This is a genomic window from Streptomyces sp. AM25, from assembly GCF_058146165.1.
This window is the reverse complement of record NZ_JBKIWN010000013.1, coordinates 1-113,407: the sequence shown is the minus strand read 5'-3', so window position 1 is coordinate 113,407 and position 113,407 is coordinate 1. Positions and strand designations below refer to the sequence as shown.

Below are 113,407 nucleotides of genomic sequence, written 5' to 3'. Positions count from 1 at the left end.
GGCCAGGAGGCCTCGGTCGGGGATCAGCCTATCGAGATCCCGGCGGGGGCCCGAACCGGCCGCCTGCAGGAACGTACTCTTGAGCCCATGTGCAGAGGCTCGATACCCGGCAGTTCCGGACAAGTCAGACCCATGAGGCTCCTCGGGGACCGGGTTCTGGCCGCCCCCTGTGCCGAGGTCACCGAGTTCGGCCCGGAGCTGGCCCGTCTTGTCGAGGACATGTTCGCCACGATGTACGCGGCGAACGGGGTCGGGCTCGCCGCCAACCAGGTCGGGGTGGGGCTGCGGGTCTTCGTCTACGACTGCCCCGACGACGAGGACGTGCGGCACGTCGGCCACGTGGTGAACCCGCGGCTGGTCGAGACCGGCGGCGTTTCGCTGCGCGGGCCCGAGGGGTGTCTTTCGCTGCCGGGCCTCGAAGCGGGGACCGAGCGCTTCGACGAGGCCGTCGTCGAGGGGGTCACCCTGGAGGGTGCGCCGGTGCGCGTGCGCGGCACCGGGTTCTTCGCCCGGTGCCTGCAGCACGAGTGCGACCACCTCGACGGCGGGCTCTACGTCGACCGGCTCTCGGGGATGCGCCGGTGGCGCACGCTTCGCGCTGCGCGCCGGGCTTCGTGGGCAGGGTGTACGGAGCTGCTGCGCACGGCTCCGTAGTGTGGCGCCCCGGCCCCGTCAGGGGTGCACCCGTCGTCGTACGGGTGCAGGCCGTCTCTGGTTGCTCGCGCAGTTCCCCGCGCCCCTGACGGGGCGCGGTCACCCGGCGCCGGGAGGGGCCGACCGTCAGAAGCCCGGGCCCCCCGCGAGGTCTCCGGCCATGGCCAGGCGACCCCAGAGAAGGTCGGCGAGGTGGCGGACCAGCCTCCCGCGAGGGAACGGGCGCTCGCGGAGCCACCAGTCGCCCGCGGCGTGCATCATGCCCACGATCCCGTGTCCCCAGGCCCGCGCCAGCTCCCCGCCGTCCGGGCCCAGGTCGACCCGTTCCGCTATCACCTCGGCCAGTTCCTCGCCGAGCCGCCGCAGCAGCGGCGCGGAGTGCTTCCCCACGTCGAAGCCCTGCTCCGAGAGTGACTCCTCCTCCGCGGGATGCATCAGGAAGCGGTACACCTGGGGCCGCGCCTCGATGGCCGCGAGATACGTGTCGAGCGTCGACTCGACCCGCTCGCGCCGGCCGACGGGCGCGTCGAGCGCCGCGCGCAGCCCGTCCAGCAGTGCCTCGGTGTGCCGTGCGGCGAGCGCCCGGTAGAGCCCGCCCTTGTCGCCGAAGTGCCGGTAGAGGATCGGCTTGGTGATCCCCGCCTCGGCCGCGATGGCGTTCATCGACGCCCCCGGCCCGTCCCTCAGCACCACCCGGTCCGCGGCCTCCAGCAGCTCCTTGCGCCGCTGTTCCGCCGCCCGCTGTTGATCGTCCCGCTGGCTGGTCTCCATATGACGTGCCTCCCCGCCCCTGTGGTTCATGGCGTCACGCCCCGTGGTGGTGCATGACGCCTGCGCAACGTAACACCCGCTCCACGCAACGGATTCGAGGGGCGGGCGGAGGCAGCGGCCTCTTGACGCCTCCTACCGACGGGTAACATACTCGCGTTACCGATGGTAACGATGGCTGGGAGGGGACATGGCCGAGTTCGCCCTGGAGCTGAACGACGATCAGAAAGCCGTCCGGGACTGGATTCACGGCTTCGCCGCCGACGTGATGCGGCCGGCTGCTGCCGAGTGGGACGAGCGGGAGGAGTTCCCCTGGCCCGTCGTGCAGGAGGCCGCCAAGATCGGTCTCTACTCGCTCGACTTCTACGCCCAGCAGTTCTTCGACCCCACGGGCCTGGGTATCCCGATGACTTTGGAGGAGCTCTTCTGGGGCGACGCGGGCCTGGGCCTGGCGATCACCGGCACCGCCCTGGCGGCGGTCGGCGTCCTCTCCAACGGCACCGACGAGCAGATCGGCACCTGGATACCGCAGATGTACGGCGACGCCGACGACGTGAAGGTGGCCGCCTTCTGTTCGTCCGAGCCCGACGCCGGTTCGGACGTCGCGGCGATGCGCACCCGCGCCGTGTACGACGCAGCCAAGGACGAGTGGGTGCTCAACGGGGTCAAGACCTGGGCCACGAACGGCGGCATCGCCAACGTGCACGTGGTCGTCGCCGTCGTCGACCCGGAGCTCGGCCCGCGCGGCCACGCCTCGTTCATCGTGCCGCCGGGCACGGCCGGGCTCTCCCAGGGGCAGAAGTTCAAGAAGCACGGCATCCGCGCCTCCCACACGGCCGAGGTCGTCCTGCGGGACGTCCGCGTGCCCGGCAGCTGTCTGCTCGGCGGCAAGGAGAAGCTGGACGAGCGCCTGGCGCGCGCTCGCGAACGTGCCGGCGCAAGCGGCGGCGAGCGCGTGAAGAACGCGGCCATGGCCACGTTCGAGGCCTCCCGCCCCGCCGTGGGCGCACAAGCGGTCGGCATCGCCCGGGCCGCGTACGAAGTGGCCCTGGACTACGCGCAGACGCGGGTGCAGTTCGGCCGCCCGATCATCGACAACCAGGGCGTCGCCTTCCAACTCGCCGACATGCGTACGCGGATCGACGCCGCCCGGCTGCTCGTCTGGCGCGCGTCCTGGATGGCGACCGCGGGCAGGCCCTTCACGGCGGCCGAGGGCTCGATGTCCAAGCTGTTCGCGGGGGAGACGGCGAAGTCCGTCACGGCACAGGCGATGCAGATCCTGGGCGGGAACGGCTACACCCGCGAATACCCCGTGGAGCGGATGCACCGGGATGCCGCCATTTACACGGTATTTGAGGGGACGAGCGAGATCCAGCGGCTCGTCATCGCTCGGGCGGTTTCCGGTGTGCCGATCCGTTAAGGGGCTGTGCTCTCCCGGCAGTTGAATGCGGCACGTTTCCAAAATGCCGTCGTTCAAAGGGATTTGTAGTTACGCAATGACGTTGCCTATCTCACACCTCCTCGTGAAGGTTTGATCTGAGCGTGTCAAGCCTGACAGGGTCGTGGGCACCCGGACGCGGATCATCCGCTGTTCCGGGTGTTGTTGCGCGTGCACCGCGCAATCCCCCACGCAACCGCACGAGGAGGAACCCTCGTTATGGCAACCCACAAACGCACCGGGAAGCGACGTCTCGTTCTGGCGATAGCCACCGCGACCGCCGCAACGGCAGGAGCCACGCTGCTGGTCCTGCCCGCCGGTGCATCGACGCCCAAGGAGGGCACCGTCTACGGGACGGAAGCCCAGGGCGCCATCGACGGCAGCTACATCGTCATGCTGAAGGACGGCAAGGGCATGGCTGCCGCCCAGGCCACCGGCAAGGAGAGCAAGAACCTCGCCGAGCGGTACGGCGGCAAGGTCAACCGCACCTACGCCTCGGCGATCCACGGCTTCTCCGCCAGTGGGCTGGACCGGACCGCCGCCAAGCGGCTCGCCGCCGACCCGGCCGTCGCGAAGGTGGTCCAGAACCACCGCTTCACCATCAAGGCCACCCAGGAGAACCCCCCGTCCTGGGGTCTGGACCGGATCGACCAGACCGAGACCAAGGGCGACGGCAAGTACACCTACCCGGACAGCGCGGGTGACGGTGTCACCGCCTACGTCATCGACACCGGCGTGCGCATCAGCCACAAGGACTTCGGCGGGCGCGCCTCCTACGGCTTCAACGCCATCGACAACAACGACAACGCGGACGACGGCAACGGCCACGGCACGCACGTCGCGGGCACCATCGCCGGGACCCAGTACGGCGTGGCCAAGAAGGCGAAGATCGTGGCGGTCCGGGTGCTGGACGCCCAGGGCTCCGGCTCCACCGAGCAGGTCGTCGCCGGCATCGACTGGGTCACCAAGAACCACAAGGGCCCCTCGGTGGCCAACATGAGCCTCGGCGGCGGCGCGGACGAGGCCCTCGACGCGGCAGTCTCCAAGGCCATCGCCTCGGGTGTCACCTTCGCCGTGGCGGCGGGCAACGAGTCCACCGACGCGGGCAACAGCTCTCCCGCCCGGGTCAAGGAGGCCATCACGGTCGCCTCCAGCACCAAGGACGACCAGCAGTCCGACTTCTCCAACTTCGGCAGCGTCGTCAAGCTGTACGCCCCCGGCACGGACATCACGTCCGACTGGAACGACAGCGACTCCGGCTCCAAGACCATCTCCGGTACGTCCATGGCCACCCCGCACGTGACGGGCGCCGCCGCGGTCTACCTCGCCGAGCACAAGGACGCCACCCCGGCACAGGTACAGTCGGCACTGGTCGCGGCCGCCACCCCGGACAAGATCTCCAACCCGGGTGCGGGCACGCCCAACAAGCTGCTGCGCGTCACGAAGTAGCACTCGGAGCAGTACCCCGGCCGGCCGCTGCGCCCCACCCCCACGCGGGCGCGGCGGCCGTGCCGTGCCCGGTGCACCGTCCGTTACGGTGTCACCGACGAACCGCCGACGTCAGGAGGACCGATGACCGCCGGCCAGCCGTGGACGATCGACAGGATCGGCCACGCCCTGCCGCACCCCGAGTTGCGGGCCACCTTCATGCGCGAGGTGTCCTTCACCGACGTGCGCGAGATCGGCGCCGTCCTCGAACGGTGGGTCGCCTTCGTCGAGGCCTTCGAGGCCGAACGGCCCCGGCTGGAACAACTCCGGGAGCTCGTCCACGAGAACGGCCGGCCACCCGCCGCCTATACGGCGGGTCTCATCGACGTCACGCCGGACGAACTGCACTCCGCCGCCGACCGCAACAGCCGGGGTGCCGCGTGACCTACCGGCTCCGCATGGACCCGACGCTCCACCACTCCTACAAGGGGCTGCCCGACGAGCCGCGCCGCGACCTCGCCGTGTGCCTCCTCGACGCCCTGATCGATCCCGCCGCCCACTCCGCGCCGTACGGCGTCGACGACGGCATCATGCGGATCATCGCCCGCGGCCGGGTGGCGGGCGTCATCCTCATCGGCGCCGACACCATCACGCTGGTGCAGCTCACGCACGTCGGCTGAAGGCCGTCAGGAAGTGACGCGCAGCCCCTCGGGGTCGAGCCGCTTCACCTCGTAACGGCTGGTGAGCGGGCCGCGTACGGCGGCGGCCGCGTGGCCCGCGCCGACCGGGACGTCGACGACGGTCCAGCCCGCGGGCCAGGAGGGCGTGCCGGGGCCGCCGTTGCCCAGGTAGTCGAGGTCGGGGGAGCGGCCGAGGCCGGTGCCCAGGCCCTTGAGGTAGGCCTCCTTGCGCACCCAGAGCCGGGTGAAGACCGCGGGGCGGCGCACCGCGGGCGCGGCCATGACCTCGCGGTGCTCGGCGGGGTGGAGCGCCTGGGAGACCTGCTCGACGGTGTGCGCGGCGGCGAGCTGCTCGGTGTCGACGCCCACCGGGGCGGCGGCCACGCCGACGAGTACGAGGTTGCCGCCGTGGGACATCGAGAAGTGCGGTGCCCCGGCGGCCTGTACGGCGGGCCGGCCGTGCGGTTTGCCGCAGCACGGGCACGGTTCGCGGGTGAACTCCACCTCGCCGGGCGCGATGCCCAGGTAGGCGCCCAGCACCCGGCGCAGCATGAGGTGCGCGGCCACGTACTTGGCGCGGTCGAGGTCGTGGACGAATGCCTCGGCCCGTTGGCGTTCGCCCGCGTCGAGCGGGGAGCGGTCGAGGTCCGCGGAGAGCAGCCAGGCGTCGGGGGCGTGCAGCAGCCAGAGGTCCAGGGCCCCTTCGGCGGGCGTGGCCGGGGTGTCGGGCCAGGGCACGGCGGGGGAGAGGTCCGGACGGAGGGCGGCGGGGTCCAGGTGAAGCTGCACGGGTCGCTCCGGTGTTTCGGTGACGGCGCTTTCGGCGGCGGGGTCGTACCCGGCCGGACGGGCAGAACGACGCAGCGTACCCGAGTCATATGTCCGGCGGATATCGGGTACGCCGGACACGAGCATTTTCGGGCTCAATCCGTCACGTCATGATCACGTATGGACACGACGCAGGCGGGTCACATCCTGGGCGCAAACGGAAGTGAGGCGATCGACTTCGGCCATGCGCCGCCTTTATTCTGGCTCAAACGTGGTGGGTGGTCACGAGTTCCCCTGTTACCGTCGTTTCGGATCTTGGTCGTGCAAGTCGGCTCTTTCGAGACCCACTTGCGGAACGTCACCGGACAATCCGGCATCTTCCCATACGACCAGGCGCCAGAGGTCGCGTGTGGCTTCATGAAAGAGGAAACACTGTGGCGGTCACCCTCGAGACAGCATGCGGGAGCGAACAGCTCTCCCCCCGGATCCCCGTAGGCCGCTCCACCGAACTGAACACCCTGCTGCGGCAGGCCGCCCGGGCCCGGGCGGGCGCCGCCCGCGCCGTCCTCGTCCGCGGCCCGGCCGGAATCGGCAGAACCAGCCTGCTGTCCGCCGTCGCCGAACGCCTTCCGGCCGAGGGGGTGACCGTACGGCGCTTCGGCGGACGCCCCGACGAGAACGACGGCACGGCACCCCGCCGCGCCGTCGACGTGCTTCTCGCCCCGCACTCGGCCTCCGACCCCGTCCCCGCCGACCCGCACGCCGACCGGCGCCGCCTCCACCGGCACCTCCTCGGCCTGCTGTCCACCGGCCCGCTGGCCCTCGTCGTCGACGACGCCCAGTGGTGCGACGAAACCTCCCTGCGCTCCCTCGACTTCGTCCTGCGCCGGGCCGTCGGCCGCCCCCTGTTCGTCCTGCTCTCCCAGCGCACCGACTGCGAGGGTCCCGGCACGCCCGTCCTCGCCGAACTCCTCGCCCACGACCGCTGCGCGCTGCTCGAACTCGGCCCGCTGGACCGGACCGAGACCGTCCGCATGATCGACCGTACCCTCGGCGGTCCCGTCGACGACCTCTTCGTCCGGCGCTGCACGGAGGTCAGCGGCGGCAACCCGCTCGTGCTCGGCCGGCTGCTCGCCGGGCTGCGCGGCGCCGGAGTCCGCCCCGACACCGCCGGACTGCGCCGGCTCGGAGCGGTGTACGAGAGGATCCTCGCCTCGATGATCCCGGACTTCCTCGCCGGACAGCCGCGCCACGTACGCCGGGTGGCGATCGCCCTGGCCGTCCTCGGCCGCGGCGAGACCGACCTGCTCGGCGCGCTCTGCGGCGTGACCGGCACCCGCGTCGGGTCCGCCCTCGGCGACCTGCGCCGGGCCGAGGCCGTCCTCCCCGGCGCCCCCGCCGAGATGCGCGACGCCATCCGCGAGGCCATCCTCGCCGGCATCGCCACGCCCACGCTCCAGCAACTGCGCGTGCGCGCCGCCCGCGTCCTCAGCGACGCCGGACGCCCCGCCGCCGAGGTCGCCGACCAACTCGTGCTCCTGGACCGGCTCGACGAGCCCTGGATGCTCGCCGTGCTCCGCGACGCCATCGCCGAGTCCCCCAGCCGGGCCGCGACCCGGGCCGCCGTCCGCTGCCTGCGCCGCGCCCTGGAGTCCCGGCTGACGGCCGCCGAACGCAAGGACGTCCACGTCGAACTGGCCCGGGCCTCCGTCCCGACGGCCCCCGCCACCGCCCTGTGGCACCTGCGCCAGGCCCTCGCCTCCGCCGCCGGCCCCCGCGAACAGGCGCCCATCGCCGTGGAGTACGGCATGGCGGCCCTCGGCACCCGCTGCGCCCCCGACGCCGTCCGCGCCCTCGGCCACGTCCTCGACGGCCTCACCGGCGAACTCGGCGCCGACCCCGCACCCGCCGACCGCGAGCTGCACACCACCGTCGCCTCCGCCCTGCTGGTGACCGCCGCCAACGACAGGACCGCGATGTCCGTGGTCCGCGAACGGGCCGCCGCCTGGCCCGTGCCCCAGGGGGACAGCCCCGGCGAACGCCAACTGCTCTCCGCCCTGAGCACGTTCGCCGCGCTGGACGGCCGCCCCGCCGACCAGGTGACCGCCCTCGCCCGGCGGGCCCTGCGGGTCGAGGAGGCGGCCCCCGCCGGCTGGTGGGTGCTGGGCTCCTCCCTCGTCCTCTCCCTGACCGACGCCGTCGACGAGGCCCAGGCCGGCCTGGAGCGCTCGCTGTCCAACGGCCAGGCGTGCTACGCGCCGTGGATGCAGGTCGCGGCCCTGGCCATCCGCTCCGTCACCCTGCACGGCACCGGCGACGTCACCGGCGCGCTGCACGACGCACAGGCCGCCGTCGCCCTCGCCGAACAGACCGGGATGACCGGTGCCGTGCCCCTGTCCCACATCGCCCTGGGCAACGCCCTGCTCTCCCAGGGCGAGGCCGAGCGGGCCCGCACCGTCCTCGACCGGATCGCCCGCGCCGGCGGCAACCTGGAGGCGCGCATCTGGGAGTGGCACCAGTACCTCTACGCCCGGGGCCGGGTGCTGCGCGAACTCGGCGACCTGGACGGTGCCCTGGACGCCTGGCAGCGCTGCGGGCACAGCCTGGACGAGGCCGGGGTGGCCAACCCCGTGCTCGCCCCCTGGTGGCTGCCCGCCACCGACACCCTCGTCCGGCTCGGCCGCTCCGCGGAGGCCGCCGCCGTCGCCGAGCAGGCCCAGGTGCGGGCACAGCGCTGGGGCACCCCGCGCGCCCTCGGCCTCGGCCTGCTCGCCGCCGCCACCGTGGCCCGCGGCCGGGCCCGGCTGCAGCTGCTCGCCGAGGGCGTCGACGCCCTCGCCGCCTCCCCGGCCCGCCTGGAGCTCGCCAAGGCCGAATACCTGCTGGGCCGCGAGCTGCTGGGCCACGACGACGCCCGCGGGGCCCGCCGCCACCTGCGCCGCGCCATCGAACTGGCCACCCGCTGCGGCTACCACGTCCTCGCCGCGCTCGCCCGCGAACTGCTGGTCACCGCCGGCGGCCGGATGCCGCAGCTCGCCGCCAGCCCGCTCGACTCCCTCACCGAGAGCGAGCGCCGCGTCGCCGCCCTCGCCCAGGGCGGGGTCAGCAACAAGAAGATCGCGGAGGCGCTGTTCATCACCACCCGTACCGTGGAGATGCACCTCACCAACGTCTACCGCAAGCTGGCCGTCCGCGGCCGCGCCGACCTGCCCGGCGGCCTCGGCCTCGCCGTTCCGGGCCACTGACCCGACGGGGGGCCATGAGACGCACGACAACGGCACCACCGGGCAACGCCCCGGACGGAACGTCACCGCTTCCCGGACGCCGGGACGAAGAAGCCCTGCTGCACTCCCTGCTGTCGGCCCTGCAGCAGGGCCGGCCCGCTCTTGCCGACGTGCAGGGCCCGCCCGGCATCGGCCGCAGCGCCCTGCTCGACCGCGCGGCCGTCCTCGCCGAGCGGGCCGGCGTGCGCACCGTCGCGGCCCAGGCCTGCCGCGAGGAGACGGACCTGCCCCACGGCGTCGCCGAGCAATTGCACGCCGCCCTCGGCACCGGTCGCCAACCGGCCGGACTGTACCCGGCGTTGCTCGCCGCCGCCCGCGAACAGCCCCTGCTCGTCGTCGTCGACGACGTCCAGTGGGCCGACACCCCCTCGCTGCGCGCGCTCCAGGCCCTGGCCCGCCGGCTCGCCGGCACCCCCCTGATGCTGCTCACCGCCCGCAGCGACGCCCTGCCCCCGGGCCCGGACGACCACATCGAACCCTGCCCGCTGACCGACGGAGACGCCGTCGCCCGGCACACCCTCGCCCTCGGCCCGCTCGACCAGGGCGCCGTCGGCGAGGTCCTGGCACGGGCCTGGGGCACGGCGGTGGACCCCGGCTTCCGCGAGGCGGCGGCCCGGGCCGTCGGGGGCAACCCCGCCGTACTGCGCTCGGTCGTCCGCCGGTTCGGCCGGCACGGCTGGCACCCGTGGGTCGACCACCTGCCCCACCTGACCGACAGCGCCGCCGAGGCCGTCCGCGAACGCACGCTGCGCACCCTCGCCGTGCTCCCCGAGGAACTCCTGGACGTCCTGCGCGTCGTCGCCGTGGCCGGGGAGGACTGCAGCACCGGTATGATCGCCTCCCTCGCCGAGCCCCGCACCACCGGGGCCGCCCGCGCCCTCACCCTGCTCTCCGGCACCGGCCTGCTCACCCCCGGCCCCCGCCCCGCCTTCCGCGAACCCAAGGCGGCCGAGGCCGTGCTGGCCCGGCTCAGCACCGAGCGGCGCGAGGAACTCCACGCCCGCGCCGCCGACTGGGCGCACCGGGGAGCCGTCCCCGACAGCGGCGTGGCACGGATGCTGCTGGGCGCGCGCGTGCTCGGCGCCGCCTGGGCGGTGGACGTCCTGCGCCGCGAGGCCGCCCGCTGCCGCCTCGCCGGCAAGGGGACCGCCGCAGCCAGGCTGCTCCAACGCGCCCTGCGCGAACCGATGCCCCCGCCGCTGCGCGTGCGGCTGCTGACCGACCTGAGCGCGGCCGTCCTGCCCTCCGAACCCGAGGCCGCCGACCGGCACCTGCGCCAGGCCCTGCTCGTCCCCGCCGACGCCGGCGCCGGGCCGTCCTGGGTGCGGGCCGCCGAACTCCTCGTGGCCCGCGGCGACGTGGTCGCCGCACAGCCGCTGATCGCCCAGTGCATCGGCCGGACGGAGCCGGGCTCGGCCGACCGCGCCGCACTGCGCGCGCTGTACTGGCTCGCCGAACAGAGCCAGCCGGAAGCCGTCCACGAACTGGACCGGCCCCCGGTCGACGAACTCCCCGACCTGCCCGGGCAGCCCGCCGAAGCGGCCGCGGCCGCCTGGCGCACCGCCCTGCTCGGGCGCGACGTCGCCCGCACCCGGCACCTGGCCCGCGCCGCCCTCGGACCCGAGGCCCGGCCGGTCGTCCCGATCACCCTCCAGGTGGCCGCCTGCCACGCGCTCGTGCTCAGCGGCGACTTCGCCGAGGCCCGCGCCGCCCTCGACAGGGTGCTGGTGCACGCCGAGCACACCGACTCCCGAGCGGTCGCCGGGCTCGCGCTGCTCGTCGCGGGCCTCGCCGAACTGCGCCGGGGGCGGCCCGAGGCGGCCACCGTCGCCCTGAACCGGGCCCAGGAGGTCATGCCCCCGCACTGCTGGCACCCGCTGATGACCCCGGGCCTCATCGCCCTCAAGGCCCTGCTGTACCTGGAGCGCGGCGACCGGGGCGCGGCCGGACGGATCCTCGCCCTGGCCCGGCCGGCCGGCGCCGAGGGCGGCCTGGCCTGGGCCTACCTGCTCTACTCCCGCGGCCGGGTGCGCCTGGCGGGCGGGCAGCGCGAGCAGGCGCTGGCCGACCTGCTGGAGTGCGGGCGGCTGCTGCTCGCCCGCCACGTCGCCAACCCGGCGCTGCTGCCCTGGCGTTCGGCCGCCGCCCTGGCCCAGGGCCCGGTGCCGGACGGTCCGGTGGCCGCCGGGCTGCTCGCCGAGGAACGCCGCCTCGCCCTCGCCTGGGGCGCCCCCGGCATCGTCACCGAGTCCCTGCTCGGCACCATCACCGGCGGCCGGCTGCACCACCCGCACCCGGACGCCGGGGCACCGGCCAGCTGGCAGTACCGGCAGGCACTCCTCGCCCTGGGCACCGCACCCTTCTCCGGCCACCGCACCATCGACTCCCTGCTCGGCAGCGGAACCACGGCCCCCCGCCCGGCCCCCGCGGAACCGCCCGCGGCGCGCGCACCGGGACCGTCGCACGGACTCACCGACGCCGAACGGCGGGTGGCCGTCCTGGCCGCGGACGGCAAGGCCAACCGCGCCATCGCCGCCGAACTGCAGGTCACCCTGCGCACCGTCGAACTCCACCTGACCAAGGCCTACCGCAAACTGGGCATCCGGGGGCGCCCGCAACTGGCCACCGCGCTGGCCACCCCCCTATCTACGGAGACTCCATGACCACCCCGCTGTTCGACCGGCAGCACGAACTCGGCCTGATCACCGCCGCGATGGAGGGAGCGGAGCGGGGTGCCGGATCCCTCGTCGTCTTCACCGGCGGCGTCGGCAACGGCAAGACCGCGCTGCTGCGCGCCCTGCCCGCGCCCGCCGAGCGGCGCGGGATGCAGGTCCTCACCGCCAGCGGCGCCCTGCTCGAACGGGACTTCCCGCTCGGCGTGGTGAGCCAGCTCCTCGACCCGCTGCTGCCCGGCATGCCCGCCGACCCGCCCGGCGACCCCTCCAGCCCCGAGCTGCACGGCGAACTCCTCTCCCTGGTCGCCGAGCACAGCGCGCGCACCCCCCTGCTGATGCTCGTCGACGACCTCCAGTGGGCCGACGCGCCCTCGCTGCGCTGGCTCGGCCGGCTGGCCAAGCGGCTGGGCGGCCTGCACGTCGCCGTGGCAGCCACCGTGCGCGAGGGCGACCCCGGCGCCGACGAGCCGCGCGTGTACGACATCACCGACCGCGCCGCACACGTCGTGCGCCCGGGCCCGCTGTCCCCGGAGAGCACCGCGGCCCTCGTCGCCGACCGCTTCGGACGCGTCGGCGACCCCGCCTACGTGACGGCCTGCCACGAGGCCACCGGCGGCAACCCGATGTTCCTCACCGCCACCCTGGCCGCCCTCGCCGGCACCGGCCAACCCGTGGCCGCCCGCGTGCACACCGTGCGTGAGCCCGGCCTGGCCTCCTTGCGCGAACGGCTCGCCGTCGCCCTGCGCTCCCAGCCCGCGCCCGTGCGCGAACTCGCCAAGGCCCTCGCGGTCCTGGACGAGGCCGCCGACCCCGAGCTGGCCGGCCGCCTCGCCGGACTCGACGGCACCGGCCGCGAGGAGGCGGCCCGGGGGCTGCGCCGGCTCGGGCTGCTGGCCGACGGGCCCGGACTGCGCTTCGCCCACCGGGCCGTGCACGACGCCGTCGAGGAGTCGATGACCCCCGCGGAACAGGAGGACATCCACGTCTACGCCGCCCTGCTCCTGCACAGCGGCGGCCACCCCGCCGAACTGGCCGCCACCCAGCTCCTCGCCGCCACCTCCTGCCACGACACCTGGGCCGTCGAGGTGCTCCGGGCCGCCGCCACGACCGCCGTACGCCGCGGCGCGCCCCGGGACGCGGCCCGCTATCTGCGCCGCGCCCTGCTGGGCAGCGCGCCCGCCGGGCCCGACCGCGCGACCCTCCTGGTCGAACTGGCCGCCGTGGAGCGCGCCTTCGACCCGCAGGCCGCCATGCGGCACCTCTCGCAGGCCCTCCTGCTGCTGCCCACCACCGCCCAACGCGCCCTGGCGGCCGCCCGGATACCGCCCTCGCTGCTCGGCGGCTGCCCCCCGCCGGTCGTCGACGCGGTCGTCAAACTGGCCACGGAACTGGGCGACCCGGACACCCTGCGCGGCACCGAGCGGCAGATGTCCCTGCGCATGGAGGCCAGGGCCCGCCACGTGGCCGTGGCCGGGCCCGAGGAACTGGTCCTGTGCGCCGACCGGTTGCGCAGCCTGGGCCCGGTGCCCCGCCTGGACACCGCGGCCGAGCGGGAGCTCGTCACCGTGCTGCTGCACGGCGCCACCCTGACGCAGCGCATGACCGCGGCCGAGGTCGCCCCGCTGGCCAACCGCGTCCTGCAGTACGAGCCCGCCGCACCGGGCCACGTCCACACCGCCCTGCCGCTGCTCGCCCACGTGCTCGTCGCCGCCGACTCCGTCGAGGCCGTCGCCCCCTGGCTGGAGACCGCACGCGAACGCGCCCGCAGGGAGAACGCCACCGTCCCGCACGCCACGATCTCCCTCGAACTCGCCCACGTCCTGCTCGCCCAGGGCCGCCTGGAGGAGGCCCGTACCCGCGCCGAGGAGGCCCTCGACCTGGGCATCGCGGACTGGGCGACGCTCCAGGCCATGACCGCCGTCGTGCTGGTCGCCCTGCAGACCCGGGACGCCGAGCTGACCCGGCGGCTGCTCTCCCACCGCCGCGACGGCGACGGGCACGGCTACCGGCCCTCCTCGCTCCAGCTCATCCGCGGCTCCAACGCGGCCGCCCGCGGCGACCTGCCCACGGCCCTGGAGTACTTCCTCGACTGGGGCCGCTCGGCGGAGCGCGCCGACTGGTGCAACCCCGCCGTCTTCCCCTGGCGTTCGTGGGCCGCAGGGCTGCACTACCGGCTGGGCCAGCAGGACCGCGCGCACGACCTCGTCGACGAGGAGTACGAGCGCGCCGTGGCCTGGGGCACCCCCGCCGCCATCGGCCGCGCCCAGCGGGTCAAGGGCGCGGTCACCGAGGGGGAGCGCGGCATCGAGCTGCTGCGCGAGTCCGCCGCCACCCTGGAGCGGTCCGCCAACGCCATGGAACGGGCCCGCACCGCGCTGCTCCTCGGGCGGCGGCTGCAGGGGGCGGGGCGGCCCGCCGAGGCCGAGGTGCGGCTGCGCCAGGCCCGCGACCAGGCCCTCGCCTGCGGTGCCCCGTGGATCGTGGAACGGGCGCGCCGCGAACTGCACACCATGGCCTCCGGCCAGACCTCGCTGGCCGTCGAGGCCCTCACCCCCGCCGAACGCCGGGTCGCCGGGCTCGCCGCCCACGGCACCTCCAACAAGGACATCGCCGAGCAGCTGGACGTCAGTTCACGGGCGGTGGAGAAGCACCTCACCCGCGCCTACCGCAAGCTCCAGGTCGCGGGCCGGACGGAACTGGCCGCCCTCGCCCACCTGTTGCCCGGGCCGACCGTGACGGTACGGTCCTAGCCCCCGACCGAACCGAACCCCCCGCCCACCGGTACCGGCGGTAACCGAACCCTGTGCCCGTACCCGCAGGGTTAGCCCGCCGGGGGATCGATCTCGTTGACAGCTTTCACAACGCCTCCATACGGTCATTTCGACGGCGCCGACCAGGCCGATCACTCGTGAAAGGGCATACATGACCCAGGCTGCGCCGGTGACCTTCTCGACAGTCCGTGAGAATTACTTCGGTCCGCCGGCGGAGATGCGGTCACTGCGGCAGAGGGAGCCCGTCACGCGCACGGCGTTCGCCGACGGCCGCCCCGGCTGGCTCGTCACCGGATATTCCGCCGCGCGTGCGGTGTTATCCGATTCCCGCTTCAGCGCCCGCGGGGAACGCGAGCACCCGGCCGTACCGCGCGCGGCGACCCTGGAGGACGACCGCTGCCGCAGGCTCCTCGCCGGACAGTTCACCGCCCGCCGGATGCGGCAGCTGACCGGGGCGACCGCGCGGATCACGCGCGAACAGCTCGACGCCATGGAGCACATGGGCTCCCCGGCCGACCTCGTCGAGCACTTCGCCCTCCCCGTCCCCTCGCTCGTCATCGCCGAACTGCTCGGCGTGCCCCGCGCAGACCGGGAGCAGTTCCAGCGCGACGCCCTCCGGTGGGGCGGATTCGGCCGGTCCACCGAGGAGGTCACCGAGGCCTTCGTCTCCCTCGGCGCCCACCTGCAGCAGCTGGTGCGGCTCAAGCGCACCGAGCCGGCCGACGACCTCCTCAGCGGCCTGATCGCCGCCGACCCCGCGCTCACCGACGAGGAACTCGCCTCGATCGCCTTCCTGTTGCTGGTCGCCGGCCACGGGACCACCGCCCACCAGCTCGCCCTCGGCGCCTTCCTGCTGCTCCAGAACCCCGGGCAACTGGCCGCCCTGCGCGCCGATCCCGCCCTGACGGAGAGCGCGGTGGAGGAGATGCTCCGCTACCTGAGCGTCGTCCACCACGGCCCCACCCGGGCCGCGCTGGAGGACGCCGAGATCGAGGGCACCCCCGTCAAGGCCGGCGAGGTCGTAGTGGTCTCGCTCGGCGCCGCCAACCGCGACCCCGCACGCTTCGAGCGGCCCGAGGCCCTCGACGTCTCCCGCGCGGACACCGGCCACCTCGCCTTCGGGCACGGCATCCACCGGTGCCTCGGCCGGCAACTGGCCCGCATCGAACTGCGCGTCGGCCTCACCGCGCTCCTCGAACGCTTCCCCCAGCTGCGCCTGGCCTGCCCCGTGGCGGAGATCCCGCTCCGCCACGACATGCAGGTCTACGGCGCCGACCGGCTGCCGGTCGCCTGGTGACCGTCCCCGGCACCCCCTGAACCACCTTCCCCACCCCTGAAGAACCGTTTCGGAAAGGTCAGGTAGACCCCGCGTGACTGCACAACAGCACCTGTCCCGCCGCCGCATGCTCGGCATGGCCGCCTTCGGCGCCGCCGCCATCGCCGGGGGCACCTCCATCGCCGCCGCCCCCCGCGCGGCCGCCGCCGCCAAGTCCGTGACCGACAACGGCGGTTTCGTCCCCGCCGTCGTCATCGGCACCGGCTACGGTGCGGCCGTCTCCGCACTGCGCCTCGGCGAGGCGGGTGTGCAGACGATGATGCTCGAGATGGGCCAGCTGTGGAACCAGCCCGGCCCCGACGGCAACGTCTTCTGCGGCATGCTCAACCCGGACAAGCGCTCCAGCTGGTTCAAGAACCGCACCGAGGCCCCGCTCGGCAGCTTCCTCTGGCTCGACGTGGTCAACCGGAACATCGACCCCTACGCGGGCGTCCTGGACCGCGTGAACTACGACCAGATGTCGGTCTACGTGGGCCGCGGCGTCGGCGGCGGCTCGCTCGTCAACGGCGGCATGGCCGTGGAGCCCAAGCGCTCGTACTTCGAGGAGATCCTCCCGCAGGTCGACTCCTCGGAGATGTACGACCAATACTTCCCCCGCGCCAACTCCATGCTCCGCGTCAACCACATCGACACCAAGTGGTTCGAGGACACCGAGTGGTACAAGTTCGCCCGCGTCTCGCGCGAGCAGGCGGCCAAGGCCGGGCTGGGCACCGTCTTCGTCCCCAACGTCTACGACTTCGGCTACATGCAGCGCGAGGCCGCCGGCGAGGTGCCCAAGTCCGCCCTGGCCACCGAGGTCATCTACGGCAACAACCACGGCAAGCAGAGCCTGGACAAGACCTACCTGGCCGCCGCCCTCGGCACCGGCAAGGTCACCATCCAGACCCTGCACCAGGTCAAGACGATCCGCCAGCAGAAGGACGGCGGCTACGTGCTGACCGTCGAGCAGAAGGACACCGACGGCAAGCTCCTGGCCACCAAGGAGATCTCCTGCCGCTACCTGTTCCTCGGCGCCGGCAGCCTCGGCTCCACCGAACTCCTGGTGCGCGCCCGCGACACCGGCACCCTGCCGAACCTCAACTCCGAGGTGGGCGGGGGCTGGGGCCCCAACGGCAACATCATGACCGCCCGGGCGAACCACGTGTGGAACACCACCGGCGCCCACCAGTCCTCGATCCCCGCCCTCGGCATCGACGCGTGGGACAACAGCGACTCCTCCGTCTTCGCGGAGATCGCCCCCATGCCGGCCGGCGTGGAGACGTGGGTCAGCCTCTACCTCGCGATCACCAAGAACCCCCAGCGCGGCCGTTTCGTGTACGACGCCGCGTCGGACCGCGCGAAGCTCAACTGGACCCGTGACCAGAACGCCCCCGCGGTCAACGCCGCCAAGGCGCTGTTCGACCGGATCAATAAGGCGAACACCACGATGTACCGGTACGACCTCTTCGGCAGCCAGCTGAAGGCCTTCGCCGACGACTTCTGCTACCACCCGCTCGGCGGCTGCGTCCTGGGCAAGGCGACCGACGACTACGGCCGCGTCGCCGGTTACAAGAACCTCTACGTGACCGACGGTTCGCTGATCCCGGGCTCCGTCGGCGTCAACCCGTTCGTGACCATCACGGCACTGGCCGAGCGGAACGTCGAGCGCATCATCAAGCAGGACGTCACGGCGTCGTAGTCCGCCGTGAACGGCCAGGAATGCCGGGGGATTTCCCCGGCATTCCTGCATGCCCGAAGCGCGGCCACCGCACCATCCCGGAAGGAACGCAATTCCCGTGAACGCCGACGACAACAGCCTGTGGATCCGCCGGTTCCACCCGCGCCCGGACGCCACCGTCCGGCTGGTCTGCCTGCCGCACGCGGGCGGTTCCGCGAGCTTCTACTTCCCCGTCTCGCGCTCGATGCCGGACTTCGTCGAGGTGCTGTGCGTGCAGTACCCCGGCCGCCAGGACCGCCGCACCGAGCCGCTGATCGACAACATCCCCGACCTCGCCGAGAAGGTCTACGCGGCCCTGCTGCCCTGGACGGACCGGCCGCTGGCCCTGTTCGGCCACAGCATGGGCGCCTCGCTCGGCTTCGAGATCGCCCGCCGCCTCGAGCGCGAGAAGGGCATCACCCCGGCCGCCCTCATCGCCTCCGCCCGCCGGGCCCCGTCCGCGCACCGCCACGAGACGGTGCACCTGCGCGACGACGACGGCATCATCGCCGAGATGAAGACCCTCAGCGGCACCGACGCCCAACTGCTGGGCGACGAGGAGGTGCTGCGCATGATCCTGCCGTCCATCCGCGCCGACTACCGCGCGGCCGAGACCTACACCTACGAGCCGGGGGAGCCGCTGCAGTGCCCCGTGCTCGGCCTGGTCGGCGACGACGACCCGAAGGTGACGGTGGACGAGGCCGCCGCCTGGGAGCGCCACACCGAAGGCCCGTTCTCCCTGCGGGTCTTCCCCGGCGGCCACTTCTACCTGGCACAGCACCAGGCGGAGGTCATCAAGGCGATGGCGGATCAGCTGAGCGCCCCGTAGGGGCGCGGGGAACTGCGCGATCAGCCACGGACGGCCTGCAGACGACGACACCTCACGACGTCTGCAGGTCGCCCAACGTCTTCCCGTTCAGGTCGACCCAGTCACCGAACGCCGCAGCCCCGGGGCTGCGCCCCCGAACGCTGCTGAGCGTCCCGTCCAAGCCGAGCACCACCGCAACGGTGCGGCCCTTCGCATCCTGCGTGAACCCGGCGGTGCGCAGATGCGCAACACCCGCATCCTGCCACGGCCCCGGCCGCCCGGAACCGGCCGACAGCCGGACGAGCCCCTTGTCGTCGCGGGCGGCCAGCACGGTCGTGCGCCCCGCCTGCTCCAGCGCGACCCGCCCGTAGCCGCCGATCGCCTGGCACTGCGCGGTCACCCGCCAACTGCCGTTCTCCGGACGGTCGGAGACGACCACGCGGGCGGTGGACGGCTCGCGCGCGGCCATCCGCACGCCCCCGCCCGGCAGGGCGGCCAGGGCCAGCGGGCCGGTGGTGGCCGGCAGCCGGGTGGGGCCGGCGAGCTGCAGCGTCCCCCCGGACTCGTCGGACATCCAGTGCAGAACGGTCCTGGTGCTTGCGGCGACGAGATGGACGCGGCCCTTGGCGTCGAGCACCGCGTCGAGCCCGTCCTCGATCTTCACGGGGGTGTCGTCCGTCTGCTGGTCGACCTGCTCCCAGTCGCTCCAGTCCCGGCCGCCCGCACCCCGGCGGGTGCTGATGCCGCCCGCGTAGTCCTTGACGAAGACGTGGACCGTGCCGTCCTTTGCCGCCACCGCGACGGGGTAGCCGACCTCCATCGACCGCTCGGGGTCGTCCTCGGGGGAGCCGAGGGACTCCCACGCGCCGAACGCCGGGGTGCCGCCGGGGGAGACCGGGCCGGTCTGCCGGGCGGTGACGACCTCCCGGTGGTGCGGGGTGTCCTGCGCCGGCAGCACCGTGCGGACCGAGAACAGCTGCAGCGTGCCGTCGGAGTGGCGCAGCACCTGCACCTGGCCCTCCAGCATCGAGCCGTCGACCCGGGCGGGCCGGGACCAGACGCCGCTGCCGGCCCGGGTCTCGGTCCAGCACTGCGCCTGCCCGTCCAGCACGGCGAAGGCGGCGAGCCGGCCGTCGGGGAGCGGCTGCACCCAGCGCTGGGTGCCGGTGGCCCGGTGGCGCAGGTTGTCCGACCAGCGGGTGTCCTTCGAGCGGTTGCCGACCTTGCGGTCGCCGCAGCCCGCCGGGTCGCCGCAGTCCTTGCCGTCCGCCCAGCCGTAGATGTCGAGGGCCTCGATCTTGTGCTTGATCGTCGCCCGGTCGAGGTTGACGGGCAGCAGGGAGACCTCGTAGCCCACGTAACTCTCCACGGCCGTGGGCCGGGAGCGCCGGCGTCCCCAGTACTGGGCCAGGGCGGCCTGGGCGAAGTGGGCGGACGTCGTGTGGTCCTGGTGGTCGTAGTGGGATATGCCCTGCAGGACCTGCGGGACGCCGGGGGGCAGGCCGTGCGGCTGCTGCGCCCGGTGGGTGGGGTTGGGGTCCAGGGTGCGCACGACCGTGGGCCGGTAGCGCTCGAAGACGGCGGTGAGCGTGTCGATGACCTGCTGGCGGGTGTAGAGGCAGGGGCGGGTGACCGGGCTCGCGGTCGGCACGAGCGTCGTCAGCTTCGGGGTGGCCCCCAGCCACAGGCCGCGCAGGCTGTCCTTGCGCGGTGCCTTGATGAACCGCGCCTCGATCAGCTCCAGGAAGATCAGCTGGACCTGGGGGGCGGCCTTGAGGGTGTGCAGCTCGGCCTGGAAGCCCGGCAGCAGGGTGGTCGCCTCCACGGTCCACGGGCTGAGCCAGTCGCCGGTGGCCATGTGGGCGGTGGCCTCGCGCAGCCCGTTGATGCGGGCGCGGACGAAGTCGGCGCGCCGCTCCGGGAGACGGGCGTAACCGGGGCTGTGGGACAGGGCGTTGCGGCCGTCGGACTCGCCGCCCGTCATGCAGACGGTCACCGTCGGCGCGCCGCTGGTGACGGCCTGCTCCAGCTCCGGGTTCATGAAGTACAGGGAGTCGTCGGCGTGTGCGATGACGTGGACGAAGGACTCCGTCGTCGCGGCCTTGGCGGGGCGTGCCGACACCTCGCCGGCGCGGCGCTGCTTGTCGTTCCCGGGCGCCAGCCACTGCCAGACGCCCACCCCGCCCGCCCCGAGGGCGAGTCCTCCGCCGGCCACCTGCAGAGCGCGTCGGCGCGCTATTCCCCCCGGCACAGGTGCCTCTCCCATCTCCTGCGCCAACTGAGCGCGGTAGTGCGTAAAAAGGGACAATTGACTTCAAGCGGGTATCAATTGACCTATGGACAATGCAGTCGATCCTATGATCCGCACCCTCCGGTTTTCCGACTGTTGTGTAACAGCCGTGCGTCGGCGAGACATAGATTCCGAGGCGATCGCACGACAGGGCCCGGACACCACCGTCGGCGTCCGGGCCCTGTCGCGCCGCGTTCAGGCCGCCGGCGGCCGGTCGTTGAGAATCCGCTGGAAGAGGACGTGGTCCCGCCACTCCCCGTCGAGGTGCAGGTACTTCCGTGCGTGGCCGACGAGTTCGAACCCGCACTTGGCCAGCACGCGCTGCGAGGCCGCATTGGACGTCACCGTGCCGGCCTCGATCCGGTGCAGCCCCAGGTGCTCGTCCGCCGCCCGGCACACCGCCGTCACCGCCGCCGTGGCCAGCCCCCGGCCCGCGTGGCCGGCGGCGATCCAGTAACCGAGATTGCAGCTGCGCCAGGCGCCCTGGACGATGTTGTTCAGGTTCACCACCCCGACGATGCCGTCCTGTTCATCGGTCACCACCCACGGCGAAGCCCGCCCCGCATGGCGCATCGCCAATAGGTCCCGCACCCGGGCGGCCTGGCCCTCCTCGGTGAAGAACGCCTCGTCCCGGCGCGGTTCCCACGGCCGCAGGTGGTCGCGGTTGCGGGTGTAGGCGAGGGCGAAGGCCCCCGCGTCCTCGGCCGCGAGCGGACGCAGCAGGACGCCGGGGGCCAGCGGGCAGGGCGCGATGTCGTACGCGTCAGAGATCATCCGCCCACCGTAGAGCGGCCGTCAGTCGAGCTCCTGCGGCGGCTTGTCCTTTCCCGGTACGTCGTTGGGCCCGAGGATGTGCGTGTCCCCCGGGTAGGGGCGGCGCCAGCCGGTGGACTCGTACCAGTCGATCCGGTTCAGCTGTGCCGGGTTGACCTGGTCGAGCTGCGGCCGGTTGCCCCCGGTGGACTGCTGGGCGCTCCACAGCTCCCACAGCCGCGCGACGGCCGCCATCCCGTGCGGAACCGCCTCCGTGACCTCGGCCGCCTTCGGCTTCTTGAGCCCGTGGTCCAGCGGCACCCGGTTGGGCAGCGCGGTGAACGGGGCCGTGTCGGCACGGGCGGTGAAGGCGTCGGACATCGGCTCGGCGGCCCGGTCCAGCTGGTTCATCGGCGGGACGCCCAGGATCTGCTCGATCGTCCGGACCACGTTGAGCTGGGAGTAGTACGTGCTCACCACGGCCCCGCGCCGGGCGTAGGGACTGGCGATCCACACCGGCGCCCGGTGCCCGTCGACGTGGTCGACGCCGTCCTGCGAGTCGTCCTCGACGACGAACACGGCCGAGGACTTCCAGAACCGGCTGTGCGAGAGCGCGTCCACGAGCCGCCCCACCGCGAGGTCGTTGTCGGCCACCATGGCGGTCGGGTACGGGTCCTTGCCGCTGCTGCCCGCGGTGTGGTCCTGCGGCAGCGTCATCAGCGTCAGGTTCGGCAGCTTCCCGCTCTTCTCGGCCTGCCGGAAGTGCTGCAGCCACACGTCGACGCGGTACTGGTCGGGGATGTCGGTGTCGAAGGTCGGGAAGTCCGGCCGGCTGACCGCCGTCAGCGAGGGGATGTCGGAGGTGCTGGGGTACTTCCCGGTCGGCACCGGCAGTTGCCCGCTCTCCTTGCCCTCCAGGATGCGCGAGGTCTTGTACCAGTCGGACCACGACGGCACCGCACCGGTCGCCGGCATCTGGAGGCTGACGTACTCGCCGTAGTTCTCCACCGAGCGCCCCGCCCGCCGCGCGGCGTCCCACAGGAAGCCGTTGCGCTGGTACGCGAGGGCGTCCTCGCCCTGGGAGGGATAGCTGCGGTAGAAGGCGCCGAACTCCTTCTCGACGTAGTCGTTGGCGTCGGCCTGCATCAGCCAGTTGTGCCCGTCGGCCGACAGGGTCCCCTCGTCGTAGAAGTTGTCGAAGAGCCCGAACCGCTCGGCCAGCGCATGGTGGTTGGGCGTGACGCGCCTGCCGAACTGCGCCAGCGAGGGATCGCCGTCACCCTTGCCCATGTCGCCGAGCACCTGGTCGTAGGTCCGGTTCTCCTTGACGATCAGGAAGACGTGGTCGATCGTCGACGGCTCCCCGAGATGCGCCGGCACCGGCACGGGCCGGGCCCTGCGGTCGGGGCCGCTGCCGCGCGCCAGCAGTTTCTCCCAGTCGTTGTCGACGAACACCTGGTGGGTGAGCCTGCCGAGCTGCGCCCCGCTGGGCGGGGCGAAGGCGGTCAGCGTCCCGGTGTCGTCGTAGGTGTTGTGCCCGGTCGCGGGCTCGGTGTCGGGGCCGTCGTGCACGGTGGAGGCGGGGCCGCGCGAGCCGATGCCCCGGGCGTTGGTGACGACGACCTTGCGCAGGGCCTTGTCGTACTGGACGGTGACCGGATACCAGTCGGTGGGGATCAGCCCCTCGTAGTGGACGGGCGAACGCGGCCCGTCCCAGCGGTACTGGGCCAGTGCGTTGTCCCGGCCGAGCGAGACCAGCACGTGGTGCGCGTCCGGCATCGTCAGCCCGTTGGGGTGGCTGCCGACCGTGGAGCCGGGCAGCGGATTGGTGTTGAACGTCTGGGTGACGCGCTGCTTGCCGGTGTCGACGACCGAGACGGAGTCGTCGTTGCTGTCGGCCACGAGCAGCGAACTGCCGTTCAGATACAGGGCGGTGGGCTGCAGGCCCACCTTCACCGTCGCCGTCTCCTTCTCCGCCGCGAGGTCGACGACGGAGACGGTGCCGGTGCTCGCCGCGCCCGTCGTGCGGTCGGCGACGAGCGGGGTGCCGTCGGAGAGGTTGGTGAAGTCCCCGGCGGCGGCCGGGCGGCCGCCCTCGTTGGAGACGAACGCCTTGCCGCCGGAGAGGACGACCTGCCGGGGCGCGTTGCCGACCTTGATCTCCTTCACCAGCTTGTTCGTCCGCGTGTCGACGACCCCCAGGGTGTTGCTCCCGTTGAGGGCGGCGTAGAGACGGGAGCCGTCGGGGGAGAGGGCCATGCCGCCCGGCAGGGCACTGCCGTGCGGGCCCGTGAGCTTGACGACCACCGGCTTCGAGACCTTGCCGTCGCGGCCGACGGTGAACCGCACCACGTCGCTGGCCTGCGGGAACCACAGGGTGCGGCCGTCGGGCGCATACAGGGGCGCGTCGGTGCCGGCGGAGCCGTCGCCGATCCGCTGGTCCTTGCCCTGCCCGGTGCCCGTCTGCTGGACCACCTTGCCGGTGCGGGCGTCGAAGACGGTGAGGAAGCCGGTGAAGTTCTCCCAGGTGACGGCCGCGATGCGGGTGCCGTCCGGGCTGACGGTGCTCGACAACAGCCGTCCGTTGTCGATGCGGTGGCGTGCACCGAAGGGGGTGATGCGCTGGTTGGAGGGGAGCAGGATGCCTTTGGCGGTCTCGGTGCCGACCTTGTCCTTGCCGAAGCCGCCACTGATGCCGACGGCGGTGGCGCCGGCGGTGGTGACGAAGGCGGTGGCGACGGCCAGGGCGGCAACGAGGGTGCCTCTGTGTCTGGCTCGGCTCGCTCTAGCGCCCCGCAAGGGGCGCGAGGAACTGCGCGACCAGCCACGACTGGCCCGCAGCCGAAGAACTGCATCACGAGCGGTGCGCTCAGTCATGGCGAAGACCGTAGAGCCGCAACGGAGTTGCCGGTAGTCAACGGACGGTGTCGAAACAACCATCGAAAGCGTACAAAGGATTGGTGTGCCGTTCCCCGTCGGCACCGACAACCCGCTGCTGCCCCACCGCCCCCGCCGGCCCCTGGGCCGCGAAACACCCGTTCGGCTTCACCTCCACCTCATAGCTGATCGGCCGGGTGATGCCGCCCCCGGAGGGCCACCGCACCACGCACGCCCAATCGTTGTCCGGACCGCCCTTCGTGCAGCGGGCCCAGCCGTCGGGGGCCACCCCGTTGAGCTCGCCGTGCAGCACGGTCTGCTGCCGGACGTAGAGATTGCGGAACTCCGGCCCGACGGCGGCCTCCAGCCGGGCCGCGGTGATGCCACCGCCACCGCCACCGCAGCCCGCGGCCATCAGGGCCAGGGCCGCCACGGCGGCCGCTCCCGCCCCGGTCCGTGCACGCCTGCTGCCCACCGCTCACCCCTTGCCGAAGTCGCGCCGCCGGAACAGGACATACGCGCCCGTCAGGCACACCAGGGCGTAACCGGCGCTCACCGCGCACCCCTCGGTCAGCGGTCCGTGGTACGGACGTTCCGTCGCCAGTCCGTGCCAGGCGTCGAACGGCGTGGTCAGCAGGGAACGCCGGACGAAGTCCACCCCGTTGACGTACGAGGACAACTGCATCAGCAGCCCCACGACCACCGGCCCCAGAATGCCGGCGGCGCTGTGCCGGGCCGCCACCGAGAACAGCACCCCCAGAGCCGTGAACCCCAGCACCGGGGGCAGCGCCGTCAGCCACGCCCACACCGCCAGCTCCGCCGCCCGGCCCGAGGCCAGTTGCGAGCCGTCCAGCACCACCAGCGGCTGATGCCCGATCAGCAGCACCCCCGCCGCGAGCGAGGCCGCCCCCGCCAGCGCCACGGCGACCAGGGCGAAGACGACCGCCGCCAGCACCTTGCCGCCGAAGAGCGCGGCGCGCGACCGGGACCGGGTCAGGATCGTCTTCCACGTGCCGTGATGGTCCTCGGACGCGAAGATGTCGCCCGCCACCAGACAGGTCAGCAGCGGAAACGCCCACTGCCCGGCGAAGCCGAGCACCACCAGCGGCACCGCGTACCCCGAGTCGTGCACCCACCGCCCGAACAGCGTGTCCGAGGGGACCGCCGACTGCGAGCGCAGGGCCAGCACGAAGGCGAACGGCGCGAGCAGGCACACCGCGAGCACCGCACGCACCCGCCACTGGGCGACGAGCTTCTCCAGCTCCCACAGGCACACGGTCCTCATGCGTCCTCCGCGGGCACGTCTTCGGTGAGCGCGCCCTCGGTGAGCCGGAAGAACAGCGACTCCAGCGGGGTCGCCTCCAGCCGCAGCGCGCGCACCGCGACCCCGGCCCGCCCCAGCGCCACCGTGAAGGCGTCGAGGGCCGGCTGCTCCGCGTGCACCGTCAGCCCGCCCTCCGGATGCGGGCCGACCCGCACCCCCGGCAGCCCGCCGGCCAGGGTGAGCGCCTCGGCGTCGTCGCTCGTGCGCAGCCGGTGCGAGGGGTCGGGAGCCCGGCCGCGCAGCTCCTCCACGGTGCCCGAGTACACCACCCGGCCCGCGCGCATGACGGTCACGGTGTCGCACAACTCCTCGGCCTCGGCCATGTGATGGCTGCTGAGCAGCACCGTCCGCCCGTCCCCGGCGAGTTCGCCGACGAGCGCGCGCATGTCGCGGATGCCCGCGGGGTCGAGCCCGTCCGCCGGCTCGTCCAGCACCAGCAGCCGCGGCGCGCGCAGCAGCGCCGCCGCGATCCCCAGCCGCTGCCGCATACCGTGCGAATAGCCCCCGGCCTTCTCCCTGCGGCGCGCGTCGAGCCCGACCCGCTGCAGGGCGCCGTCGATCCGGTCCGCCGCGTCGCCGCCGTCCAGGTCGGCCAGGAGCGCGAGGTTCCGTTCGCCGCTGAGGTACGGGTAGAAGCGCGGGCTCTCCACGAACCCGGCCACGCCCTCGCAGACCCGCAGCGTCCCCGCGTCCGGCCGGACCAGGCCGAGGATCATGCGCAGGAACGTGGTCTTCCCCGCGCCGTTGGGCCCCAGCAGGCCGTGCACCCCGCCCTCGGGCACGACGAGGTCGATCCCGTCGGCCGCCACGACGTCCCCGTACCGCTTGGTCAGACCCCGCGCCTCGACCGCCGTCACCCAGGGCACCTCCTTCGCGCAGGGAGCATCCTCCTGCGGCGCCACGCGCGCAACACCGCCTGGTCGCCCGGGCCGTGTTCAACTGCGAAGGCTTCTTCGCGAAAATCCCTTTGCGAAGATGTCTTCGCGATCTAGGCTCCCGGTCCATGACCACCGAACACCCGCCGCACGGCGCCCCGTTGCACCCGGACCCCGCCGCCGACGTCGTCCTCGACGCCAAGGGCCTGCGCGCCCTCGCCCACCCGGTGCGCGTCCAGCTCGTCAGCCTCCTGCGCACCCACGGCCCGTCCACCGCCACCCGCCTCGCGGAGCGCCTCGGCGTCGGCTCCGGCGTCACCAGCTACCACCTCCGCCAGCTCGGCGCGGCCGGGTTCGTCGACGAGGACCCGGGGCGCGGCAACGGCCGCGAGCGCTGGTGGAAGGCGGCCCACCGGGCCACCTGGTTCAGCGACAAGGAGCTGATGGACCAGGAGCCCGAGGCCACCGCCGCCTACCTCGGCTCCATCGCCACCCTCCACGCCCTGCGCACCCAACTCGCGCTCAGTCAGATGCCGTCCATGCCCAGGCCGTGGCGTCACACCCTCGGCCTCGGCGACCACCGTCTGTTCCTCACCCCGGAGGAGACCGAGCGTCTCAAGGCGGAGCTGCGCGAGGTGATATCCCGCTACCGCACCGAGGCACCGGAGGACGCGGAACAGGTCCTGCTGGTGACGCACTTCCTCCCCGAGCCCGAGGCGTCCGACGAGACCCCGTCATGACCGTCGCCGAACACCTCGCCGCGCCCCCGGCGCCCGGACGGCTCCGAAGACTCCGCCCGCTGGCCGGTGTGCTCGCCGCCATGACCGTGTCCCTCACCGGTACGCGGGTCTCGGCCATCGCCATCCCCTGGTTCGTCCTGGTCACCACCGGCAGCGCCACGCGGACGGGCCTGGTGGCCTGCTGCGAGCTGGCGCCCTACGTGGTGGTCAAGACGCTCGTCGGCCCGCTGGTCGACCGCGTCGGACCGCGCCGGGTCTCCTGGGCCGCGGACGCGCTGAGCGCTGCCGCCGCCCTGCTCGTCCCGCTCTGCCACGCCCTGGGCGTGCTCCATCTCTGGCTGCTGCTGGCCCTGGTGGCCCTCATCGGCTCGGTGCGCGGGCCCGGCGACCTGGCCAAGGATGTCATGGTCCTGGAGGCGGCCGAACGCGCCGGCGTCCCGCTGGAGCGCGCCACCGGGTGCGCCGGGGTCATCGAGCAGCTCGCCGCCACGGTCGGCCCGGCCGTCGGCGGCGCTCTGGTCGCCCTGGCCGGCCCGCTCGGCGCCCTGTTCGTCAACGCGGCCTGCTTCGCCCTCGGTTCGCTGACCGTCGCCTGCTCGCTGCCGCGGGGCATGGGGCGCAAGGCACCGGACGCGGAGGAGCGCGACGGCTACGGGCGGCAGCTGCGCCAGGGCTACGCCTTCCTGCGGGGCGAGCCCCTGCTGCTGACCATCGCCGTGGTCGTCGGCTGCACCAACATGCTGAACGCCGCCTTCTCCCAGGTGTTCATGCCCGTCTGGGCACGGGAATCCGGGCACGGGCCCGCTGCGATCGGGCTCAACAACAGCATGTTCGGGGCGGCGGCGGTCTGCGGAAGTCTCATCGCGGCCGCGGTGGCCCGCCGGCTGCGCCGCCGCGCGGTGTTCTTCGCCGGCTATGTGCTCTCGGGCCCGACGATGTTCGTCATCCTCTTCTCCGGAATGCCGTTGTGGGCGGTGGCGGCGCTCCTGGCGGTGGCGGGGTTCGGCGCGGGATTCCTCAATCCGATCCTGGGGGCGATCTCCTACGAGCGGGTGCCGCGGCCGATGCTGGGGCGCGTCAGGGCGCTGAGCAGCGGACTGGCCTGGGCGGGCATCCCGTTCGGGGGGCTGCTCGCGGGCGCAGCGGTCGCGGCCGTCGGACTCGGCCCGGCTCTGCTGGCGGGCGGAGGTCTCTATTTGTTCACGATCTTCGTGGGCGGACTGCGCCCTGAATGGCGGGAGATGGACGAATAGAGGGGGGCGGGAACCGAGTTCCGGCCATTTTGATCTTGGATGGGTGGCCGAAACGATTTGTATGATCGGCGCGGTCTCCGATTGGATCTGTCACGTGAGCAATTACCAGCAGCCTCCGCAGAACCCCTACGGTTACGGTCCTCCGCAGCCGCCCCAGTACCCCCAGGCCCCGCCGCCCGGCATGCCGCCGATGGGCGGCGGTTACCCGATGGGCTACCCCGCGCAGGGCCCGCCCGAGCAGGCCCTCGCCAACCAGGGTGCCCGGCTCGGCGCGCGCCTGCTCGACGCCGTCTTCGTGGCGGTGCCCCTGGTCGTCCTCGGCGTGATCAACGCGGCCGTGGTCTCGTCGAGCAAGGGTGCGGGCATCGTCACGGCGATCATCTTCTTCGTCGGCCTGCTCGCCGCGGTCCTGTTCTACGAGCCCTACATGAACTCCAAGTACGGGGCCACGTTCGGCAAGCGCATCTGCGGCCTGCGCGTCGCCCGCCTCTCCGACGGCCAGAACCTCTCCTTCGGTGCCGCCCTCGGACGTGTGCTCATCGCCTATGTGCTGGGCTTCCTGCCCTTCGGCGGTCTGCTCAACGTCCTGTGGTGCCTTTGGGACAAGCCCTACCGCCAGTGCCTGCACGACAAGGTCGTCAGCAGCGTCGTGGTGAACGCCAAGGCCTGACCCCGGTGTCGGCCCCTCAGAGGCGCCGCTCCACCAGGAACGCGGAGAGCTCCCCGAGCTCGGCGACCGCGCCCGGTGCGAGCGGCGCGCTCTCCAGGCACCGGCGCGCCGCCGTCACCGCGCGGTGCGCCTCCGCCAGCACCGCCTCCCGGCCCCCGGCCTCCTCCACCAGCCGTGCCGCGCCCGCCGCTTCGGCGGCCCGGAGCGGGCCCCCGCCGAGGAGCCCGGCGAGCCGGTGACCCGCCTCCGTCCCGGAGGCCAGTGCCGTGAGCACCGGGAGCGTCTTCTTCCCCCGCAGCAGGTCGCTGTGCACGGGCTTCCCGGTGACCTGCGGGTCGCCCCAGATGCCGAGCAGGTCGTCCACGGCCTGGAAGGCGGCCCCCAACTGCCGCCCCGCCTCCGCCAGGGCCTCCGCCCTGCCGGGTGCGGCCCCCGCCAGCACGGGGCCGAGGGACAGGGCGCAGCTCAGCAGCGAGCCCGTCTTCCGCACCGCCATGTCCCGGTACTCGGCGGTGCCCACCGCCTCCGGGCCCGCCCACGGCCGCGTCTCGAAGAGCAGGTCGTCGGTCTGGCCGTGCACCAACTCGCCCAGTGCGCCGGACAGTTCGCGCACCGCCGCGGCGCCGTGTGCGCTGCCGGCCCCGGCCAGCGCCCCGACGGCGAGGGCGTACAGCGCGTCCCCGGCCAGCACCGCGGGGCCCGTGCCGAAGGCCTTCCACACGCTCTCGCGGTGCCGGCGCCGCTCGTCGCCGTCCATGATGTCGTCGTGCACCAGCGAGAACGCATGCACCAGTTCGACCGCGACCGCCGCCGTGATGCCGTCGGACGCGGGCGCGCCCACCGCCTCGGCGCCCAGCACCGCGAGGGCCTGCCGGACGCCCTTGCCGCCGCTGCCGCCGGCGCTCGGGGCGCCGTCCGCGTCGCACCAGCCGAACGCGTAGGAGGCCATCTGCTGCGGCCAGGGGTGCAGCCGTGTCACTGCTGCGCGCAGGGCGGGTCCGACCGCGTCCCTGCTGCGGACCAGGGCCGGGGGCGGGGTGTGCGGGAGGGTGGAGACGGAGGTCATCTCAGGCCGCCGTCCCCGCACCGGCGGGCACGAGTCCCAGCTCGGCGCGCGCCTTGTCGACCATCTCCTGCGCGTGCTGCAGACCGAACCCGCCGAGCGTGCGGGAGAGTTCGTCGAGTTCGGCCGCGGTCTCCGTGCCGTCCCGGCCCAGCCGGGCACGGGACTTGACCAGGCCGAGCCTGGCGAGGGCCTCGCCCCGCGGCTCGCCCATGGCCCGGAACTCCTCCAGCGCGCCGCTGTAGCAGTCGCGCGCCTCCTCGTGGCGGCCGGCCCGGAAGAGCACGTTGCCGCGCATCTTGTGGTTGTAGGCCAGCGCACTGACCAGCCGCATCTCCCGGCAGGTGCGCTCGGCGCGGGAGAGCAGCTCCAGTGCCCGTTCCGTCTCGCCGCGCAGGGAGACCACGTCGGCTATGCCCCGCAGGGCCCAGGCGTGGCCGCGGGCGTCGTCGGCCTGCTCGGCTATGACGGCGGATTCCTCGAACATGGCCAGGGCGGTGTCGTACGAGCCGGTGTTGCGGTGCATCTGCGCGATGCCCTCCAGTGCCCACACGGTGTGCCGGGCCTCGCCGCGCCGGCGGGCCTCGGCGAGCAGTTTCTCGTGCAGTTCGCCGACGGCCCGGTAGTCGCCCTGGATGCGGCCGGTCTCGGCGAGTCCGGCGAGCGAGTAGCCGCGGGCCACGATGTCCCCGCCCTGCTCGGCGAGTTCGGCGGCCTGGGCCAGCAGGCGGCGGGCGAGGGCGAGTGCACCGCGCTGCCGGGCGAGCGTGCCACCGCTCCACACCGCCCACGCCATGGCGCCCCGGTCCCCGGCCCGGCGTGCCGCCCGGTAGCTCGCCCGCCAGGCGTCCTCGGCCTCCGCCACCCGGCCGAGCCGCCGGCTCGCCTCGGCCACGGCGAGCCCCGCATGCGCCGACTCCAGGGCGCTGCCGTCCCGTTCGGCCCGGGCCCGTTGCTCCAGCGCCTTCGCCAGGACCTCCTCCAGCGAGGAGTTGACCGAGAGCTCGCCCAGCGCGCCGCGGTATTCGGGAGCGAATGCCTTGCCGTACATGCAGTGCCTCTTTTCGTGACCGTTGATCACGAAGCTATGGCCAGGGGCGGGGGCGGGGCATCCGTCTGCGAGGCCGACCGCCGTCCCTCTGGGGACTGGTGCGGCAGTGGCGTGTCATACGTGAGATGTACGGGCGATGGCCGGAACGTGGCTGGCCGAAACTGGTGCATGGTGAACCACTAGCCGCTGAACGGTGCCTTCCGGCAAGATGATCGCCACATGGATGCAAAGCGTCCGGTTCTCATCAACTTCGTCCAAAAGGGAAGTGTCTTGGCCCGCAACACCCTGCGCCGCTCACGCCGCCTCGTGCGCGGCGCGACGGCCTCGGCCGTCGTCCTCGCCGTGCTGCCCGCGGCCCCCGCGTTCGCCGACGGCTCCGCCACCCCGCACCTCGACTCCATCGAGCGGACGCTGCGTCAGGTCTCGCCCGGCCTCGAGGGCAGCGTGTGGGAGCGCACCGACGGCAACAAGCTGGACACCTCCGACGGGGACCCCGCGGGCTGGCTGCTGCAGACCCCGGAGTGCTGGGGCGACGCGTCGTGCACCGACCGGCAGGGCACGAAGAGGCTGCTCGCCCGGATGACGGAGAACATCTCCAAGGCGAAGCGCACGGTGGACATCTCCACCCTCGCGCCCTTCCCCGACGGCGCCTTCCAGGACGCCATAGCCGCCGGCCTGAAGGCCTCGGTCGAGGCCGGGAACAAGCCCAAGGTCCGCGTGATGGTCGGCGCCGCCCCGGTCTACCACCTCAACGTGCTGCCCTCGTCCTACCGGGACGACCTCAAGAAGCGGCTCGGCAAGGCCTACGACAGCATCACGCTCAACGTCGCGTCGATGACCACCTCCAAGACCGGCTTCTCCTGGAACCACTCCAAACTCCTCGTCACCGACGGGGAGTCGGTGATCGCCGGCGGCATCAACGGCTGGAAGGGCGACTACATCGACACCTCCAGCCCGGTGTCCGACGTCGACCTCGCCCTGAGCGGCCCCGGCGCCGCCTCGGCCGGCCGCTACCTGGACACGCTCTGGACGTGGACGTGCCAGAACAAGAGCAACGTGGCCAGCGTCTGGTTCACGGGGTCGGGCGGCGACTGCATGCCCACCATGGAGAAGGACGCCAACCCCGCCGCCCCGAAGCCGGCCGGCAACGTGCCCGTGATCGCCGTCGGCGGCCTGGGCGTCGGCATCAAGGACAAGGACGCCTCCTCGGCGTTCAGCCCCGACCTGCCCACCGCCTCGGACACCAAGTGCGTCGTCGGCGTGCACGACAGCACCAACGCCGACCGCGACTACGACACGGTCAACCCCGAGGAGAGCGCCCTGCGCGCCCTGGTGGCCAGCGCGACCGACCACGTCGAGATCTCGCAGCAGGACCTCAACGCCACCTGCCCGCCCATCGCCCGCTACGACATCCGCCTCTACGACGCCATCGCCGCCAAGATGGCCGCCGGCGTGAAGGTGCGCATCGTCGTCAGCGACCCCGCCAACCGCGGCACGGTCGGCAGCGGCGGCTACTCGCAGATCAAGTCCCTCAACGAGGTCAGCGACACCCTGCGCAACCGCCTCGCCCTCGTCACCGGAAGCCAGGACAAGGCCAAGGCGGCCATGTGCTCCACCCTCCAGCTCGGGACGTTCCGCAGCTCCGACAGCGCCAACTGGGCCGACGGCAAGCCCTACCGCCTGCACCACAAGCTGGTCTCCGTGGACGGCTCCGCCTTCTACGTCGGGTCCAAGAACCTCTACCCGTCGTGGCTGCAGGACTTCGGCTACGTCGTCGAGAACCAGGACGCGGCCAAGCAGCTGCAGACCAAGCTGCTCGACCCCGAGTGGACGTACTCCAAGGCGACGGCCACCTTCGACTACGAGCGTGGCGTCTGCCAGGGCTGAACCCCGCAGCGCAGCACCGCAGATGCCCGTACCGCGAGGTGCGGGCATCTCTGCATTCGATCCGCATTCAGACGATCCTTTTTCACTCTTTGGTGTCCGGAATTTCTCCCTGGCCCGCACCGGGTGCAACCATGCCGTCCCTCAACGCATGCCGCTGCACGAGGAATTCGGGAGACTCAATGGAACGACGTGGGGGAAGTGCGGTCCGTCGCTGGGGAGCGGCGCTGACCGCGTCGACGGCGGTCGTCGCCGTCGCCCTCCCGACGGCCACCGCCGGAGCCGCGGACGGCCCGGCCGGGATCAACGCCAAGGGCGCGTACCTGCTGGACGGCAAGGCCGGACGGCTGTGGGGCAAGGAGGCCGACACCGAGCGGCCGATGGCCAGCACCACCAAGATCATGACCGCGGTCGTGGTCCTCGACGACCACGCCGGGGAACTGGACCGGCAGGTCACCATCCAGCAGTCCTACCGCGACTACGTCGCCCGCACCCAGGCGAGCACGGCCGACCTGCGCACCGGCGACAGGCTCACCGTGCGGCAGCTGCTCTACGGCCTGATGCTGCCCTCCGGCTGCGACGCCGCCTACGCCCTCGCCGACACCTTCGGCACCGGCGACACCGAGACGGAGCGCACCGAGTCGTTCATCGCCCGGATGAACGAGAAGGCGCGTGAACTGGGCCTGCACCACACCCGGTTCGACTCCTTCGACGGCAACTCCTCGCACGGCGACAACGTCGCCTCCCCACGCGACCTGGCCGTGCTCTCCCGGCACGCGCTCGGCAACCGGACCTTCTCCGAGGTCGTGAGGTCCGTGCGCAGCGAGCAGAAGGCGAAGAACGTCAACCGCCTCTACACCTGGTACAACACCAACAAGCTGCTCGGCTCCTACGACGGGGTGATCGGCGTCAAGACCGGCTCGACCCGCTCCGCGGGCCCCTGCCTGGTGTTCGCGGCGAAGCGCTCCGGCCGGGAGGTCGTCGGTGTCGTCCTCAACGACCAGGCGAGCCGCTTCCCGGACGCCGCCAGGATGCTGGACTACGCCTTCCGCACCCGTACGGCGCTGAAGCTGCGCCGGCTGCCCGCCTCGGCGCACGAGGACTGAGGCGCACGGGCGACCGGCGGAGCCCGGCCCTCCCGTCGGAGGGCCGGGCGCTCAACTGCCGTGCGAGGGACGGGGGGAGGGCAGTGTCCCGCCCGTCTGCTGCCGCAGGTACTCGACCGGGTGGCAGTAGTCGAGACCGGCGAGGGACTCGCCGGAGAAGAAGCGGATCAGCAGATCCACGATCTCCGTGGGGCGTTCGAGGTGGACGAGGTGGTCCGCGTCCTTGAGCGTGGTGAACCGGGCGTCCGGGCACCGGGTGGCGGCCTCCCGGCTCAGCGCCGGGGTGGTCAGCGGATCGTGCTCGCCGGTCGCGACGAGCACCGGGGCACGGACGGCGTACCCGCGGGGGAGCTCCGCGTGCATCAGCAGCCGCAGGGTGTTGTCGCGGTATTTCGCGACGTCGTCGGCGGTGAGCTCGTTGAGCGCACGCGTCAGGCACCGGACGACGGTGGGCCGGCGCAGCACCGTGGCACGCGGCGCGAAGCACACCATCGTGTGCAGCACGCTGTTGACGAACTCGGTCCGGCTGCCGTGCTCCGCCAGCCGCAGCAGGTGCGACACCCGCGCCCGCGCGTGGTCCGTCAGATGCGCCATGGTGCCCACGAGCGCCACCCGCTCGGCCCGGCCCGGGTGTTCGCACGCCCACTGGTGGGCCACCGCACTGCCGTACGAGGTGCCGAGGACGTTCACCGGGCCGGGCGCCACCTTGGACAGCAGCTGGTCGAGCGCCTCGGCCAGGAAGTCGAATCCGTACCGCGCGGGCAGCCGGTCCGCGCTGCCCCAGCCCGGCAGGTCCACGGTGATCACGCTCGCCGCCTCCAGGAAGGCCCGCTCCACCCGGCCCCACCCGTTCTGGTGCTGGAAGGCCCCGCCCACCAGGACGATGGGCGCCACTCTGGCATCCGGCCGGTGGACGATGCGGCCGCTGTACGCGTAACCGTGGAGGGTGAGCGGGATGACCTCTTCCAAGAGTGCGGTGCGCGTCGTCACGGCCGGTCTCCGTTCGTGGGGGGATTCACCAGGGGGAACGAGAGCCGGTGGCTTGACGTTACTGCCCATGTACCGCCCGCAGCCCGGGTTTTCGGGGAACGGACGTCCGGCTCAGCCGCGCAGCGCATCGATCTCCTCCCGGATGAGACCGGGCAGCCGCGCCGCCAGGTGACGGTGCGCGTGATCGGTGACGACCGTCACGACCGCGTTCTCGTCGTGCAGCAGCATCGACACCGCCAGGGGGTGCCCCGGGCTCAGCGGGGGCAGCCCCGAGAGCGCGGTGAACCGCGCGGGCCCCAGCGCCAGTTGCCCCGCATAGCTGGCCGCGCTGCTGCACAGCAGCGAGGAGAAGAGCGGGGAGTCGGCATAGCGGCCGAGCAGGGCGTCGAAGCGGCCGTGCCGCTGCGGCCGGGAGGCCACCAGCCGGGACTGGGCCTGCGCCCGCTGCTTGAGCGCCGAGCGCCGGGTGAAGCCGTCCACGGTGGCGAGCCGCCGCCGCGCGTCCCCGCCCGCCGGGAGCGGCACCCGGACCGTCGCGTAGTGGTTGCCCAGCATCACCGGCCCGGCGCCGTCCCGGACGTCGACCGGCACCATCGCGCACACCCCCGGCAGCCGGGGCACCCGCCCGGTCAGCCCCGCGGTGCGCAGGGCGCCCGCGGCCGCGGTCAGGAAGACCGCGTTGGCCGAGGCCCGCCCGGAGGCCAGGGCGTCGCGGGCCGCGCTCAGTCCGGACACCGGCACCCGGCTCCACGACACCGCGCGCCGCGCGTCCACCGGACCGTGGAAGGGCAGGGGCCGCGCCCGCGGCAGCACGTCCGCCACCGCCCGCAGCCGGTCCAGCCGGGACGGGACGGGGGACGCCGCGCCGCCCGGGGAGCGCGGCCGGGGCACGGCCGCCGGGGCGTCCAGCAGGGCGCGCAGCAGCGTGACCATCGACACCCCGTCGAGCAGGGCGTGGTGGGCGAGGAGGAAGAGGGCGAACCCGCCGTCGGCGGGCAGCAGATGGAGCTGCCAGGGCGGCCGGGCCGGGCCCAGGGGGTGGGCGAGCAGCTGCGCCGCGAGGGTCTCCAGCGCGGCGGGGGAGGTGTCGTGGGCGGCCACGTGGTGTGCGGGATCCCACTGCGGGCCCGGCGCCCACTGCGGCCAGGCGGGGTTCTCGACGGCCGTCAGGCACAGCCGTTCGTGCACCGCCCAGCGCTGCCGCACCCGTTCCCGCAGCTCGTACAGCGTCGGCGGAGGGCCCTCGAACCAGGCCAGGATGCCGGCGGTCATGCAGATCGCGCCGCTGCTCTGGTGCCGGAACAACCAGGCGTCCAGCGGCGGCATGTCCACCGTGGACCGCCGTGCGGCACCGGGTGCGATGAGGGCGGGCAACTGGGCTCGGGGTCTCACGGGTCTCCTCGTCTCGCGGTTCTCCGGCTGCCGTGCGACCACGGTCCCGGCAGCCCGTGCTCCGTCACCGGGCCGTCTCCGCGACGGCCCGGGCGACGGTCCCCGCCCCGTCCTCCCGGCCCAGCCGGCCGGCCAGCTCCACCGCCCGCCGGGCGAACCGGGGTTCGGCCGTCACGCGCCGCAGCGCCTCGGCCAGCCGGCCGGCCGTCAGCTGCTCGTACGGCAGCACCCCCGGGCTCACGCCCAGCCGGGTCAGCCGCGCGGCCCACCACGGCTGGTCCGTGAAGACCGGCACCGGGACCGCCGGCACCCCGGCCCGCAGGCCCGCCGCCGTGGTCCCGGCGCCCGCGTGGTGCACCACGGCGGCCGTGCGCGGCATCAGCCAGCCGTGCGGCAGCGCGCCGACGGTGAGGACGTCGTCCCCCTGCACCGACAGCCCGGCCCAGCCGGACTGCACGATGCCCCGCAGCCCGGCCCGGCGCAGTGCGTCCGTCGCGACGGCGCCCAGCCGTTCGGGATCGCCGGGCATCATGCTGCCGAAGCCGATGAACACCGGGGGCGGGCCGGCCGCCAGGAAGTCGGCGACCTGCTGCGGCGGTTCCCAGCCCGGACACTCGTGCGGCCACCAGTAGCCGGCGACCTTCAGCCCGGGCCGCCAGTCCGCGGGGCGGGGGACGACCGACGGGCTGTACCCGTGCCAGATGGGCCACCGGCTGCGCTCCCGCTCCTGCCGCAGCCGGTGCCCGCTGCGGTGCGCCAGCCCGAGCCGGGCGTGCAGATTGCGGTGGGCGGCGGAGTACAGGGCGTCCAGCACGGCGTTGGCAGCGCGCCCGCGCAGCCGGTTGCCGTACCCCGGCGGCCGCCAGGCGCTCGTGCAGGGCGGGAACGCGGCGGTGGGGACGTCGGGCTGGAGGAAGACGCCCATGCTCGGCACGGAGTGGTACTGGGCCACCACCCGGCCGACCGGCGCGGCCAGCGTCGACAGCAGGAACACGTCGGCCTTGGGATCCGCCGCCCCGAGAACGCCGTCGACGAGCGCCAGCGCGGCCCGCTCGGTCGCCCGCGCGAGCCGGAGGACCGCGCCCGGCGAGCGCTGCCCGCCCCGGAACCGGCTGTGCGCGCCGATCAGTTCCTCGAACGGGTCCGCCTCCAGCGGACGCATCCGCAGCCCGCCGCAGCACGTCACCATCGGCGCGAACTTCGGGTGCGTGGCGATCTCCACGTCGTGCCCCTCCGCCACGAGCCGGTGGCCGAGACCGGTGTACGGAGCGACGGAACCCGTGGTGCCCGCCGTGATGATCTGGATGCGCATGTCCGGCCCTCCCGCCGCCTGCACAGGTCAACGAGGCGGCCCCCGCACCGGATACGGTGCAGGGGCCGCCACGTCGGGGCCGGGGCCCGGCTACTTCGCCGCCGCGCCCGCGGGAACGGGCAGCGGCTTGCTCTCGCACGTGGTGTCGTGCGCCGGCGCCTTGCCGGTGAGGAGGTAGTCGTCGACGATGCCGTCCACACAGGCGTTCCGGTTGAGGAACTGGCCGTGGTCGCCGCCGCCGGTGACCGTGACCAGACGGGAGTTGCGCAGCGCACGGTGGGCCCGCACAGCGCCCTCGTAGTAGGTGGCCGGATCGTGCACCGAGTTGAGCATCAGCGTGGTGGGCAGCCCCTTCCCGGTGACCTTCACCTCGGGCGCCGGGGAGGTGGGCCAGTACGCGCACACCGAGGCGAAGGCCAGTTCGCGGGCGCCCATCAGCGGCAGGGCCCCGGCGTCCTTGGCGCTGTAGTCCGTCCAGTACCGCACGTTCTTGTTCCACGGGGTGTCGTTGCAGGTCACCGAGAAGAACTCGGCGAGGAACCCGGGGCTGAGGTACGAGCCGAACAACTGCCCCACCAGCTTCTGTTCGTCCGCGTTCGCGGTGTCCCAGTGGTCGAGCGCGGCGAGCGACGAGGCCAGCGCGGGGAAGCCCTGGTCGGCCGAGTACATCGCCTGGATCGTGCCGTTGTCGAGCTGGTTGGGGCCCAGCGTCAGGGTGCCCACCGTCAGCGGGTGGTCGTGCAGCGCCTGCCGCCGCTGCTCCCACTTCGCCTTGGCCTCGGCGGCCGTCCGCCCGTAGTGGTACACGTCGTCGTACTTGGCCAGCCACGGGAGGAAGTCCTGCTCGAAGCGGCGCTGGAAGCTCTTCGGCTGGCCCTTCTCCCACTCCTCCCAGCGGCCCTGGAAGCCTATGTTGCTGTCCAGCACGGCGCGTTCGACGTGCTGCGGGTAGAGCGTCGCGTAGTAGGCGCCGATCATCGTGGCGTAGGAGGGCCCGTAGTACGCGATCTTCTTCTCGCCGAGCAGGGAGCGGAAGAGGTCCATGTCGCGGGTCGTCTGCTCGGTGGTCAGATAGGGCAGCAGCCCGCCGCTGCGCTGCTCGCAGTCGTTCACGAACTTGCGGGAGTTGTTCAGGACCCGCTGGATGCCGGCGGGGGAGCGGTCCCGGAAGTCGCCGGCGAAGAAGTCGGTGAACTCCGCGTCCGTCTGACATGTCGGCTTGGTGCTCTCCCCGACGCCGCGCTGGTCGAAGCTCACCACGTCGTAGGCGGCGCCCACGGCGGGCGCGCCCTTGACGAAACCTGCGGGCCGCATCAGACCCGAACCGCCGGGCCCGCCGGCCGCCATCATCAGCACGCCGCGCCGCTTGCCCGGGTCGCCCGCCCGGTGCCGGGAGACCTTGATGGTGAGGTCCGGGCCGGTGTCCGGGTGGTGCCAGTCGCGCGGGACGGCCATCGAGGCGCACTCCAGGCCCTGGCCGCAGGACTGCCAGTCCAGCTTCTGGGACGCGTAGCGGGAGGGCACGGTGGGGGCCGCGGGCGTGCGGGCGAGTGCCGCGGACGCCGGAAGGACGGCGGCCGTCACGGCCGCCACGGCCACGCCCGTCACGGCGGCAGCGGTACGCCGGGACTTCCGGATCTTCAACATCGGTCCTCCTGGGACGGTTTCGGTTGCATCACCGATGTTTCCGTCCCGGGAGATTCCGATCGATCCCGCCAGTATCCGTCCTGGGGGTGGTGCCAGTGCCACCCCCCCCGGAGGGTCAGGAGCGCTGCGCCCGCTCGTACACCTGGCGGGCCGTCGCACCCAGGACCGGGCCGGACATGGTCGTGCTGTGCTCCAGCGCATCGCCGTGGCTGTTGACGGACACCAGCGTGCCCAGGCCCGACGCGGCGTCGAAGTCCGCCAGCCAGGGGCCGCCGCTGGAGCCGCCCGTCATGTCGCAGGGCATGCGCATCTCGTCGTCCGGCGCGGCCTCGGTGCGGCCCGCGCAGTACAGCAGTTCCTCACCGTGCTGCGGGGCCGAGGCCGGGTAGCCGAAGGCGGTCACGTCGCCGCCGGGCTTGCGGCCGAACGCCACCTGCTGGCCGCCGACCGTGTCCGTGAGCGCCTTGCCCCGTACCGGGTCGACGGCCAGTGCGGAGACGTCGTTGACCGACTGGTGCGCCCAGGAGGCGGGCGTCACCGCGGCCCGCACCGGGAACACCCCGTACGGCGCCCTTCCGTTGGCGTAGCCGGGGGCGAACACCAGGTCCATGTACGTGTTGTCGGGAGAGGATCCGAGTCGCACGCAGTGACCGGCCGCCATGACGACCGAACGGTTGCCGCTCTTGACGGCGGCGGCCGTGCACCAGGTGTCGGCCCCCTGGGCGTTGACGAAGAACAGCCGCCCGACGGTCTTCACCGGCGCCCCCTTCCAGGTCTTCGTCAACGGCCCGGTCGGCCCGAGATCCACGGTGCCGCCGACCTCCTTCATGCGCTCCGGCGTCCAGTAGGCGAGCGCCGCCCGCCGCTCCTGCGGCGTGTAGGCGACCTCGGCAGTGACCGGCGCAGGGGACGGCGGGGCCGCTCCCAGCGTCGCCGCGGCGGCGAGGGCCAGGACGGACAGTCGACCGGATGTACGTAAGTCGGGCATGGTGAACCAGCATCCTCCGAAGTGGTGTTGTCCGGTCATTCTTGCCGCTGCCCCGAAAACGCCGGAAACCGGGCGCGTCGGGGCGCCTGCCCCCGCGGAGCACCCGGCATGGTCGGTGCATGGACATCGCCGCACTGCGCCGTGACACCCCCGGCTGCGCCCACCGCGTGCACCTCGACAACGCGGGCAGCGGCCTGCTCTCGCGCCGGACGCTGGAGACCGTGGTCTCCCACCTCGAACTCGAGGCCCGCATCGGCGGATACGCGGCCGCGACCCAGGAGCGGCGGGCCGTCGAGGCGACGTACGAGGACATCGCGGCCCTCGTCGGCGGGCTCCCCGAGGAGGTCGCGCTCTTCGACAACGCCACCCACGCCTGGCAGGCCGCCTTCTCCGCGCTCCCCTTCGGCCCCGGCGACCGGATCCTCACCGGCCGCGCCGAGTACGGCAGCAACGTCCTGGCCTACCTGCAGACCGCGCAGCGCACCGGGGCGGAGGTCGTGGTGGTCCCCAACGACTCCTCCGGCGCCCTGGACACCGCCGCGCTGGACGCCCTCATGGACGAGCGGGTGAAGCTCGTCGGCGTCACCCACGTGCCCGCCGGAGGAGGTCTGGTCAACCCGGTTGCCGAGATCGGGGCGATCACCCGCCGGGCCGGGGTGCCGTTCCTGCTGGACGCCACGCAGTCGGTGGGCCAGTTCCCCGTCGACGTCCGAGCGATCGGCTGCGACATGCTGGCCGCCACCGGCCGCAAGTTCCTCCGCGGCCCGCGCGGCACCGGCTTCCTGTGGGTGCGCACCGCCATGCTGGAACACCTCGCCCCGCGCGTCGCCGAGATCGGCTCCGCCACCTGGGACGGCGCCCGGGGCTTCACCTGGCACCGCGGGGCACGGCGGTTCGGCACCTGGGAGATGAGCCACGCCAACGTCCTCGGACTGGGCAGCGCGGTCCACCAGGCGCTGCAGCTCGGACCGGAGCACATCGGGCGCCGCACCGCCGCCCTCGGCGAACACCTGCGCCGGCGCCTCGCCGCCGTGCCCCGGGTGACCACGCACGACCTGGGCGGCGAACGGTGCGCCATCGTCACCGCCAAGGCCGACGGCGTTCCCACCGACGACGTCGTCACCGCCCTGACCCGGCACGGGATCACCGTGCGCATCACGGTGCCCGCTTCCGAGCCGTTCGACACGGAGGACCGCGGCGCGCACCCGCTGGTGCGGTTCTCGCCGCACTACTACAACACCGAGGACGAACTCGACCGGGCCGTCGAGGTGTTGACGCTCTTCCTGGAGAAGGGTCAGCCCAGGTAGTCGATCTGGTAGATGTGCAGGGTCTTCGTCTGGTGGCCCAGGTAGATGACGACGAAGACCTCGTCGAGGACGAGCATGCGCATGATCCCGTCGTCCTCGCCGTACGGGATGGTCGCGGCCAGCGGGTCCGCGCAGGCCGCGGCGAGACCGTTGTTCAACTGCTCGCTGACGGTCTGAGGCAGCGCGTCCCAGACGGCAGCTATCGTCGCGTCGTACTTGAGCGCGTACACCGTTCCAGGGTGTCAGCCGCAGGCCGCTCCGCGGGAGCGAATCAGCGCAGCTTCCTCCTGCACCTTCCGGGTGATGTCGATCCACTCGCCGGGCACCTCCCGGCCCGCCGCCTCGGCCTCGGCGGCCTGCCGGCCGCGCTCGACCGCGGCCAGGGTGCGCTCGGCGATGCCCTGCCACTTCGCGAACACGGCCAGCACCCGGTGCGCCGGCGCGTTGCCGATCTCGTCGGTGAAGCGCTGGGCGAGATCGGGGCTGCCGAGGGCCTCGCGGATGCGCTCGATGCTCCACGGCCGGGCAGTGCTCATGGGTCCCTCCCGCGTAGGCGTGGGCGGCGGTTCGGCCGACCACAGTAGCGAAAGGGGTGGCGTGATTTCAGGAGAACGGGGTGCGGGCGCGCACGACCGGCGTGCGGTCCGCGCACCGGGCCACGAACATGACGCTGCGAAAGGTCTCGTACCCGTACCAGCGGGACGGGAAGTACACGGCGGCGCCGCGGCAGCCGTCGGTGTCGTAGAGGTAGGCGTCGTGGTCCGTCTCGTTGCCGGTGACGCCGGTCGCCTCGCCCACCGGGTAACACCGGCCGTCCACCGGGCCGGTGAGGGTGTGCCGCTCCGCTCCCTGCCCGGTGTAGTAGACGAACGTGCCGTCGGCCGCGCGGGCGCCCGTGGGCGTGACGGCACCGAGCAGCCCGGCGAGGGCCAGGGCCTCCAGGGCCCGGATGGGACGTCGCATGGGCTCTCCTACGGTTCTCGCGCCCCGAAGGGGCGCGGGGCTGCCGTCGACATGCGGCTCCGCCGCGTGGGCGCGACCAGCCACGGACGGCCCGCAGCCGACCCACGGCACTGGCACCCTCAGCGGAGCGCGTCGGCTGCCCGGTCCGCCGTGACGCTACGGGCGGACGGCGGCCGGGCAGGGCCGTTCGGCGGAAGCTTCACCCGAACGACGGCGTGCGCCCGTCAGCCGCCCGGGCCGTCCAGGCCGTACAGGCGCCGGGCGTTGCCGCCGCCGGCCATGGCCGCCACCCGCTCGGCGTCGGCCGCGGACCAGGCGCCCTCGGCCGTCCACTCGGCCAGCAGGCCGGCCAGCCCCCGGCGGAAGAGCTCGGTGCCGGCGACGAACAGTTCGGGCAGGCCGTGGGCGTCGGTGGAGAACAGCAGCTTGCCGAACGGCGTCAGCTCCAGCGCCTCGGCCAGGACCGCGCGCGCCCGGGCCCCGGTGTAGCTCAGGGACAGCCCGAAGTCGGCGTACACGTGCGGGTACACGTGGGCGAGGTATCCGGCGCTGCGCAGGTAGGGATAGCCGTGCAGGAGCACCACCGGGCAGCCCGTGGGGCGCACGGCGCGGATGAAGTCGGTGAGCAGCAGCGGGTCGCAGCGGTGCAGCCGCAGGTCCGGGTCGCCGAAGCCGGTGTGCAGCTGGAGCGGCAGCCCGGTCTCCGCGGCCGACCACAGCAGGTGCCGCAGCAGGACGGGGTCGGTCAGCCGGCCGCCCGGCGCCCGGCCGTCCAGCCAGCGGCCGGCCGCCGCGCGGACCTCGGCCGGGGACGGGGCCGCGGGGTCGAGGTCGAGGCCGTGGCGGTACGCGGCGATGGACTTGAAGCCGACGGCGGTGCGGGCCGCCTCCCGGACGACGTCGGCCAGGCCGTCGGCGAAGGCCTCGGCGCTGCCGGCCGTGTCGGCGGCGCGCTCCGCCAGGCTCTCCAGCCGGGCGATCTCGTGGACGGCGGCGCCGGCGGCGGCCGCGAACCCGGACAGGTCCAGCAGGCCGCCGTCCAGGCCTGTGTCTATCAGGTAGTCGGTGATCCCGGTGCTTCCGAGCAGCCGGCGGTTGACCTCGTCGGCGCCCAACTCCCTTCTGCGGTCGAGGTAGTGGCCGGGCGGGCAGTGCGGTTCGAGGCCGAGCAGCGGTGGGCACCAGCGGCGCACCGCGAAGCCGAGCTGGGTGTCGAGGTGGGTCGTGCCGGGTGCGGGAGGCGCGTCGGACTCGGTCAGGTACGCGGCGAAGGAGTCCGCGGTGGGGTCGTCGCGGAGCACGCTGTGGCAGTGCTGGTCCACCAGCGGGGACAGGTGCGGCGCGGTCATGTCAGTACCGCCGGAGGACGGCGTCGGCGATGTCCTGCGGGGCGGCGCCGGCGTACTGTTCCGCCTCCGCCCGGCGCACGGCGAGGATGGCCTGGAACAGCGGTTCGCCCAGTGTCTCGCGCAGCAGTGACGAGCGTTCGAAGTGCTCCAGCGCCTCGTCCGGCGTGGCCGGCAGGCGCTGCTGCCCGGCGGCGGAGACGGGGTCGCCCGCGACGGGCGGCGGCAGCGTCAGCGCCGCGTCCATGCCGGCGAGCCCGGCGGCCGTCACGGCGCCGGTCACCAGGTACGGGTTGGCGGCCGCGTCGAAGCACTTGACCTCGGCGTTGGCGCCCGTGGCGTGGTCCGGGGCGCCGGTGATGAAGCGCAGGGCGGCCTCGCGGTTCTCCAGCCCCCAGCACTGGAACACCCCTGCCCAGCGCGAGGGTTCGAGCCGCAGGTGGCTGGCGGGCGACGGAGCGCCGAGGAGCATCAGGGCGGGCAGCTCGGCGAGCACGCCGGCGAGGAAGGACTCGCACACCTTCGTCATGCCGTACGGGCCGTCCCCGCCGCGGCACAGGTTCCGCCCGTCCTCCCAGAGGCTGAGGTGCAGGTGCGCGCCGTTGCCGACCTTGCCCACCTCGACCACGGGGGCGAAGCCGGCGTCCAGGCCGTGCCGGGCGGACACCGCGCGGATCGTCTCGCGGACGAGGACCACGAGATCGGCCGCGCCCACCGGGTCGGCGGGGGCGACGGAGACCTCGAACTGCCCGGGGGAGTACTCGGGGTGGAGCTGCAGCACGTCGACGCTCTGTGCCGCGAAGGTCTCCAGCAGGTCGCGCAGGTAGTCCGAGAGCTCCACCACCCGCGCCATGCTGTAGGCGGGGCCGGTGCCCGCGTAGGCGGGTGCGGGGCCCGGGGCGCCGGCGCGGGTGACGACCCACTCGGTCTCGAAGCCCATGCTCAGCCGCAGCCCGCGCTCCGCCGCGCGGTCGGCCATCCGGCGCGCGAACTGCCGCTGGCACGCGGCGTACGGGCGGCCGTCCTGCTCGTACCGGTCGACGGGCGCCCAGGCCCAGCCCGGCTGTGCGGCCAGCAGGGTGAGCCGGTCCAGGTCGGGGAAGAGCCGCAGGTCCCCGTCGGGGCCGCCGATGTGGGGGCTCATGACGGAGGAGTCGTCGGTGAGGTAGACGTCGAAGACCGGTGACATGCCCACGCCCCACCGGGCGGTGTGAGCGAGCCGGGAGACGGGGACGGCCTTGACGCGCGTGAGGCCCGAGTTGTCGACCCACGTGAGGGCGACGCCGTGCACGTTCTGCGCGGTGAGCTGGGCGGCCTCCTGCCGTGCCGCCGACTCCGCCCGCTCCCGCTGTGCTCTCTGCATACCGGCTCCTCCGCAACACTCCGTCCAGAGATTCTGGACCGTCGCTTCTCCGATTACACATTGATCGGGCCGACGGGCGGTGCCGCCCGTCGGCCCGTGCCGTCCGGCGCCGGGGTCAGCGCAGTGCGGCGAGCCGGGTCAGGGCGCTGCGCGCCGCGGCGTCGTCCGTCTTCGCGGTGCCGCAGTACTCGGCCAGGAGCATGCCGGTGGTGTCACCCGTCCAGTCGCCGTTGAAGTTGAACGCGGCGGTGTGGCGGCCGTCCGCGGTGGAGGAGGCCATGGAGGTGGAGCCGTGGATGCCGCCGCCGTGGAACCAGAGGACCGTCCCGCAGGGGAGCACGGCGGCGGAGACGCCGAGCCCGTAGCGCCCGATGCCCTTCTCGTCCATGGGCACGGTGGTCATGAGCTCCTTCTGCTGCTGTTCCGGCAGCAGCCTGCCGCCGAGGAGTGCGTGGTAGAAGCGGTTGAGGTCGCCGGTTGTCGAGATGATCTCGCCCGCGGACCCGCCCCAGGAGGGGTTGAGCTCGGTCACGTCGTAGATCTTCGCGTCGGGCTTCGTGCTCAGGAGCTTGCTGTAGGCCCGGCCGTGCGGGCGGGGCATCCGGGGCGAGGTGCCGGGGAGCGTGGTGGCGTCCAGGTGCAGGGGCTCGATGATGCGCTCGCGGATCTCGGTGGCGTAGGAGCGGCCGGTCACCTTTTCGACGATCATTCCGGCCAGGATGTAGTTGGTGTTGGAGTAGTGCCACTTCTCGCCCGGCGCGGCGTACGGCGCGTGGGTCATGGCGATGTCCACCAGCTGCCGGGGCGTCGCGGTGTCGTAGCGGTGCCGGAGGAAGCCCGTCGAGAGCCGGGCGAACATGGCGGGATCCTCGGTGTAGTTGAAGATCCCGCTGGTGTGGTCGAGGACTTGGCGGACGGTGATGCGGCTGCCGTCGTGGCCGTGGCCGTGGACCACGCCCGGCAGCCACTGCTCGACGGTGTCGTCGAGACCGATCCTGCCCTCGCTCTCCAGCTGCAGCAGGACGGTCGAGGTGAAGGCCTTGCTGATGCTGCCGACCCGGAAGCGGTCGTGGGCGAGGCGCGGGCGGTGCGTGGTGAGGTCGGCGACCCCGGAGGAGCCGTGCCAGACGTCCCGGCCGTCCCGGGCCTCGCCCAGGACTCCCGGCACGCCGGCCGCGACCTGGGCGTCCATCGCGGCCCGGGTGGCGTCGTGCGAGCCGGCCGGCGCGGCCTGGGCCGTCGTGGTCAGGGCGGTGGCGGTGAGCACTGCGGACACCACTGCCGCGGCCAGGGCTCTGCGTGCGGTCTGTTTGCGCATCGGTGCGGACCTGCCTCTCCGATCACGGTGACGCGTGGGTGCGCCGGTACGGAAGGACACCGCCAACTGCTGCCGGGTTGAGCGGGGTTCGGTGCACGGGGCCGGATCCGGCCACGGGTGCCGGACTCCGCTTCGGTAACTCACTCTTTCGGTGGAATGCACCCAAGGTAATCGGTCGACTACTCTAGGTGTGTGCGGCGCGGGGGTGCCGCAGAAGGCCCCAGGGGTGTTCCGCGTCCCGGGAGGGTGGGGGCGGCCGGCGGGCGGTGGGGTCCGCCCGCCGGCGCGTACGCGGACATGCAGATCCCGATATGTGCCCATAGGGTGGGCCTGCCCTCGTCGTCACCCCCTTCGAGGAGGGGCCCATGCCCACGCACACGCTCAAGGACAAGGTCGTCGTGATCGGCGGCGCATCGAGGAACCTCGGCAGTCTCATCGCGAAGGAAGTCGCGGCGGACGGCGCCAAGGTGGTCGTCCACTACAACAGCCCGTCCTCCAAGGACGGTGCGCAGCGCACCGCCGAGGCCGTCAAGGCGGCGGGCGGCGAAGCCGTCGTCCACGAGGCCGACTTGACCAGGGTGTCCGAGGTCGAGGGGCTCTTCGAAGTGGCGGTCGGCGCCTTCGACAAGGTCGACTGCATGGTGAACACCGCCGGCATGGTCGTCAAGAAGCCGATGACGGAGGTCACCGAGGAGGAATACGACCGGATGTTCGCGGTCAACTCCAAGGCCGCGTACTTCATGATGCAGGAGGCGGCCAAGCGGCTGGAGGACGGCGGCAAGATCGTCACCATCGTCACCTCGCTGCTCGCCGCCTACACCGGCCTCTACTCCGTGTACGCGGGCAGCAAGGCGCCCGTCGAGCACTTCACGCGCGCCCTCTCCAAGGAGCTGTTCGGCCGCAACATCTCGGTCAACAACATTGCGCCGGGCCCGATGGACACCTCGTTCTTCTACCCCGCCGAGACCGACGACTCCGTCGCCTTCCACAAGTCCTCGTCCATGAACGGCGAACTCACCAAGATCGAGGACATCGTGCCGTACGTGAAGTTCCTGCTCACCGACGGCTGGTGGCTCAACGGGCAGACCCTCTTCGTCAACGGCGGTTACACCACCCGCTGATCCCGCGCATGGCGCGAATGCCGTATGGACACCGCGGCGCGCGGTGTCCAGGGTCGAGGCATGCGCCCAGCGGCAACTCGCCTTCCCCACGCCCGTGATGTCGTCCTCGCCGTGCACGGAGGCGCCGGCGCCGCCCTGCGCCGCGAGACCACCGACGCCCGGACCGAACGGGCCTACCGCGCCGGGCTGGCCGGTGCCCTGCAGGCCGGCTACGAGGTGCTGCGCGGCGACGGCAGCAGCGTGGACGCCGTCGAGGCGGCCGTGCGCGTACTGGAGGACGACGCGTTGTTCAACGCGGGCCGGGGCTCGGTGTTCACCGAGGACGCCGATCACGAACTCGACGCCTCCGTCATGCGCGGCGCCGACCTGGCCGCCGGGGCGGTCGTGGGCGTGCGGCACGTGCGCAACCCCGTCTCCGCGGCCCGACTGGTGATGGAGCGGACGGGGCATGTGATGCTCGCGGGGCGCGGCGCCGACGCGTTCGCCGAGCGCAGCGGCCTGGTGCCCGTGCCGCAGGACTACTTCCGGACGCAACGGCGCCGGGACGAGCTGATGAAGGCCAGGGCGGGAGCGGCGGCGGACCACGGCATCACCGGCACCGTGGGCGCGGTCGCCCTCGACGGCGCGCAGAGCCTCGCCGCGGCGACGTCGACCGGGGGCATGACCGGCAAGCAGGCCGGCCGCGTGGGGGATTCACCCGTCATCGGAGCAGGTACGTATGCGCACGACGGCACGGCAGCCGTCAGCACCACCGGGAAGGGTGAGGGCTTCCTGCGCGGTGCGGCGGCCGTGGCCGTGGTGCACCTGATGGAGTTCGGGGGCAGGGACGTGGCGTCGGCCGCGTACGAGGTCGTCATGAAACGGCTGCCCCCGTTGGGCGGCACAGGCGGGCTCATCGCCCTGGACGCCCACGGCACGCTGGCGGCCCCGTACAGCAGCCAGGGCATGGTGCACGGCCACGTGACACGGGACGGCACGCTCGTCACCCGGGTGTTCCCCGACGAGTGAGTACGACGCACACCTCGCTTGAGCAGATTGCACTGGAATCACACCTCGATGCGGCAGAAGATGACTCCATGACCCCCAACACGCCGCAGAACGGCGCTCCTTCGGCATCCGGCCGCGACCTGCTGGCCGTCGCCTCCCAGACCGGACCGACCGTCACCTTCTTCGACGCCGTCACCCACGAGCGGGTCGACGTCGTCGAAGTCCCCGCCCAGCCCCACGAGTTGTGCTTCGACCCGGACCAGCGCCTGCTCTACTGCGCCAGCACCTACGTCTCCGGCTATTACGGCGCCCACGCAGGCCGCGCCCGGCAGGTGAGCGTCATCGACGTCGCCACCCGCAGGGTCGTGGACGTCCTGGACACCGCCCCGGACCACGCGCCGCACGGCCTCGCCCTCGACCGCGCCCGCAACCGGCTCTACGTCACCGTCGAGGCGACCGCGGACGCCCCCGGCGGCGTGCTCGTCTTCGACACCCGGACCCGGCGGCGGCTCGGCCGGATACCGGTCATGGCCGACGGCCCGCACTGGTTCGCGGTCACCCCGGACGGCCGCCGGGGGTACACGGCGAACAAGGAGGCGCCGTTCGTGTCCGTCGTGGACCTGGAGCGCGACGCCTTCGCGGGCCGGATCGCCGTGGCCGGAAGCGAGGGGCTGGCCGTCTCCCCGGACGGCGCCCACGTCTACGTCGCCGTCCCCCAGGGCGGCTTCGACTCCGGGCCCGCCGTGCAGCCGGGCGTCCGGGTCGTGGCCAGCGCCACCGGCGAGACCGTCCGCACCCTTGCGACCGAGGGCGTCGTCCTCCCCGTCCACACCATGGCGACCGGCGCGGTGCTCGCGGGCGAGCTGCGCACGGTGCCGGGGGAGAGCGGCCTCCTCGCGCAGACCGACGGCGTGCTCACCGTCTTCGCGCCCGGCACCCTCGAGCCCGCCGGGCAGGTCCCCGTCGGCCGGTTCCCGCTCACGATCACCTCGTCCCCGGACGGCACCCGTGCCTACGTCTCCGCCATCCTGTCCTCGACCGTGACCGTGGTCGACCTGGTGGGCCTGCGCGTGCTCGACACCCTCGACGTCGACTGCAAGGGCGAGGCCGGGGCCCACGGCCTCGCGTACATCCCCGGGACCGCTTCCTGACGATTTGTCGCCTTGTCACCCGACACGCCGAACAGGCCACCCGGGCGGCCGAACGACGCGCGGCCCCGCGGTTGCGCGGGGCCCCGGCTGCCGGGAGTGTGGAGGCGAAGATCACCCAATCTGCTCGGTGTGTCCGCCCGGGCGCGGCGTCCCGTCCGCGCCCCGGTGCCCCGGGTGCGGTGCGGACCGTGCGCCTGGCGGTCCGTCACCCGTGAGGAGTCGCGCATGTCCGGATACCGTGCAGCCCTCAGGAGAGGCAGCGGACGGCACCGGCGCCGCCGGCGCCCGCCGGTGAAGTCGGCGGCCGCCGTCACGGTGCTGGTCACCTGCTCCGCGTTCGCGGCCGCCTCGCTCGACGATCCGCCCCCGGAATGCAGCAAGAAGGGCCCGGGCGCCTCCTGCAGCGGGCGCAACGCCCAGCGGGCGGCCGGCATACGCAGGACGGGCGGTCCGGACGACGCCCCCCGCAACGGTTCGGACCAGAACGCCGCGGAGCCGGACGGCGTCTACGACCGCGAGCGCTGCGGCAACACCTCCAACCGGATCCTGCTGACCCTGGACGACTGGCCGTACAACGACCCGGACCGCGCCGTGCGCGTCGGGGCGCAGTTGCAGTCGCAGGGCATCCGCGCCGCCTTCTTCCTGATCAACCAGTTCGCCGCCAGGTACCCGCAGATCGTCGCCACCCTGCGGCAGCAGGGTCACTGGGTGGCCAACCACTCCTTCTCGCACGCCAAGCTGAGCTCGCTCTCCGATCAGGCCCTGAAGGACGAGATCGCCGGCGGCCTGCCCAGCAACGTGCTCCGCCCGCCCTACGGGGACGCCGGGGAGCGGGAGCAGGACATCGCGGCCGACATGGGCTACCGGCTCTGCAACTGGACCATCGACACCCACGACTGGGAGAAGCCGGGCGGCAGTTTCACGAGCGTGGACGCGATCCGCATCAACGTGCGCAACGCCACCCCCGAGGAGAAGCACAACGGCGTGATCCTCGGCCACCTCTTCAGCAACTTCCCCGATGCCCTGCCCGGCATCATCGGCGACCTCCACGACCAGGGCTATCACCTGTGCCGCAACACCGGCCCCGTCGGCGACCGGGTGCCCTATCCGCTGCAGTGCTGAACGCACCGCACGGGCAGGGGAGTTGCGTCACCGGTCGGCCGCGCGCGTGAGGAGCCACAGCGCCGGTACGAGCCAGCAGACCGCGAACAGCCAGCCGGCGGCCACGTCGGTGGGCCAGTGGACACCCAGGTACACGCGCGTCGCCCCCACCCCGGCCGCCCACAGCCCGCAGCACACGGCGGCGGCCCGGCCCGCGCCCCCCGGCAGCGCCCGGAGCACCGCCCAGGCCAGCAGCCCCGCGACGAGCGCGCTCGTCGCGGAGTGCCCGGAGGGGAAGGATGCGCCGGAGGCCGGGGTGACCCAGTCGGCGGCGGCCGGCCGCGGCCGGGAGACCGCGTCCCGCGCGGCGATGCGGGCCAGCTGACCGAGCAGCAGCACCGCCGGCGCGGCGCACACCACCGGCACCCGGCGCCGCGCGGCGGTGTGCGGCCGGCACGCGATCCAGCCCGCGACCGCCGCCAGCAGGTACGGCACCACGCCCGTGCCGGTCGAGGTGAGGGCCTTCGCGGCGGTGTTCACGGCGCCGCTCCGGTGGGCGAGCGCGGCACGGTGCAGGACGGTGTCAACGGCCAGCGGGGCACCGTGCGCGGCGGTCACGGCCGCCGTCAGGGCGGTCAGGCCCAGGGCCGCGCATGCGAAGGCCACGGCAGCCGGGGCTGCCGTGGCCGGGAGACGCTTCACACCGTGGCGGTCAGCAGGGACCGCAACGGACCGCTGCGCGCCCGTACCACCAAGGGCGCGGCCCGCGTCGCCAGCAGCGTCAGGATCGGCGCCAGGACGATGCCGACCAGCGCGCCGGCGAGGACGTCGTGCGGATAGTGGGCGCCCACCCACACCCGGGAGAAGCCCATCGCCACCGCGGCGAGCAACCCGACCGCCCCGAGCCTGCGGTCGATCATCCACAGGGCCGCCGCCGCGGAGAAGGCGATCACCGAGTGGTTGCTGGGGAAGGACCAGTCACCCGGCGCAGGGCAGGCCTCCAGAGTGAAGCTGCCCGGCAGGGAACGGCACGGCCGGTCCTCCTGCACCAGCGACTTCAGCACCATGTCCACCCCGAACACGGCGACCACCACCACGGGCACCGCCAGGGCCCGGGCCATCACCGGGGCGTCCTGTCGCCGGGCCCGCCACCAGGCCGCGAGCATCAGCACGGCGAACAGGGCCAGGCCGTAGGAGGTCCAGGCGGAGATGACATCGTTCAGTAGTGCGGGGGCGTGCCGGGCCTCCTCGGTGACGTCCGTGTAGAGGCTGCCGTCGATGCCCGAGCCGTCGAAGGCGGGCGCAGTGCCCGCCGCCAGGCCGATGGTTGTTGCAGTCATTCCCGTCATTTCTGTCGTTACTGTCCGTCCGTGCTCCCCGGGGCGGCCGGCGCCGCCCCGGCTGCGGCCCGGCGCCGGCCGCGCAGCAGCTCGATGCCGACCGGCAGCAGAGACAGCAGCACTACAACGCCGACGACGGGGAGCAGGTAGCGGTCCACGTTCGGGACGACCGACCCCAGGGCGTAACCGCCCAGGACCAGCCCGACCGTCCAGACCGTACCTCCGGCCGCCTGCCACACCGCAAACGTCCGAGGGGTGATCTCTAGTGCCCCGGCCAGTGGATTGAGCACGGTGCGCACCACGGGCACGAACCGGGCCAGCACGATCGCGCGGGCGTGCCCGTACCTGCCCAGCAGTTCCTCGGCCCGCTCCACGCCCTCGTGCAGGCGCTTGTTGCGGGAGCGGGAGAGCAGCGCCCGGCCGCCGCGCCGGCCGAGCACGTAACCGCACTGGGCGCCGGCCAGCGCCCCGACGACGGCCGCGGCCAGTACCTGCACCAGGTTCAGGTGCGGCCCGGAGTGTGCTCCCGGCCGGCACAGCAGGCCGGCGGTGAACAGCAGCGAGTCGCCGGGCAGGAAGAAGCCGACGAGCAGACCCGTCTCCGCGAACAGGACGACGGCGATGCCGAGCGCCCCGAAGGCCGCCAGCAGTGAGGACGCATCCAGGACATTGACGGCCAAGGTGGCCACGGGGGGTGCGGGCACGAGTGCGAGGCCTCCCATAATCGAGGACAGGGCCGGACGGCCCCGACTGTCTACAATCCCGTAGACGGTCTACGTGACTGTAGACGATCCCAGGGAGGGAGCGGTTCCCGTGACCGAGTCCATACGCCGCCCGGCGGGCGAACTCGAGGCCGCAGTGCTCTCCGCACTCTGGGCGGCCGACGGCCCGCTGACCCCGCCCGAGGTCCAGCAGGTGCTCGGCGGCCCGCTGGCCCGCACGACCGTGGCGACGATCCTGGCCCGGCTCCACGACAAGGGAACCGTGCGGCGCATCCGCAGCGGGCGCGCCTACGCGTACAGCCCGGCCGTCGAGGACCACGCGGCCCTCGCCGCCCAGCGCATGCACACCGAACTCGACAAGGGGGCGGACCGGACCGGCGTGCTCGCCCGCTTCGTCTCCCGGCTCTCCACCGACGACGAGGCGCTCCTGCGCGACCTGCTGCGCCGGGCCCACGGCTCCGGGGAGCCGGGATGATCTGGGCGGTCTGGGCGCCGCTGCTCGCGCCCTTCCTCGCGGTTCCCGCCGCCCGCAGGCTGGCGGCGCTGCTGCCGCCGCGCGCCGCGGCCCTGCTGCTGGCCGCCTCCGCGGCCGCCCTGGGGGTGTTCGGCGCCGCGGCACTGGCCCTGCTGACGGTCGCCGCACTGCTGCACCTGCCGGTCGTGGCCGCGCTCGGCCACGTCAGGGTGGACCTGCTGCCGCACGACCCCGCCTTCGCCGTCCCGCTCGGGCTGGCCGCGACCGCGGCCGCCCTCGCCGTGACCGTGCACACCGCCCGCACCCTCCTGCGCCACGTCCGGCAGCTGCTGCGCGCCGGGGCGGAGACGGCTGGCCGCTCCAGCGCGGGCGACCTGACGGTGCTGCCCGACGCGGCCGCGGACGCCTACGCCCTGCCAGGGCGGCCCGGCCGGGTCGTCGTCACCGCGGGGATGCTGCGCAGCCTGGACGCCGACGAGCGCGCGGTGCTGCTCGCCCACGAGCGCGCCCACCTCGCCGGGCGCCACCACCTGCTGCTGCTCTGTGCGGAGCTCGCCGGATGCCTGCACCCGGCCCTGCGGGCACTGCGCGCGCCGCTGGCCTTCCAGCTGGAGCGCTGGGCGGACGAGGCGGCCGCCGCCACCGTCGGCGACCGCTGCCTGGCCGCCCGCGCGGTCGGCCGCGCGGCCCTGGCCGCCTCCGCGACCCCGTCCCGCCACCGCCCCGCGACGGCCCTGACCGCGACGGCTGGCCCCGTACCCCGCCGCGTCGCGGCCCTCCTGGAGACCCCCGCCGCAACCCGCGCCCTCCCGGCGGGCCGCACGGCGCGGGCCGTAGCGCTCCTGCTGGGCGCCTGTCTCCTCGCCTCCGGCGCCGCCGCGGCGGACGCGACGAGCGACCTGCACGACAACATCGAGACGGCGCAGCACGCCGGCCCGCCGGGCCGATGAAAACCCATGAAAACCTATGAAAACGGGTCCGGGGCTGCGCGCCCCGGACCCGGTCAGCCCTGTCCCCGCCGGAACCGTTCCCCGATCGCGCCCTGATCGGTCTCCCACCACGGCCGCATCATCTCGGGCTCGGGCGCCGCCGCTCCGGCGTCGTCACCCGCCGCCGCGGGCTGCGGTGCAGCCGCCACGGCCAGCTCCTCGTCCAGCCGCCGGTCCAGCGCCGCCGTGGCGCCCTTCTCGGCACGCACCCACTCGACGAACACCGCGATCAGGAACGGCAGTCCCACCAGCTCCGCGATCGTGAGCATCAGCCCGCCCCCGATCTGCTGGTCCCGCTCGGGCCCCGGCCCCCACTCCGGCGCGTGCGCCCGGTACCAGCCGCCCGCGATCAGCGTGCTGCTGGTCATCACGACGATGCCCGGCACCGCGTCGACGAGCCCGTCGACGAAGACGAACAGCGCCCGCACCGGATGCCCGCACCACGAGGGCAGCATCTCCTCGTGCGAGAGCATCGGCAGCACGAACAGACAGCCGGTCAGCACGAGCTGCAGATACATCACCTGGTGCACGGCCTCGTGCCGCAGGGCCGCCTCGAAGTACGGGGTGAAGTAGATGCTCAGCTCGCTGGCCAGCACCAGCACCGTGCTGAGCAGCGGGAAGGTCAGCGTGCGCACCACCCGGCCGCGCAGCACCCGCTCCAGCCGCTCCCCGGACCGCGCGGGCAGCGCCCGCCGGGCCAGTGCCAGCGGGTCGCCGAGGGCCAGGCCCAGCGGGGCGATCAGGTCGAGCAGGATGTTCTGCACGCCGGCGGGCCAGAACAGCACCCGGTCGTACACCGCGAGCGCGGACATGGTCGCGACGGCCGTCGTCCCCAGGCCCAGCACCGCGAACGCGAGCGTCCGGGCGAGCGGCCAGCGCTCCCCGCGCCGCGCCAGCCTGGTGATGCCCCACGCATACAGCCCGCCCAGTACGACGACGGCCGCGAGTCCGAACGGATCGGCCTGCCACGTCCCGAGCATGCGCCCGGGCGTGAGCTCAGGAAGGTTTGCCACTGCCACGGACGCTCAGCGTAGAGGCGGCGGAAAAGGATCACCCGGCGGGTTCGTTCTCTTTACCAAGGCACAAGAGAAGGCCGTATTCGGCCAAGTGTGCGTCAAGGGGAAACCATGGAAACGTCCTCTCACGGTGAAGTTTGGTCAAGTCCCCGAACGGGCGCGGGAGCATGTGGCAGGGGTGCGACGCGGGGGCGTGCACCGGGAGGAGGACGACAGGTGACGCACGAGCAGGGACCGGTGCCCGCTCCGGGGGTACGGCACAAGAAGCGCCGGCTGCAGTACGAGCTGATCGGGTGCGGCCTGCACGGGCACCGCCTCGTCGGCACCGACGCCGCGCAGGTGCGCCCCGGGGACGCGCTGCTGGTGCGCGAGACGGACGACGGGATGCGCTGGCACCGCTGCCTGCGCTGCGACGCCTGGTTGCCGCTGCCGCCACCGGGCCGCCCCGCGGCGCAGACCGTGCCGGAGCGGCACACGATCGATCTCCCGTTGCGCGGCCGCCCGTTGCGCGACCGCTACGTCCTGCGGCTCATCGCCGTCGACCGGCTGGTGCACTTCGTGGTCCTCGCCGTGCTGGCCGTCGCCGTCTTCGCCTTCGCGCACGAACGGGAGCGGCTGCGGGGCCCGTTCTACCGGATCATCGACGCCGTGCAGAACGGCGTCGGCGGCCCGAGCGGCACCGGCCGCCACGGCTTCCTGGGGGACCTGGACAAGGCCTTCGCCGCCCACACCTCCACGCTCTGGGTGATCGGCGCGGTCGTCGCGGCGTACGCGCTGCTCGAAGGGGTCGAGGCGGTAGGCCTCTGGCTGGCGAAGCGGTGGGCCGAGTACCTCACCTTCGTGGCGACGGCCGTGCTGCTCGCGCCCGAGATCTACGAGCTCACCGGGCGCATCAGCGCCACGAAGATCCTCACCCTGCTCATCAACGTCGCGGTCCTGGTCTACCTGCTGTTCGCCAAGCGGCTGTTCGGAGTGCGCGGCGGCGGGCGCGCGGAAGAGGCCGCGCGGGAGCGGGACATGGGCTGGGAGGCCCTGGAACGGGTCCACCCGGGCCCGCTGCGGAACGGCTCCTGAATGACGGTGCAGCGAGTGGAGCACCGCCCGGCGGACCTGCTGCGGCGGCTGCCCGCGACCACGGTGTACGTGGCCGTCCTGCTGGCCACCGCCGGCTGGATGGCCACCCAGTCCAGATCCGGGCAGGCGCGGTTCATCCGGCACATCAGCAGCAATGTGCACCACCTGAAGGTGGGCAAGTGGTGGACCCTGCTCGCCAGCGGGCTCGTCGTGGACGGCGTCCCCGCGCTGCTCGGCATCGGTGCGGTGGCCGCGGCCCTGGGCCTGGCCGAGTGGCGCTGGGGCGCGCTGCGCGGGATGGGCATCTTCCTCTTCGGCCACCTCGTCGCGACCCTGCTCACCGAGGGCGCCATGTGGCTGATGCGCCTGGCCCACCTGCCCGGCGCCCTCAGCCGGGCCCGGGACGTGGGCATCAGCTACGGACTGGTGGCGACCGTCGCCTGCCTGCTCGCCGTCGGCGGCGAACGGACGCGGCGCTACGGGCTCGGCCTGCTCACCGCCGCACTCACGGCCGCCTGGACCATCGACCACGGACTCGCCGACGCGGGCCACCTCGTGGCCCTCGGCCTCGGCGTCCTGGCCGCCCGCAGCCCCTGGCTGTCAGCGCACCCGGACCGTGGTCACGGGTGAGGTCCGCAGCACACTGGGGTGCCTGTCGTCGGGGCCGTCCATCTTGTACAGCACACCCCGGAACTGCACCGTCCCGCGCCGCTGCGGCGTGATACGGGTGTCGACCCTGGCCCCCGCGCCGGAGCTCGCCGGGCTGCCGCACGACACGACGTGCCAGACCTCCTGTCCGCCGTCGCGCTCCTCGACGCAGGCCTGCAGATAGTGCGCCGCATCGTCGTCACCCGCACCGCTGACCCGCACGACCTGCCCGGACCGCACGGTGTGCGCGGCGGCGCTGATCTCGATGGCACCCTTGGCGACGGCGGGTCCAGCCGCCAGGAGCACCACCGCGGCGGCGACGAGTACGTGGCGCACTGTGCGTCCTTTCCCTAGTACCGCGCCCCAAAGGGGCGCGGGGCCGTTTCGATTTGCGGCTCCGCCGCGTGAGCGCGACCAGCCACAACGAACCCGCACCCGAATGCTCCGAACCCCAGTGGAACGCTAACCGCTGCGCGGCCGTCTGGAGTCGATCCGAATGGACTGCAGAAGCCCGACGGCCCCGCAGACGGCGAACATCGACGAGCCTCCGTAGGAGACGAACGGGAGCGGGATCCCGGCGACCGGCATGATGCCCAGCGTCATCCCGATGTTCTCGAAGGACTGGAACGCCAGCCAGCACACGACCCCGACGGCGAGCAGCATGGCGAACATGTCCCCCGCCCGGCGGGCGATGACCATCGCACGCCACAGCACCACACCGACGAGGGCGATGATGGCGCCCGCCCCGAGGAAGCCGAGCTCCTCGCCGGCGACGGTGAAGATGAAGTCGGTCTGCTGCTCGGGGACGAAGCCCCCGTTGGTCTGGTTGCCGTGGAAGAGGCCCTGCCCGACCAGTCCGCCGGCCCCGATGGCGATCCGGGCCTGGTGGGTGTTGTAGCCGACGCCGCCCGGGTCCAGCCCGGGGTCGGCGAAGGCGGCGAAGCGGTTCAACTGATAGGCGCTGAGCAGGTGCAGGGAGAAGACGGCCGCGACCACGGTCGCCGCCACGCCCCCCAGCGCGGCCAGGTACCGGGCGGGGACCCCGGCGGCGAACAGTATCCCCGCCGTGACCGCGGCCAGCACCAGGCTGGTGCCCAGCTCGTGGCTGGCCATGATAACCATGGCGGGCACCCCGAACAGGGCCAGGGCCGCCAGCATGTGCCGCGGCCCCGGCGCGGGTGTGTCACGGGCGTCCTTCGCCTCGGCCAGCAGTGCCGCCAGCATCACCACCAGGGCGAGCTTGACGAACTCCGAGGGCTGCAGGGAGAAGCCGCCGCCGATCACGATCCACGAGTGGGCGCCGTTGATGGTGCTCGCCAGCGGGGTGAGCACCGTGGCGAGGAAGAGCAGCGCGGCGCCGTAGAACACCGGGGCGTAGCCGCGCAGCCGGCGGTAGTCCACGATGCTGAGGGCGAGGCACAGGACGAGCCCGATGAGCAGGTTGAGCAGATGCCGTTTGAGGTAGGTGTGCGGGTCCGTGCCGGTGACGTCCTCGCGGTGCATGGTGGCCGACCAGGTCAGCAGCCCGCCGATCGTGCCGAGCGTCACCACGGCGCCGAGCAGGATCCAGTCCAGGCGCCACAGCGGCGAGGCGCGGCCGAAGGCCCGCAGGGCGGGCCGACGGGCAGCGGCCTGTGCATGCACGAGCGAGGTTCTCACGGTCACGCCCTCCGGATTCGCCGCGGGGAACAGCCAAAGCGGTGGGGCAGACTCTACAGTTAACGGCTTGCGCAACCGTTGAAGCTATTGTCGTTCTAATGTGTCCTTGCGTCCGTGCTCGTGAAGGGCGCGAAGGCGTGGCTGAAGTCCCAGGTGTCCTGCTGCAGTCCGGAGCAGGTGTCCGACCCCTTGGTGCCCGGGCAGCCGCCGTTGTCCCGCTGGAGTGCCCAGAACGACAGGGTGTTGACGCCCTGTGAGGCCGCCCATCCGGCCACCTTGGCCGCGTTCTGGGCGGTGAACGTCTCGGCGGGCCCGTAGTCGTCGATGCCCGGCATCTCCGTCACACCGGTCATGGCCCACAGTGCGTCCGAGGACTTGTCCGGGTAGAGCTGCGCCAGCTGGTCGTGGAGCCCGTTCACTGCCGAGACGGTGTCGGCGGCCATGTCGTGCGTGGCACCGTCGTAGTAGTCGAAGGTCATGAGGTTGACGACGTCGACGCGGGTGCCGTTGGCGACGGCGTTGTTGACGACCGCGAGGCCGCTGTCGGCCAGGCCGTGCGTGGTCGTCGGCAGGGTGTAGGAGAACTGCACGGTGCGGCCCGTGCTCGTGGCCCAGTCCTGCACCTGCCGGACGGCCTTGTTGCGGCGGTCGATTCCGGCCGTGTTGGTCAGGGAGTTGTCCTCGATGTCCAGGTCCAGGCGGGTCACCCCGTAGGTGGCGATCACGCTCTCGTAGGCCCGGGCGATGCTGTCGACGTCCGTGCAGCTGTCGGCGAGTTCGGTGCCGCCGTTGTCGGCCGCGTAACCGCCGAAGGACGGGATGACGTCGCCGCCGTTCGCGCGGATGGTGCTCACGTCGGACCCGAACACGGCCTGCGACACGGGCTTGTTGGTGTCGCCGTTCCAGTACGGGGTGCACGAACCCCGGGCTTCGGTCTGCAGGAAGGCCAGCGTCAAGTACTTGGCCCCCGACTGGGCGGAGAGCGCGGCGGGGCTTCCCGGGGTGTAGGTCTCGTAGTAGGGCGCGAAGACGTGCGGCGGCAGCGCGGGCGCGGCCGCCCGCGCCGTACCGCTGCCGCCGCCCAGGACCAGAGTTGCGGCTGCGGCCGTGGTGGCCACGACGGCCGTCACGGTGCGGAAGGGTATGAGTCGTCTCACGGAGGCTCCCGGTGGCCGATGTCGAGCACTGAGGTGGGGGCTCTTGTGCGGGGAACATCGTTGGACCGGACCAATGCCGTGTCAAGAGGCGGAACATGCCGCGTGCGCAGAGGAATTGAGCGGATGGGCGAGACGGGCGGCGGACCTCTGTGGGCACACCTGCGGGCGCATCTGCGGCACAGAAGAATCCCCCCGCTCCGGGTGCCCGTACACCCGGAGCGGGGGGAATTCCGTCCGATTACCGCGATCGTCAGCCGTTGGCCGAGCCGTTGCCCGACAGGATCGGGATCTCGTCCAGGATGTGCGACAGCGCGTCGTCGCCGTCGTTGATCGTCGAGTTGTCGGTGCACTGCTGCTGCTGTTGCGAGGTGAGGATCGGCACGTCCTGAACCCCGACGTTGATGAGGCCGATGACCGACTGGAGACCGAGCTTGCCGATGGCGATGCAAGGCTTGTTGAGCGTGCCCTGGATCAGGCTCATCTGCGGGCTCTCCTGGCCCCCGGTCTTGGTGTTGCCGTAACCGGTCTTGGCACCGTTCGCGTTGGCGACGTCGGTGTCGTTGCCGATGGCCATCGCCGGGGCGGCCATCGTGCCGACCGCGGTAGCCGTCATGGCCGCCGTGGCGAGTACCTTCTTGAGCACTTCTCTAGCCTTTCGATCGATCGAGCGTTTCCCACTGGGAAGTGATCTGAGTAACTCCGGGCAAATTAAGAAGTTCCGGACTTTCACTCATTCGACCCATTGCACCCCGCACCGGTTCGGCGCAGTGTGTCCCATCCGGCGTGTCCGGCCGGGCCGTTCGGCCACGGATCGCGACAAGAGGCAATGGGTTTCGCCATGCTGGGGCCCGTTCCGGCCCGACCCGGTGGAGCCGATGGAGGCGCACCCATGACCGTCGAATACGTCCGCTACCGCATTGCGGACCCCGAGCGCCGCACCGCCTTCGAGAAGGCGTACGCGGCCGCGGTGCAGCACCTGTACTCCGCGCCCCAGTGCCTGGGCTACGAACTCTCCCGCGGAGTCGAGGAGCCCGAGCGCTACGTCCTGCGCATCGAATGGACCTCGGTGGAGGACCACGAGAACGGGTTCCGCCGCGGTCCGCACTTCCCGCCGTTCCTCGCGGAGATCCGGCCGTTCACCGGCGACATCGAGGAGATGAAGCACTACGAGCGGACGCTGGTGGTCGACAAGGGGAGGGGGCGGCCGGGGGTGTGACGGGCCCCACCCGTCCCGGGTGTTGGATCCCGGCGTGAACGTATTACCCTCAGGGATGTGAATCAGCTCGTCAAGCGCCGCCACGTGGACTTCGTCCGCGTCACGACCATGTCCTGTCGTCGCTCCGCCTGACACTTCACGCTGCCGGCCGGCCCCTCTGCGGCCGAGGCCTTTTTCTGCTCTTCCTGCTCCTCCCGCATTTCGAGCTCTGCCAGCTTTTCCTGCTTTCCTAGCCGCTTCCCGGCCCCGCGCTTCCGCACACCTGCGGCGGCTTCGCGGGCCACCCGGTCACCACCGGGTGCGACCGGGCCTTCACGCTGTGGGACACCCCATGATCAACGAGCTTCCCGTCATCGACCTCTCCGCCGCCTCCGGTGGGCCCGACGCCCGCGCACGCCTCCACGACGCGCTGCACACCGCCGCCCGCGACGTCGGCTTCTTCCACCTGACCGGCCATGGCATCACCCCCGCCGAGACCGATGCACTGATGAGCGCCCTGCGCGCCTTCTTCGCCCTGCCCGAGGCCGAGCGGCTGGCCATCAGCAACCTCAACTCCCCCCATTTCCGCGGCTACACGCGCACCGGCGACGAGCGCACCGGCGGCAGCCAGGACTGGCGCGACCAGCTCGACATAGGCGCCGAGCGGACCCCGCACATACCCGTCGGCGACGAGCCCGGCTACTGGTGGCTGGAGGGCCCCAACCAGTGGCCCGCCTCCCTGCCCGAACTGCGCACCACCGCCCTGCACTGGATCGACCGGCTCAGCTCCGTGGCCCGGCAGCTGCTCCACGAACTGCTCGCGTCGATCGGCGCCCCGGCGGACTTCTACGACGAGGCCTTCGCCGAGCGTCCCCACCTGCACCTGAAGCTGGTCCGCTACCCCGGCAGCGCCCCCGACGGCGCGGGGCAGGGCGTCGGCGCCCACAAGGACTACGGTTTCCTGACCCTGCTGCTGCAGGACCAGGTGGGCGGCCTCCAGGTGGAGAACCCGGACGGCACCTTCATCGAGGTGCCGCCGCTGCCGGGCGCCTTCGTCGTCAACCTCGGCGAGCTGCTCGAAGTGGCCACCAACGGCTACCTCAAGGCCACCAATCACCGGGTGGTCAGCCCGCCCGGACAGCGGGAGCGCTTCTCGGTCCCGTTCTTCTACAACCCGCGGCTGGACGCCCGGATCGCCCCGGTGCCCTTCCCGCACGCCGGCCGCGCACCCGGCGTCACCCAGGACGCGGCCAACCCGCTGTTCGCCGAGTACGGCCGCAACGAGATCAAGGGCTGGCTGCGGGCGCACCCCGGGGTCGCACGCCGCCACCACGCGGACCTGGTCGAGGCGGGTGCGGCCGTCGGCTGACGAAACGATCCGGCGGAAAGATCACACGCGGATCCCGTCTTTTCTCCCCGGTCAAGGGTTAGTAAAGTCCGGGGAGGGAATCACTCTCCGTACAGGGCGCTGGGCGCCACGGGGGAGAGCACGAGGGGCGGGATCATGAAAGTGCTGGGGACGGGCATCGGCTGGCGTCCGGAGATCGCCGAGACGGTCGAAGGGCTGCCGGGCATCGACTGGGTGGAGGTCGTGGCGGAGAACATCTGCCCCGGCCACCTCCCCGACTCTTTGAGGCGGCTGCGCGAGCGCGGCACGCCCGTCGTCCCGCACGGCGTCTCCCTGGGCCTGGGCGGCGCCGACCGCCCCGACCTCGGCCGCCTGGTCGAGCTGGCCGAGCGGGCCGAGGCGCTGGAGGCACCGCTGGTCACCGAGCACATCGCGTTCGTCCGGGCCGGCACGCCCGGCATGGAGGCCGGGCACCTGCTCCCGGTGCCCCGCACCCGCGACGCCCTGGACGTGCTCTGCGAGAACGTGCGCATCGCGCAGGACGTACTCCCGGTCCCCCTGGCCCTGGAGAACGTCGCGGCCTTCCTGACCTGGCCGGACGAGGAGTTCACCGAAGGCCGGTTCCTGGCCGAACTGGTGGAGCGGACCGGCGTGCGGCTCCTCGTCGACGTCGCCAACCTCCACACCAACCACGTCAACCGCGGCGAAGATCCCGCGGCCGTCCTGGACGAACTGCCCGTCGAGGCCATCGCCTACGTGCACGTGGCGGGCGGCTTCGAGCGCGAGGGCCTGTGGCACGACAGCCACGCCCATCCGGTACCGCGCCCGGTGCTGGAGATCCTGGCCGGGCTGTGCGAGCGGGCCACACCTCCCGGCGTTCTGCTGGAGCGGGACGACAACTTCCCCGAAGCGAGCGTGCTCTCGGCGGAACTCGACGCGATACGGGCCGTGGTGGCCGGGGGAGCGCCCCACCGTGTCTGACCCCGGCACCACGGCGGCCCGGCAACGGCTCGCCCAGGCGCAGTCCGCGCTGCTCCGCTCCCTCGTGGCCGGCGCTCCGCCGCCGGCCGGCTTCGACCCCGGGCGGCTGGGTGCACAGCGCCGTGCACTGCTCGACAAACGGGCCGGGGTGGCGGCCAAGGTGGCCCCCGAGCTGCGGGAGATCCTGGGCCGGGACTTCCGGCGCCTGTTCCTCGCCCACGCACAGGGGTGGCCCATGACCGACGGCTACCGCCGGGACGCGCTCGACTTCGCCCGCGCGCTGCTGAGTACTCCCGACGCCGTCCCCGAACCGGAGCGGCGCCGCCGCCTCGCCGCCTGGGTGGCGGAGCAGACGGCTCCGCCCACGCCTCCCGGACTTCTTCGCCGCCTGGCCACGGCACTGCGCCCGACGCGTGCCGCGCGCTGAACGAAAGGCAATCAACCGATGATCATCGCTGCCCTCGGGGCACTGCTGTGCCTGCTTCCCCCTTCCGCATGGCTGATGCGGATACGGTGGCAGGCGCGGGGATCCGGCTTCCTCGACCCCGAACCGAGTCTGGTGGAAGTGGCCTACCTGCGCGGCGGCGCGGGCAGGGTCGCTGACACCGTCATCACCAAGATGTACGACGACAAACGCATCACGGTGAAGAACGACAAGGTCATGGTGCTCGATCCCACAACCCACAACGCCGTGGAGCGCGCGCTGTTGAAGCGCTGTTCCACTTGGAGCAACACCCTGCGCGGAGTGCGCACGGCATTGCGGCGCGACCCGGCCCTGGAATCCGTGCACGACTCGCTGGTGAAGCAAGGGCTGTTGCTGACGGCGAAGACATGGCGCATATGGCGCCGGGTTGTCGTCGTACAGCGGACAGGGCTCTTCGTCGCAGGCTTCATCACGTTCCTGCTGCTGTTCAACCCTCGTTCCTACCCTGCACCGTTGATCCTCCTGCCGCTGACGGTTGCCGGGATCGTGGTGCAGGTGATGTGCCGCCCCGGCAAGGGCTGGATCCCGTACACCGATCGCGGCCGGTCCCTGGCCCGGGACTTGGAGACGGCGGACCCCTGGAAGGAGAGCAACCCCGCAGTCCATCCCGAAGGCCCCGCCGGAATCGTTGCCGTACGCGGTTTCACGGCCCTGACCGACACCGCGCTGCGCAAGCAGTTCGAAAAGGCGGCCGAGCAGAGTGAGGCCGCACGTCGTGTCGCCCGGCGCAACCGAAGGAGTTACTACGGCTCCTCGTCCTCAGTCTCCTCCTGCTCGGCGGTCTTCGTCGGAGCCTCCTGTGACGTCGGCGGCGGCTCCGGCTCCAGTTGTTCGAGCTCGTCGAGCTCCTCCAGCAGCTGCTCCTCCTCCAGCTGCAGCAGCAGTAGCTGCTCCTGAGTCCACTGCACCGCCGATCGCCCGCAGTGCCGGCGCCGTGAGGCGCCACCGCCGGGTGAGCAGGACGGCTGCGAGAGCCAGGTACAGGTACGTCAGGACCGGACGTGCGCTCTCGGACGGCAGGAGGAACTGGGTGACGAACAGGCCGAACAGGCCCGCCGCCTCCCACGCCCGGAAGCGGAGGCCGAGGAGGACGACCACGGCCAGCACGGTCTGGGCCGCCGTCAGGGCGACTTCGTCGACCTGACGCTCGACGAGGGGGAGACCGCCGGATGAGCCTCCTCCGGCGAGGTAGGCGACCGGCAGCAGGCCGACCAGCAGGGTCCATTGGTTGACCTTGCTGCTCAGCAGTGCCCCGAGACCGTCGTCGCCGCGCAGGCGCCACGCGAAGACGACGGCGACGAGGAGTTCGGGTGCCTCGGTCGCCAGTGGCGCCACCCACTGGACGAGCAGGAAGCGGTCGATGCCCAGCGAACTGCCTGCTCCCACGAGGGAGTTCGCGAAGGGCTCGGCCGAGGCGAAGACGGCCACGGCGGCTGCTGTGAAGAGTGCGGCTGTCATCAGCCGGCGCCGGGACGCGGGCAGTCCGGCCAGCCGGGCCGGCACGCCCACCGGCTCCTCGTCCGTGTCGGCGCCGCTGCGGGCGATGCGCCACAGGTAGAACGCGTACCACGGCACCAGGAACAGCGGTACGTACCAGGCGATCTGCCGCGTGAACGGCATCACGAAGGCGAACACGGCGGCCACCGCGAGGAAGCCGAGGTCGATCCGGCGGTGCGGCCCCAGCACCACGTCCGACGGGACCCGTCGCCCGCGCCGCCCGGTGCGGCGCGCCGCGAGGAATCCCGCGAGGGCGACCAGCGGCCAGCCGACGCCGATGAGGAGCCGGTTGGCGCCGGTCATGTTGGCCGCGGCGTAGGCGGCGTTCCCGGGTGTGCCGGCCGCACTGTAGGCGAAGTACAGGTCGACGGCGTACTCGGGCAGCACGGCGACGAAGGCCAGCAAGGACAGGGCCAGCGCGCCGGACATGTCGGCGCGGGCGGTCTCCGCCGCCCACATCAGCAGGACGGCCGCCGCGAGGACCCCGAGGCCGAAGACGAGCATGCCGCCGACGGCCCCGGGGTCCGTGCCGGTCAGGCGCACGGCCAGGGCCGGGGCGGTGGCGAGCAGGGCCACCGCCAGGCGTCCGCGGACTGCCGCGGCGCCGGGCGGCACCGTCCCTGTCGTGGTGGCCATGGAGCTCTCCTCTCCGTCCGGATCTCCACTGTGCGCGGGCGGGTGAGCGGTATGCGAGGTATGTTCGGGCGCAGTCATGGTCGAAAACGGACATCCGGCTCCGGCGCCGATCGTCGACATCGGCTACCGCAATCCGCACTGCCCGGCGCTCGGGATGGACATCGAGACCCTCGCCGACGCCCGCCGCCGTGTGCCGCCGGGCGAGGAGGGCGTTCCGCAGCGGCTCGACTTCCACCTGCTCGTCCTGGTGACCCGCGGCCGGGGGACGCACATGATCGATTTCGCCGGGCACGCCTGCCGGCCCGGCACGCTGCTGTGGATCCGCCCGGGCCAGGTCCACCGGTACGCCCCCGAGGCGGGTCTGCGGGCCCGTCTCGTCCTCTTCACCCCGGACTTCCCGTCGCCCTCGGCGGCCCGGGGCCTGCTGGACGACCCCCACGGCCCGGCGCACTGGCAGCTGTCGGAGCCCGACCGGGACGAACTCGCCCTGCACACCGACCTGATCGCCGCCGCCCACGCCGTGCACGAGCGGCAGCCGGCCACCGAGCTGCTGCGGCACCTGCTCACGGCCCTGCTGCTGAGGATCGCCCTGCTGCCCGGCCCCGAACGCGGGCCCGCCCCGGCCGGAGCAGCCCAGCTCTTCGCCCGGTTCCGGGCCGCGCTGGAGGAGACGTACGCCGACCACCGGTCCGTCGCCGCCCACGCCGCCGCCCTGGCCACGACGCCGAAGACCCTCACCAGGGCCTGTCACCAGGTGGCGGGGATGTCCGCGAAGGCCGTCGTCGACGCCCGGGTGGCGCTGGAGGCCAAACGCCTGCTCGCGCACACGGACCTGTCCGCCGCCGCGGTCGGGCGGCGCCTGGGCTTCACCGAGGCGGCCAACTTCGGCAAGTTCTTCACGCGGGCCACCGGACAGTCGCCCGGGGACTTCCGGCGCGACTTCTTTGCCGCGGCGGTTGGGCCGTCCGGGTGAATATGGTCCACGAGCGTTTGGCCTCCTGTGGGTTGTCGGCACCAGGCGGGACAACCCCGGCAACGATACGTCGTGGACCAACAGGCGGACCGGCGAGGAGCGTCGTGAAAAGACTCGGGCAGGCGATGGGCTTCACCGGGGCATGCGGTCTGGTGCTGTTCGGCAGCGGCGTCGCACAGGCGCAGACGACGACTCCGGCCAGTCCGGACTCCCTGCTGGGCGCCGCGGTGGGTGCCGATCTCGGTACCCTCACGCAGATGGTGTCGGGAGTGGTCTGCAACAACCGCCTGGTCGAGTACAACTACTACTCGCCGAGAGTCATGTCGCCGCATCCGTGCATCAACGGTCCGGTCGACAGCGGCAACAACGAGAACAGCAACAACTTCCTCAACCACGGGAACCCGGTGGACAGCGGCAACATCAAGAACGCCGCCGGTTCCACCAACAGTCTCAACGAGGTCAACGGGCCGAGGTCCAACAGCAGCAACGACACGTCGCTGGGGGCCCACCCGCTCATCCCGTTCCCCATCCACTGACGGGGGTCCGGGCAACGCCCGGACCCCGCAGGGCTCATGTGAACTGGCCGCCGCCTCCGCCGGTGTGCTGCAGGTTGTTGGAGCTGTGCGACGAGGCACCTGTCGTGGACGAACCGGAGTTGACGGACCCACTGCTGCTCGTGGGACTGCCGCTGCTGGTGGGAGTTCCGCTCAGCCGGACATTCTGCGAGTGCTTGGTGTTGCCGCTGTTCACCGGTCCGTTGATGCAGGTCCGGGCCGCCCGGCCTTCGCAGGAGAAGCCGGCGGAGATGTGGACGTACGTGTTGCCCTCGGCGCCGTACGGCCCGTGGCCCCAGCCCCAGGCCATGGCGGGCGACGCCGTGCCCCCGGCCAGAAGCAGGCCGAGAAGACCTGCGGCCGCCGTCTTCGTGCTACTGGTTCTCTTCACTGTGTGGTCCTGACCCTCGCGGTTGGTGAATCCCACAGTCTCCCTACCGGGAGCGCCGATGCGGGCCAAGTCTGCGCAGCACTCGGTCCGCCACGTTCACCCGCCCCGACCACCGCATTCACCGTGACGGCCCTTCAGTCCGCGGCCGCCTCCACGATCGAGGCGAAGCCGGGCGTGGGCAGGGTACGGACATGGCGCAGTCCGGAGCGGGCGAAGAGGGCGTCGAGTTCGGCGGGGGTGCGGGTGCTGCCGCCGAGGGCGGTCATCATCAGGAGGTCGAGGTCCTTGCCCGGGTGCGGGTCGTTGCCCGGCGGCGGGACGGCGTCGACGACCAGGACCCGGCCGCCCGGGGCCAGGGCCCGGCGGCAGGAACGCAGGATGCGGACGCAGTCCTCGTCGCTCCAGTCGGGCAGGACGTGCTTGAGGAGGAGGACGTCGCCGTCGGGGACGGCGGCGAAGAAGTCCCCCGGCTCGGCCCGCCAGCGCCCGGCCAACTCCTGCGTGGCGAGCAGGGGTTCGCGTACCGCTGCAGCCCGGTCGAAGAGGACGCCCGACAGGCCGGGGTGGCGCAGCAGTACGGCCCGGAGGAGTCCGCCGCGGCCGCCGCCGACGTCCACGACCGTGCCCCGCTCCGGGAACGGGTACGCGGCCGCGACCACGTCGTCGAGCGGACCGGAGAAGGCCGCCATCCCGGCGTCGAAGACCTCCCGGGCCGCGCTGTCGGCTTCGAGGTGCCGGAAGAAGGGGGTGCCGAAGACTCTGGGGAAGGCGGATTCCCCGGTGCGCACGGTCCCGGTGAGGTCGGCCGAGGAGCGCAGGAACATGTCGTCGGTGAGCAGGAGCACCGCCGGGTGCAGCGATCCCGGGACGTCGGTGCGCAGGGCGTGCGCGGCGGGCGTCAGCCCGAAGGCGCCCGCGTCGTCCTCCTGGAAGACGCCCCGCGAGGCCAGGTGCCGCAGCAGCCGCCGCAGTGCCGCGCCGTCGGTGCCGGTGTCGGCGGCGAGTTCGGCGACGGTGCGCGGCCCGTCGGCGAGCCGGTCGGCGAGCCGGAGCGAGGCGGCGGTCCGCAGCGCGGCGGAGTGGAGGAACCCGAAGGCCTCCTCCAGCAGCCGCAGCGCTCCGGACATGTCGGGGGCGGTCGAGTCAGGGCTGGGCGAGGGCTCCACGATGATCTCCCGGGGTCGGCCGGCGGGTACCGGAGGACCGCCACCCTGCCAGCCGCCTGCCGGGTCCTGGCACCGGCGCTGTGCGGATCTTCGGCTGGGACTTCCGCCCTAAGACGCTCACAGCAGCCGGTACGCGGAGTCCTTCGCGTCGGTGATGAACATGTGCCCGGGGGCGTGGGTGATGGCGAACGGCGGGGCCGAGGCCGTGAGGGCGGCCTGGGGTGTCACTCCGCAGGCCCAGAAGACGGGGACCTCGCCGCTGCGGATCTCGACCGGGTCGCCGAAGTCGGGTGCACCGAGGTCCGTGACGCCGATCGCGGCGGGGTCGCCGACGTGCACGGGGGCGCCGTGGACGGCGGGCATGAGGGCGGTCAGCCGGCGGGCCTCCGCGACTTGCCGCGTGGGGACGGGCCGCATGGAGACCACCAGCGGTCCGTGCAGCCGCCCGGCGGGCCGGCACGGGCGGTTGGTGACGTACATGGAGACGTTGCGGCCCTGTTCGATGTGGCGCAGCGGGATGCCCGCCGCGCTCAGGGTCGCTTCGAAGGTGAAGCTGCAGCCGATGAGGAAGGCCACCAGGTCGTCGCGCCACAGGCCGGTGACGTCGGTGGGTTCCGCCACGAGCCGGCCGTCCTCCCACACCCGGTACTTGGGCAGGTCGGTGCGCAGGTCGGCGCCGGGGGCGAGCGGCGTGCCGGGGACGCCGGGCTCGGTGACGTCGAGGACGGGGCAGGGCTGGGGGTTGCGCTGGGCGAACAGCAGGACGTCGTAGGCCCAGTCCTGCGGAACGGCGATCAGGTTGGCCTGGGTCCGGCCGTCCGCCCAGCCCGCGGTGGGTACGGCCGTGCCGGACCGGAAGGCCGCCCGGGCCTCGGCCGGAGTTGCGGACGCCTGCGGTCCGGACAGACGGGGGGCGATGGTTCCCATACGCACCTCGCGGAGGTGAGAGGGTGGAGGGCGGCGAACGGCCGCCGGATACGGCAGCGTAGAGGATTGTTGAACAAAATCGCAAGGCCTGTTCGAGGCCCCAACTCGTCGATGTGCAAACGCAATTGATGGCCACTCACAGCGCAGCACGGACGACCTCCAGCGGATGCCAGGCCCTCCGCCCCGTCCCGTGGAGGAGCTGCTGCCGGCACGAGGTCCCCGTGGCGACGATCACCGTGGTGTCGGGCTCGGCCCGCACCGCGGGGAAGAGCCGGTCCGCCCCCACGGTCATGGACAGGCCGTAGTGCTCCGACTCGTAGCCGAAGGAGCCCGCCATGCCGCAGCAGCCCGCGTCCGGCTCGACGACCTCGGTGCCGGGGACGGACCTGAGCAGGGCGACGGTGGCCGCGGTGCCGACCTCGGCCTTCTGGTGGCAGTGGCCGTGGAACAGCAGGCGCCGGCCGGCGGGCCAGGAGTCGGCGCGCAGCCGGAGCCGACCGTCGGCGATCGCCTCCAGGAGGAGTTCCTCGGCCTGGCGAACCCGTCCGGCGAGGTCCTGGATCACCGGGTCGTCGGGGTGCATCGCCAGGTGTTCGTCCCGCAAGGTCATCAGGCAGGAGGGTTCGCAGCCGACGACCGGCGTGCCGGGGGCGGAGGAGGCGGCGATGCGGTGGGCGAGCGCGCGGGCCTGTTCCTTGGCATCGTCCACCAGGCCCTTGGAGAGCGCGGCGCGGCCGCAGCAGCCGCCGCTCTCCAAGTGGACCTCCCAGCCGCAGTGTTCCAGTAGTTCCACGGCCGCGCGGCCGATGCCCGGCTCGGTGTAGGTCGTGAACGAGTCCGCGAGGAAGGTGAGTTGGCCCATAGGGGCGGGCTGCACCGTGCGGCTCCGCTGCCGGGACCAGCGTACGAGGCTGCTGCGGGCGAAGACCGGCAGCGGCCGGTGCGGGGTGATGCCCAGGGTCCGGTCGAGGAGGGTGCGCAGCAGCGGGATCCGGCCGGGGAGGTTGGACAGGGGAGCGGTGGCGGAGCCGAGCCGGTTGAGGGCGCGGGCGGCGGCGAAGAGGCGGGAGCGGGCCGGGACGCCGTGCAGGTCGTGGTGGTGGGAGAGGGTCTCGGCCTTGAGTGCGGCCATATCGACGCCGAGCGGGCATTCGCTCTTGCACGCCTTGCACATCAGGCACAGGTCGAGGATCCCGTGGAGGCGCTCGTCGCCCAGGGCGCGCCGGGGGTCGGGGGAGGAGAGGGCCTTGACCAGGGCGCCGGCGCGGCCGCGGGTGGAGTCGTGCTCCTCGCGGGTGGCCATGTAGGACGGGCACATGGTGCCGGCGCCGGTCTTGCGGCAGGCGCCGATGTTCATGCAGCGGTCGGCGGCGCCGCGCATGCCGTCGACGACGGGGAAGGAGAGCCGGGTGCGCAGCGGTGCGGCGGGGGTGAGGGCGGCGTCGCGCAGGTGGTCGGTCAGGGCGGGGGCGTCGACGATCTTGCCGGGGTTGAAGCGGTTGTCGGGGTCGAAGAGCCGTTTGACCTCGCGCATGGCCTCGTAGAGGCGGGGGCCGAAGATCTCCCGGTTGAACTCGCTGCGGGCCAGACCGTCGCCGTGCTCACTGGAGTTGACGCCGCCGTACTCGCCCACCAGGTCCTTGATCTCCTCGGCGACGGCGCGCAGGGTGCGGACCTGTGCGGGGTCGGCGAGGTCGACGAAGGGCCGGATGTGCAGGCAGCCGACGGAGCAGTGGCCGTAGAAGCCGGCGGTGAGGCCGTGCCGGTCGAGGACGGCGCGGAACCGGCGGGTGTACGCGGCGAGTTGAGAGGGGTGGACGGCCGTGTCCTCGACGAATGCGAGGGGGCGTCGGGTGCCCTCGCCGGCGGACATCAGCAGGCCGAGTCCCGCTTTGCGGACCTTGAGGAGTGCGGCCTGCCGGTCGGGTGTGGTGGCGTGCAGGGTGTGATAGCCGTGGCCGTGGCGGGCCCACAGGGCGGTCAGTTCGCCCAGGCGGGCGTCCAGTTCGTCGGCGTCGTCGCCGGTGAAGGCGACGAAGAGCAGGGCGCCTGGGTCGCCTTCGAGGAGGGCGCCCAGCGCGGCGTATTCGATCTTCTGCCGGGAGAGGTCGAGGATGGTGCGGTCGAGGAGTTCGACGGTGGCGGGGTCGCAGGCCAGGGCGTCCTCGGTGGCCTCGACGGCGGCGTCGACGGAGGTGAAGTGCCCGACGGCGATGACCGTCCGGGCGGGGGCGGGGACGAGGGCGACCTCGGCGCGGGTGGTGAGCGCGAGGGTGCCTTCGGAGCCGACGAGGAGCTGGGCCGGGTCGAAGGGGGCGCTGCGGGCGAGGCGGTCGAGCCGGTAGCCGCAGGCGCGCCGCCAGAAGGCGGGGAAGTCCTCGGCGATCGCCCGGGAGTTGGCGGCGAGGAGGGGCGGAAGGTCGCGGTGGATGCGGCCGTCGAGGGTGGGCAGGGCTGCACGGCGGGCGCGTTCGGCCTCGGTGACGGGTGCGAGGCGGGCGCAGGTCGCGTCGGAGAGGACGACGTCCAGGGCGCGGACGTGGTCGACGGTCATGCCGTGGCGCAGGGAGCCGCTGCCCGCGGAGTTGTTGCCGATCATGCCGCCGACGGTGGCCCGGTTGCCGGTGGATGTGTCGGGGCCGAACATCAGCCCGTGTGCGGCGGCGGCCCGGTTGAGCTGCTCCTGGACGACCCCGGGTTCCACCACGGCGGTACGGGCCTCGGGGTCGAGGCCGACGATGCGGTGCATGTGGCGGGAGAGGTCGAGGACGAGGCCTGCGCCGACGGTCTGTCCGGCGAGGCTGGTGCCTGCGCCGCGCGCGGTGACGGACACGCCGTGCTCGGCGGCCGCGGCGACGGCCGCGCGGACGTCCTCGGCGTGCCGGGGGAAGGCGACGCCGAGCGGGGTGATGGCGTACATGCTGGCGTCGCGGGAGTACAGGTGGCGGGTGTAGTCGTCGAAGCGGGCCTCGCCGTCGAGGTCGCGGCGGAGCCGCTGGGCGAGGCCGTCGGCCGTGCTGCGGGAGGGGGACGAGGAGTTCGGCACGCGGGTCTCCCTTCAGGGGGCGCGGAGCAGGTCGAGGGCGGCGTCGAGTCCGCGCGGGTCGAGGGGGACGCCGGCGAGCTGGAGCCCCATCTGCACGCCGGCCAGGGTGCCGGCGAGCGTCAGGTCGCCGATCCGGCCGAGGTGTCCGATGCGCAGGACGCGCCCGGCGAGCCGGCCCAGGCCCGCGCCCAGGGACATCCCGAAGCGCTCCAGGATGACGGCGCGCACGTGATCGGCGTCGTGGCCGTAGGGCAGGACGACGGCGGTGAGGGTCGCGGAGTACTCGCGCTCGTCGGCGCAGAGCACCTCGAGTCCCCAGCCGTGCACGGCGGCCCGGGTGGCGGCGCCGTGCCGGGCGTGCCGGGCGAAGACCTGCGGCAGGCCCTCGGCGTGCAGCAGGCGCAGGGCCTCCTCCAGTCCGTAGAGGAGGTTGGTGGCGGGGGTGCTGGGGAAGCGGCCGTGCCGGTTGGCCTCGATGACGGGCCGCCAGTCCCAGTAGGACTTGGGCAGCCGGGCGGTGCGGGCGGCGTCGAGCGCCTTGCGGCTGACGGCGTTGAAGCCCAGCCCGGGCGGGAGCATGAGGCCCTTCTGCGACCCGGCCACCGTGACGTCGACGCCCCAGGCGTCGTGGCGGTAGTCGATGGAGGCGAGCGAGGAGACGACGTCGACGAGTAGCAGCGCCGGGTGGCCGGCGGCGTCGAGGGCCTGCCGGATCCCGGGGACGCGGCTGGTGACACCGGTGGAGGTCTCGTTGTGCACGACGCACACCGCCTTGATCAACCTGCCGGTGTCGGCGTCGAGTTCGCGGCGCACGGCGTCCGGGTCGGCGCCGTGGCGCCAGTCGCCGGGCAGGACGACGACGTCGAGGCCGAGGGAGCGGGCCATCCGCTGCCAGAGGTCGGCGAAGTGGCCGGTCTCGCAGAAGAGCACCCGGTCGCCGGGGCTGAGCGTGTTGACCAGGGCGGCCTCCCAGGCGCCGGTGCCGGAGGCCGGGTGGATCACGACGGGGCCGTCGGTGCCGAACACCGGCTTGAGGGCGTCGAGCAGCCGGAGGGTGAGGGCGGCGAACTCGGGGCCCCGGTGGTCGATCGTCGGTGCCGCGATGGCGCGCAGCACCTGGTAGGGGACGGGGGTGGGGCCGGGGATCTGGAGGAAGTGCTGTCCGATGCGGGAGGCCATGACGATCAACTCCCAAGCCATTGTGCCGTGTTGTGGCACGCCGTACCGTGATGAGGCATGCCGGAGGGTAGGCACCGCGAGCGGGAGGAGTCAATGGATGCAGAACGTCCTCAACGCCCTGCGCACCCTGGAGGAGGTCGCCGCCCGCCAGCCGGCCGGCGTCGCGGAGCTGGCCAGGACGCTGGGCCTGCCGAAGAGTTCGGTGCAGCGCGCGCTGGTCACCCTGCACGGCGCGGGCTGGATCCGGCCCACGGGGGAGCCGGTCACCCGCTGGGTGGTCACCACCAAGGCGCTGCAGGTGGGCCGCAGCGCCACCGGCGAGCTCGGGCTGCGCGACATCGCCCTCCCGGTGCTGGAGGAACTGCGCCGGCGCACCGACGAGACCGTCCACCTGACGGTGCCGGAGGGCGGCAAGGTCGTACTGATCGAGCGGCTGGAGACGTCCCAACCCGTACGCATCGTCCTGCCGTTGGGGCAGCTGCTGCCGCTGCACGCCTCCTCGAACGGCAAGGCCGTGCTCGCCGCGAGCCCGCCGGAGACGATCGAGCGCTACCTCGCCGAGGGCCTGCCCCGCTACACCGGCACCACCATCACCGACCCGGAACGGCTGCGGGCGGAACTGACCGTCATCCGGGCGCGGGGCTACGCGACCAACAGCGGCGAATGGCGCTCGGACGTCTCGGCGGTCGCGGCGGCGGTAGTCGGCGCAGCCGGGCTGCCGGTGGCCGGCATCAGCGTCAACGTCCCCACGAGCCGGATGAGCGAGACCTCGCGCACGGCGTTCGGCGCGCTGGTCGCGGAGGCGGCGAAGACGCTGGGCGCTGCGCTGACAGGCCGTTGAAACCAGGTAGTCGAAGGCAGGCCGTTGAAGGGTCGTGCGTGGCCCGGCCGTCGAGGCCGGGCGGAAAGCGAGACGCCTCCGTGTTCCGACAAGTCCCCGACCCCCTCGGGCACCCCGCCCTCAGTGCACTCCTCGCCTCCCTGCCCCTGCTGGTGCTCCTCACCCTGCTCGGCGTCCTGCGCACCGCCTCCCACCGCGCGGCACTCGGCGGCCTGGCCACCGCGGCCCTGATCGCCGCGACCGTCTACCGCATGCCGCTGCCCCAGGTCGCCGACGGCGCGGCCGAAGGAGCGGCCTTCGGGCTGTTCCCCATCGTCTGGATCGTCGTCAACGCCGTCTGGATCAACCGGCTGCAGCGCGTCGGCGGCCACTTCGACATCGTGGGCAGGACGTTCTCCTCGCTCTCCGGCGACCTGCGCGTGCAGGCCATCCTCATCGCCTACTGCTTCGGCGCCATGGTCGAATCCCTCTCCGGCTTCGGCACCCCGATCGCGATCACCTCGCTGCTGCTGCTCGCCCTCGGCCTGGGACCGCTCAAGGCGGCAACGGTCGCCACCTTCGCCAACACCGCACCCGCGGCCTTCGGTTCGGTCGGCAACCCCATCCAGGCCCTGGCCAAGGTGACCGGGTACCCCGCGCACGACCTCGGCGCCATGGTCGGCCGGCAGTCCGCCGTCATCGCGGCGCTCGTGCCGTTCGTCCTGCTGCTCATGCTCGACGGCCGCAGGGGCCTGGCGGAGGCGTGGCCCGCGGCACTGGCCGCCGGCGTGGGCTTCGGCACCGGACAGTTCCTGTGCTCGAACTACTTCGCCTACCAACTCACCGACATCGTCGCCGCGTCGGTCTCGACGGCAGCGCTGATCACGCTGCTGCGGGTGTGGAGACCACGCTGCGGCGAACCACCGCAGCGCTCCGACCGCCCCTCGGAGATCCTCCGGGCCTTCTCCCCGTACGTGCTCCTGATCGCCCTGTTCGCCCTGACCTCGTACCATGGCCCCGTCCAGCGCTTCCTCGCAGCGCAGGAAGTGACCTTCTCCTGGCCCGGCCTGAGAGTCCTCGGCACCGACGGCCGCCCGCTCAGCATCACGGTCTTCGACTTCGGCTGGCTCGGCGCCTCCGGCACCCTGCTGCTGATCGCCGGAGTCCTCACCGCCGTCATCCTGCGCGTACCGGCCCGCCAAGCGGTGCGCTGCTACGCGGAGACCCTGTACGGGCTGCGCCGGGCCGCCCTCGCCATCGCCTGCGTACTCGCCCTGTCCTACGTCATGAACCTCTCGGGCATGGCCGTCTCCCTGGGCACCTGGCTGGCCGGCCTCGGCCGCGCCTTCGCCCTGCTCTCCGGCTTCCTCGGCTGGTTCGGCGTGGCCCTGACCGGTTCGGACACGTCCTCCAATGCCCTGTTCGGCGCCATGCAGGTGTCCGCCGCCCGGCAGGCAGGCCTGTCCCCCCTGCTCATGGCCGCCACCAACAGCACCGGCGGCGTCCAGGGCAAGGCCGCCGCCATGCAGAACCTGGTGATCGCCGCCGGCGCACTGGGCATCTCCGGCCGCGAGGGCGAGATCCTCCGCAAGGTGATCGGCTGGAGCCTCGGCGTGCTGGCTGCACTGTGCCTGCTGGCGTGGCTGCAGTCCACGCCGGTCCTGAGCTGGACGGTGCCGGGCGGCTGAACGACCGTTGGATCAGTAGCTGGTGACCCAGCCCCGCTTCACCTCGGTGCCCGCCGGGCAGTACACCCACACCTCTTGGAAGTTGGTCATGGGGCCGGCGCTCTTGACGGTGCCGTCCGAGCAGGCGGCGTTCGCGTACCAGGTCGCCTGCCCGATGACGCCGCACTGGACGTGGTAGAAGGGCTGCCCGTTGTTGAACCCGATGTACTCGTTCACACAGTTGAGGTTCGGGGCCCCCGCAGTGGCGGCCTGAGCGGACGGAACGGCCCCGAACAGGGCTCCGGTGAGGGCAAGTCCGGCCACCAGGCCGCCCGTTATGCGCCGACGCATGTGCTGAATCCGATCTGTGATGGTGCGGGAGGGTACGACGGCGTTGATCATTTCAGGGCGGTAGGACCGGGACGAGGGAGGATCCGGCCATATGCGCAGCTCGTTCCGGTCTGTTCGTGCTGCCTGCGGCGGAAGCCCTAGCCGAGGGCGAGCGGCAGCCGGGCGGCTGGCTCGCCGAGTCCGGCCCTCTCCGCGTCGGTCGGGGCACGGCGCCCCGTGCCGATCAGGAGCGCGTCCTCGTCGGAGAACGACGCCGGGAACGCGACCCCGGCGATCTGCTCCAGCATCGCGCGGGAGCGGGACAGACCCTCGGCGGGCGGCTCGGCCGCGTCCGGGACGTGCGCGATCAGGTCGAGATGGTGGAGCGTCCATTCCAGGACATACGCGCCGAGGTAGTCGCCCGCGGTGAGCACCTGGCCTCGGGTGTCGACCCGGACGTCCGGATCCGCGAGTCCGGCGGCGCGCCCGGCGGCCGACCCCACGTCGTCGAGGTGGAACTTGAGCAGTGCAGGGTCCCCGTACGCGGCGGCCAGCCGGACGATCAGTGCGTCGAGCGGGTCGTCGCCGGCCGGGGTGTCGACGACCTCCCAGTACGTCACCGCGTCCCTGGTCGGTTCCGTCTCGGCAGGGGTCACGAGAGTGATCAGGACGTCCTGCGCATCGATGATCAGGTGGCACACCAGGTCCCGCACGAGCCAGCCGGTGCAGCCGGACGGCCGCTCGAAGTCGTCGTCCGCGAGTGCGGCGACCGCCGTGCGCAACGCCGTCCACGTGTGGGAGAAGAGATCCACTGCAGCAAGCTATCAGCGCGCCACGCCACCGGCGACCGGATTCTCCGCCCCTGCGAACGTCAGACAGGTGACGGAGGGCGCGCCATCCCGCCGCAGTCGGCCCGACCCTCGGTTCCGGGCTGGCACTGGCAACAGTTCTTTGCTTGCGGGGACTTCATCCCAGGAGGAGGCAAAGGGGCGGGGTTGGGGAGCGACGTGTTTCGCAGGCACCCTTCGGCCAGGACGGGGCTGAGCCAAGAACGCCTCTACGGACGATGGAGGCATCGCCAACCTTTCAGGTTATGCAGAGCAGTTCATAAGACGATGCCCACTGGCCTTCTCGCGCACCAATATCGGAGTCACGCACCGCGAGAGCGGCGTAGACAACTCAACACGGGCCATCGGTTTCGACTGCGAATGTCGATATCAGGGGACCTGGGAGGCATCCGGCCCAGCGTCTGGCATCAATAGGAGGCTCACCTTCCGGATCGGGCTGCGGGATCCGGAAGGGATAGCCCACAGCAGCTGGGCCCGCTCCTTGTCCGTAGACCCGGGGCTGTCTGGCCGCCACCGCCCCTCGTGGTGCAGCCCTGCACCCGCTGTTGAGCCGGCGGATCAGCGAGAGGAGTTCAACATGGTTGCGTCCGTGCTGGTGGTAGGCGCTCAAAAAGATATCAGGCAGAAATTGTGCCTGCGTGTAGACTCGACGTCAGAATTCCGCGTGGTTGCCAAGGCGAGCGATGGCGTCGGAGCCATCGCAACAGCACATGCTCATCAGCCTGATCTGGCCCTGATCGATACTCACCTGCTGGATACCGATGGCGCCACGGTGACTCGTGAACTGATGAATCTTGATGAGCACCCCAAAGTTCTGTTGCTTTCGGACTGTGACGTCCATGATTGTGCCCTGGATGCGCTGATGGTGGGCGCTTCGGGCGTCCTGCGGCGCGATCTGCCTGCCCGCCAGTTGACAGCTGCTCTTCGGGCGGTATTGCTCGGTGCTTGCACTGTCGTCCCTGAAGCGCTGGACGAACTGGTGCGCAGGGCCAGAGAGCAGGACAACAGACGTGCACGGAACCGGAGATCGCTGGCCCAGCTCGGCGATGACGAGCTGCTGATGCTTGAACTCATCGGGGCCGGCCTCGCAAACACCCAGATCGCTCGGCGGCTTTGCATGTCGAAAACCACCGTGAAATCCCAGGCGTCGCAGATCTTCACCAAGCTGAACCTGAAGAACCGTATCGAGGCGGCCGCCCTGGCCTGCGAGCTGGGCCTGGTGCCGACCGGTGCGAGCGGGTCCTCGCACCATGCGGCGGGTGCTTGGTGGGCTCGCTGATCAGCCAGTGGATGGTGGGTTGACGATGCCCAACTCGCTCTGTATCGGTCGAAGATCATGCAAGCGCGCATGATGACGGTGATAGTGATATTGCGCGCTAACGGGACGGCCGCGGTCATCGCATTCACTCACCGCCCTGTTCATCATCGTGACAGGTCGACTTTTCGCTCTGCCTCGCGATGGCGCTGCTCCTGCCCACCAGGGTGCCGAGATGCCCCCGTGGTAATAGTCAGGGGCTCTCCTCAAGCTGGTTGAAGCGCCCGGCGCCGCCGGCAACCGGACATCAGCGTCCGGCGCAGCCGGTCGGCCTGAGGGGAAACTGCTTTGAGGGCGTCATCGACGGTCTTCGGCTCCTCACGACCAGGGCGGACCCATACGCGCGCGGCGCTGCGGGCTCAAGGCCGCAGCGCCGCTTGGTGGCCTGGTGGTCAGACCAGGGTGGCATTCAGCGTGATGTCGACGCCGGTGAGGGCCTGGCTGACGGGGCAGTTGTTCTTGGCGCCCTCGGCCGCCGCGACGAAGGCCTGCTCGTCGAGGCCGGGGACCTGGCCCTGGACGGTGAGTTGGATGCCGGTAATGCCTTCGCCGGGCTGGAAGTCCACGTCGGCCTTCGTCTCCAGCCGGGTGGGCGGAGTGCCGGCTTCGGTCAGGCCGTGCGAGAGGGCCATCGAGAAGCAGCTGGAATGGGCGGCGGCGATCAGCTCTTCGGGGCTGGTGCTGCCATTCGCCTGCTCGGCACGGGAGGGCCAGGACACGGCCTGGGTGCCGATGCCGGACGAGTCGAAGGTGACCTCGCCGCTGCCGTCGACGAGGTTGCCGTTCCATACCGTGTGTGCGGTACGCGTGGTGGCCATGGTCAATGCCTCCTGATATCGGTCGGACGGGTCGTCCGGGACCAATGATTTCCTGCCGTACGGTCGTATCCATGGGACGAAAGAATGATTCATGGAGGCACGATGGAGTAACTGGCGCGTTGACGCCTTCCCATAGCCGGACGCCATGCAGGCGGCATCATCTGCCGGAACAGGTAGGCCGCCAGAGCACACGACGATGGCAGGCCTGCCTGTTCATTGCTCGGTTGACTCCTGGCCCAGGCCGGCCGTGTAGGCAAGGAGCGCGGCCTGCACGCGGTTGGTCGTGCCGAGCTTGTTGAAGATGCTGCTGAGGTGGGATTTCACGGTGCCTTCGCTCATGAAGAGTTCCTGGGCGATATCGGCGTTGGACAGCCCCCGGGCCACGGCAGTGAGGACCTCCCGCTCGCGTTCGGTGAGTGTGCCCAGGGCCTCGGCGTTGTTCTGGCTGACGGTCGGAATGGCCGCGTACGACGCGATCAGGTGCCGGGTGACGGCCGGGGAGAGCATGGCGTCGCCCGCGTGCACGACATGGATGGCGCGGATGAGCTCTTCGGGCTCGCTGTCCTTGAGCAGGAAGCCGGCCGCGCCGGAACGCAGCGCCGTGCGGACGTAGTCGTCCTGGCCGAAGGTGGTGAGGACCACGACCCTGGGCGGGTCGGCCAGCTCCGTCATCAGCGCTTCCGTGGCGGCCAGGCCGTTCATCTGAGGCATGCGGATGTCCATGAGCACGACGTCCGGCAGGAGCTTGCGAGCCGTGTCCACGGCCTGCGAGCCGTCGCCGATCTGTGCCACGACGTGGATGTCGTTCGCCGCCTCCAAGATGGTGACGAGCCCTTGGCGCACGATGCTGTCGTCGTCAACCAGCATTACCTTGATCATTGTTCTCCTTGGACAGCCGGTCCGGTGCCGACTCGGTGGTGAGGGGAATCGTCGCCGCGATGCGGAATCCCCCGTCCGGGCCCGGGGCCGCACGGAAGTCTCCGCCCAGTTCCTCGACGCGCCTGCGCAACCCGGCCAGGCCGTGCCCGCCGCTCGGCAGGGGAGCAGCTGCGGTGACAGGAGGGCCGTTGGTCACGCTGACCTTGAGTGAATGCGGGCCATGGTGCAGCTCGACTTCGACGGGCGCTCCGGGCGCGTACCGGACGGCATTGGTGAGCCCTTCCTGGACGAACCGGTAGACCACGGCCCGGATGCTGACGGGAACCGGTTCCGGCGCCTCGTTCATCGTCAGGGTCACGGGTGTGCCGGTGGCACGGGTGCCCTCGACGAGGCGTTCCAGGGCGCGGACGCCTGGTGGCTCCAGGGGCGAGGGCTTGTCCGCGCTGCCGGGCGGCTGGAGGACGCCGAGGATGCCGCGCAGCTCGTCCAGCGCCTGGATCCCGGCCCGGCGGATGAGGTCGGCCTGCTCGGTGACCCACTGCGGGCCACGCTCAGGGTGCATTTTCAGGGCACCGGCGTGGATGACCACGTGAGTGACGCGGTGCGCCACGACATCGTGCATCTCCTGGGCAATGCGGGTGCGCTCCTGCGCCTGGGCCCGCTCGGCGAGGAGCTGTTGCTCCCGCTCGAGCTGGGCGGTGTGCTCGGAGAGGGTCAGGATGCTGACCTGGCCGGCGTGAAAGGCTCTGCCGACGAGGATGGGGATGAGCAGGTACGAGAGCGTCCGGGCGAGGTAGTACCCCCAGAAGGTGAGGGTGTACGACATGCCCGTGGCCTCGGGGGTGAGCGACCCGGCCACTGCGGAAGCTGCTCCCAGGATCCAGGCGATGCGCAAGCTGCCCTGCTGGGCGACGGTGAACAGGGCGAGGAACATGACGCCGGGGGCGAAGACGAACCAGTCGCCCACCGCGGCGATGACGGCGGTGGTGATGGGGTAGCGCAAGCGGAAGACCATCAGGAGGCTGAGGGCCGAAACCGCGGCGGCCGCCACGCCGGCCCTGCCGGCGAGGAGCCCGTTTGCGGGGCCCGAGAGTACGCGGGCAAGGCTGTAGACCAGAGCCGCCAGCGCGGGCAGAACCTCCGACCGGGTGAACCTCCGGCCCGATCCTGCTGGAGAAGACAGAGGCATCTGCGTGTTCCTCGCCGTATGTGCTCATGTGAGACGTTGCCGCGACGACACGAGGGGCAACGACAGCAGCCGATTTGGGCGTGCCCGGAGTCTGCACCTCGGTATTCCTTCCAGTCCGGGCTTCACCTCATTGGTCGACAGTGCGTGGATGCTCTTTCGGAGTGGACGTGTCGGGAGAGGGACCCCCACTCCCCCTCGGGGTGAGCGGGCGGGGCATCGTCTTCTCCCAGCCCGACACCCAGCCCATCTGTTCACGTCGTTGTCAAATGGGTCAGGGCGTGACCGAGATCGTGCGTCGCGGGTCGTCCTCGACGACCCCGGCAAGTACGTCGTCGATCGCCGCCATCAGATCGGCATCGAGCCGTACGCCGACGGCCCCGACGTTCTCGGCTATCTGCGCGGGCTGGGAAGCGCCGATGACTGCCGACGACACATGCGGGTTCTGCAGCACCCAGGCGATGGCGAGTTGGGACATCGTCAGTCCAGCCTGTTCCGCGAGCGGGCGCAGTTGCTGGACCTTGGCGAGGACTTCGTCCCGTATGAGTGCATCGATGAACGGGTTGTAGGCGTCGTAGGAGCAGCGGGAGCCGGTCGGCGGCGGCTGTCCCGGCCTGTACTTGCCCGTGAGTACGCCTTGAGCCAGCGGTGACCAAGCCAACTGGCCGATCCCTTCGCGCTCGGATGCCGGGAACACCTGCGCCTCGGCGGCCCGCCACAGCAGGGAGTACTGAGGCTGGTTGGAGATGAAGGGGACGTGCAGTTCGCGGGCCAGTGCGGCGCCGCGCGTGATCTCCTCGGCGGTCCACTCCGAGACGCCGATGTAGAGGGCCTTGCCCTGTCTGACGAGGTCGGCGAAGGCCAGCATCGTCTCTTCCAGAGGCACAGTGCGGTCGAAGCGGTGCGCCTGGTAGACGTCGACGTAATCGGTCCGGAGCCGGCGCAGTGAGGCGTGGCACGACTCGATGACGTGCTTGCGGCCCAGGCCTCGGTCGTTCGCACCGGGGCCGGTCGGCCAGAAGACCTTGGTCATGATTTCCAGGCCTTCCCGTCGCTCTGCGGCCAGGGCCCGGCCGAGTACCGTTTCGGCGAGGGTCTTGGAGTACAGGTCCGCCGTGTCGAACGTCGTGATGCCCGCATCGAGGGCGGCTCGCACACAGGCGACGGCGTGGTCGTCCTGGAGCTGGAAGCCGTGGGTGAACCAGTTGCCGTACGCGATGGCGCTGACGGACAGGCCGCTGCGGCCGAGTCGCCGGAATTCCATGAGGATTCGCCTTTCCTTACTTCGTGCTCCGCGGCGTGCCGCAGAGTCCTTCCAATGCGCGATGCAGCCCCTGGCGGTAAGGGGTTTCGAGTCGCATGTCCTCGGCCACACGGGTACGTGCCTCGTTGCGTGCGGCCGGGAACTCCGGTGCGGTCAGCAGGTGTTGGGCTTCCTGGGTGACGGTCAGCATTTCCGCGTTGATGCGGTTGATCCGGTCGCGGACCCGGGTGAGGTCGGGGGCTTCCGTGGGGGCTTCCTGGGGGTTGGCGCGCCAGCGGTCGTGCAGGCGGCGCTGGACGAGCTTGCTGGCCGCGATCTGGTCCTCGAAGATTCGCTGTGCGGTGGCGCGGTCGACGCCGAGTTCGCGGGCCCGGACGTCCATGTCGGCCAGGACCTGCTGCTCGCGCGCCGGGTCCTCGATGGGGCGGCCGCTCACCCACTTGGATGCGGCGACCTGGTCGGCGGTGAGTACGCGCTCGGCGGCGAGGCGCGCGAGCTCGGTAACTGCCTGGCCCGGTCGGCTGCCGGCCGTCGTGGCAATGCCCGGAGCCGGACTGAGCATGCGGGAAAGACGGGGGAGAGCCCGGCGCGACGCACCGAGAGCCGAGCCCGCCCTGAGTACGGCCGTCCGCTGACGGAAGGGCCGGCCTCGGCGGATGGGGAAGGACAGCGGGGCGTGCATTTTCATTCCTTGCGTTTCTTGGGGATTCAAGCCCGGCCCGACCGGACCGGCGCACGGCCGTCCAGTCGTGCGTTGTAGGCGACGAGGGCGGCTTGGACGCGGTTGTTCGCGCCGAGTTTCGTAAGGATGTGGCTGACATGGGTCTTCACCGTGGGCTCGCTGACGGTCAGCGCTGTGGCGATGTCGGCGTTCGACTTGCCCTCGGCGATCCCTTGCAGCACTTCGCGTTCGCGAGAGCTGAGGGAGTCCAAGGCTTGCAGCTCGGCCTCGGTGGGGCGGGGGAGCGTGGTGTACGAGGCGATCAAGTGCCGTGTGATGGCAGGGGAGAGCATCGCCTCGCCGGCGAAGACGATGCGGACGGCCTGGATCAGTTCTTCCGGCTCGCAGTCCTTGAGGAGGAAGCCGGCTGCTCCCGCTCGCAGCGCGGAGCGCAGGTACGCATCCTGGCTGAAGGTCGTCAGCATGATGATCTTGGGGGGATCGCTCAGCTCGGACGTCAGGGCACACGCGGCCGTCAAGCCGTCCATGCGAGGCATGCGGATGTCCATGAGCACCACGTCGGGCTGCAGCGCGCGGGCCGCCTCGACGGCCTTGGTGCCGTCGTTGAGCTGCCCCACGACGTGAATGCCGTCGGCAGCTTCCAGGATGGTCGTCAGGCCCTGGCGGACGATGCTGTCGTCGTCGACGAGCAGTACCTTGATCATCTCTCACTTGCTTTCGGAGCGGGGGCCAAGGCCCCGGAATCGTTGAGATTGTTGGGGTCGCTGAAAGGGAGCAAGGCTTCGACGGCGAAGCCGCCCCCGCTCCGGGGCCTCGCGCTGAAAGCGCCGCCCAGGTCTTGTACGCGCTTCCGCAGGCCCACCAGGCCGTTGCCGCCGCTGGGAACCACGGGTACCGGCCCGCGGGGTGGCTCGTTGGCCACGCGCACCCGGTACAGGCCCTCGGCGCAGCGCAGTTCGACCTCCACGGGGGCCCTGGGCGCGTACCGGATCGCGTTGGTCAGCGCCTCCTGCACGATGCGGTAGACCGCGTGTCGTACTTCGGCCGGTACGATGACGGCTGCTTTCTCGACCGTCAGCTCCACGGGAGTGCCGGTCGCACGGGTCCTGTCGACCAGCCGTTCCACGGCCCGCACGGCCGGCGGCTTTAGGGGGGCCGGGACGTCTTCCGTGCCCGGCGGGCGCAGTACACCCAGCACTGCGCGGAGCTCCTCGAGAGCCTCGATCCCGGACTGGCGTATGAGATCGGCCTGTTGGACCACCCAGTCGGGACCTCGGTGGGCACCCACTTTCAATGCCCCTGCATAGAGCAGGACATGAGTGACCTGGTGCGCCACGACATCGTGCATCTCGCTGGCGATGCGGTTGCGTTCCTCTGCCTGGGCCCGCGCGGTCACCAGAGCCTGCTCGCGTTCCAAATGCGCTGTGTACTCCGCCAGTGAAACGAGGCGCACATGCCGCTTGCGCAGATAGGTACCCGCCGCGATCGGTGCCACGACATAGATCAGTGCGCGGGCGATGCTGTTCGCGCCGTCGAGGACGAATTCGAAGGGCCTGCCGGCGATCCACGGCGTGAAGACGGGGCCGATGACGGCGATCAGGCCCGCACAGCATGCCCGGCGTATCGCTCCGTCCTGCGCCAGCGTGAGCAGGGCGCAGATCAGGCCGCTGGGTGCCTGGAATATCCAGTCACCGATGACGAAGAGTACGGTCGTCGCGATCGGGTACCGCTGTCTGAAGACCAGCAGGAGGCCGAGCGCGAACGCCCCGGTCAGGTCGACAGCGAGGTGATCGGTCACGAGCCCGCTGCTCGGTACCGACAGGACATCCGCGACGTTGTAGAACGCCGCGAACAGCGCTGTCAGGCACTCCCCACGGGAGATCTGCCACCGGTACATCATCGTGGAGACCTCCTGGAGGGTGGTGGAAAGGGACCTCATCCACTTTCACGTGCGAAAACCGGCCATCGGGTCGACCGATGGTTGTTGATCTCCTGCCACCAAAGTCGGGGGCGATGTGCCCGGAAGACAGAGGAGGCTGCATGCCTGCTGTGTCTTCGGCGCTGTGGGCACACCGGGCCGCGGGTGCGATGGGTCAGCCCGCGTTGGGGTCCACGCGGTATCCGCGACCGTGCACCGTGCGGATGGAGTTCCTGCCGAACGGAGCATCGATCTTCTTGCGCAATGAGGAGACGTAGACCTCGACGATGTTGGGGTCGAGGTCGGATGCGGGAGCCCAGACCTCCTGGAGGATGTCGCTCTTGGACACCACCGTGCCGTCGGCCGACATCAGGCAGGCGAGGACTTCGGTTTCCCGCGCGGTGAGCTCGATGGACTTCTCGCCGCGCTTGCACAGGGCAGCAGCCGTGTCGAGGACGAGGTCGCCCGACTGAAGGGTCGCGGGGCGTTCGCGGCTGCTGCGGCGGCTCAGCGCGCGCAGTCGGGCAAGCAGTACCACGAAGGAGAAGGGCTTGGTGAGGTAGTCGTCGGCGCCGGAGTCGAGTCCTTCGGCCTCGTCGTATTCGCCGTCCTTCGCGGTCAGCATGAGGATGGGCGTGTCGATGCCCAGGGTGCGCAGCTGTCGGCAGACGCGATAGCCGTTGAGGCCGGGCAGCATCACGTCCAGCATGATGACGTCGTAATCCTCGGTCAGGGCCCTGGTCAGTCCGGTATTGCCGTCGTGCACAACGTCGACCCAATGCCCGTCGGCTGCGATGCCGCGCCGCAGGGTGTCGGCCAGCGCCTCTTCGTCCTCCACTACCAGGATTCGCATGCGGCAATCCTTGCACGCCGTGCAGTGAATCGGCCTGAAGAATTACTGAAGATTCTCTTCAGGGTCCGCTCAGGAATTGGCTTTTCTTTTGACGCAGTCCGGTGGACCGTGTAAGGGTGGCGGCGTGGCCGGACCGAAATGGTTTGCGGCCCGGAATTTTTCTCTCTTCACGCGAACGGAGGTGGTCGTTGTGATCTTCAGCGAACCTCCCAGTCGTGTTTCTTCGCACTGCCGCTGACGCAGGCCTTTTACGTATCGCCGTCGTCCCGTACGGGCCCGGCTTCCTTTCTGCTGCTCCCGAAACCCCCGGTCTTGTGAGCAGCTCGCGCGCTTCACAGTTACAGGTTCACCATGTCGAAAATCCGCGAATTCACTTCGCGTGACACCCGTCTCCGCCTGGTCGACGTACTCGTCCTCTGCGGAATCGTCGCCCTCTTCTACGGGCTGGTCAGGGTGAGTGCCACCACGGATCAGCCCTTCCGCCCGGACCGTCCGCCAGCCGTTTCCACCGACCCGCGAGAGCTGCCTTACTACGCGGCCCGATCCGTCTTCCGTATGTTCGCCGGACTTGTTCCGTCCGTGCTGTTCACCTTCGTCTTCGGCACCTGGGCGGCTCGCTCCCGCCGAGCAGCGAAAGTGATCGTACCTGCTGTCGATATTCTCCAGTCCGTCCCGGTGCTCACTTTTCTGAGCGTCACCGTGACCGGGTTCATCGCGTTGTTCCCGCACTCCACGCTCGGCCTGGAATGCGCATCGATATTCGCGGTCTTCACCGCGCTCGTCTGGAACATGACCCTTGCGTTCTACCAGTCGCTGACCACTCAGCCCAAGGAGATCGACGAAGCGGCCCGGCTGCTGCGCCTGACGCGTTGGCAGCGCTTCTGGACCGTCGACGTGCCCAGCGGCATGATCGCCCAGGTCTGGAACGGCATGATCAGCTTCGGGGCCGCCTGGTTCGCCCTGTCTGCCTCCGAGACCATCAGCGTGGGCGGCACCGACAACGCCCTGCCCGGGGTCGGCTCGTACGTCGCCCAGGCCCTCGGCAACGGAGAAGGCGGCCGCGTCGCCCTGGCCATCGCCGTCATGGTCATCATGGTGACCTCCGTCAACTTCCTTTTCTGGAGGCCCGTCACCGCCTGGGCCGAGCGCTTCCGCACCGAGGACTGCGAGATCGCCGAACAGCCCCGCAGCTGGGTCCTCCAGCTCCTGCGCCGCTCCGCCCTCCCCACCACCCTCGCCCGGCTGCTGCGCCCGGCCGGCGAGCGACTGGACCGGGTCATGAGGGCCGCCCTGGGCACCAGCTCCGGGCGCCTGCGCCACGACCCCGTACGCCGCCGCCGCGCCGATCTCGTCTTCTACGCGCTGTACGCGATCACCGTCGGCTGGGCGGTGTGGCAGGCCTTCGCCTACGTCCTCGACAACGTGCCGCCCGCCGAAGTGGGACATGCCGCCCTCATCGCCCTGATCACCTACGGGCGCGTCCTGCTCCTGGTCGTCTTCGCCACGGTCGTATGGGTGCCGATCGGGGCCTGGATCGGCATGAACCCCAGGATCAGCCGAATCGCCCAGCCCGTCGTCCAGGTCCTGGCGTCCTTCCCCACCAACTTCGTCTTCCCCCTCGCCGTCATCGTGCTGGGCGTCTCCGGCATCTCCCTCAACTGGGGCTGCATCGCCCTGATGGCACTCGGCGCCCAGTGGTACGTCCTGTTCAACGTCATCGCAGGCGCCAGCGCCATCCCCGGCGACCTGCGTGAGGCCGCCGCCGACCTGGGGCTGCGCGGTTGGCTGCGCTGGAAGACGCTCATCCTCCCGGCCGTCTTCCCCTCGTACGTCACCGGAGCGCTCACCGCCTCGGGCGGAGCATGGAACGCCTCCATCCAGGCCGAGATCGTCACCTACGGCTCCACGACTCTCACCGCCGTCGGCATCGGCGCCTACATCCAACAGGCCACCACCGACGGCGACTTCCCCCGCAACTTCCTGGGAGCAGTCCTCATGAGCGTGTACGTCGTCCTCTTCAACCGCCTCCTGTGGCGCCGCCTGTACCGCTTCGCCCAGCAGCGCTGCCCGCTCTGACGCCCATCTGATCTTTCACAAGGAGTTCCCCATGTCCATCACGACCCCCGTGATCGCCACCCAGAACCTGCACAAGACGTTCCCCGCCCGCAACGGCGCCGTCCTGCCCGTCCTCGAAGACATCAACATCAGCGTGCACGAGGGCGAAGTCGTCGCCCTCCTCGGCAAGTCCGGCTCCGGAAAGTCCACACTCCTGCGGCACATCGCCGGACTCCTCGCCACCAGCAGCGGGCTCGTCCGCTACCGCGGCGAGCTGGTCGACGGCCCCAATCCCGGTACCTCGATGCTCTTCCAGTCCTTCGCCCTGATGCCGTGGCTGACCGTCCAGCAGAACGTCGAACTCGGTCTGCGCGCACGTGGCGTCCGGCCGGAGGAGCGGCGTCGCCGGGCCGTCGAGGCCATCGACATGGTCGGGCTCGACGGCTTCGAGAACGCCTACCCCAAGGAACTCTCCGGCGGCATGCGCCAGCGCGTCGGTTTCGCCCGCGCCCTCGTCGTCGAGCCCGACGTCCTCCTCATGGACGAGCCCTTCTCCGCCCTCGACGTCCTGACGGCACAGACACTGCGCTCGGAACTCCTGGAACTGCTCGCCAGTCCGCACATCCCCACCCGCACCGCACTGCTGGTCACCCACAACATCGAGGAAGCCGTCCAGCTCGCCGACCGGATCCTCGTCCTGGACACCAATCCCGGACGCATCAAGGCCGAGATCGCGGTCGACCTGCCGCACCCCCGCAACCGCCAGGCGGCCGAATTCACCACGGCCGTCAACGAGGCCTACGAAGCCCTGACCGGCCGGCGCCCGGCCGCTGCTCCTGCGGACCCGCTCATCACCGCCGGCTGTGCCGGGATCCCCAAGGCGAACATCGAATCGCTCACCGGGCTCCTCGACACCCTCGACACCCGCGGCGGGGCCGTCGACCTGCCCGCCCTCGCCGAGGCCCTCTCCTACGAGATCGACGACCTCATGCCACTCGTCGAGGCCGCGCAGCTCCTCGGCTACGCCACCGTCAGCGCCAACCGCCTTCACCTCACCGCCCCCGGCCGCACCTTCGCCCGCGCCGACATCGTTCCCCGCAAGCAACTCTTCGCCGGTGCAGCCCTGGCCAACGTCCCCCTCGTCACCATCATCCGCAGTCTCCTCCTCGCCGCGGAGAACGGCCGGGTGCGCGAGCAGGCCTTGATCGAGATCCTCGCCAGGCAGTTCGCCGAGGAGGAGGCCCATCTGCAACTCAACACAGCGATCACCTGGGGCCGCTACGCCGAGCTCTTCGAATACGACGCCGACAATGCCGAGCTTCTGCTCCCGCACAGCGTCGACTGAACGGGCACGGCCCGGGGCCGCTACAACTTTCGACAGACCGGACATCGGAGAAAAGAGCGACCGGTTTCGGTTCGAAGTGCCGATGAGTGAGAGGGAAAAGTGCGGGCACAGTGGAGATGCACCGGAAAGCGTGGCACTTCCAGCCGCCGCATTTCTCGCGATCACAGGGATCGCAAAGGAAATGATTCGCCCGTGCGCCGCGCAGCCTTCGCTGCGGACCGGGAGGATGCACATGGAGCCGTCGATCGCCGTGAGGCGTCGTCTGAACGACGAGGCGGCTGCGTCGACGGCGGGGGCCGTCCGACAGGGTCGCGGCACCGCATGGCGTGGTGTGACGGAGCGGGCCTTGTTCGGTGGTGGTGCGATCCTGACCGGAGGGGCGGGTGCTGCCCTGGGGTTTCTCGGTCTCTCGGGGGAACGCCCTCTGTACCTGAGCCATTTGGGGATACCGGGGACCCCGATGGCAGGGGCCTTTCACTCCGTCTTGTGGGCCCTTGCCACAGGACTCGTCCTGACCGCAGCGGCTCTCCCACTCGGGGGTGGCCGTGGCGCCGTGCCAATCGCCGGCTGCCTGGTACTGGCCGCGACCGGCAGCGTCGGGGCGGCTGAGCTCCCCTGCTCACCGGGCTGTCCCTTCCCGCCGGCATCGCCGCACGACCTGGGCCATATCGTCGCGGCAGTGCTGCTCTTCGGAGCGGCGCTCGCCGCGGTGCTCGGCACGGTGCTCCGGTCCGGCGACCGCATCCTGAAAATCGTCTCCGGCGGGGCCTTCGCAGTGATGCTCCTGGCGGCGTCGGTTGCCGGAACCATGGGCCTGACCGGCAACGCCGGAGTGATCGGGGGAACTTTCCAACAGGTCCTGATCGCGACGGCGTTCGGATGGGTCCTTCTGTTCATCGCACGCCGTGCACCCTTCGCACACGCCCGGCCGGGCACGGCAGATTCCCGGGGCAGGGACGGCAGTTGCGTGATGGCCCTGCTCACCGGTTGCGTCCTTGTCGCCGCCGTACTCTGGTGGCGATCACCGTGGCCCGTCCTCCAAATCTGGTACACGGGGGTCGCGTTCTTCGTCCTGGCCGCGCTGGCCCTGGTGAACCGGTGCTGGCGCATTCCGCCCTCCGTATGGGCCGCGGTCCTGGTGTTCCTCTCCGTCGCAGCCATGGCCGGAGCACCGTGGGGCGAGATGCTGGGCCGGCAGGACCAGCACGTGGACCGGCTGGTCCACGTGGCCTTCGGAACCTGCCTCGGCTGGGCGACCGCCCGGATGTCCGTCGCGCACGGGCGGTGCTCCTCGAGGGAGGCTGCTTGGGCGGCCATATGCGTCGCGACGCTTCTCGGCACCCTGCACACGACAGCGGAGTGGATGCTGTCCGTGCTGGCTCCCGTCGACCCGGCCGGCCCGCATGCAGGCGTGCACGGCGATGTGGGGAGTGCCCTCCAGGGCCTGGTGTGTGCGGTGCTGGGTTCCGCCGCTGCGGGCCTCGCCGTTCTGACCCGGTACGGGGGCAGGTCTGCGATCGTCCGCAAGGGCGGTCGGACGTGATCGACGTACTTCTGGCCGACAGCGACTCGATCATGCGGCAGGGACTGCAGGAGGTCTTCAGGGCATTCCCGGGTATCCGCGTGATCGCCGAAGCGCCGGACGGCGTGAACACGCTGGGTTTGACGAGCATTCACCGGCCCGATGTGGTCCTGCTCGACATTCGTCTTCCCGACATCGACGGGATCGAGGTGGTGCGACGTCTGACGGCCCTGCCACGCCCGCCACACGTGATCGTCTTCACGACCCTGGACAACAACGCGCACATCCGTGCGGCCTTGCGCAGTGGCGCTCAGGGGTTCCTGCTGAAGGGGGCCGAACCCGCGGACGTACGCCGCGCGGTGCGCGCCGTTGCCGCCGGGCACGTGGCCCTGTCACCGGCCGTCACCCGTCAGGTGATCGACGGTCTGCGCGGACGGGCCACGTTCGTCCCGCGCGACGCACGCGTCCTGCTCGACGCACTGACGGAACGAGAACGGAGCGTTCTGCACGCTGCGGCGCAGGGCCTTTCCAATGCCGAGGTCGCCCAGGAACTCGACCTGAGTCTTTCCACCGTGAAGACGCACATGGTCCGCGTTCTGGACAAACTCGGCCTGGAAAACCGAGTGCAAGCCGCTCTCTTCGTCCAGGAAGCCGGGTTCCTGTGAACCCTTTGAAGCCCTTGCAATCGCACCGCACAGTAACCACAACGATCTTCGAGACCAAGAGAACGAGATGGACGCACTGCTCTTCATCGGCCTGCTGTTCACGCTGCTGGTCACCTCCCGAGGCACTCGGCTGCCGCTGATCCTCGGCTGCTGGGCCCTCGCGCTCGGAGCGACATGCCTGCTCCTTGCACACCACATCACCAGCGCTCTTCACCTGACCTTCTGAACACGGAGCTGAAAGCAGCACACCTATGGCATCCCCGTCCATATCCCAACCCTATCCGCCCGTCTCGACGTTGCGCATACTCGTCGGCCAAGGACAGTTCTGGTTCGCCGTGCTCTTCGCCGTCGGCTGGACCGGTACGGTCTGTGGCGGGCTGTATTTCCAGTTCGTGGTCGGGGAGTACCCCTGCCCGCTCTGCATCGTGCAGCGCATGTTCATGATCCTGGCGGCCCTGGGCCCCGCATACATCCTGCGCAAGTCCCTGACCGGCTCAGTCGACCGGCGCGACTACATGACAGGCTGGGGCCTCGCCCTGATCGGTGTCATGACCGGATCGGTCGCCTCCTGGCGGCAGACCATGCTGCACATCCTGCCGGGCGACCCGGGCTACGGAAGTACGGTGTTCGGTCTCCACCTCTACGTCTGGGCGTGGATTCTCTTCTCCGCTTCGGCGTTCGGCATCGGTGTGCTGCTCACGCTCGGCCACTGGACCACAGCAACTCGGCTTCCGGCCCGGCAGGTACGTCGCCCGGTGGTGCTGTTCGCGCTCTGGTTCATCGGGGTCGTGATCACGGTGAACATCGTCGCCGTGTTCGCCGAAGCCGGACTGCACTGGTACCTGCCGGACGACCCGACGCGGTACCAGCTCTTCTACGACCTGCACATCTTCGAGTCGGCGTGACGATGATCTCGGCTGTCGAAGTGAGCAAGCAGTTTCCCTCGCCGCGTCAGGGGCTGATACCGGCCCTGGAGAAGGTTTCCCTGAACGTCGGTGAAGGGGAGTTCGTCTGCATCGTGGGTCCCTCGGGCTGCGGCAAATCCACCTTGCTCAGGATGCTCGGAGGGCTCGAAGCCCCCTCGTCGGGGCGGATCGAGCCGAGCGCGGGTTCTCGTGGCGTTCCGTGGGAGGCATCTGCCCGGGGCATTCCGCGGGCGGCCTTCGTCTTCCAGGACTTCGGCGTGCTGCCGTGGCTGACCGTGCGCTCCAACGCCGCGTTCGGCCTGCGCATGGCGGGCGTTTCCCGGCGTGAGGCCGACGAGGCCGCCTGCGGATGGCTGAAGCGCCTGGCACTCGAGGAGTTCGCCGACGCATATCCTGACCAGCTCTCCGGCGGAATGCGTCAACGCCTTGCGCTGGCCCGGGCATTCGCCACCGGCAGCCCCGTCCTGTTGATGGACGAGCCACTGGGCGCACTGGATCCGCAGACCCGGCGGCTGATGCAGGAACAGGTGCTGTCCCTGTGGCAGGCCGAGCACAAGACGGTGGTGCTGGTGACGCACTCGATCGACGAAGCGATCCTGCTGGGCGACCGGGTCCTGGTGATGTCCGCCCGGCCGGGCCGGGTGACGGACGAGTTCACGGTGCCGTTCTCACGCCCGCGTGACCCCGGCATCGTGGATCACCCGGAGTTCGGCCGGCTGCGGGCCCGGGTCTGGGACCAGCTGCGTTCCCAACTCATCGAATCCGTCGAGGAGGCGCCGTGACCCGTTTCATGATGACGAGACGGAACATGCGCCTGGCCGTCGTCTGGATGGGGCGCAACACCTGGCTCGGGATCACAGTACCGCTGGTCCTGCTGACGATCTGGCAGATTGCCGCGATGACCGGCGTGATCGACACACTGCTCTTCCCCTCGCCGTGCACGATCGCTGCAGGGATGTACCGCATGGCATGCTCCGGTGAGTTGGGCGCGCACGCAGAAGCCACGCTCGGTCGGCTACTGCCCGGCTATGCGCTGGGTGCACTGTCCGGCATACTGGCCGGCTTCGCCATGGGCGTCTCACGCACAGTGAACGCTCTGCTGAGCCCGCTCTTTGCTGCCCTGTACGCACTCCCCAAGATCGCCATCTTGCCGCTGCTGCTGCTCGTCTTCGGTCTCGACGAAACGCCGAAGGTGCTCTCTGTCGCCATCACCGTCTTCTTCGCCCTCCAGATCAACACCCTTGCCGGAGTACGGGAGATCGATCCGCGCACACTGGAGGCAGCCCGTTCATACGGAGCCTCCGGACTGCGACTGCTGCGCTTTGTCCTGCTGCCCGGCGCGCTGCCGGGCGTGCTGACGGGGCTTCGCACTGCAGCAGGGCTGGGCGTGGTCGTCGTCGTGGCCGTGGAGTTCGTCGCCTCCGACCACGGGCTCGGCTATCTGACCTGGAACTCCTGGACACTCTTCCAGCCCGAGCGCATGTACGCGGCGCTCATCACCATCGCACTGCTCGGCGCGCTCTTCACCGGAGCGGTGTCCCTCGTGGCCCGCTGGACGATGCCGTGGCGCACGCCTCCGAGGTGACCACGTCTGCCCGCTCGGCGAGGGTTTCCTCGTCACCCACATACCTGTCCTCTGCACACAGAAAATCTCGTAAGGAACACCCTTTTCATGTCTCGTCGTCTGACAGCTCTGCTTGCCCTGCTCCCCGTCGCCCCCCTGCTCGCCGCCTGTGACGGCGGCGACGACAAGGACACGGCGACACCCGAGACCGTGCGGGTCGCGCACATGCCGTCCACAATCTTCGCTCCGCTCTATCTGGCCGATGCCAAGGGGTACTTCAAGCAGGAGGGCATCAAGATCGATCTCCAGAAGGTGAAGAGCGGCCAGGACGCCATGCCGCTCGCCGCCTCGGGCAAGCTGGACGCGGTGGTCGCCGGCTTCTCCGCAGGACTGTTCAACGCCGTCTCCAAGGGCTTGGAGGTCAAGGTCACCGCATCGATGGGCGCGTCCACCGGCGAGACACCTTCCCCCACCGCCCTGGAGGTCTCCAAGCGTTTGCTGGACTCCAAGGAGGTGAAGGTACCGGCCGATCTGCGCGGCCGCAGGATTGCGGTCGCCGGCGGCCCGGGCGCGGCTGGTGGCTACCAGCTCGCGGCCACACTGCGCGCATCGGGCCTGAGCCTGAAGGACGTGAAGGTGGTCAACCTGTCCGTCCCGGACATGAAGGCCGCCTTGGCGGACGGGGGAGTTGACGCAGCCCTCGCCCCCGCGCCCTTCACCACTGCCATGGAACAGGGCGGTGTGGCCGAACCGGTTGCCGTCCCGCCGAAGGGCACCTCCGCCACCGGCGTGATCTTCGGCAAGGCTTTTGCCGACAAGCCCGTCGCGGGCAAGTTCCTCACCGCACTGCGCAAGGCCGCCGCAGACCTCCAGGGCAACGGTGCGAAGTCCGACGACACCCTCCGCATCCTCGCCGAGGCCACCGGCCAGAAGCTCGACGTCCTGCGCAAGACGCCGCCCTACCAGTGGGACCCGCAGCTCGCGCCGGACACGAAGCAGCTGGAGCAGATGCAGGAGGTCTACCGCAACGCGGGTCTGCTCACGGGCAGTCCGGTCAAGGTGCACGACCTGGTTCAGTGACCCGAGGGTCGGCTCGGGATGCAGGTGACGATGGCCGCCGGGAACGACGTGCGAGGAGTTCCCGGCGGTCTCCCACTGCGCCGGTACACCCCCGAGCCCCCGTCGGAGCCCACGGCATACGTGCCGGACCACCCGTCTCCCGTCCCCCGATTCTCTGTGAGCACCACCACCATGCACGACACCCCGTCCGTGAGAACGCGCTCGATCCGCGACACTGCTTCCGCGTTCGAACCCGAGCCCGAGACACTCTCCGTCGGCCTCAAACAACGCCATCTCACGATGCTCGGCCTGGGCGGAGTGATCGGCGCCGGACTCTTCGTCGGATCGGGCGCGGGCATTGCGGTCGCGGGCCCCGGCATCGTCCTGTCCTACCTGATCGCGGGCACGCTTGCGATGTGCGTCATGCGGATGCTGGGCGAGATGTCCTCGGCCATGCCCGCGTCGGGTTCGTTCTCGGTGTATGCCGAGCGCTCCATCGGGCGCTGGGCGGGTTTCAGCGCGGGCTGGATGTACTGGTTCCAGCTCGTGGCCGTCCTCGCGGTGGAGGCGACGGCGGCTGCACACATCGCAAACGGCTGGCTGCCGGCGATGCCGCAGTGGGCCTGGGTGCTGACGTTCATGGTGGTGCTCACCGCCGCGAATCTGGTGTCGGTACGCAACTTCGGCGAGTTCGAGTTCTGGTGTGCAGCGCTCAAGGTCGGTGCGATCGTGATGTTCCTGATCCTCGTCGGGCTTGCGATCTTCGGAGTTCTGCCGGGTACGGAACGGGTGGGCCTGACCAACCTCACTGATTCAGGAGGCCTTCTGCCTCATGGCTGGTCAGGCGTGATCTCCGGCGTGCTCAGCGTGGTGTTCGCCTTCGGCGGCCTGGAGGTTGCCACCATCGCGGCCGCCGAGTCCGACGATCCGGCCCGCTCGGTGGCGCGTGCGGTGCGCAGCGCGGTGTGGCGCATTCTCTTCTTCTACGTGGGCTCGATGCTGGTCATCGTGACCGTGTTGCCCTGGACTGCGCAGACGGCCGGGCTCAGCCCGTACGTCACCGTGCTCGACCGGATCGGCGTACCCTCGGCCGGCACGATCATGAGCATCGTGGTGTTCGTGGCGCTGCTGTCGGCCCTCAACGCCAATCTGTACGGAGCGTCCCGGATGGTGTTCTCTCTCGCCGAGCGCGGCGAGGCGCCCAAGGCGCTGCTGAAGGTATCGCGTGGCGGAGTACCTCGGCGGGCCGTGCTTGCGTCGGTGGCCTTCGGCTTCGTCTCCGTTCTGCTCAATCTGAAGTGGCCGGATTCTGTTTTCCTCTACATGCTGAACGCGGTCGGCGCGGTGTCGCTGTTCATCTGGGCACTGATCGCGGTGTCGCAGCTGCGGCTCCGCCGCCGCATCGAGCGCGAGGCCCCGGAGAAGCTGGTCCTGCGGATGTGGGGATTTCCCTGGCTGACGTGGGCGACGCTCGCGGTGATAGCGGTGATGGCGGGTCTGATGCTGACCGACGACGGCGCGCGCCCGCAGCTGTTGTGGTCCGGGGGATCGATGGCGGTTGTGCTGCTGGTGGCGGTAGTCCGGGAGTTGAGGAACGAGGGGGCGTAGTAACGCTTGGCCGGCCTTCGGCGGGCCGCAGGACGCGTAGTCCCAGCTTTTCTCCGGTCCGCGGGCGTAGTCGAGTTCGGCCTTGACAGGGCGTCCGTCCGGTTATCGGTCCGGAGCGGGCGGAGACGTGTGCCGGATCACGGGGCCGAGAGGGTGCGTCCAATGTCCGCCCGTCTTGTGATGGCACCCGAGTCGGGACGCGATCGCTGGGGCAATCGGGAGTACCCGTCGACCGGCTGAGTCGACCCATGTCGAGTCTCCCGTGCTCAGGAGCCGGGAGGCAATACTGACTCCCGCTCCGCGAACGAGCGGGTACGGCGTTGGCTGTCGGTCTCGCCGCCCCAGATACCTGCGGGCAAGTTGGTGCGGGCCCAATCACGGCAGGGCTTCGCCAGAGGGCAGGTATCGCAGATGCCGAGGGCTGTCAGGCGCTCGCTCTGGTCGTCGGGGAAGAAGAGCTCGGGATCGACCGTGGAACAGGCTGGTGTGACACCGGTTTTGAGGAATTCAAGGGCTGTGGTTTCGCTCAGCATGTGAGTGTCCCGGAAATAACGGAGGCATATTCAGGGGGCGTTCCCCTAAGAGCTGGTGACGGCCTCGGAGCGGTGTCCGAAACCCGGGGCGGGCACGGCCTGAATCGTGTACCCGTGGTCGACCAGCCGTTGCAGGGCCTCGGCGATGACCAGCTCTCCGCTCGCGGACGGAACAAGCCTTCGGACGACATCGTGAATGGCCGGCGCGAAGAGGTACGTGCCGGCGAGGGCGTGACTGTTGCGCCTGGGTGTGGGCACGTTCCGGGCTCTCTTCACCTGCCCGTCAGCAGAGAGTTCGGCGATGCCGAAAGGAGCTGGGCAGTGCGCAGGGGCGATCAGGACCTGGGCGACCGGCTGTTCGGCCTGGAAGGTGCTGACGAAGTCGGTGATCTCGCCGATGAAGGTGTCTCCGAGGCAGGCCAGGAAGTCGTCATCTCCCAGCCAGCTGCGGGCGATGAGCATGGCATAGGGGAGACCGCGTGGAGTCCGTTGCTCGAAATAGGTCACGTTGAGACCGAGGTGCGAGCCGTCACCCACGGTTGCCTGCACCTCTTCATCCGCGCTGTCGACGACTACGGCGACGTCGTGAATACCTGCGTCGGCGATGGCCGCCAGGGAACAGAAAAGCGTGGGACGGTCTGCGGCCGGCACCGGACGATGGACGGACGGGGGTGTGATCGGCCGCAGTCTGCTTCCGCTGCCGTCGGCCAGGACCAGGGCTTTCAAGGCATACTCCCGTGGCGGTGGGGTGGGAGAGGTCAGGTTAGAGGACGCTGGGAAATTCCTCCTGAAAAGGACTTCAGGAGACGTTCAGGTTGTCTTCAGTTGTGCTGGAGTAGGCTCTGCAGAGCAGTATGTTTCGCTTGCCGGCGAGTTTGTCCCGCCAAGGCCTCATGGTGTTCCACGAAAATGTCCGCCCACGGATTCCAGGAACGGAGGACGGCCGATGGCGCGGCAGTTTCGGCTGGTGAAACGGACGTTGTGGCCCCGTACTGTTCGTGCACGCGCCACTGCTGTCGTGACGTTCATCGCCGCCGTCGTTCTCACTCTCGGCAGCATCGGACTGTCCGTGACGCTTCGGCGGATTCTGCTGGACGGCACCGCCGAGCGCACGGCCCTCGCAGCCCGCAAGGTCGCTGTACAGATCGGTGCGACGCCGGTGCCCCGGCACCTCCCCGAGCCCGGCGGTGGTGCGGACGCCGTGGTCGTCCTGGATGCGAGCGGCCGTGCCGTCGCCGGCACCGGCCCTGATCCGGATGCCGCTGCTGCGGCGTTCAAGGATTTCCGTCCCAGGACGGGCGAGGACTCGGCACAACGGATCATGTCCGTCCCGCGCGGGGATTCCGGAGGCCGTGACCTGGTCGTGGTGGTGACCGCGCCCACGACCCATGGCGATCAGTACGTCTACGCGATCACTCAGCTGGAGGAGCTCGACGAGGGCACCCGTGCACTCGGCACGGCCCTTCTGGTGGGCGGCGGACTGGTCATCGTGCTGACCGCGGCCCTCACCTGGACGGTGACAGGGGCGGCCCTGCGACCTGTGACCGCCATCCGTCGCGAACTCGCCTCTGTGACCGCCAGTGAGCTCAGCCGCCGTGTCCCCGACCCGGCATCCGGAGACGAGATCAGCAAGCTCGCCCGCACGGTCAATGCGACCCTTGCCCGTCTGGAAGAGTCAGTGGCCCGGCAACGGCAGTTCGTCGCGGATGCGTCCCACGAGCTCCGAAGCCCTATCGCCACCGTCCGTGCCGAACTGGAAATCGCGCTGCTGGAAGCGCGGGACGAGGCGACGAAATCATCGGTCCGGCAGGCACTTTCCTCCACCGAGCGCCTCCAACTGGTCGCCACCGATCTGCTGCTCCTTGCTCGCCTGGATGCGCGCGCTACGACCGTTGGCCGGCTACTGGACCTGGCGTTGATCGCCGCGGAAGAAGCAGCCCGCCGGACCACCGCGCGTGTTTCGGTCACGGCCGACGCCGATACCCCAGTGCCGATGCGCGGTGACCAGATTCAGCTGGAGCGACTGCTGACCAACCTCGTTGACAACGCGGTACGGTACGCGACCGCCGAGGTGCGTATCCGTGCTTGCGCCGAGGAAGCCGGCCGGTGGGCGGTCCTCGAGGTGAGCGATGACGGGCCGGGTATTCCGCCGGAGGCTGCCGACCGCGTCTTCGAACGCTTTGTTCGTCTCGAGGGCGACCGTAATCGGCAGAGTGGGGGCAGCGGGCTGGGGCTGGCCATTGCCCGGGAGATTGCGCGTGTGCACGGCGGCAGTCTCACCGTGGAGCCGAGTGAGAGCGGTGCCCGTCTGGTCGCCCGTTTCCCGGTCGACCGTGAAGACCTGCCGAGCCGGTCCTGAAGAGGTCTTCAGCGGCATCAGTCTTCCTTCAGGTGCAGCCGCTCAGGATGAGAGTGTCCCCGCCAGATCCGGCTTCCGCGGTTCCGGCGTCGGGCGGGGCGCCGGACAACGGCCCCCATCGTCGCGGTCTGACCTGAAAGGTCGCCTTCGTGAAGATACGGAAGTTTCTGAATTCCAAGCTGCGAGTTCGTGTTCTGCTGGGATCTGTTCTCGCGCTCGCGTCCAGCCTTGTCCTGCCTGCGGCCGCCCACGCAGATTCCTGGCCGTCGCAAAGCGAACTGGTGTCCCAGTGCGATGGGAGGGCCGACTGCACCTTCACCCCGAGCAAGGGAACCTTCACCAAGGGCGTTGCACCGCTTCACCAGGTGGGTGCGACTGCCTACAACTGCACCAAGGAGACGCAGGAGCACTCCGTCAACTGGCAGGAAACAGAGAGCACGAGTAACAGCATCAGCATCTCGGAATCCATCAGCGGGAAGATTGCCGGAGTCATCGACGAGCAGACGTCGGTTCAATATCAGCACGAATGGGGGAAGTCGACCTCGTTCGGAGAGACGGATAACCTGCACATTCCGGCCATGCAAGTGGGGTGGATCGAGTTCGGCCCGCCCACCATTGCGGTTCAGGGAGAGTTCAAGATTCGCTTCAAGGGAAGCGGTGACTTCTTTCAGGGGCACGCCAAGTGGCTTGTCCCTGGCTACGCCGGTACCGCCCCCGACCCCAAGGGGAATGGGAATGTCGTCTTCAAGTATCGCCCGATGACCGATGTCGAGATGCGCACTTACTGCAGCGGATCGGATGCCGATCGGGTGAAGACCGTCGAGGACTCCGGACCCGATTACAGGCTTCCGCTGCCCGAGAAAGCCCCCCTGCCGCCAGACCTGCGTGACGGTTACGCGGTATCCGATGGGAACACTCCGACCAACATCTACTACGTCAGTGGGTACTTCGCCCACAAGCCGAATTTCACCCAATGCGGGACCCTTGGTCCGGGAGTGCTGACAGACCGGCCGCAAAACAGTGTCAGCGGCCAAGGTGTCGGTGGCCCCCGCTACTCGCCGCTGCCCGGTCACTGGTGCAAGAGCAGCATGGGCACTTCCTGGGGGGGCATCGGTCAGGGACGGCGACGCAGACAGTGATCCTTGGTGGATCAGCCACCCCTCCGATTGACGTCTCCTGGAACAGATTGAGACGGGCGGCTCGTACGCCTGCCATCAGAAAATTTTCCAGAAACATCTGAAAGGGGTGGTCAGCGCTCTGCGTTGACCACCCTCTTCTCTCCGAAAACTGAGTACCTACATGCCTGTACAGTCCGTACGAGAAGCCGTTCGACACGCCCGCAGCCGGTCGCCCTACTACGCACGCCTCTACGACAGCCTGCCGCCGGACGTGGACGACCTCTCGGCGCTTCCCGTGGTGGATCACGCCTCTTTCTGGACAGCCAACACCCTTGCACGGAACGAGGTACTGACGGCCCCGTTGACCGAGGCCCTGGTGCTGAAGAGCGGTGGGACGACAGGATCTCCCAAGTTCTCGTGCTACACGCGTGAAGAATGGCGGGAGTTCGTCACTGCATACGGGCGCGGCATGGTCGACGCGGGCCTTCAGCCGGGGCACCGCGTAGTCAACACCTTCTACGCGGGGGAGCTCTATGCCAGCTTCCTGTTCACGCATACCTCGCTGTGGCACGCACCTGTTGACAACGTGCGGCTGCCCGTGAGTGGAAGTGCTTCACCGCAGTACATCGCTGCGACGATGAAGGAATTCGGCGCCCACGTGATCGTCGGCACCCCCACCAAGATGGCGCAGGTCGCCGAACATCTCGTAGCCGAGGACCGAACGCTGCCCCGGGTGGAGCTGCTGTTGTTCGCTGGGGAGATGTTCTTCGACGACCAACGGCCGCAGCTGGCCCAGGCATTCCCCAACGCCGACATCCGCTCGCTGGGGTGCTCGAGTGTCGACGCCGGTCTCCTCGGCTCCCCGGTACCCGGTGACGATCCGCTGGTGCATCGCATCTACGGCCCCGGGACCGTAGATGCAGCGCTACGAGACCGGTGACCTCGGCCGGTGGATACCCGGTATGTGTGCTTGTGGACGCAGAGCCCCTCGCTTCGAGCTGCTCGGCCACCACAGCGACGTCTTGCGGAGCGGCGCTTCCTTTATCAGCTACTGGGAAATCGCCCGTGTTGCCGATGAACAGGCGGGATACGCGGGCGAATTGCAGATGGTTCTTACCGGAGGGGAGAGGAATGAAGGTATAGTGATCAAGCTGGATGAGCGCCATGCCGCTGACCTGGCAGCGATGCGCAAGCTGTTCCTGGAGCACTGTCCAGAGCTCCGCACGGTGGTCGAGACACACCGGTCGGCGACTCTCGATGTACAGACCGTCGGAATCAGCGATTTCGAGCGCACGCCTACCAGCGGAAAGCTCCGCGCAGTCATCGACCGGCGGTGCCCCGGCACCGAGATCTGATCTCGCGCACGCTTCCGTATCGACCTTCTCTCACCGAGGCGACGTTCCCATCACCTCGTACTCCGAAAGGAATTACTCATGCCTGTCACCCTGCGCCGTCTGGCCACAGGCCTTCTCGCTGCCGCAGCCGGAGTCTCCGGTCTTGCCTACTTCGCCGGCCCCGCACATGCGTCCCCTGTCCCGGGCGGCGATGTCTGCGTGGCAGGTAGCGGCTGCGACTTCGGAAAGGCCGGCAGTGAGGCGGACGCCCGCGAGTTCCTGAAGCCCGGTGCGGACACCAACCCCAGCGACCGAGCGGTCAAGGATGCCATCGTGCCCGTCTCCTGGACGCGCCGTTGATCCGCGCTCTGTGGAGCCTCGTCCGGGGAGCGGCCGTTGGGGCCGCTCCCCGGCGGGCTCCCGCTGTCGTTCCGCGGCCTGTCCCGGCACAGCCGGTCAACTCGGCCACCACCGTTGCGTCCGGCTGCCCCGTGGTCAATGGCTACGAAGTCCTGGAAAAAGTGCGTGCCCTCCCCATCAGCACGTGGCGCTACCTGTGGGACGAGCCGCACGTATGTCACCTCGGCCCGATGTCCCAGGACTGGGCAGCAGCCTTTGGCCTCGGTGGCGATGAGAAGTCCATTGCCTGCGTCGATGCCAATGGCGTCGCGCTGGTGTGCGTCCAGGCGCTTGAGCGGCAACTCACCGAGCTCCGGGGCGAGGTGGTTTCACTGCGGGCCGAAGTCTTGCAGTTGAGAGGGATAGTGCCCTGACGCTGCTCCGGTGAGACGATGGCCTGGTGATGGGGCTGGCGCCGGCGTAGTCCTTGCGGGTCCTTCCTGAGGCCTATCGGGTGGGGTCGTTGCCGAACTCGGCCGACACCTGGGCGCCGGTGATCTCACCGATGCCAGGCGGCGAGGGGTGGGTCTCAATCCGGGTGCGCAAGAACAAGGCACCTCCACCTGCACTTTCATCGCGTCTATCTGCTCGTTCTAGGCACCGGATGTGCTGCAGTGCTCCTTGACGGCGGGCGCTGCCTCGGGTTGACCGCGTAGACCTGGTAGCCGGAGGTGCCGAAGGCATCCACCCACGAGCCCCGATCGGTCGTGGTGGACGGGGTGGAAGACACCGGTCGTCCCAGAGCGCCCAGCGCAGGCCCGAGGTCGGCGAACTCGCCGACATCCCTGTGTGGGTGTGTTCCCGTGCGGGCGGCGTGGACCTTCCGTCGGACTCTCCCTCGCCTCATGGGGCAGAGCAAATCAGCAGGAATGCGGATGTCGGTGTGGTCCGGACAGTCTCAGAATTGATGGTGCATCAGTTTTGTCAATTCTTCCTGTGCCACCTGGAGTTGTCCTTGACTTCCCTCATCAGAAGACTGGTCCCGTCGGCCGGAGCGGCCGCCGTCCTGCTGGCCTGTGTCCCCGTGGCGCATGCCGCGGCGCAGGAACGCGATACCGCGCAGCAGCGAATCGACGGTGCGATGGCCGGCGAACTGTGCGTCTACACCCGCAGGGACGAGCCCTTCGACCTGGACGCCGAAGCAATGAGCCTGCTGAAGAACGCTTTCGGGATGCCCGATGACGTCCTCCGCAGTGGCGACGTCCAGAAGATCTACCAGTGGGTCGACACCAAGTACGCAGGCGACCTGAAGAAGGCCCAGGAGGACTTCTTCAAGACTGCGACGCGGGACTTCGGAAGCGGTTCGTTCGGCCATACCTGGCTGGCCTACTTCCCGAACGACGGCAAGCGGTACGAGTCGTACGGCACGCACAACGACCACGACCCGGCCTTCCAGACCGACGCGAGCCCCTCGGACAATCCGGCCCGCGACCATGTGGCGAGGCTCTGCGTCCCCGTCGACCGGGCCCAGGAGACCGAGTGGAAGAAGGTGGGGGAGGAGGAGAGGAAGGCCGCCAACCCCTACACCTGGCGCGACAACTGTACGGAGTTCGCCGGCCGGACCTGGAACAGGATCATGGCGGTGGGCGCCGGCGGGCCCAAGCTGGGCTACGAGCAACAGCCCGTGGCGGGCAGCCTTGCCTCCACGATCTTCAAGACCCTGGGGGTGTCCGGCCTGGCGACGCCGGGACAGATCGGCCACGCCATCGGACTGGCGAACGGCGGCCAGGACCACCTGGTCTACAAGAAGCCCACCGAGGTCATCGCGGCGACACCGCTCCCGGGCCGGCCGGACGAGTTCGCCGTGATGACCAAGGATCGGGTCACCGCCCTTCGCTTCGACGGTTCTGATGACATCGAGCTCGGAGGCAGTCGTTCCCTTGCCCAGTTCAGCAAAGGCACGGCCTTCGACTCCTTCGACTCGATCGTCGGCTTCGGCGGCAAGCCCGTGAAGCCCGGCGGGAACGACTACACCTACTACGTTTTCAGCGGGGACAAGTACGCGTCGGTCGACGCCCATTTGTCCGGCACGAGCATCGAGCTCTCGCGGACCGGCAGTGTGCACAAGATCGGTGATGTGCCGGCCCTGAAGGGGCTGACGTCCGTGGACGCGGTCATGCCTGTCGACGCCGACACATTTGTCGTGTTCTCGGGGAGCACCTACCGCTACATCACTGTCAAGAACGGCGACTTGTCCGCGGCCGCCGCAGGCAAGAGCGGAACCCTGCCCCAGGGAGCCAAGGTCGATGCTGTGATCCCGCGGCCTGGGAGCAGCAGCGTTTGGATCTTCAGCGGCGGTGCGTACCAAAGCATCGGCCGACCCGATCCCACGCTCATCACGACCGGAGGAACCCCGGTCAACGAGCGCAACTGGCCGTCCCTATCCCGTTCCGGCCTCGCTTCCTGACCTCAGCAGGTTCTGAATCCCGGCCCTTTCGTCCATGAGAGAGGGCCAGGACCACACTGCCGTGCGCGCCGGCGCGGGGGGACGCCCGCGCCGGCCTCGCATCGTGTATTCGCAAGGAGAAACCAGTATGCGGCGTCGATTCCGCACACTCCTGAGTGCCATGGCACTCTCCGCAGGCATGACAATGTCGTGGACGGCGACAGCCGTTGCGGCGGATCCCGACCCTCAGGCCTTGGCCGAAGAGAGACCGGCCGCTGTCGTGTCCATGGGTGACAGTTTCATCTCCGGTGAAGCCGGCCGGTGGTACGGCAATGCCGCCCCCTGGTCGGCCGGGCACCGCTACGGAACGGACCGGGCCGCCGGTAACTGCTGGGACTGGATGAGCTGGTGCAGCCACGACCCCACACTGATCTACGGGGATTCGTACGGCAACGGTTGCAACCGTTCGGACACTGCCGAGATCATGAGTGCCGACATCGGCCCGGGAGTCCGGCGCATGAACCTCGCGTGCTCCGGAGCTGCGACCGACAACGTGATACGAGCCTCACAGGGCGGTACGCCTTTCAAGGGAGAAGAACCGCAGGCCGACCAACTCGCCCGCCTGGCAAGAACAAACGACATCAAACTCATCGTCCTTTCCATCGGCGGGAACGACCTCGGCTTCGCCGACATCATCCAGGACTGCGTCACGGGATTCACGGTGCCGACCGGGAACTGGCACTGCGGACCAGGACAGGAGAGCCGACTGGAGACAGGGCTGACCGAAGTCCGGCCCAAGGTCGCGAAGACCATCGACGACATCCGTGCCGTGATGAGCGAGGCAGGTCACCCGGACGACACTTATCGCCTGGTGCTGCAGTCCTACCCCTCGGTCATTCCCCGCGGGGAGGACAACCGGTATCCCGAGACGTACGCGCGCTTCAGCACGGGCGGCTGCCCCCTGTTCAACGACGACTCGACCTGGGCGCGTGAGAGCGTGGTTCCCCGTATCGCATCTGCGCTGAAGGCCGTGGCGGAGGACAAGAACGTCCAGTTCCTCGACCTTCAGGACGCCTTCGACGGTAAGGAGGTGTGCAGCAAGGGCACGGTCCAGGCGACACAGGAGAACACCCCCATCAACAGGCTTCCGGCCGACCGGGCCGAGTGGGTTCGGTTCCTCGTGGCCGCGGGCAGCCAGGGCGACCGGCAGGAGTCCGTCCATCCCAACGCGTACGGACAGCAGGCACTGGGCCGTTGCCTGTCGCTCCTGTGGAACGAACCGCACGGCAGCTTCGCCTGCCGCAACACCCGGGACGGGGGACCGCAGGACATGAGGCTCGAACCCGACGCCGACGAACCCCGGACCTGAGGGGTACAGGCCTTGAGGTCAGCGGCCGAGTTCCGCCGTGATCGCGCCGTGCAGGAGGTGTCGGGCGCGGTCCAGGGTGAGAGTGCCGCTGAGCCAGCGCTTGCTGAGGCCCTCGACGAGGGTGGTGAGGCGGTCGGCCGTGTCCTCGGGAGAGGCACCGGGAGCGGCGCGGCCGGCCTGCTGGGCGCGCTGGATCAGGTCGCTGACGTGGTCGTTCCAGCTTTCGGTGGTGCCCCGGAGGCGTTCGCGCAGTTCGGGCTGGAAGACGGCGCTGGAGCGCAATTCGCCCCAGGCAGTGCTGTTCTCGATGACCGCGGGGGCCTCCTGGAGTTCCAGGAGCAGCATTTCCTCCAGGTGCCCGCGGGGATCGGCGTCGGGGTCGGCGGTGGGGGTGGTGTACTGCTCGGCGCGGGTGTTGATGAAATCCAGGGTGTGCGCGAGCAGTCCTGCCCGGTCGCGGAAGTGGTAGTAGATCAGCGAGGTCGACACCCCGGCCTCTTCGGCGAGCTCTTCGACGCGTAGGCCTCTGATCCCCCGCTGCGCGATGACGCGTGCGGCGGCTTCGAGGATGGCGGTGCGGCGGGCGGACACGGCCTCGGTTCCTCCGAAATATGTAGGGGTGTGACTGCGTACCCATGTTACCTTCAGTTCCTGACTGAAATTTCAGTCAGGAACTCTGATCGTGCATACCAAGGACAGGAGCTGTGTCATGAGGACACCCAATCGCCGCGGGATACTCCGGGGTGCTGTCGCGGCCGCGGCGGCCGGTGCAGGGCTGTCGGCCTGTGCGCCGGGTCCGGTGAAGAATCAGGCCGGTGAGCAGGCAGGGGCAGGCAGGATGGATCTCCCCGGCCTGAAGCAGGCCGGGCTGGTCATGCCGGCGGAGACGCACGAGCACACCCGGACCTTCATGGCCTGGCCACCCGCGGACTCGGTGTGGAAGGACGCGACTGCCGACGTCCGGCGCGACGTCGCGGGTATCGCCCGCGCAATCGCCGGATTCGAGCCGTTGGTCATGCTGGCCGACCCGCACGACGGAGACGGAGTCCGGGAAGCCCGCCGGGCGTGCGGCGGCGGGGTCGAGGTGATCGAGGCAGACGTGGACGTCCTGTGGATGCGCGATTCAGGCCCCACCTTCGTCAGCAGCCCCAAGGGCCTTCAGGGCGTCGACCTGCACTTCAACGGATGGGGCGGCAAACAGCAGCACAAGCGCGACGCGCACGTCGCCCGTACCGTGCTGGAGTACGCCAAGGTTCCGCGTGTCGATGCGCCGCTGGTCGGGGAGGGCGGCTCACTCGAGATCGACGGGCACGGCACCCTCCTGGTCACCGAGAGCTCCCTGGTCAACGACAACCGCAACCCCGGGCTGAGCCGGGACGAGATCGAAAGCGGCCTGAAGCACTTGCTCGGCTCCAAGAAAGTGATCTGGGTCCAGGGGCTCAAGGGCCACGACATCACGGACTGCCACGTCGACGCCATGGCCCGCTTCGCCGAGGATGGCGACAGGAGCGTCGTCCTGCTCAGCCGCCCCTGGGACGGCGACGGTCCGAACGTCTGGACCCGGACCTACCACCAGGCCCGCGGTGTCCTCCAAACGGCAACAGACGCCCGGGGGAAGGGGTTCGAGCTCATCGACCTCCCCGAACCGGACCCCGCAGAGCTCGGTGATCGCGGCGATGACTTTCTCGGCTCCTATGCCAACTACTACATCGCCAACGATGCAGTCTTCGTCCCCCGCTTCGGTGACCGCAAGGCCGACGACAAGGCCGCCGTCCTCATCGGCGACCTCCACCCCGGCCGGAAAGTCGTCCAACTGGAGATCCACACCATTGCCGAAGGCGGTGGCGGTATCCACTGCGCCACTCAGCAGCAGCCGAAGATCTGACTCTTCCCGCGCTGCCTCGATATCGAGTTGTATACCCCCTTGAGGAGGATCCTTCCGAACCAACTCCCTTGGCTCGTTGTCCGTTTCTGCGTTCTTGCGGCGAAGGCTCCCTGCGTAAAGGTCGTACAGTTGAACCGGATGGCGTTGTCATGCCGGGCCGAATTATCTGTGACGTACCGCGCAAGCCGACCTGAGAACACCGACCGTGCGGGGGCAGAGGAGACGCACGTCACATTCACCCATGTCACAACGTGCCGGGCCCGCTCCGTCCTGGTTGTGTAGCCAACGACATCGGCAGAGGAGCACACCATGAATGCCAACGCCCGTTTGAACATCTTCGCCAGCCCGACCGCAGGCAAGGTCGTCAAGTACCTCGCCTCGGCAGGCAAGGCGGTCTCGGACTCGGACCTGCCGGCCGCGACGCAGGAGCTCGTGAAGATCCGTGCCAGCCAGATCAACGGCTGTGGCTTCTGCCTCGACATGCACACCAAGGAGGCCGCCGCGGCCGGTGAGACCTCGACGCGTCTTCACCTGGTGGCGGCGTGGAGGGAGGCCACGGTCTTCACCGACGCCGAGCGTGCCGCGCTGGAGCTGACGGAGGAGGGCACCCGCCTCGCCGATGCGGCCGGCGGCGTCACGGACGAGGTCTGGGCGAACGCCGCCAAGCACTACGACGAGGAGCAGCTCACCGCCCTGGTGTCCCTGATCGCCCTCATCAACGCCTACAACCGGCTGAACGTCATCGTCCAGCAGCCCGCAGGCGACTACCGGCCCGGCCAGTTCGCATAACTGCGCACAACTCCGCACAGTCCGGCCGGGCAACGCCTGCCAACACCCGGCAACGGAAGCCCGTGTTGCCGATTGGTCACTCGCCTGGCGCAACGCCTTCGCTTCCCACCATTCTGTGGCTCACCTTCTGGCGACCGGACCGGGGTGCCGTTCCGGCCCCGGTCCGACCAGGAAGGTTATTCAAAAGTCTGTGGATCTTGGGGTGTTGATCGTTGGATACAAGATCGGTCCCCTCGGCGTACCGTACGGGGTGTTGAGGCCTGTGCGGACGCTCGGGGGGACCGATGTGCTTCCACCGTACTACCGGGCTGAGCCCGCATCAGCTGGATCTGCTCATCGGGAGGGTGCAACGCCGACTCCCGGACTGGGACCGGGCGCTCGGGCGGCCGCACGTGCTGCCGTTGTGGAAAGCGGTCGTCCTGCTGTGCTTTCTCCTGCGGCGCGATGCGGTGCAGGAGATGGCCGGTGAGCTGTTCGGCTGCTCGCAGCCGACGGTCTCCCGCTACGCGTCCGAGCTGCGGCCGGTGGTGCGGGACAGCCTGAAGCAGCTGAGGTTCGGCATCGCCCGGCTGCCCCGGGGCGAGCCGGTCCTGGTGGACGGGTTCCTGGCCCCGTGCTGGGACTGGAGAGCCGCTGAGCGGCTGTTCTCCGCCAAGCATCGCCGTGCCGGCCACAACATCCAGGTGGTCTCGGATCTGTGCGGGCGCCTCCGATTCGTCGGCAGGCCCCTGCCCGGGGCCCGCCACGACGCCCACGCCTACACCGCCTCCGGGGCGGAGACCGCCGTCGGCAGACATCCCGGCCTCGGCGACAAGGGCTACCAGGGCAGCCGCCTGTTGACTCCGTACAAGAAGCCCCTGCACCGCCCGCTCACACCGGTGGAGAAGGACTGCAACAAGGCCCACTCCTCCGTCCGCTCCGCGGTCGAGCGCTGCATCGGCCACCTCGAGAACTGGAAGATCCTCTCCGAGAACTACCGCGGCCCCCTCGACCGCTTCCCCGAAACCCTCGACACCGTCGTCCAGCTCGAACTCCTCCGCACCTGGACCCCACCAACATCAACTACTTCTGAATAACCTTCCAGGTGACGAAAGAGGAGCCATGGACCGTTCGCTGCTGTCGACGAGAGCGACGCTGGTGCTGTTACTCGCAGTGCTGGCCGGAACGGCAGTCGGTCTGCTGTCGGGGCTCGCGGGGGGCGGGACGGCGCGCTGTGCGCTGTGCGGGTTCGCCGCCGCGGGCGGGGCCCTGCCGGTGGTCAACCAGGTGATCGCTCCCGACCGTAGCGGCGGCGACGACCATGGGTGAACTCAGGCCGTTGGCTCCGGAACTCACGCCGGAATCCCGGGCGCTGGCGCTGGCGCTGCGGGAGCTGTTCGAGGGCCTCGAAGTGTCGGTGCGCCGCTACGCGGCACGGCGCGTCCGCGATGCCGGCACCTTCTCCCGTTACCTCAACGGCACCCGCGTCCCGCCGTGGGAAATGGTGATGGACCTGCTCACCGACGTTGCCGAGCACCGTGGCACGGCCGCGACGCCCGAGGCCGTCGAGCTCGTCCGCCGCCTGCACCGGGCCGCCGTCGAGACCGGTGCCTCCCCGCGCCACGCCGTCGAGGTCCTTGAGCAGCAACTCGCAGAAGCCGACCGGGTGTCGCGGCGCTCCACCGCGCGGGGTGACGCCCTGGGGGACGCGCTGCTGGACCGCAAGCACCGCATCGCGGACCTGGAGGTCCGCCTGAGCCAGCTCGAAGCGGAGTGGAGCGCGGAGCGGGAGCGGGTCGACCGCCTGGCTGCCGCCAACCCCGACGTCACCGAGCTTCTGCACGAGCGCGACGTGCTCCAGGGCGAAGTCGCCCGGCTGTCGGCCGACTTGCATGCTGCGCAGAAGCAGAGCGAGGACGCCGAGGAGCGGTGCGCCCTGCTCGAACGCCAGCTGCAGGCCGTCGAGGAGGCCCGGCAGACCGCCGGTGCCCTGCCGAGGGCGGCGCCGCAGGCCATGCCCAAGGTCCTCGTCGTCGACGACCAGTCCGACAACCTGCTGGCCATGACCGCCGTACTGGCCACGCTCGACCAGGAGTTGGTGGCGGTCTCGTCCGGTCAGGAGGCGCTCAAGGCGCTGCTCGACCACGACGACTTCGCCGTGATCATCATGGACGTCCAGATGCCGGACATGGACGGCTACGAGACCGCCGCCCACATCAAACGCCGCCCCCGCAACCGTGACGTCCCCATCATCTTCCTCACCGCCATGGGCGCGGACCCCGAACACTCCGCCCGGGGGTACGCCGCGGGCGCCGTCGACTACATCGGCAAACCGTTCGACCCGTGGGTGCTGCGGGCCAAGGTCGCGGTCTTCACGGGCATTTACCTGGAGCGGCGGCTCGCCGGTGACCGATAGGGCCGGCAACGGCCCCACGGAGGTGCAGTGCGTCGGCTGCGGGCTCGTCGCGGCTGGTCGCGCAGTTCCCCGCGCCCCTTTGGGGCGCGATCACGCACCGTCGTCCCCGTCCGGACGGACTCCCGGCGCCCCCGCCCGTAGCCCGGCCGTGACGAGGTCGAAGAGGCGCTGGGCGCGCTCGTGTGCGTCGTCGTGCGTGCTGATGTGCCACAGTCCGGCTATGGCGAGCAGGAAGTCGTCGGGGGTCACGCCGGGGCGGATGGTGCCGGCCGACTCGTTGGCCTCCAGGAGGAGTTCGACGGCGTCCGTGACCGGTGCGTGGCCCCAGCGTGCCGGAGTGGCGGGTGCGCAGGTGGCCTCGCGCATCGCGTCGGCCAGGCCCGCCTTGGCCGACGCGTACTGGGCGAGGCGGTCGAGCCACTCCCGCAGGGCCTGTTCGGGCGGGCGGGTGTCGAGCAGGTGGCGGGCGGCCTCGAAAACCTGTTGCACCTCGAAGCGGTAGACCTCGAGGATGAGTGCTTCACGGTCGGGGAAGTTCCGGTAGAAGGTGCCCTGTCCGACGCCCGCCTTCCTGGCGATCGTGCTGAGGGCGACGGCGGGCGAGCGGGTCAGCTCGGCCAGGGCCGCTTCCAGGATGCGTTCGCGGTTGCGCAGGGCATCCGAACGCCGGGGCAGGGGCTCCTCGTTGTGCTGTGCCGCCCTCGTCTGCACGTGTTTCCCTCGCCCTCGGTTCGTTCCGGTCCGGCCACCCTTGCTGAGCGGACAACTGTCCGCTAACTTCGGGGGCTCGGACAATTTTTCCGGACAACCGTCCGCTTGAGTTCACTCTAAGGGTTGTCCCGTAACTGCTGGTCACGGGTGAGATGATCTTGATGTGGCTG

At 71.0% G+C, this 113,407-nt stretch carries 104 protein-coding genes and 3 pseudogenes; 57 read left to right on the top strand and 50 right to left on the bottom strand.

The genetic code is table 11. The features are described 5' to 3' along the window. Positions 1-87 precede the first annotated feature (87 nt). Positions 88-654, top strand: coding sequence for a peptide deformylase (gene def, locus ACLHRZ_RS18775; protein WP_490419617.1), 567 nt, complete (start codon positions 88-90; stop codon positions 652-654). A 126-nt stretch (positions 655-780) separates the two neighbouring features. Here def and ACLHRZ_RS18770 read toward each other — a convergent pair whose 3' ends face one another. Further along, positions 781-1,425, bottom strand: coding sequence for a TetR/AcrR family transcriptional regulator (locus ACLHRZ_RS18770; protein WP_490419616.1), 645 nt, complete (start codon positions 1,423-1,425; stop codon positions 781-783). A 187-nt stretch (positions 1,426-1,612) separates the two neighbouring features. On the opposite strand from ACLHRZ_RS18770, the gene ACLHRZ_RS18765 reads away from it, so the two are divergent. The 4 genes from ACLHRZ_RS18765 to ACLHRZ_RS18750 all read left to right on the top strand — a co-directional run bounded on the left by ACLHRZ_RS18765 (position 1,613) and on the right by ACLHRZ_RS18750 (position 4,968). Next, complete coding sequence (locus tag ACLHRZ_RS18765; protein ID WP_490419615.1) at positions 1,613-2,842, top strand: acyl-CoA dehydrogenase family protein; 1,230 nt, start codon at positions 1,613-1,615, stop codon at positions 2,840-2,842. 237 nt (positions 2,843-3,079) lie between these two features. Further along, positions 3,080-4,309: a S8 family peptidase gene (locus tag ACLHRZ_RS18760; protein WP_490419614.1), complete on the top strand. Its 1,230-nt coding sequence runs from the start codon at positions 3,080-3,082 to the stop codon at positions 4,307-4,309. 123 nt (positions 4,310-4,432) lie between these two features. Beyond that, positions 4,433-4,732: a globin family protein gene (locus tag ACLHRZ_RS18755; protein ID WP_490419613.1), complete on the top strand. Its 300-nt coding sequence runs from the start codon at positions 4,433-4,435 to the stop codon at positions 4,730-4,732. Further along, the gene (locus ACLHRZ_RS18750; RefSeq protein WP_490419612.1) at positions 4,729-4,968 is read left to right on the top strand and encodes a hypothetical protein; all 240 of its coding nucleotides are present in this window, start codon (positions 4,729-4,731) and stop codon (positions 4,966-4,968) included. The genes ACLHRZ_RS18755 and ACLHRZ_RS18750 overlap by 4 nt, the downstream gene beginning before the upstream one ends. A 6-nt stretch (positions 4,969-4,974) precedes the next feature. On the opposite strand, the gene ACLHRZ_RS18745 is transcribed toward ACLHRZ_RS18750, so the two are convergent. Beyond that, positions 4,975-5,757 (bottom strand): 4'-phosphopantetheinyl transferase family protein, encoded by a 783-nt coding sequence (locus tag ACLHRZ_RS18745; protein WP_490419611.1) that lies wholly within the window; start codon positions 5,755-5,757, stop codon positions 4,975-4,977. Between the two features lie 413 nt (positions 5,758-6,170). Between ACLHRZ_RS18745 and ACLHRZ_RS18740 the strand changes: the two genes are divergently transcribed. The 6 genes from ACLHRZ_RS18740 (at position 6,171) to ACLHRZ_RS18715 (ending at position 18,327) form a co-directional block, all read left to right on the top strand. Next, positions 6,171-8,981, top strand: a complete 2,811-nt coding sequence (locus ACLHRZ_RS18740) for a helix-turn-helix transcriptional regulator (protein WP_490419610.1) — start codon at positions 6,171-6,173, stop codon at positions 8,979-8,981. Between the two features lie 14 nt (positions 8,982-8,995). Then, on the top strand, positions 8,996-11,683 hold the full coding sequence (locus ACLHRZ_RS18735; protein WP_490419609.1) for an AAA family ATPase: 2,688 nt from the start codon (positions 8,996-8,998) through the stop codon (positions 11,681-11,683). Further along, entirely contained in the window at positions 11,680-14,445 is a 2,766-nt protein-coding gene (locus ACLHRZ_RS18730; protein ID WP_490419608.1) for an ATP-binding protein, read from the top strand. Before ACLHRZ_RS18735 ends, ACLHRZ_RS18730 begins: the two co-directional genes overlap by 4 nt. Positions 14,446-14,635: 190 nt before the next feature. After that, complete coding sequence (locus ACLHRZ_RS18725; protein ID WP_490419607.1) at positions 14,636-15,763, top strand: cytochrome P450; 1,128 nt, start codon at positions 14,636-14,638, stop codon at positions 15,761-15,763. A 106-nt stretch (positions 15,764-15,869) separates the two neighbouring features. Next, the gene (locus ACLHRZ_RS18720) at positions 15,870-17,480 is read left to right on the top strand and encodes a GMC oxidoreductase (RefSeq protein WP_490419672.1); all 1,611 of its coding nucleotides are present in this window, start codon (positions 15,870-15,872) and stop codon (positions 17,478-17,480) included. A gap of 49 nt (positions 17,481-17,529) precedes the next feature. Then, on the top strand, positions 17,530-18,327 hold the full coding sequence (locus ACLHRZ_RS18715; RefSeq protein ID WP_490419606.1) for a thioesterase II family protein: 798 nt from the start codon (positions 17,530-17,532) through the stop codon (positions 18,325-18,327). Between the two features lie 52 nt (positions 18,328-18,379). On the opposite strand, the gene ACLHRZ_RS18710 is transcribed toward ACLHRZ_RS18715, so the two are convergent. The 6 genes from ACLHRZ_RS18710 to ACLHRZ_RS18685 all read right to left on the bottom strand — a co-directional run bounded on the left by ACLHRZ_RS18710 (position 18,380) and on the right by ACLHRZ_RS18685 (position 26,416). Further along, entirely contained in the window at positions 18,380-20,521 is a 2,142-nt protein-coding gene (locus tag ACLHRZ_RS18710) for a PIG-L family deacetylase (RefSeq protein ID WP_490419605.1), read from the bottom strand. Positions 20,522-20,791: 270 nt separating this feature from the next. Continuing rightward, complete coding sequence (locus tag ACLHRZ_RS18705; protein WP_490419604.1) at positions 20,792-21,370, bottom strand: GNAT family N-acetyltransferase; 579 nt, start codon at positions 21,368-21,370, stop codon at positions 20,792-20,794. A gap of 21 nt (positions 21,371-21,391) precedes the next feature. After that, on the bottom strand, positions 21,392-24,148 hold the full coding sequence (locus ACLHRZ_RS18700; RefSeq protein WP_490419603.1) for a bifunctional YncE family protein/alkaline phosphatase family protein: 2,757 nt from the start codon (positions 24,146-24,148) through the stop codon (positions 21,392-21,394). 115 nt (positions 24,149-24,263) lie between these two features. Next, positions 24,264-24,701, bottom strand: a complete 438-nt coding sequence (locus tag ACLHRZ_RS18695; RefSeq protein ID WP_490419602.1) for a hypothetical protein — start codon at positions 24,699-24,701, stop codon at positions 24,264-24,266. Positions 24,702-24,704: 3 nt separating this feature from the next. Continuing rightward, positions 24,705-25,511, bottom strand: coding sequence for a DUF2705 family protein (locus ACLHRZ_RS18690; RefSeq protein ID WP_490419601.1), 807 nt, complete (start codon positions 25,509-25,511; stop codon positions 24,705-24,707). Beyond that, on the bottom strand, positions 25,508-26,416 hold the full coding sequence (locus ACLHRZ_RS18685; protein WP_490419671.1) for an ABC transporter ATP-binding protein: 909 nt from the start codon (positions 26,414-26,416) through the stop codon (positions 25,508-25,510). Before ACLHRZ_RS18685 ends, ACLHRZ_RS18690 begins: the two co-directional genes overlap by 4 nt. 137 nt (positions 26,417-26,553) lie before the next feature. On the opposite strand from ACLHRZ_RS18685, the gene ACLHRZ_RS18680 reads away from it, so the two are divergent. The 3 genes from ACLHRZ_RS18680 to ACLHRZ_RS18670 all read left to right on the top strand — a co-directional run bounded on the left by ACLHRZ_RS18680 (position 26,554) and on the right by ACLHRZ_RS18670 (position 29,088). Continuing rightward, complete coding sequence (locus tag ACLHRZ_RS18680; protein ID WP_490419600.1) at positions 26,554-27,165, top strand: ArsR/SmtB family transcription factor; 612 nt, start codon at positions 26,554-26,556, stop codon at positions 27,163-27,165. Beyond that, positions 27,162-28,418, top strand: coding sequence for an MFS transporter (locus ACLHRZ_RS18675; RefSeq protein ID WP_490419599.1), 1,257 nt, complete (start codon positions 27,162-27,164; stop codon positions 28,416-28,418). The genes ACLHRZ_RS18680 and ACLHRZ_RS18675 overlap by 4 nt, the downstream gene beginning before the upstream one ends. A 94-nt stretch (positions 28,419-28,512) precedes the next feature. Then, a complete protein-coding gene (locus ACLHRZ_RS18670) occupies positions 28,513-29,088 on the top strand; it encodes an RDD family protein (protein ID WP_490419598.1) in 576 nt (191 codons plus the stop codon). A gap of 16 nt (positions 29,089-29,104) precedes the next feature. Here ACLHRZ_RS18670 and ACLHRZ_RS18665 read toward each other — a convergent pair whose 3' ends face one another. Continuing rightward, positions 29,105-30,154, bottom strand: a complete 1,050-nt coding sequence (locus tag ACLHRZ_RS18665) for a polyprenyl synthetase family protein (protein ID WP_490419597.1) — start codon at positions 30,152-30,154, stop codon at positions 29,105-29,107. Between the two features lies 1 nt (position 30,155). Beyond that, a complete protein-coding gene (locus ACLHRZ_RS18660) occupies positions 30,156-31,202 on the bottom strand; it encodes a tetratricopeptide repeat protein (protein WP_490419596.1) in 1,047 nt (348 codons plus the stop codon). Positions 31,203-31,472: 270 nt separating this feature from the next. Here ACLHRZ_RS18660 and ACLHRZ_RS18655 point away from each other — a divergent pair, with 270 nt between their 5' ends. Both ACLHRZ_RS18655 and ACLHRZ_RS18650 read left to right on the top strand, forming a co-directional pair. After that, positions 31,473-33,089 (top strand): phospholipase D-like domain-containing protein, encoded by a 1,617-nt coding sequence (locus tag ACLHRZ_RS18655; protein ID WP_490419595.1) that lies wholly within the window; start codon positions 31,473-31,475, stop codon positions 33,087-33,089. A gap of 179 nt (positions 33,090-33,268) precedes the next feature. Further along, positions 33,269-34,192 (top strand): D-alanyl-D-alanine carboxypeptidase family protein, encoded by a 924-nt coding sequence (locus tag ACLHRZ_RS18650; protein WP_490419594.1) that lies wholly within the window; start codon positions 33,269-33,271, stop codon positions 34,190-34,192. Between the two features lie 51 nt (positions 34,193-34,243). Here ACLHRZ_RS18650 and ACLHRZ_RS18645 read toward each other — a convergent pair whose 3' ends face one another. The 5 genes from ACLHRZ_RS18645 to ACLHRZ_RS18625 all read right to left on the bottom strand — a co-directional run bounded on the left by ACLHRZ_RS18645 (position 34,244) and on the right by ACLHRZ_RS18625 (position 40,521). Beyond that, positions 34,244-35,182 carry an alpha/beta fold hydrolase gene (locus tag ACLHRZ_RS18645; RefSeq protein WP_490419593.1) on the bottom strand — a complete coding sequence of 313 codons (939 nt, stop codon included), beginning with the start codon at positions 35,180-35,182 and terminating at the stop codon, positions 34,244-34,246. A gap of 111 nt (positions 35,183-35,293) precedes the next feature. Further along, entirely contained in the window at positions 35,294-36,574 is a 1,281-nt protein-coding gene (locus tag ACLHRZ_RS18640) for a wax ester/triacylglycerol synthase domain-containing protein (protein WP_490419592.1), read from the bottom strand. Between the two features lie 64 nt (positions 36,575-36,638). After that, entirely contained in the window at positions 36,639-37,886 is a 1,248-nt protein-coding gene (locus ACLHRZ_RS18635) for a glycosyltransferase (RefSeq protein ID WP_490419591.1), read from the bottom strand. A gap of 90 nt (positions 37,887-37,976) precedes the next feature. Next, positions 37,977-39,533, bottom strand: a complete 1,557-nt coding sequence (locus tag ACLHRZ_RS18630; protein WP_490419590.1) for an alpha/beta hydrolase — start codon at positions 39,531-39,533, stop codon at positions 37,977-37,979. Between the two features lie 115 nt (positions 39,534-39,648). Further along, entirely contained in the window at positions 39,649-40,521 is an 873-nt protein-coding gene (locus ACLHRZ_RS18625; protein WP_490419589.1) for a trypsin-like serine peptidase, read from the bottom strand. Positions 40,522-40,640: 119 nt separating this feature from the next. On the opposite strand from ACLHRZ_RS18625, the gene ACLHRZ_RS18620 reads away from it, so the two are divergent. Then, on the top strand, positions 40,641-41,828 hold the full coding sequence (locus ACLHRZ_RS18620) for an aminotransferase class V-fold PLP-dependent enzyme (RefSeq protein WP_490419588.1): 1,188 nt from the start codon (positions 40,641-40,643) through the stop codon (positions 41,826-41,828). Here ACLHRZ_RS18620 and ACLHRZ_RS18615 read toward each other — a convergent pair. The 6 genes from ACLHRZ_RS18615 to ACLHRZ_RS18590 all read right to left on the bottom strand — a co-directional run bounded on the left by ACLHRZ_RS18615 (position 41,816) and on the right by ACLHRZ_RS18590 (position 46,818). Further along, complete coding sequence (locus ACLHRZ_RS18615) at positions 41,816-42,058, bottom strand: hypothetical protein (RefSeq protein ID WP_490419587.1); 243 nt, start codon at positions 42,056-42,058, stop codon at positions 41,816-41,818. The two genes, ACLHRZ_RS18620 and ACLHRZ_RS18615, sit on opposite strands and share 13 nt — an antisense overlap. 12 nt (positions 42,059-42,070) lie before the next feature. Continuing rightward, positions 42,071-42,364, bottom strand: a complete 294-nt coding sequence (locus tag ACLHRZ_RS18610) for a hypothetical protein (protein WP_490419586.1) — start codon at positions 42,362-42,364, stop codon at positions 42,071-42,073. A gap of 67 nt (positions 42,365-42,431) precedes the next feature. Next, a complete protein-coding gene (locus ACLHRZ_RS18605; protein ID WP_490419585.1) occupies positions 42,432-42,791 on the bottom strand; it encodes a hypothetical protein in 360 nt (119 codons plus the stop codon). Positions 42,792-43,015: 224 nt separating this feature from the next. Then, positions 43,016-44,140 (bottom strand): amidohydrolase family protein, encoded by a 1,125-nt coding sequence (locus ACLHRZ_RS18600; protein WP_490419584.1) that lies wholly within the window; start codon positions 44,138-44,140, stop codon positions 43,016-43,018. A gap of 1 nt (position 44,141) precedes the next feature. Then, on the bottom strand, positions 44,142-45,500 hold the full coding sequence (locus ACLHRZ_RS18595) for a type I glutamate--ammonia ligase (protein ID WP_490419583.1): 1,359 nt from the start codon (positions 45,498-45,500) through the stop codon (positions 44,142-44,144). Between the two features lie 115 nt (positions 45,501-45,615). Further along, complete coding sequence (locus ACLHRZ_RS18590; protein WP_490419582.1) at positions 45,616-46,818, bottom strand: serine hydrolase domain-containing protein; 1,203 nt, start codon at positions 46,816-46,818, stop codon at positions 45,616-45,618. 365 nt (positions 46,819-47,183) lie between these two features. Between ACLHRZ_RS18590 and ACLHRZ_RS18585 the strand changes: the two genes are divergently transcribed. From ACLHRZ_RS18585 to ACLHRZ_RS18570, 4 genes are all read left to right on the top strand, one after another. Continuing rightward, positions 47,184-47,939 carry an SDR family oxidoreductase gene (locus ACLHRZ_RS18585; protein WP_490419581.1) on the top strand — a complete coding sequence of 252 codons (756 nt, stop codon included), beginning with the start codon at positions 47,184-47,186 and terminating at the stop codon, positions 47,937-47,939. Positions 47,940-47,999: 60 nt separating this feature from the next. Beyond that, positions 48,000-48,947, top strand: coding sequence for an isoaspartyl peptidase/L-asparaginase family protein (locus tag ACLHRZ_RS18580; RefSeq protein ID WP_490419580.1), 948 nt, complete (start codon positions 48,000-48,002; stop codon positions 48,945-48,947). Between the two features lie 68 nt (positions 48,948-49,015). Beyond that, positions 49,016-50,077, top strand: a complete 1,062-nt coding sequence (locus ACLHRZ_RS18575) for a YncE family protein (RefSeq protein WP_490419579.1) — start codon at positions 49,016-49,018, stop codon at positions 50,075-50,077. A gap of 225 nt (positions 50,078-50,302) precedes the next feature. Further along, positions 50,303-51,199, top strand: coding sequence for a polysaccharide deacetylase family protein (locus ACLHRZ_RS18570; protein ID WP_490419578.1), 897 nt, complete (start codon positions 50,303-50,305; stop codon positions 51,197-51,199). 27 nt (positions 51,200-51,226) lie between these two features. Here the strand turns inward: ACLHRZ_RS18570 and ACLHRZ_RS18565 are convergent, their stop codons facing one another. Genes ACLHRZ_RS18565 through ACLHRZ_RS18555 form a run of 3 tightly spaced genes read right to left on the bottom strand, consistent with a single transcriptional unit; the run spans position 51,227 to position 53,240 of the window. Next, a complete protein-coding gene (locus tag ACLHRZ_RS18565; protein ID WP_490419577.1) occupies positions 51,227-51,880 on the bottom strand; it encodes a phosphatase PAP2 family protein in 654 nt (217 codons plus the stop codon). After that, positions 51,877-52,518 carry a phosphatase PAP2 family protein gene (locus ACLHRZ_RS18560; RefSeq protein WP_490419576.1) on the bottom strand — a complete coding sequence of 214 codons (642 nt, stop codon included), beginning with the start codon at positions 52,516-52,518 and terminating at the stop codon, positions 51,877-51,879. Before ACLHRZ_RS18560 ends, ACLHRZ_RS18565 begins: the two co-directional genes overlap by 4 nt. 17 nt (positions 52,519-52,535) lie before the next feature. Beyond that, on the bottom strand, positions 52,536-53,240 hold the full coding sequence (locus ACLHRZ_RS18555) for a DedA family protein (RefSeq protein ID WP_490419575.1): 705 nt from the start codon (positions 53,238-53,240) through the stop codon (positions 52,536-52,538). A gap of 91 nt (positions 53,241-53,331) precedes the next feature. Between ACLHRZ_RS18555 and ACLHRZ_RS18550 the strand changes: the two genes are divergently transcribed. Further along, positions 53,332-53,715, top strand: coding sequence for a BlaI/MecI/CopY family transcriptional regulator (locus tag ACLHRZ_RS18550; protein ID WP_490419574.1), 384 nt, complete (start codon positions 53,332-53,334; stop codon positions 53,713-53,715). Then, complete coding sequence (locus tag ACLHRZ_RS18545; protein ID WP_490419573.1) at positions 53,712-54,665, top strand: M56 family metallopeptidase; 954 nt, start codon at positions 53,712-53,714, stop codon at positions 54,663-54,665. Before ACLHRZ_RS18550 ends, ACLHRZ_RS18545 begins: the two co-directional genes overlap by 4 nt. A gap of 53 nt (positions 54,666-54,718) precedes the next feature. On the opposite strand, the gene ACLHRZ_RS18540 is transcribed toward ACLHRZ_RS18545, so the two are convergent. Next, positions 54,719-55,717 (bottom strand): cytochrome c oxidase assembly protein, encoded by a 999-nt coding sequence (locus ACLHRZ_RS18540; protein ID WP_490419670.1) that lies wholly within the window; start codon positions 55,715-55,717, stop codon positions 54,719-54,721. A 219-nt stretch (positions 55,718-55,936) separates the two neighbouring features. On the opposite strand from ACLHRZ_RS18540, the gene ACLHRZ_RS18535 reads away from it, so the two are divergent. Together ACLHRZ_RS18535 and ACLHRZ_RS18530 are read left to right on the top strand one after the other, a co-directional pair. After that, the gene (locus tag ACLHRZ_RS18535) at positions 55,937-56,794 is read left to right on the top strand and encodes a DUF2127 domain-containing protein (protein WP_490419572.1); all 858 of its coding nucleotides are present in this window, start codon (positions 55,937-55,939) and stop codon (positions 56,792-56,794) included. Then, complete coding sequence (locus ACLHRZ_RS18530) at positions 56,795-57,424, top strand: rhomboid-like protein (RefSeq protein ID WP_490419571.1); 630 nt, start codon at positions 56,795-56,797, stop codon at positions 57,422-57,424. Here ACLHRZ_RS18530 and ACLHRZ_RS18525 read toward each other — a convergent pair. From ACLHRZ_RS18525 to ACLHRZ_RS18510, 4 genes and pseudogenes are all read right to left on the bottom strand, one after another. Beyond that, entirely contained in the window at positions 57,395-57,778 is a 384-nt protein-coding gene (locus tag ACLHRZ_RS18525; RefSeq protein ID WP_490419570.1) for a hypothetical protein, read from the bottom strand. The genes ACLHRZ_RS18530 and ACLHRZ_RS18525 overlap by 30 nt on opposite strands. Before the next feature lie 126 nt (positions 57,779-57,904). Then, positions 57,905-59,101 carry a rod shape-determining protein RodA gene (gene rodA, locus ACLHRZ_RS18520; protein ID WP_490419569.1) on the bottom strand — a complete coding sequence of 399 codons (1,197 nt, stop codon included), beginning with the start codon at positions 59,099-59,101 and terminating at the stop codon, positions 57,905-57,907. A gap of 119 nt (positions 59,102-59,220) precedes the next feature. Continuing rightward, positions 59,221-60,219 (bottom strand): annotated as a pseudogene (locus tag ACLHRZ_RS18515) (chitinase); the annotation flags it as partial. 289 nt (positions 60,220-60,508) lie between these two features. Further along, positions 60,509-60,901, bottom strand: a complete 393-nt coding sequence (locus ACLHRZ_RS18510) for a rodlin (protein WP_490419568.1) — start codon at positions 60,899-60,901, stop codon at positions 60,509-60,511. A 246-nt stretch (positions 60,902-61,147) separates the two neighbouring features. Between ACLHRZ_RS18510 and ACLHRZ_RS18505 the strand changes: the two genes are divergently transcribed. After that, a complete protein-coding gene (locus tag ACLHRZ_RS18505; protein WP_490419567.1) occupies positions 61,148-61,474 on the top strand; it encodes a putative quinol monooxygenase in 327 nt (108 codons plus the stop codon). Positions 61,475-61,536: 62 nt separating this feature from the next. Here ACLHRZ_RS18505 and ACLHRZ_RS18500 read toward each other — a convergent pair whose 3' ends face one another. Further along, on the bottom strand, positions 61,537-61,758 hold the full coding sequence (locus tag ACLHRZ_RS18500; protein ID WP_490419566.1) for a hypothetical protein: 222 nt from the start codon (positions 61,756-61,758) through the stop codon (positions 61,537-61,539). A gap of 47 nt (positions 61,759-61,805) precedes the next feature. Here ACLHRZ_RS18500 and ACLHRZ_RS18495 point away from each other — a divergent pair, with 47 nt between their 5' ends. The 3 genes and pseudogenes from ACLHRZ_RS18495 to ACLHRZ_RS18485 all read left to right on the top strand — a co-directional run. Then, on the top strand, positions 61,806-62,822 hold the full coding sequence (locus ACLHRZ_RS18495; protein WP_490419565.1) for an isopenicillin N synthase family dioxygenase: 1,017 nt from the start codon (positions 61,806-61,808) through the stop codon (positions 62,820-62,822). 135 nt (positions 62,823-62,957) lie between these two features. Next, positions 62,958-64,209, top strand: a pseudogene (locus tag ACLHRZ_RS18490) (MbnB/TglH/ChrH family RiPP precursor modification enzyme). An 18-nt stretch (positions 64,210-64,227) separates the two neighbouring features. After that, a pseudogene (locus ACLHRZ_RS18485) lies at positions 64,228-64,908 on the top strand (TIGR04222 domain-containing membrane protein); the annotation flags it as partial. Positions 64,909-65,025: 117 nt separating this feature from the next. Here ACLHRZ_RS18485 and ACLHRZ_RS18480 read toward each other — a convergent pair. Beyond that, entirely contained in the window at positions 65,026-66,399 is a 1,374-nt protein-coding gene (locus ACLHRZ_RS18480) for a calcium:cation antiporter family protein (protein ID WP_490419564.1), read from the bottom strand. Positions 66,400-66,475: 76 nt separating this feature from the next. Between ACLHRZ_RS18480 and ACLHRZ_RS18475 the strand changes: the two genes are divergently transcribed. Together ACLHRZ_RS18475 and ACLHRZ_RS18470 are read left to right on the top strand one after the other, a co-directional pair. Beyond that, positions 66,476-67,372, top strand: coding sequence for an AraC family transcriptional regulator (locus tag ACLHRZ_RS18475; RefSeq protein ID WP_490419563.1), 897 nt, complete (start codon positions 66,476-66,478; stop codon positions 67,370-67,372). Positions 67,373-67,476: 104 nt separating this feature from the next. Then, positions 67,477-67,908 carry a hypothetical protein gene (locus ACLHRZ_RS18470; RefSeq protein WP_490419562.1) on the top strand — a complete coding sequence of 144 codons (432 nt, stop codon included), beginning with the start codon at positions 67,477-67,479 and terminating at the stop codon, positions 67,906-67,908. Between the two features lie 34 nt (positions 67,909-67,942). Here ACLHRZ_RS18470 and ACLHRZ_RS18465 read toward each other — a convergent pair whose 3' ends face one another. The 5 genes from ACLHRZ_RS18465 to ACLHRZ_RS18445 all read right to left on the bottom strand — a co-directional run bounded on the left by ACLHRZ_RS18465 (position 67,943) and on the right by ACLHRZ_RS18445 (position 74,656). Continuing rightward, on the bottom strand, positions 67,943-68,317 hold the full coding sequence (locus ACLHRZ_RS18465; RefSeq protein ID WP_490419561.1) for a hypothetical protein: 375 nt from the start codon (positions 68,315-68,317) through the stop codon (positions 67,943-67,945). Positions 68,318-68,451: 134 nt separating this feature from the next. Continuing rightward, the gene (locus ACLHRZ_RS18460) at positions 68,452-69,483 is read right to left on the bottom strand and encodes a methyltransferase (protein WP_490419560.1); all 1,032 of its coding nucleotides are present in this window, start codon (positions 69,481-69,483) and stop codon (positions 68,452-68,454) included. A gap of 117 nt (positions 69,484-69,600) precedes the next feature. Continuing rightward, positions 69,601-70,410, bottom strand: a complete 810-nt coding sequence (locus tag ACLHRZ_RS18455) for a putative hydro-lyase (RefSeq protein WP_490419559.1) — start codon at positions 70,408-70,410, stop codon at positions 69,601-69,603. A gap of 136 nt (positions 70,411-70,546) precedes the next feature. Beyond that, on the bottom strand, positions 70,547-73,456 hold the full coding sequence (locus tag ACLHRZ_RS18450; protein ID WP_490419558.1) for an FAD-binding and (Fe-S)-binding domain-containing protein: 2,910 nt from the start codon (positions 73,454-73,456) through the stop codon (positions 70,547-70,549). Positions 73,457-73,468: 12 nt separating this feature from the next. Further along, the gene (locus tag ACLHRZ_RS18445; RefSeq protein ID WP_490419557.1) at positions 73,469-74,656 is read right to left on the bottom strand and encodes a pyridoxal-phosphate-dependent aminotransferase family protein; all 1,188 of its coding nucleotides are present in this window, start codon (positions 74,654-74,656) and stop codon (positions 73,469-73,471) included. A 76-nt stretch (positions 74,657-74,732) separates the two neighbouring features. On the opposite strand from ACLHRZ_RS18445, the gene ACLHRZ_RS18440 reads away from it, so the two are divergent. Next, positions 74,733-75,476 (top strand): IclR family transcriptional regulator, encoded by a 744-nt coding sequence (locus ACLHRZ_RS18440; protein WP_490419556.1) that lies wholly within the window; start codon positions 74,733-74,735, stop codon positions 75,474-75,476. 80 nt (positions 75,477-75,556) lie between these two features. Next, a complete protein-coding gene (locus tag ACLHRZ_RS18435) occupies positions 75,557-77,143 on the top strand; it encodes an L-lactate permease (RefSeq protein WP_490419555.1) in 1,587 nt (528 codons plus the stop codon). Positions 77,144-77,155: 12 nt separating this feature from the next. On the opposite strand, the gene ACLHRZ_RS18430 is transcribed toward ACLHRZ_RS18435, so the two are convergent. Both ACLHRZ_RS18430 and ACLHRZ_RS18425 read right to left on the bottom strand, forming a co-directional pair. Then, positions 77,156-77,473, bottom strand: a complete 318-nt coding sequence (locus tag ACLHRZ_RS18430; RefSeq protein ID WP_490419554.1) for a hypothetical protein — start codon at positions 77,471-77,473, stop codon at positions 77,156-77,158. Between the two features lie 137 nt (positions 77,474-77,610). After that, positions 77,611-78,264, bottom strand: a complete 654-nt coding sequence (locus ACLHRZ_RS18425) for a maleylpyruvate isomerase N-terminal domain-containing protein (protein WP_490419553.1) — start codon at positions 78,262-78,264, stop codon at positions 77,611-77,613. A gap of 613 nt (positions 78,265-78,877) precedes the next feature. Between ACLHRZ_RS18425 and ACLHRZ_RS18420 the strand changes: the two genes are divergently transcribed. Beyond that, positions 78,878-79,579: a response regulator gene (locus ACLHRZ_RS18420; protein ID WP_490419552.1), complete on the top strand. Its 702-nt coding sequence runs from the start codon at positions 78,878-78,880 to the stop codon at positions 79,577-79,579. A 428-nt stretch (positions 79,580-80,007) separates the two neighbouring features. Here ACLHRZ_RS18420 and ACLHRZ_RS18415 read toward each other — a convergent pair whose 3' ends face one another. The 8 genes from ACLHRZ_RS18415 to ACLHRZ_RS18380 all read right to left on the bottom strand — a co-directional run bounded on the left by ACLHRZ_RS18415 (position 80,008) and on the right by ACLHRZ_RS18380 (position 87,215). Beyond that, positions 80,008-80,433, bottom strand: a complete 426-nt coding sequence (locus tag ACLHRZ_RS18415; protein ID WP_490419551.1) for an OsmC family protein — start codon at positions 80,431-80,433, stop codon at positions 80,008-80,010. Positions 80,434-80,646: 213 nt separating this feature from the next. Beyond that, positions 80,647-81,312 carry a response regulator gene (locus tag ACLHRZ_RS18410; protein WP_490419550.1) on the bottom strand — a complete coding sequence of 222 codons (666 nt, stop codon included), beginning with the start codon at positions 81,310-81,312 and terminating at the stop codon, positions 80,647-80,649. Next, positions 81,290-82,501 (bottom strand): sensor histidine kinase, encoded by a 1,212-nt coding sequence (locus ACLHRZ_RS18405; protein WP_490419549.1) that lies wholly within the window; start codon positions 82,499-82,501, stop codon positions 81,290-81,292. Before ACLHRZ_RS18405 ends, ACLHRZ_RS18410 begins: the two co-directional genes overlap by 23 nt. A gap of 271 nt (positions 82,502-82,772) precedes the next feature. Beyond that, entirely contained in the window at positions 82,773-83,762 is a 990-nt protein-coding gene (locus ACLHRZ_RS18400) for an aldo/keto reductase family protein (protein WP_490419548.1), read from the bottom strand. A 16-nt stretch (positions 83,763-83,778) separates the two neighbouring features. Further along, on the bottom strand, positions 83,779-84,324 hold the full coding sequence (locus ACLHRZ_RS18395) for a chorismate mutase (RefSeq protein WP_490419547.1): 546 nt from the start codon (positions 84,322-84,324) through the stop codon (positions 83,779-83,781). A gap of 146 nt (positions 84,325-84,470) precedes the next feature. Then, a complete protein-coding gene (locus ACLHRZ_RS18390; RefSeq protein WP_490419546.1) occupies positions 84,471-85,148 on the bottom strand; it encodes a response regulator in 678 nt (225 codons plus the stop codon). After that, positions 85,145-86,344, bottom strand: coding sequence for a sensor histidine kinase (locus ACLHRZ_RS18385; protein WP_490419545.1), 1,200 nt, complete (start codon positions 86,342-86,344; stop codon positions 85,145-85,147). The genes ACLHRZ_RS18390 and ACLHRZ_RS18385 overlap by 4 nt, the downstream gene beginning before the upstream one ends. A gap of 193 nt (positions 86,345-86,537) precedes the next feature. Then, on the bottom strand, positions 86,538-87,215 hold the full coding sequence (locus ACLHRZ_RS18380; RefSeq protein WP_490419544.1) for a response regulator transcription factor: 678 nt from the start codon (positions 87,213-87,215) through the stop codon (positions 86,538-86,540). A gap of 351 nt (positions 87,216-87,566) precedes the next feature. Between ACLHRZ_RS18380 and ACLHRZ_RS18375 the strand changes: the two genes are divergently transcribed. From ACLHRZ_RS18375 to ACLHRZ_RS18330, 10 genes are all read left to right on the top strand, one after another. Continuing rightward, positions 87,567-89,291, top strand: a complete 1,725-nt coding sequence (locus tag ACLHRZ_RS18375) for an ABC transporter permease (RefSeq protein ID WP_490419543.1) — start codon at positions 87,567-87,569, stop codon at positions 89,289-89,291. A gap of 31 nt (positions 89,292-89,322) precedes the next feature. After that, entirely contained in the window at positions 89,323-90,615 is a 1,293-nt protein-coding gene (locus ACLHRZ_RS18370) for an ABC transporter ATP-binding protein (RefSeq protein WP_490419542.1), read from the top strand. After that, positions 90,581-92,158 (top strand): DUF2238 domain-containing protein, encoded by a 1,578-nt coding sequence (locus ACLHRZ_RS18365; protein ID WP_490419541.1) that lies wholly within the window; start codon positions 90,581-90,583, stop codon positions 92,156-92,158. The genes ACLHRZ_RS18370 and ACLHRZ_RS18365 overlap by 35 nt, the downstream gene beginning before the upstream one ends. After that, positions 92,155-92,802, top strand: coding sequence for a response regulator (locus ACLHRZ_RS18360; RefSeq protein WP_490419540.1), 648 nt, complete (start codon positions 92,155-92,157; stop codon positions 92,800-92,802). The genes ACLHRZ_RS18365 and ACLHRZ_RS18360 overlap by 4 nt, the downstream gene beginning before the upstream one ends. 67 nt (positions 92,803-92,869) lie before the next feature. Next, positions 92,870-93,028: a DUF5993 family protein gene (locus ACLHRZ_RS18355; protein ID WP_490419539.1), complete on the top strand. Its 159-nt coding sequence runs from the start codon at positions 92,870-92,872 to the stop codon at positions 93,026-93,028. 25 nt (positions 93,029-93,053) lie between these two features. Beyond that, positions 93,054-93,707, top strand: a complete 654-nt coding sequence (locus ACLHRZ_RS18350) for a disulfide bond formation protein B (protein ID WP_490419538.1) — start codon at positions 93,054-93,056, stop codon at positions 93,705-93,707. Between the two features lie 20 nt (positions 93,708-93,727). Next, positions 93,728-94,510, top strand: a complete 783-nt coding sequence (locus tag ACLHRZ_RS18345; RefSeq protein WP_490419537.1) for an ABC transporter ATP-binding protein — start codon at positions 93,728-93,730, stop codon at positions 94,508-94,510. Continuing rightward, on the top strand, positions 94,507-95,313 hold the full coding sequence (locus ACLHRZ_RS18340; RefSeq protein ID WP_490419536.1) for an ABC transporter permease: 807 nt from the start codon (positions 94,507-94,509) through the stop codon (positions 95,311-95,313). Before ACLHRZ_RS18345 ends, ACLHRZ_RS18340 begins: the two co-directional genes overlap by 4 nt. Positions 95,314-95,400: 87 nt before the next feature. Continuing rightward, positions 95,401-96,372 (top strand): ABC transporter substrate-binding protein, encoded by a 972-nt coding sequence (locus ACLHRZ_RS18335; RefSeq protein ID WP_490419535.1) that lies wholly within the window; start codon positions 95,401-95,403, stop codon positions 96,370-96,372. A 171-nt stretch (positions 96,373-96,543) separates the two neighbouring features. Next, positions 96,544-97,959 carry an amino acid permease gene (locus ACLHRZ_RS18330; RefSeq protein ID WP_490419669.1) on the top strand — a complete coding sequence of 472 codons (1,416 nt, stop codon included), beginning with the start codon at positions 96,544-96,546 and terminating at the stop codon, positions 97,957-97,959. A 266-nt stretch (positions 97,960-98,225) separates the two neighbouring features. On the opposite strand, the gene ACLHRZ_RS18325 is transcribed toward ACLHRZ_RS18330, so the two are convergent. Beyond that, the gene (locus ACLHRZ_RS18325; RefSeq protein ID WP_490419534.1) at positions 98,226-98,492 is read right to left on the bottom strand and encodes a WhiB family transcriptional regulator; all 267 of its coding nucleotides are present in this window, start codon (positions 98,490-98,492) and stop codon (positions 98,226-98,228) included. Positions 98,493-98,537: 45 nt separating this feature from the next. Then, entirely contained in the window at positions 98,538-99,218 is a 681-nt protein-coding gene (locus tag ACLHRZ_RS18320) for a sugar phosphate nucleotidyltransferase (RefSeq protein WP_490419533.1), read from the bottom strand. Positions 99,219-99,510: 292 nt separating this feature from the next. On the opposite strand from ACLHRZ_RS18320, the gene ACLHRZ_RS18315 reads away from it, so the two are divergent. The 8 genes from ACLHRZ_RS18315 (at position 99,511) to ACLHRZ_RS18280 (ending at position 107,457) form a co-directional block, all read left to right on the top strand. After that, positions 99,511-100,851 (top strand): sensor histidine kinase, encoded by a 1,341-nt coding sequence (locus ACLHRZ_RS18315; protein WP_490419532.1) that lies wholly within the window; start codon positions 99,511-99,513, stop codon positions 100,849-100,851. Positions 100,852-101,000: 149 nt separating this feature from the next. Further along, complete coding sequence (locus tag ACLHRZ_RS18310; protein ID WP_490419531.1) at positions 101,001-101,990, top strand: hypothetical protein; 990 nt, start codon at positions 101,001-101,003, stop codon at positions 101,988-101,990. A 250-nt stretch (positions 101,991-102,240) separates the two neighbouring features. Beyond that, on the top strand, positions 102,241-102,909 hold the full coding sequence (locus ACLHRZ_RS18305; RefSeq protein ID WP_490419530.1) for a phenylacetate--CoA ligase family protein: 669 nt from the start codon (positions 102,241-102,243) through the stop codon (positions 102,907-102,909). Continuing rightward, positions 102,887-103,324, top strand: a complete 438-nt coding sequence (locus ACLHRZ_RS18300; protein ID WP_490419529.1) for a hypothetical protein — start codon at positions 102,887-102,889, stop codon at positions 103,322-103,324. Before ACLHRZ_RS18305 ends, ACLHRZ_RS18300 begins: the two co-directional genes overlap by 23 nt. Before the next feature lie 78 nt (positions 103,325-103,402). Continuing rightward, on the top strand, positions 103,403-103,663 hold the full coding sequence (locus ACLHRZ_RS18295) for a hypothetical protein (RefSeq protein WP_490419528.1): 261 nt from the start codon (positions 103,403-103,405) through the stop codon (positions 103,661-103,663). A 131-nt stretch (positions 103,664-103,794) separates the two neighbouring features. Continuing rightward, the gene (locus ACLHRZ_RS18290) at positions 103,795-104,076 is read left to right on the top strand and encodes a tail fiber domain-containing protein (protein WP_490419527.1); all 282 of its coding nucleotides are present in this window, start codon (positions 103,795-103,797) and stop codon (positions 104,074-104,076) included. A 581-nt stretch (positions 104,077-104,657) separates the two neighbouring features. Continuing rightward, positions 104,658-106,109, top strand: coding sequence for a hypothetical protein (locus ACLHRZ_RS18285; protein WP_490419526.1), 1,452 nt, complete (start codon positions 104,658-104,660; stop codon positions 106,107-106,109). A 265-nt stretch (positions 106,110-106,374) separates the two neighbouring features. Continuing rightward, on the top strand, positions 106,375-107,457 hold the full coding sequence (locus tag ACLHRZ_RS18280) for a GDSL-type esterase/lipase family protein (protein WP_490419525.1): 1,083 nt from the start codon (positions 106,375-106,377) through the stop codon (positions 107,455-107,457). An 18-nt stretch (positions 107,458-107,475) separates the two neighbouring features. Here the strand turns inward: ACLHRZ_RS18280 and ACLHRZ_RS18275 are convergent, their stop codons facing one another. Beyond that, positions 107,476-108,048, bottom strand: a complete 573-nt coding sequence (locus ACLHRZ_RS18275) for a TetR/AcrR family transcriptional regulator (RefSeq protein WP_490419524.1) — start codon at positions 108,046-108,048, stop codon at positions 107,476-107,478. Between the two features lie 247 nt (positions 108,049-108,295). Here ACLHRZ_RS18275 and ACLHRZ_RS18270 point away from each other — a divergent pair, with 247 nt between their 5' ends. The 5 genes from ACLHRZ_RS18270 (at position 108,296) to ACLHRZ_RS18250 (ending at position 112,526) form a co-directional block, all read left to right on the top strand. Next, complete coding sequence (locus tag ACLHRZ_RS18270) at positions 108,296-109,342, top strand: agmatine deiminase family protein (RefSeq protein WP_490419523.1); 1,047 nt, start codon at positions 108,296-108,298, stop codon at positions 109,340-109,342. Positions 109,343-109,651: 309 nt separating this feature from the next. Continuing rightward, positions 109,652-110,131 (top strand): carboxymuconolactone decarboxylase family protein, encoded by a 480-nt coding sequence (locus ACLHRZ_RS18265; RefSeq protein WP_490419522.1) that lies wholly within the window; start codon positions 109,652-109,654, stop codon positions 110,129-110,131. A 344-nt stretch (positions 110,132-110,475) separates the two neighbouring features. After that, positions 110,476-111,207 (top strand): transposase family protein, encoded by a 732-nt coding sequence (locus tag ACLHRZ_RS18260; protein WP_490419521.1) that lies wholly within the window; start codon positions 110,476-110,478, stop codon positions 111,205-111,207. 25 nt (positions 111,208-111,232) lie between these two features. Next, positions 111,233-111,439, top strand: a complete 207-nt coding sequence (locus ACLHRZ_RS18255) for a hypothetical protein (protein ID WP_490419520.1) — start codon at positions 111,233-111,235, stop codon at positions 111,437-111,439. Further along, positions 111,432-112,526 (top strand): response regulator, encoded by a 1,095-nt coding sequence (locus tag ACLHRZ_RS18250; RefSeq protein ID WP_490419519.1) that lies wholly within the window; start codon positions 111,432-111,434, stop codon positions 112,524-112,526. The genes ACLHRZ_RS18255 and ACLHRZ_RS18250 overlap by 8 nt, the downstream gene beginning before the upstream one ends. A gap of 90 nt (positions 112,527-112,616) precedes the next feature. Here ACLHRZ_RS18250 and ACLHRZ_RS18245 read toward each other — a convergent pair whose 3' ends face one another. Further along, positions 112,617-113,237: a TetR/AcrR family transcriptional regulator gene (locus ACLHRZ_RS18245; RefSeq protein WP_490419518.1), complete on the bottom strand. Its 621-nt coding sequence runs from the start codon at positions 113,235-113,237 to the stop codon at positions 112,617-112,619. Positions 113,238-113,407 lie beyond the last annotated feature (170 nt).

Bases quoted from the DNA above. Each gene is read 5' to 3' on its own strand.
- def (WP_490419617.1), top strand. From the start codon at position 88: ATGTGCAGAGGCTCGATACCCGGCAGTTCCGGACAAGTCAGACCCATG.
- ACLHRZ_RS18770 (WP_490419616.1), bottom strand. From the start codon at position 1,425: ATGGAGACCAGCCAGCGGGACGATCAACAGCGGGCGGCGGAACAGCGG.
- ACLHRZ_RS18765 (WP_490419615.1), top strand. From the start codon at position 1,613: ATGGCCGAGTTCGCCCTGGAGCTGAACGACGATCAGAAAGCCGTCCGG.
- ACLHRZ_RS18760 (WP_490419614.1), top strand. From the start codon at position 3,080: ATGGCAACCCACAAACGCACCGGGAAGCGACGTCTCGTTCTGGCGATA.
- ACLHRZ_RS18755 (WP_490419613.1), top strand. From the start codon at position 4,433: ATGACCGCCGGCCAGCCGTGGACGATCGACAGGATCGGCCACGCCCTG.
- ACLHRZ_RS18735 (WP_490419609.1), top strand. From the start codon at position 8,996: ATGAGACGCACGACAACGGCACCACCGGGCAACGCCCCGGACGGAACG.
- ACLHRZ_RS18730 (WP_490419608.1), top strand. From the start codon at position 11,680: ATGACCACCCCGCTGTTCGACCGGCAGCACGAACTCGGCCTGATCACC.
- ACLHRZ_RS18720 (WP_490419672.1), top strand. From the start codon at position 15,870: ATGCTCGGCATGGCCGCCTTCGGCGCCGCCGCCATCGCCGGGGGCACC.
- ACLHRZ_RS18715 (WP_490419606.1), top strand. From the start codon at position 17,530: ATGCCCGAAGCGCGGCCACCGCACCATCCCGGAAGGAACGCAATTCCC.
- ACLHRZ_RS18705 (WP_490419604.1), bottom strand. From the start codon at position 21,370: ATGATCTCTGACGCGTACGACATCGCGCCCTGCCCGCTGGCCCCCGGC.
- ACLHRZ_RS18690 (WP_490419601.1), bottom strand. From the start codon at position 25,511: ATGAGGACCGTGTGCCTGTGGGAGCTGGAGAAGCTCGTCGCCCAGTGG.
- ACLHRZ_RS18680 (WP_490419600.1), top strand. From the start codon at position 26,554: ATGACCACCGAACACCCGCCGCACGGCGCCCCGTTGCACCCGGACCCC.
- ACLHRZ_RS18675 (WP_490419599.1), top strand. From the start codon at position 27,162: ATGACCGTCGCCGAACACCTCGCCGCGCCCCCGGCGCCCGGACGGCTC.
- ACLHRZ_RS18665 (WP_490419597.1), bottom strand. From the start codon at position 30,154: ATGACCTCCGTCTCCACCCTCCCGCACACCCCGCCCCCGGCCCTGGTC.
- ACLHRZ_RS18660 (WP_490419596.1), bottom strand. From the start codon at position 31,202: ATGTACGGCAAGGCATTCGCTCCCGAATACCGCGGCGCGCTGGGCGAG.
- ACLHRZ_RS18650 (WP_490419594.1), top strand. From the start codon at position 33,269: ATGGAACGACGTGGGGGAAGTGCGGTCCGTCGCTGGGGAGCGGCGCTG.
- ACLHRZ_RS18635 (WP_490419591.1), bottom strand. From the start codon at position 37,886: ATGCGCATCCAGATCATCACGGCGGGCACCACGGGTTCCGTCGCTCCG.
- ACLHRZ_RS18630 (WP_490419590.1), bottom strand. From the start codon at position 39,533: ATGTTGAAGATCCGGAAGTCCCGGCGTACCGCTGCCGCCGTGACGGGC.
- ACLHRZ_RS18625 (WP_490419589.1), bottom strand. From the start codon at position 40,521: ATGCCCGACTTACGTACATCCGGTCGACTGTCCGTCCTGGCCCTCGCC.
- ACLHRZ_RS18620 (WP_490419588.1), top strand. From the start codon at position 40,641: ATGGACATCGCCGCACTGCGCCGTGACACCCCCGGCTGCGCCCACCGC.
- ACLHRZ_RS18610 (WP_490419586.1), bottom strand. From the start codon at position 42,364: ATGAGCACTGCCCGGCCGTGGAGCATCGAGCGCATCCGCGAGGCCCTC.
- ACLHRZ_RS18605 (WP_490419585.1), bottom strand. From the start codon at position 42,791: ATGCGACGTCCCATCCGGGCCCTGGAGGCCCTGGCCCTCGCCGGGCTG.
- ACLHRZ_RS18600 (WP_490419584.1), bottom strand. From the start codon at position 44,140: ATGACCGCGCCGCACCTGTCCCCGCTGGTGGACCAGCACTGCCACAGC.
- ACLHRZ_RS18595 (WP_490419583.1), bottom strand. From the start codon at position 45,500: ATGCAGAGAGCACAGCGGGAGCGGGCGGAGTCGGCGGCACGGCAGGAG.
- ACLHRZ_RS18590 (WP_490419582.1), bottom strand. From the start codon at position 46,818: ATGCGCAAACAGACCGCACGCAGAGCCCTGGCCGCGGCAGTGGTGTCC.
- ACLHRZ_RS18585 (WP_490419581.1), top strand. From the start codon at position 47,184: ATGCCCACGCACACGCTCAAGGACAAGGTCGTCGTGATCGGCGGCGCA.
- ACLHRZ_RS18580 (WP_490419580.1), top strand. From the start codon at position 48,000: ATGCGCCCAGCGGCAACTCGCCTTCCCCACGCCCGTGATGTCGTCCTC.
- ACLHRZ_RS18575 (WP_490419579.1), top strand. From the start codon at position 49,016: ATGACCCCCAACACGCCGCAGAACGGCGCTCCTTCGGCATCCGGCCGC.
- ACLHRZ_RS18570 (WP_490419578.1), top strand. From the start codon at position 50,303: ATGTCCGGATACCGTGCAGCCCTCAGGAGAGGCAGCGGACGGCACCGG.
- ACLHRZ_RS18560 (WP_490419576.1), bottom strand. From the start codon at position 52,518: ATGACTGCAACAACCATCGGCCTGGCGGCGGGCACTGCGCCCGCCTTC.
- ACLHRZ_RS18555 (WP_490419575.1), bottom strand. From the start codon at position 53,240: ATGGGAGGCCTCGCACTCGTGCCCGCACCCCCCGTGGCCACCTTGGCC.
- ACLHRZ_RS18545 (WP_490419573.1), top strand. From the start codon at position 53,712: ATGATCTGGGCGGTCTGGGCGCCGCTGCTCGCGCCCTTCCTCGCGGTT.
- ACLHRZ_RS18530 (WP_490419571.1), top strand. From the start codon at position 56,795: ATGACGGTGCAGCGAGTGGAGCACCGCCCGGCGGACCTGCTGCGGCGG.
- ACLHRZ_RS18505 (WP_490419567.1), top strand. From the start codon at position 61,148: ATGACCGTCGAATACGTCCGCTACCGCATTGCGGACCCCGAGCGCCGC.
- ACLHRZ_RS18495 (WP_490419565.1), top strand. From the start codon at position 61,806: ATGATCAACGAGCTTCCCGTCATCGACCTCTCCGCCGCCTCCGGTGGG.
- ACLHRZ_RS18480 (WP_490419564.1), bottom strand. From the start codon at position 66,399: ATGGCCACCACGACAGGGACGGTGCCGCCCGGCGCCGCGGCAGTCCGC.
- ACLHRZ_RS18475 (WP_490419563.1), top strand. From the start codon at position 66,476: ATGGTCGAAAACGGACATCCGGCTCCGGCGCCGATCGTCGACATCGGC.
- ACLHRZ_RS18455 (WP_490419559.1), bottom strand. From the start codon at position 70,410: ATGGGAACCATCGCCCCCCGTCTGTCCGGACCGCAGGCGTCCGCAACT.
- ACLHRZ_RS18445 (WP_490419557.1), bottom strand. From the start codon at position 74,656: ATGGCTTGGGAGTTGATCGTCATGGCCTCCCGCATCGGACAGCACTTC.
- ACLHRZ_RS18440 (WP_490419556.1), top strand. From the start codon at position 74,733: ATGCAGAACGTCCTCAACGCCCTGCGCACCCTGGAGGAGGTCGCCGCC.
- ACLHRZ_RS18430 (WP_490419554.1), bottom strand. From the start codon at position 77,473: ATGCGTCGGCGCATAACGGGCGGCCTGGTGGCCGGACTTGCCCTCACC.
- ACLHRZ_RS18420 (WP_490419552.1), top strand. From the start codon at position 78,878: ATGGTTGCGTCCGTGCTGGTGGTAGGCGCTCAAAAAGATATCAGGCAG.
- ACLHRZ_RS18415 (WP_490419551.1), bottom strand. From the start codon at position 80,433: ATGGCCACCACGCGTACCGCACACACGGTATGGAACGGCAACCTCGTC.
- ACLHRZ_RS18410 (WP_490419550.1), bottom strand. From the start codon at position 81,312: ATGATCAAGGTAATGCTGGTTGACGACGACAGCATCGTGCGCCAAGGG.
- ACLHRZ_RS18405 (WP_490419549.1), bottom strand. From the start codon at position 82,501: ATGCCTCTGTCTTCTCCAGCAGGATCGGGCCGGAGGTTCACCCGGTCG.
- ACLHRZ_RS18400 (WP_490419548.1), bottom strand. From the start codon at position 83,762: ATGGAATTCCGGCGACTCGGCCGCAGCGGCCTGTCCGTCAGCGCCATC.
- ACLHRZ_RS18395 (WP_490419547.1), bottom strand. From the start codon at position 84,324: ATGCTCAGTCCGGCTCCGGGCATTGCCACGACGGCCGGCAGCCGACCG.
- ACLHRZ_RS18390 (WP_490419546.1), bottom strand. From the start codon at position 85,148: ATGATCAAGGTACTGCTCGTCGACGACGACAGCATCGTCCGCCAGGGC.
- ACLHRZ_RS18385 (WP_490419545.1), bottom strand. From the start codon at position 86,344: ATGATGTACCGGTGGCAGATCTCCCGTGGGGAGTGCCTGACAGCGCTG.
- ACLHRZ_RS18380 (WP_490419544.1), bottom strand. From the start codon at position 87,215: ATGCGAATCCTGGTAGTGGAGGACGAAGAGGCGCTGGCCGACACCCTG.
- ACLHRZ_RS18375 (WP_490419543.1), top strand. From the start codon at position 87,567: ATGTCGAAAATCCGCGAATTCACTTCGCGTGACACCCGTCTCCGCCTG.
- ACLHRZ_RS18370 (WP_490419542.1), top strand. From the start codon at position 89,323: ATGTCCATCACGACCCCCGTGATCGCCACCCAGAACCTGCACAAGACG.
- ACLHRZ_RS18365 (WP_490419541.1), top strand. From the start codon at position 90,581: ATGCCGAGCTTCTGCTCCCGCACAGCGTCGACTGAACGGGCACGGCCC.
- ACLHRZ_RS18355 (WP_490419539.1), top strand. From the start codon at position 92,870: ATGGACGCACTGCTCTTCATCGGCCTGCTGTTCACGCTGCTGGTCACC.
- ACLHRZ_RS18350 (WP_490419538.1), top strand. From the start codon at position 93,054: ATGGCATCCCCGTCCATATCCCAACCCTATCCGCCCGTCTCGACGTTG.
- ACLHRZ_RS18335 (WP_490419535.1), top strand. From the start codon at position 95,401: ATGTCTCGTCGTCTGACAGCTCTGCTTGCCCTGCTCCCCGTCGCCCCC.
- ACLHRZ_RS18330 (WP_490419669.1), top strand. From the start codon at position 96,544: ATGCACGACACCCCGTCCGTGAGAACGCGCTCGATCCGCGACACTGCT.
- ACLHRZ_RS18325 (WP_490419534.1), bottom strand. From the start codon at position 98,492: ATGCTGAGCGAAACCACAGCCCTTGAATTCCTCAAAACCGGTGTCACA.
- ACLHRZ_RS18300 (WP_490419529.1), top strand. From the start codon at position 102,887: ATGCAGCGCTACGAGACCGGTGACCTCGGCCGGTGGATACCCGGTATG.
- ACLHRZ_RS18295 (WP_490419528.1), top strand. From the start codon at position 103,403: ATGCCTGTCACCCTGCGCCGTCTGGCCACAGGCCTTCTCGCTGCCGCA.
- ACLHRZ_RS18280 (WP_490419525.1), top strand. From the start codon at position 106,375: ATGGGTGACAGTTTCATCTCCGGTGAAGCCGGCCGGTGGTACGGCAAT.
- ACLHRZ_RS18270 (WP_490419523.1), top strand. From the start codon at position 108,296: ATGGATCTCCCCGGCCTGAAGCAGGCCGGGCTGGTCATGCCGGCGGAG.
- ACLHRZ_RS18265 (WP_490419522.1), top strand. From the start codon at position 109,652: ATGAATGCCAACGCCCGTTTGAACATCTTCGCCAGCCCGACCGCAGGC.
- ACLHRZ_RS18255 (WP_490419520.1), top strand. From the start codon at position 111,233: ATGGACCGTTCGCTGCTGTCGACGAGAGCGACGCTGGTGCTGTTACTC.
- ACLHRZ_RS18250 (WP_490419519.1), top strand. From the start codon at position 111,432: ATGGGTGAACTCAGGCCGTTGGCTCCGGAACTCACGCCGGAATCCCGG.